This window comes from Streptomyces sp. NPDC001381 (assembly GCF_042895685.1).
GTDB lineage: Bacteria > Actinomycetota > Actinomycetes > Streptomycetales > Streptomycetaceae > Streptomyces.
Genome location: NZ_JBIAWO010000002.1, coordinates 285,459 through 397,422 on the forward strand (window position 1 = coordinate 285,459; position 111,964 = coordinate 397,422).

Annotated in this window: 101 protein-coding genes, 2 tRNA genes and 1 pseudogene (2 of these 104 only partly in view); 60 read left to right on the plus strand and 44 right to left on the minus strand. The window is 72.7% G+C overall.

Annotation, left to right across the window (positions count from 1 at the left end; translation table 11 throughout):
* A protein-coding gene (locus ACFY2L_RS08340) for a discoidin domain-containing protein (protein ID WP_390821852.1) crosses the window boundary here: on the minus strand, window positions 1-685 show its 5' end (the start). 2,678 nt of this gene lie to the left of the window's left edge; only the first 685 of its 3,363 coding nucleotides appear in the window; the start codon lies at window positions 683-685; the stop codon falls past the left edge of the window.
* A 1,321-nt stretch (window positions 686-2,006) separates the two neighbouring features.
* Here ACFY2L_RS08340 and ACFY2L_RS08345 point away from each other — a divergent pair.
* Window positions 2,007-2,258: a hypothetical protein gene (locus ACFY2L_RS08345; RefSeq protein ID WP_390821853.1), complete on the plus strand. Its 252-nt coding sequence runs from the start codon at window positions 2,007-2,009 to the stop codon at window positions 2,256-2,258.
* Between the two features lie 59 nt (window positions 2,259-2,317).
* Here the strand turns inward: ACFY2L_RS08345 and ACFY2L_RS08350 are convergent, their stop codons facing one another.
* Window positions 2,318-3,544: a cytochrome P450 gene (locus tag ACFY2L_RS08350; RefSeq protein WP_390821854.1), complete on the minus strand. Its 1,227-nt coding sequence runs from the start codon at window positions 3,542-3,544 to the stop codon at window positions 2,318-2,320.
* Window positions 3,545-4,250: 706 nt separating this feature from the next.
* Between ACFY2L_RS08350 and ACFY2L_RS08355 the strand changes: the two genes are divergently transcribed.
* From ACFY2L_RS08355 to ACFY2L_RS08370, 4 genes are all read left to right on the plus strand, one after another.
* Window positions 4,251-5,732, plus strand: a complete 1,482-nt coding sequence (locus tag ACFY2L_RS08355) for an aldehyde dehydrogenase family protein (RefSeq protein WP_390821855.1) — start codon at window positions 4,251-4,253, stop codon at window positions 5,730-5,732.
* Window positions 5,733-5,806: 74 nt separating this feature from the next.
* Window positions 5,807-6,997: a cytochrome P450 gene (locus ACFY2L_RS08360; protein WP_390821856.1), complete on the plus strand. Its 1,191-nt coding sequence runs from the start codon at window positions 5,807-5,809 to the stop codon at window positions 6,995-6,997.
* A gap of 2 nt (window positions 6,998-6,999) precedes the next feature.
* Window positions 7,000-7,185, plus strand: a complete 186-nt coding sequence (locus ACFY2L_RS08365; RefSeq protein WP_390821857.1) for a ferredoxin — start codon at window positions 7,000-7,002, stop codon at window positions 7,183-7,185.
* Window positions 7,182-8,282, plus strand: coding sequence for an NAD(P)/FAD-dependent oxidoreductase (locus ACFY2L_RS08370; protein WP_390821858.1), 1,101 nt, complete (start codon window positions 7,182-7,184; stop codon window positions 8,280-8,282). The genes ACFY2L_RS08365 and ACFY2L_RS08370 overlap by 4 nt, the downstream gene beginning before the upstream one ends.
* Window positions 8,283-8,341: 59 nt before the next feature.
* Here ACFY2L_RS08370 and ACFY2L_RS08375 read toward each other — a convergent pair whose 3' ends face one another.
* The 3 genes from ACFY2L_RS08375 to ACFY2L_RS08385 all read right to left on the minus strand — a co-directional run bounded on the left by ACFY2L_RS08375 (window position 8,342) and on the right by ACFY2L_RS08385 (window position 11,782).
* Window positions 8,342-9,082, minus strand: a complete 741-nt coding sequence (locus ACFY2L_RS08375) for an EthD domain-containing protein (RefSeq protein ID WP_390821859.1) — start codon at window positions 9,080-9,082, stop codon at window positions 8,342-8,344.
* A gap of 84 nt (window positions 9,083-9,166) precedes the next feature.
* Window positions 9,167-10,444, minus strand: a complete 1,278-nt coding sequence (locus ACFY2L_RS08380) for an MFS transporter (protein WP_390821860.1) — start codon at window positions 10,442-10,444, stop codon at window positions 9,167-9,169.
* 384 nt (window positions 10,445-10,828) lie between these two features.
* Complete coding sequence (locus ACFY2L_RS08385; RefSeq protein ID WP_390821861.1) at window positions 10,829-11,782, minus strand: LysR family transcriptional regulator; 954 nt, start codon at window positions 11,780-11,782, stop codon at window positions 10,829-10,831.
* A gap of 195 nt (window positions 11,783-11,977) precedes the next feature.
* On the opposite strand from ACFY2L_RS08385, the gene ACFY2L_RS08390 reads away from it, so the two are divergent.
* From ACFY2L_RS08390 to ACFY2L_RS08430, 9 genes are read left to right on the plus strand one after another with little or no spacing between them, the layout of a single operon-like run.
* Window positions 11,978-13,513 carry a carotenoid oxygenase family protein gene (locus tag ACFY2L_RS08390; protein ID WP_390821862.1) on the plus strand — a complete coding sequence of 512 codons (1,536 nt, stop codon included), beginning with the start codon at window positions 11,978-11,980 and terminating at the stop codon, window positions 13,511-13,513.
* Window positions 13,514-13,521: 8 nt separating this feature from the next.
* Window positions 13,522-14,178 carry an MBL fold metallo-hydrolase gene (locus ACFY2L_RS08395; RefSeq protein WP_390821863.1) on the plus strand — a complete coding sequence of 219 codons (657 nt, stop codon included), beginning with the start codon at window positions 13,522-13,524 and terminating at the stop codon, window positions 14,176-14,178.
* Window positions 14,178-14,996, plus strand: coding sequence for an SDR family NAD(P)-dependent oxidoreductase (locus ACFY2L_RS08400; protein ID WP_390821864.1), 819 nt, complete (start codon window positions 14,178-14,180; stop codon window positions 14,994-14,996). The genes ACFY2L_RS08395 and ACFY2L_RS08400 overlap by 1 nt, the downstream gene beginning before the upstream one ends.
* Window positions 14,997-15,055: 59 nt before the next feature.
* Window positions 15,056-15,691 (plus strand): carboxymuconolactone decarboxylase family protein, encoded by a 636-nt coding sequence (locus tag ACFY2L_RS08405; RefSeq protein WP_390821865.1) that lies wholly within the window; start codon window positions 15,056-15,058, stop codon window positions 15,689-15,691.
* A complete protein-coding gene (locus ACFY2L_RS08410; protein WP_390821866.1) occupies window positions 15,688-16,560 on the plus strand; it encodes a fumarylacetoacetate hydrolase family protein in 873 nt (290 codons plus the stop codon). Before ACFY2L_RS08405 ends, ACFY2L_RS08410 begins: the two co-directional genes overlap by 4 nt.
* The gene (locus tag ACFY2L_RS08415) at window positions 16,557-17,405 is read left to right on the plus strand and encodes a fumarylacetoacetate hydrolase family protein (RefSeq protein ID WP_390821867.1); all 849 of its coding nucleotides are present in this window, start codon (window positions 16,557-16,559) and stop codon (window positions 17,403-17,405) included. Before ACFY2L_RS08410 ends, ACFY2L_RS08415 begins: the two co-directional genes overlap by 4 nt.
* Window positions 17,406-17,416: 11 nt before the next feature.
* Window positions 17,417-18,202: an SDR family NAD(P)-dependent oxidoreductase gene (locus tag ACFY2L_RS08420; protein ID WP_390821868.1), complete on the plus strand. Its 786-nt coding sequence runs from the start codon at window positions 17,417-17,419 to the stop codon at window positions 18,200-18,202.
* A gap of 45 nt (window positions 18,203-18,247) precedes the next feature.
* The gene (locus ACFY2L_RS08425) at window positions 18,248-19,708 is read left to right on the plus strand and encodes an aldehyde dehydrogenase family protein (protein WP_390821869.1); all 1,461 of its coding nucleotides are present in this window, start codon (window positions 18,248-18,250) and stop codon (window positions 19,706-19,708) included.
* Between the two features lie 56 nt (window positions 19,709-19,764).
* Window positions 19,765-20,160, plus strand: coding sequence for an SRPBCC family protein (locus tag ACFY2L_RS08430; RefSeq protein ID WP_390821870.1), 396 nt, complete (start codon window positions 19,765-19,767; stop codon window positions 20,158-20,160).
* 237 nt (window positions 20,161-20,397) lie between these two features.
* On the opposite strand, the gene ACFY2L_RS08435 is transcribed toward ACFY2L_RS08430, so the two are convergent.
* Both ACFY2L_RS08435 and ACFY2L_RS08440 read right to left on the minus strand, forming a co-directional pair.
* Window positions 20,398-21,489, minus strand: a complete 1,092-nt coding sequence (locus ACFY2L_RS08435) for a ricin-type beta-trefoil lectin domain protein (RefSeq protein WP_390821871.1) — start codon at window positions 21,487-21,489, stop codon at window positions 20,398-20,400.
* Between the two features lie 152 nt (window positions 21,490-21,641).
* Window positions 21,642-22,022 (minus strand): annotated as a pseudogene (locus ACFY2L_RS08440) (FAD-dependent oxidoreductase); the annotation flags it as partial.
* A 256-nt stretch (window positions 22,023-22,278) separates the two neighbouring features.
* Here ACFY2L_RS08440 and ACFY2L_RS08445 point away from each other — a divergent pair.
* Window positions 22,279-23,691 (plus strand): alpha/beta hydrolase, encoded by a 1,413-nt coding sequence (locus tag ACFY2L_RS08445; RefSeq protein ID WP_390658585.1) that lies wholly within the window; start codon window positions 22,279-22,281, stop codon window positions 23,689-23,691.
* 53 nt (window positions 23,692-23,744) lie between these two features.
* Here the strand turns inward: ACFY2L_RS08445 and ACFY2L_RS08450 are convergent, their stop codons facing one another.
* The 8 genes from ACFY2L_RS08450 to ACFY2L_RS08485 form a co-directional block, all read right to left on the minus strand.
* Window positions 23,745-24,578: an endo alpha-1,4 polygalactosaminidase gene (locus ACFY2L_RS08450; protein WP_390658584.1), complete on the minus strand. Its 834-nt coding sequence runs from the start codon at window positions 24,576-24,578 to the stop codon at window positions 23,745-23,747.
* The gene (locus tag ACFY2L_RS08455; protein WP_390658583.1) at window positions 24,575-25,237 is read right to left on the minus strand and encodes a spherulation-specific family 4 protein; all 663 of its coding nucleotides are present in this window, start codon (window positions 25,235-25,237) and stop codon (window positions 24,575-24,577) included. Before ACFY2L_RS08455 ends, ACFY2L_RS08450 begins: the two co-directional genes overlap by 4 nt.
* Window positions 25,234-26,133 carry an NAD-dependent epimerase/dehydratase family protein gene (locus ACFY2L_RS08460; protein WP_390658582.1) on the minus strand — a complete coding sequence of 300 codons (900 nt, stop codon included), beginning with the start codon at window positions 26,131-26,133 and terminating at the stop codon, window positions 25,234-25,236. The genes ACFY2L_RS08455 and ACFY2L_RS08460 overlap by 4 nt, the downstream gene beginning before the upstream one ends.
* Window positions 26,134-26,140: 7 nt before the next feature.
* Window positions 26,141-26,854: an NDP-sugar synthase gene (locus ACFY2L_RS08465; protein WP_390658581.1), complete on the minus strand. Its 714-nt coding sequence runs from the start codon at window positions 26,852-26,854 to the stop codon at window positions 26,141-26,143.
* A gap of 42 nt (window positions 26,855-26,896) precedes the next feature.
* A complete protein-coding gene (locus ACFY2L_RS08470; RefSeq protein WP_390658580.1) occupies window positions 26,897-27,898 on the minus strand; it encodes a GDP-mannose 4,6-dehydratase in 1,002 nt (333 codons plus the stop codon).
* 90 nt (window positions 27,899-27,988) lie between these two features.
* On the minus strand, window positions 27,989-29,407 hold the full coding sequence (locus tag ACFY2L_RS08475; protein ID WP_390821872.1) for a hypothetical protein: 1,419 nt from the start codon (window positions 29,405-29,407) through the stop codon (window positions 27,989-27,991).
* A complete protein-coding gene (gene pelF, locus ACFY2L_RS08480; protein WP_390658578.1) occupies window positions 29,404-30,912 on the minus strand; it encodes a GT4 family glycosyltransferase PelF in 1,509 nt (502 codons plus the stop codon). Before pelF ends, ACFY2L_RS08475 begins: the two co-directional genes overlap by 4 nt.
* A 122-nt stretch (window positions 30,913-31,034) precedes the next feature.
* Entirely contained in the window at window positions 31,035-31,157 is a 123-nt protein-coding gene (locus tag ACFY2L_RS08485) for a hypothetical protein (protein ID WP_390821873.1), read from the minus strand.
* Between the two features lie 585 nt (window positions 31,158-31,742).
* Here ACFY2L_RS08485 and ACFY2L_RS08490 point away from each other — a divergent pair.
* Both ACFY2L_RS08490 and ACFY2L_RS08495 read left to right on the plus strand, forming a co-directional pair.
* Complete coding sequence (locus ACFY2L_RS08490; protein ID WP_390658576.1) at window positions 31,743-33,788, plus strand: phosphocholine-specific phospholipase C; 2,046 nt, start codon at window positions 31,743-31,745, stop codon at window positions 33,786-33,788.
* 66 nt (window positions 33,789-33,854) lie between these two features.
* Window positions 33,855-34,667 (plus strand): phospholipid scramblase-related protein, encoded by an 813-nt coding sequence (locus ACFY2L_RS08495; protein WP_390821874.1) that lies wholly within the window; start codon window positions 33,855-33,857, stop codon window positions 34,665-34,667.
* A gap of 6 nt (window positions 34,668-34,673) precedes the next feature.
* On the opposite strand, the gene ACFY2L_RS08500 is transcribed toward ACFY2L_RS08495, so the two are convergent.
* Together ACFY2L_RS08500 and ACFY2L_RS08505 are read right to left on the minus strand one after the other, a co-directional pair.
* A complete protein-coding gene (locus ACFY2L_RS08500) occupies window positions 34,674-35,627 on the minus strand; it encodes a DMT family transporter (RefSeq protein WP_390658574.1) in 954 nt (317 codons plus the stop codon).
* Window positions 35,624-36,427 carry a phosphatase PAP2 family protein gene (locus ACFY2L_RS08505; RefSeq protein ID WP_390821875.1) on the minus strand — a complete coding sequence of 268 codons (804 nt, stop codon included), beginning with the start codon at window positions 36,425-36,427 and terminating at the stop codon, window positions 35,624-35,626. Before ACFY2L_RS08505 ends, ACFY2L_RS08500 begins: the two co-directional genes overlap by 4 nt.
* Window positions 36,428-36,607: 180 nt before the next feature.
* Between ACFY2L_RS08505 and ACFY2L_RS08510 the strand changes: the two genes are divergently transcribed.
* The gene (locus tag ACFY2L_RS08510) at window positions 36,608-37,243 is read left to right on the plus strand and encodes a TetR/AcrR family transcriptional regulator C-terminal ligand-binding domain-containing protein (RefSeq protein ID WP_390658572.1); all 636 of its coding nucleotides are present in this window, start codon (window positions 36,608-36,610) and stop codon (window positions 37,241-37,243) included.
* A 151-nt stretch (window positions 37,244-37,394) separates the two neighbouring features.
* Here the strand turns inward: ACFY2L_RS08510 and ACFY2L_RS08515 are convergent, their stop codons facing one another.
* Window positions 37,395-38,405: a DUF2510 domain-containing protein gene (locus ACFY2L_RS08515; protein WP_390821876.1), complete on the minus strand. Its 1,011-nt coding sequence runs from the start codon at window positions 38,403-38,405 to the stop codon at window positions 37,395-37,397.
* 287 nt (window positions 38,406-38,692) lie between these two features.
* On the opposite strand from ACFY2L_RS08515, the gene ACFY2L_RS08520 reads away from it, so the two are divergent.
* Window positions 38,693-41,386 carry an ATP-binding protein gene (locus ACFY2L_RS08520; protein ID WP_390658570.1) on the plus strand — a complete coding sequence of 898 codons (2,694 nt, stop codon included), beginning with the start codon at window positions 38,693-38,695 and terminating at the stop codon, window positions 41,384-41,386.
* Between the two features lie 183 nt (window positions 41,387-41,569).
* On the opposite strand, the gene ACFY2L_RS08525 is transcribed toward ACFY2L_RS08520, so the two are convergent.
* From ACFY2L_RS08525 to ACFY2L_RS08560, 8 genes are all read right to left on the minus strand, one after another.
* Window positions 41,570-42,361 carry an SDR family NAD(P)-dependent oxidoreductase gene (locus ACFY2L_RS08525; protein WP_390821877.1) on the minus strand — a complete coding sequence of 264 codons (792 nt, stop codon included), beginning with the start codon at window positions 42,359-42,361 and terminating at the stop codon, window positions 41,570-41,572.
* A gap of 64 nt (window positions 42,362-42,425) precedes the next feature.
* On the minus strand, window positions 42,426-43,541 hold the full coding sequence (pcaD, locus tag ACFY2L_RS08530; protein ID WP_390821878.1) for a 3-oxoadipate enol-lactonase: 1,116 nt from the start codon (window positions 43,539-43,541) through the stop codon (window positions 42,426-42,428).
* Window positions 43,538-44,866, minus strand: coding sequence for a 3-carboxy-cis,cis-muconate cycloisomerase (gene pcaB, locus ACFY2L_RS08535; protein WP_390821879.1), 1,329 nt, complete (start codon window positions 44,864-44,866; stop codon window positions 43,538-43,540). Before pcaB ends, pcaD begins: the two co-directional genes overlap by 4 nt.
* The gene (gene pcaG, locus ACFY2L_RS08540; protein ID WP_390658566.1) at window positions 44,863-45,468 is read right to left on the minus strand and encodes a protocatechuate 3,4-dioxygenase subunit alpha; all 606 of its coding nucleotides are present in this window, start codon (window positions 45,466-45,468) and stop codon (window positions 44,863-44,865) included. Before pcaG ends, pcaB begins: the two co-directional genes overlap by 4 nt.
* Before the next feature lie 6 nt (window positions 45,469-45,474).
* Window positions 45,475-46,248 carry a protocatechuate 3,4-dioxygenase subunit beta gene (pcaH, locus tag ACFY2L_RS08545; RefSeq protein ID WP_390658565.1) on the minus strand — a complete coding sequence of 258 codons (774 nt, stop codon included), beginning with the start codon at window positions 46,246-46,248 and terminating at the stop codon, window positions 45,475-45,477.
* 16 nt (window positions 46,249-46,264) lie between these two features.
* Window positions 46,265-47,479 (minus strand): thiolase family protein, encoded by a 1,215-nt coding sequence (locus tag ACFY2L_RS08550; protein WP_390821880.1) that lies wholly within the window; start codon window positions 47,477-47,479, stop codon window positions 46,265-46,267.
* A complete protein-coding gene (locus ACFY2L_RS08555; RefSeq protein WP_390658563.1) occupies window positions 47,476-48,123 on the minus strand; it encodes a CoA transferase subunit B in 648 nt (215 codons plus the stop codon). Before ACFY2L_RS08555 ends, ACFY2L_RS08550 begins: the two co-directional genes overlap by 4 nt.
* On the minus strand, window positions 48,123-48,878 hold the full coding sequence (locus ACFY2L_RS08560; protein ID WP_390658562.1) for a CoA transferase subunit A: 756 nt from the start codon (window positions 48,876-48,878) through the stop codon (window positions 48,123-48,125). Before ACFY2L_RS08560 ends, ACFY2L_RS08555 begins: the two co-directional genes overlap by 1 nt.
* A gap of 211 nt (window positions 48,879-49,089) precedes the next feature.
* On the opposite strand from ACFY2L_RS08560, the gene ACFY2L_RS08565 reads away from it, so the two are divergent.
* Window positions 49,090-49,554 (plus strand): MarR family winged helix-turn-helix transcriptional regulator, encoded by a 465-nt coding sequence (locus ACFY2L_RS08565; RefSeq protein ID WP_390658561.1) that lies wholly within the window; start codon window positions 49,090-49,092, stop codon window positions 49,552-49,554.
* Between the two features lie 26 nt (window positions 49,555-49,580).
* On the opposite strand, the gene ACFY2L_RS08570 is transcribed toward ACFY2L_RS08565, so the two are convergent.
* The gene (locus ACFY2L_RS08570; protein WP_390821881.1) at window positions 49,581-50,606 is read right to left on the minus strand and encodes a DUF3048 domain-containing protein; all 1,026 of its coding nucleotides are present in this window, start codon (window positions 50,604-50,606) and stop codon (window positions 49,581-49,583) included.
* A 177-nt stretch (window positions 50,607-50,783) separates the two neighbouring features.
* Here ACFY2L_RS08570 and ACFY2L_RS08575 point away from each other — a divergent pair, with 177 nt between their 5' ends.
* Window positions 50,784-51,974 (plus strand): zinc-dependent alcohol dehydrogenase, encoded by a 1,191-nt coding sequence (locus tag ACFY2L_RS08575; protein WP_390658559.1) that lies wholly within the window; start codon window positions 50,784-50,786, stop codon window positions 51,972-51,974.
* A gap of 508 nt (window positions 51,975-52,482) precedes the next feature.
* On the opposite strand, the gene ACFY2L_RS08580 is transcribed toward ACFY2L_RS08575, so the two are convergent.
* A complete protein-coding gene (locus ACFY2L_RS08580) occupies window positions 52,483-53,562 on the minus strand; it encodes an ATP-dependent DNA ligase (protein ID WP_390821882.1) in 1,080 nt (359 codons plus the stop codon).
* Window positions 53,563-53,636: 74 nt separating this feature from the next.
* Between ACFY2L_RS08580 and ligD the strand changes: the two genes are divergently transcribed.
* Together ligD and ACFY2L_RS08590 are read left to right on the plus strand one after the other, a co-directional pair.
* Window positions 53,637-54,674, plus strand: a complete 1,038-nt coding sequence (gene ligD / locus ACFY2L_RS08585) for a non-homologous end-joining DNA ligase (RefSeq protein WP_390658557.1) — start codon at window positions 53,637-53,639, stop codon at window positions 54,672-54,674.
* Between the two features lie 163 nt (window positions 54,675-54,837).
* Window positions 54,838-55,863, plus strand: coding sequence for a LacI family DNA-binding transcriptional regulator (locus ACFY2L_RS08590; RefSeq protein ID WP_390658556.1), 1,026 nt, complete (start codon window positions 54,838-54,840; stop codon window positions 55,861-55,863).
* A gap of 233 nt (window positions 55,864-56,096) precedes the next feature.
* Here ACFY2L_RS08590 and ACFY2L_RS08595 read toward each other — a convergent pair whose 3' ends face one another.
* Window positions 56,097-56,888 carry a VOC family protein gene (locus ACFY2L_RS08595; protein ID WP_390821883.1) on the minus strand — a complete coding sequence of 264 codons (792 nt, stop codon included), beginning with the start codon at window positions 56,886-56,888 and terminating at the stop codon, window positions 56,097-56,099.
* 268 nt (window positions 56,889-57,156) lie between these two features.
* On the opposite strand from ACFY2L_RS08595, the gene ACFY2L_RS08600 reads away from it, so the two are divergent.
* From ACFY2L_RS08600 to ACFY2L_RS08620, 5 genes are all read left to right on the plus strand, one after another.
* Window positions 57,157-57,402, plus strand: a complete 246-nt coding sequence (locus ACFY2L_RS08600) for a WhiB family transcriptional regulator (protein WP_390821884.1) — start codon at window positions 57,157-57,159, stop codon at window positions 57,400-57,402.
* Window positions 57,403-57,568: 166 nt separating this feature from the next.
* Window positions 57,569-57,640 (plus strand) — tRNA-Glu (locus ACFY2L_RS08605).
* Window positions 57,641-57,668: 28 nt separating this feature from the next.
* Window positions 57,669-59,030, plus strand: coding sequence for an SDR family NAD(P)-dependent oxidoreductase (locus ACFY2L_RS08610; protein WP_390822395.1), 1,362 nt, complete (start codon window positions 57,669-57,671; stop codon window positions 59,028-59,030).
* The gene (locus ACFY2L_RS08615) at window positions 59,027-60,247 is read left to right on the plus strand and encodes a ribonuclease inhibitor (RefSeq protein ID WP_390658553.1); all 1,221 of its coding nucleotides are present in this window, start codon (window positions 59,027-59,029) and stop codon (window positions 60,245-60,247) included. Before ACFY2L_RS08610 ends, ACFY2L_RS08615 begins: the two co-directional genes overlap by 4 nt.
* A gap of 75 nt (window positions 60,248-60,322) precedes the next feature.
* Window positions 60,323-60,398: transfer RNA gene (locus ACFY2L_RS08620), tRNA-Trp, on the plus strand.
* A 572-nt stretch (window positions 60,399-60,970) separates the two neighbouring features.
* On the opposite strand, the gene ACFY2L_RS08625 is transcribed toward ACFY2L_RS08620, so the two are convergent.
* From ACFY2L_RS08625 to ACFY2L_RS08640, 4 genes are all read right to left on the minus strand, one after another.
* Window positions 60,971-61,945, minus strand: coding sequence for an acyl-ACP desaturase (locus ACFY2L_RS08625; protein WP_390821885.1), 975 nt, complete (start codon window positions 61,943-61,945; stop codon window positions 60,971-60,973).
* 219 nt (window positions 61,946-62,164) lie between these two features.
* Window positions 62,165-62,941: a dimethylargininase gene (gene ddaH / locus ACFY2L_RS08630; protein WP_390658551.1), complete on the minus strand. Its 777-nt coding sequence runs from the start codon at window positions 62,939-62,941 to the stop codon at window positions 62,165-62,167.
* 160 nt (window positions 62,942-63,101) lie between these two features.
* Window positions 63,102-64,724, minus strand: a complete 1,623-nt coding sequence (locus ACFY2L_RS08635; protein WP_390658550.1) for an ABC-F family ATP-binding cassette domain-containing protein — start codon at window positions 64,722-64,724, stop codon at window positions 63,102-63,104.
* 280 nt (window positions 64,725-65,004) lie between these two features.
* Complete coding sequence (locus tag ACFY2L_RS08640; protein WP_390658549.1) at window positions 65,005-65,421, minus strand: SsgA family sporulation/cell division regulator; 417 nt, start codon at window positions 65,419-65,421, stop codon at window positions 65,005-65,007.
* 223 nt (window positions 65,422-65,644) lie between these two features.
* On the opposite strand from ACFY2L_RS08640, the gene ACFY2L_RS08645 reads away from it, so the two are divergent.
* The 4 genes from ACFY2L_RS08645 to mmpA all read left to right on the plus strand — a co-directional run bounded on the left by ACFY2L_RS08645 (window position 65,645) and on the right by mmpA (window position 68,178).
* Complete coding sequence (locus ACFY2L_RS08645; protein ID WP_390821886.1) at window positions 65,645-66,805, plus strand: WD40/YVTN/BNR-like repeat-containing protein; 1,161 nt, start codon at window positions 65,645-65,647, stop codon at window positions 66,803-66,805.
* Between the two features lie 63 nt (window positions 66,806-66,868).
* Window positions 66,869-67,201, plus strand: coding sequence for a plasmid stabilization protein (locus tag ACFY2L_RS08650; protein ID WP_390658547.1), 333 nt, complete (start codon window positions 66,869-66,871; stop codon window positions 67,199-67,201).
* 60 nt (window positions 67,202-67,261) lie between these two features.
* Window positions 67,262-67,957, plus strand: a complete 696-nt coding sequence (locus tag ACFY2L_RS08655) for an endonuclease V (protein WP_390821887.1) — start codon at window positions 67,262-67,264, stop codon at window positions 67,955-67,957.
* Between the two features lie 74 nt (window positions 67,958-68,031).
* A complete protein-coding gene (gene mmpA / locus ACFY2L_RS08660; protein WP_390658545.1) occupies window positions 68,032-68,178 on the plus strand; it encodes a morphogenic membrane protein MmpA in 147 nt (48 codons plus the stop codon).
* A gap of 255 nt (window positions 68,179-68,433) precedes the next feature.
* Here the strand turns inward: mmpA and ACFY2L_RS08665 are convergent, their stop codons facing one another.
* The gene (locus tag ACFY2L_RS08665; protein WP_390658544.1) at window positions 68,434-69,606 is read right to left on the minus strand and encodes a saccharopine dehydrogenase family protein; all 1,173 of its coding nucleotides are present in this window, start codon (window positions 69,604-69,606) and stop codon (window positions 68,434-68,436) included.
* Between the two features lie 289 nt (window positions 69,607-69,895).
* On the opposite strand from ACFY2L_RS08665, the gene ACFY2L_RS08670 reads away from it, so the two are divergent.
* The 4 genes from ACFY2L_RS08670 (at window position 69,896) to ACFY2L_RS08685 (ending at window position 75,878) form a co-directional block, all read left to right on the plus strand.
* Window positions 69,896-71,080: a CaiB/BaiF CoA transferase family protein gene (locus ACFY2L_RS08670; protein ID WP_390821888.1), complete on the plus strand. Its 1,185-nt coding sequence runs from the start codon at window positions 69,896-69,898 to the stop codon at window positions 71,078-71,080.
* Window positions 71,081-71,115: 35 nt separating this feature from the next.
* On the plus strand, window positions 71,116-72,330 hold the full coding sequence (locus ACFY2L_RS08675; RefSeq protein ID WP_390658542.1) for an acetyl-CoA C-acetyltransferase: 1,215 nt from the start codon (window positions 71,116-71,118) through the stop codon (window positions 72,328-72,330).
* 41 nt (window positions 72,331-72,371) lie between these two features.
* Complete coding sequence (locus ACFY2L_RS08680) at window positions 72,372-74,549, plus strand: 3-hydroxyacyl-CoA dehydrogenase NAD-binding domain-containing protein (RefSeq protein ID WP_390658541.1); 2,178 nt, start codon at window positions 72,372-72,374, stop codon at window positions 74,547-74,549.
* Between the two features lie 126 nt (window positions 74,550-74,675).
* A complete protein-coding gene (locus tag ACFY2L_RS08685; RefSeq protein ID WP_390658540.1) occupies window positions 74,676-75,878 on the plus strand; it encodes an acyltransferase family protein in 1,203 nt (400 codons plus the stop codon).
* Here ACFY2L_RS08685 and ACFY2L_RS08690 read toward each other — a convergent pair.
* A complete protein-coding gene (locus ACFY2L_RS08690; RefSeq protein ID WP_390658539.1) occupies window positions 75,872-76,573 on the minus strand; it encodes a MerR family transcriptional regulator in 702 nt (233 codons plus the stop codon). The two genes, ACFY2L_RS08685 and ACFY2L_RS08690, sit on opposite strands and share 7 nt — an antisense overlap.
* Window positions 76,574-76,726: 153 nt before the next feature.
* Between ACFY2L_RS08690 and ACFY2L_RS08695 the strand changes: the two genes are divergently transcribed.
* From ACFY2L_RS08695 to ACFY2L_RS08705, 3 genes are all read left to right on the plus strand, one after another.
* Complete coding sequence (locus ACFY2L_RS08695; RefSeq protein ID WP_390821889.1) at window positions 76,727-77,248, plus strand: macro domain-containing protein; 522 nt, start codon at window positions 76,727-76,729, stop codon at window positions 77,246-77,248.
* Window positions 77,245-78,144, plus strand: coding sequence for an adenosine kinase (locus ACFY2L_RS08700; protein ID WP_390658538.1), 900 nt, complete (start codon window positions 77,245-77,247; stop codon window positions 78,142-78,144). Before ACFY2L_RS08695 ends, ACFY2L_RS08700 begins: the two co-directional genes overlap by 4 nt.
* A gap of 132 nt (window positions 78,145-78,276) precedes the next feature.
* Complete coding sequence (locus ACFY2L_RS08705) at window positions 78,277-80,220, plus strand: Xaa-Pro dipeptidyl-peptidase (protein ID WP_390821890.1); 1,944 nt, start codon at window positions 78,277-78,279, stop codon at window positions 80,218-80,220.
* Window positions 80,221-80,411: 191 nt separating this feature from the next.
* Here the strand turns inward: ACFY2L_RS08705 and ACFY2L_RS08710 are convergent, their stop codons facing one another.
* Entirely contained in the window at window positions 80,412-81,368 is a 957-nt protein-coding gene (locus ACFY2L_RS08710) for an FAD-dependent oxidoreductase (protein ID WP_390821891.1), read from the minus strand.
* 89 nt (window positions 81,369-81,457) lie between these two features.
* Between ACFY2L_RS08710 and ACFY2L_RS08715 the strand changes: the two genes are divergently transcribed.
* Entirely contained in the window at window positions 81,458-83,098 is a 1,641-nt protein-coding gene (locus ACFY2L_RS08715; RefSeq protein ID WP_390821892.1) for an ABC-F family ATP-binding cassette domain-containing protein, read from the plus strand.
* Between the two features lie 36 nt (window positions 83,099-83,134).
* Here the strand turns inward: ACFY2L_RS08715 and ACFY2L_RS08720 are convergent, their stop codons facing one another.
* From ACFY2L_RS08720 to ACFY2L_RS08735, 4 genes are all read right to left on the minus strand, one after another.
* Complete coding sequence (locus ACFY2L_RS08720; RefSeq protein WP_390821893.1) at window positions 83,135-83,713, minus strand: DinB family protein; 579 nt, start codon at window positions 83,711-83,713, stop codon at window positions 83,135-83,137.
* 41 nt (window positions 83,714-83,754) lie between these two features.
* On the minus strand, window positions 83,755-84,318 hold the full coding sequence (locus ACFY2L_RS08725) for a putative glycolipid-binding domain-containing protein (RefSeq protein ID WP_390821894.1): 564 nt from the start codon (window positions 84,316-84,318) through the stop codon (window positions 83,755-83,757).
* Between the two features lie 58 nt (window positions 84,319-84,376).
* The gene (locus ACFY2L_RS08730) at window positions 84,377-86,779 is read right to left on the minus strand and encodes a Tex family protein (protein WP_390821895.1); all 2,403 of its coding nucleotides are present in this window, start codon (window positions 86,777-86,779) and stop codon (window positions 84,377-84,379) included.
* 81 nt (window positions 86,780-86,860) lie between these two features.
* Entirely contained in the window at window positions 86,861-86,992 is a 132-nt protein-coding gene (locus tag ACFY2L_RS08735) for an LPFR motif small protein (RefSeq protein WP_390658531.1), read from the minus strand.
* Window positions 86,993-87,135: 143 nt separating this feature from the next.
* Here ACFY2L_RS08735 and ACFY2L_RS08740 point away from each other — a divergent pair, with 143 nt between their 5' ends.
* Together ACFY2L_RS08740 and ACFY2L_RS08745 are read left to right on the plus strand one after the other, a co-directional pair.
* Window positions 87,136-88,095 carry a GlxA family transcriptional regulator gene (locus ACFY2L_RS08740; RefSeq protein ID WP_390821896.1) on the plus strand — a complete coding sequence of 320 codons (960 nt, stop codon included), beginning with the start codon at window positions 87,136-87,138 and terminating at the stop codon, window positions 88,093-88,095.
* Between the two features lie 507 nt (window positions 88,096-88,602).
* Window positions 88,603-89,238 carry a DJ-1/PfpI family protein gene (locus ACFY2L_RS08745; protein WP_390821897.1) on the plus strand — a complete coding sequence of 212 codons (636 nt, stop codon included), beginning with the start codon at window positions 88,603-88,605 and terminating at the stop codon, window positions 89,236-89,238.
* On the opposite strand, the gene ACFY2L_RS08750 is transcribed toward ACFY2L_RS08745, so the two are convergent.
* Window positions 89,225-89,974 (minus strand): enoyl-CoA hydratase/isomerase family protein, encoded by a 750-nt coding sequence (locus tag ACFY2L_RS08750; RefSeq protein WP_390821898.1) that lies wholly within the window; start codon window positions 89,972-89,974, stop codon window positions 89,225-89,227. The genes ACFY2L_RS08745 and ACFY2L_RS08750 overlap by 14 nt on opposite strands.
* 268 nt (window positions 89,975-90,242) lie before the next feature.
* Here ACFY2L_RS08750 and ACFY2L_RS08755 point away from each other — a divergent pair, with 268 nt between their 5' ends.
* Window positions 90,243-90,761, plus strand: a complete 519-nt coding sequence (locus ACFY2L_RS08755) for an ATP-binding protein (RefSeq protein ID WP_390658975.1) — start codon at window positions 90,243-90,245, stop codon at window positions 90,759-90,761.
* A gap of 3 nt (window positions 90,762-90,764) precedes the next feature.
* Here the strand turns inward: ACFY2L_RS08755 and idi are convergent, their stop codons facing one another.
* The 3 genes from idi to galE form a co-directional block, all read right to left on the minus strand.
* A complete protein-coding gene (gene idi, locus ACFY2L_RS08760) occupies window positions 90,765-91,358 on the minus strand; it encodes an isopentenyl-diphosphate Delta-isomerase (RefSeq protein ID WP_390658527.1) in 594 nt (197 codons plus the stop codon).
* Window positions 91,359-91,568: 210 nt separating this feature from the next.
* A complete protein-coding gene (locus ACFY2L_RS08765; protein WP_390658526.1) occupies window positions 91,569-92,510 on the minus strand; it encodes a cation diffusion facilitator family transporter in 942 nt (313 codons plus the stop codon).
* Between the two features lie 138 nt (window positions 92,511-92,648).
* Window positions 92,649-93,617, minus strand: coding sequence for a UDP-glucose 4-epimerase GalE (gene galE, locus ACFY2L_RS08770; RefSeq protein ID WP_390658525.1), 969 nt, complete (start codon window positions 93,615-93,617; stop codon window positions 92,649-92,651).
* A 301-nt stretch (window positions 93,618-93,918) separates the two neighbouring features.
* On the opposite strand from galE, the gene ACFY2L_RS08775 reads away from it, so the two are divergent.
* The 17 genes from ACFY2L_RS08775 to dxs all read left to right on the plus strand — a co-directional run.
* A complete protein-coding gene (locus ACFY2L_RS08775; RefSeq protein WP_390658524.1) occupies window positions 93,919-95,748 on the plus strand; it encodes a DUF5941 domain-containing protein in 1,830 nt (609 codons plus the stop codon).
* Window positions 95,745-96,497: a sugar phosphate nucleotidyltransferase gene (locus ACFY2L_RS08780; protein ID WP_390658523.1), complete on the plus strand. Its 753-nt coding sequence runs from the start codon at window positions 95,745-95,747 to the stop codon at window positions 96,495-96,497. Before ACFY2L_RS08775 ends, ACFY2L_RS08780 begins: the two co-directional genes overlap by 4 nt.
* On the plus strand, window positions 96,485-97,546 hold the full coding sequence (locus ACFY2L_RS08785) for an iron-containing alcohol dehydrogenase family protein (RefSeq protein WP_390658522.1): 1,062 nt from the start codon (window positions 96,485-96,487) through the stop codon (window positions 97,544-97,546). Before ACFY2L_RS08780 ends, ACFY2L_RS08785 begins: the two co-directional genes overlap by 13 nt.
* On the plus strand, window positions 97,524-98,303 hold the full coding sequence (locus ACFY2L_RS08790) for a CDP-alcohol phosphatidyltransferase family protein (RefSeq protein ID WP_390658521.1): 780 nt from the start codon (window positions 97,524-97,526) through the stop codon (window positions 98,301-98,303). Before ACFY2L_RS08785 ends, ACFY2L_RS08790 begins: the two co-directional genes overlap by 23 nt.
* Window positions 98,304-98,335: 32 nt before the next feature.
* Window positions 98,336-99,181 (plus strand): glycosyltransferase family 2 protein, encoded by an 846-nt coding sequence (locus tag ACFY2L_RS08795; protein ID WP_390658974.1) that lies wholly within the window; start codon window positions 98,336-98,338, stop codon window positions 99,179-99,181.
* A 99-nt stretch (window positions 99,182-99,280) separates the two neighbouring features.
* Window positions 99,281-100,210: an ABC transporter permease gene (locus tag ACFY2L_RS08800; protein ID WP_390658520.1), complete on the plus strand. Its 930-nt coding sequence runs from the start codon at window positions 99,281-99,283 to the stop codon at window positions 100,208-100,210.
* Window positions 100,203-100,982 (plus strand): ABC transporter ATP-binding protein, encoded by a 780-nt coding sequence (locus tag ACFY2L_RS08805; RefSeq protein WP_390658519.1) that lies wholly within the window; start codon window positions 100,203-100,205, stop codon window positions 100,980-100,982. Before ACFY2L_RS08800 ends, ACFY2L_RS08805 begins: the two co-directional genes overlap by 8 nt.
* A gap of 331 nt (window positions 100,983-101,313) precedes the next feature.
* Complete coding sequence (hpnC, locus tag ACFY2L_RS08810; protein ID WP_390821900.1) at window positions 101,314-102,255, plus strand: squalene synthase HpnC; 942 nt, start codon at window positions 101,314-101,316, stop codon at window positions 102,253-102,255.
* Window positions 102,252-103,202, plus strand: a complete 951-nt coding sequence (hpnD, locus tag ACFY2L_RS08815) for a presqualene diphosphate synthase HpnD (protein ID WP_390658517.1) — start codon at window positions 102,252-102,254, stop codon at window positions 103,200-103,202. The genes hpnC and hpnD overlap by 4 nt, the downstream gene beginning before the upstream one ends.
* Window positions 103,202-103,375 (plus strand): DUF6380 family protein, encoded by a 174-nt coding sequence (locus ACFY2L_RS08820; protein WP_390821901.1) that lies wholly within the window; start codon window positions 103,202-103,204, stop codon window positions 103,373-103,375. The genes hpnD and ACFY2L_RS08820 overlap by 1 nt, the downstream gene beginning before the upstream one ends.
* Window positions 103,372-104,877, plus strand: a complete 1,506-nt coding sequence (hpnE, locus tag ACFY2L_RS08825) for a hydroxysqualene dehydroxylase HpnE (protein ID WP_390821902.1) — start codon at window positions 103,372-103,374, stop codon at window positions 104,875-104,877. The genes ACFY2L_RS08820 and hpnE overlap by 4 nt, the downstream gene beginning before the upstream one ends.
* Before the next feature lie 74 nt (window positions 104,878-104,951).
* Entirely contained in the window at window positions 104,952-106,016 is a 1,065-nt protein-coding gene (locus tag ACFY2L_RS08830) for a polyprenyl synthetase family protein (RefSeq protein WP_390822396.1), read from the plus strand.
* Between the two features lie 119 nt (window positions 106,017-106,135).
* Window positions 106,136-108,169: a squalene--hopene cyclase gene (gene shc, locus ACFY2L_RS08835; RefSeq protein WP_390821903.1), complete on the plus strand. Its 2,034-nt coding sequence runs from the start codon at window positions 106,136-106,138 to the stop codon at window positions 108,167-108,169.
* Window positions 108,170-108,811: a 1-hydroxy-2-methyl-2-butenyl 4-diphosphate reductase gene (locus ACFY2L_RS08840; protein ID WP_390658513.1), complete on the plus strand. Its 642-nt coding sequence runs from the start codon at window positions 108,170-108,172 to the stop codon at window positions 108,809-108,811.
* Window positions 108,812-108,816: 5 nt separating this feature from the next.
* On the plus strand, window positions 108,817-109,839 hold the full coding sequence (gene hpnH / locus ACFY2L_RS08845) for an adenosyl-hopene transferase HpnH (RefSeq protein ID WP_390658512.1): 1,023 nt from the start codon (window positions 108,817-108,819) through the stop codon (window positions 109,837-109,839).
* A gap of 4 nt (window positions 109,840-109,843) precedes the next feature.
* A complete protein-coding gene (gene ispG, locus ACFY2L_RS08850; RefSeq protein WP_390821904.1) occupies window positions 109,844-111,001 on the plus strand; it encodes a flavodoxin-dependent (E)-4-hydroxy-3-methylbut-2-enyl-diphosphate synthase in 1,158 nt (385 codons plus the stop codon).
* A gap of 27 nt (window positions 111,002-111,028) precedes the next feature.
* Window positions 111,029-111,964, plus strand: the beginning of a protein-coding gene (dxs, locus tag ACFY2L_RS08855) for a 1-deoxy-D-xylulose-5-phosphate synthase (protein WP_390656213.1). Its footprint extends 966 nt past the window's final position; only the first 936 of its 1,902 coding nucleotides appear in the window; its start codon is at window positions 111,029-111,031; its stop codon lies off the right edge, out of view.

A 111,964-nucleotide genomic window follows, 5' to 3' on the forward strand; every position in this document is an offset into this window, starting at 1 on the left:
AGGGCGCTGCACCGGCGGCTCCGAAGTCGGTGGGGGCACTCCACGCGCTGTCGTCGAAGCCGGCCGACTCCCAGGCGGTCATGGCGGTGGCGTTGCGGGCGTCGTAGTAGACGTTCGACTCGGGCAGGCGGAAGTTGACCTGGGTGCCGCTGGTGTTGTTGGAGTAGCCCGGGTGGACGGTGTGCTTCCAAGTGGTGTCGCTGACGACCCGGGTGGTGGTGGAACCGGTGGTGATGTCGGACTGGAACAGCAGACCGCCCTTGCCGCTGCTGCTGTGCGAGAACCCCTGCTTGCCGAAGTACCACACCAGCAACGCCACCGTGTTGCGGCCGCTCGTGAGGTACGGGGCGAGGTCGATCTCGTCGTGGTAGGTGCCGGTGCGGTTGGGGCCGCGCTTGAGCTGGCCGTCGAAGACGACGAGCGTGCCGTTGACCCACAGCCAGTACTTGGAGTCGGCCGCGATCTGCGTCACCGCCTTCGACGGCGCGGAGCCCAGGGTGAACGATCTGCGGAACGCCACCCACTGGTTCGCCGAGCTGGACGGAGCCCAGATCCACTTCGCGGTCCAGGAGACGGCGGCCGACGCCACGGGAGCGAGCCCCGGCAGCAACACCGAGCCGAGGGTGGGCGCGAGCGCCACGGCTATGGCCGAGCGCAGGACGGACCGGCGCGATACAGAGGACATGCGGGCTCCTACTGTGGATGTGCGGTGACGGCGGGGAGGGCAGGCGTCCTGGAGATCAGGCAGGGGAGAGGTCTGCGGGACGCGATGTTTGAATCGTTTCATTCACGTGTTTGCAGCGGGAATTCTTTGCCGCCGTGCGAGGAAGTGTCAAGCCCTGTGCGGCCGGTATCCGGCAGGAGAGCGGTCCTGCGGTGCCAGCGGCCGAGAAGAACGGGCTGAAGACTCGGTGTTCCGGCCCGACATCCGCCGCGGGCGGGTCTTCCTCGCCGGTGACGCCTGCTGCACGGCAGCGCTTCGTCGCTTCAGCACTTCGACCGTGCCGGCAGCGTCCACGGCAGCAACGGCGTCCGTATGGACCCGCCGGAAGGTCGGCGCCGGGTCGGCGCCGATGAAGCAGGGGGTCGCGGAGACGAGATGTCGCGGGTGAGGTGCCGGCCGTCGATGCCCGCGCTGCGGAGCACGAGCGTGGGCACCGCGATGCAGCTGTCGACGCCCTTGGCGCGGACCACCGCCGACGAAGTTCTGCCATACGGGAGTTGCTCTCAGCCCTCTCCGACCATTCCCGTCCCGCTCTTGCTGCGGACTCGGTCGGACCCTGCTGGACAAGCCATGAAACCGCGTCTGCTCAATGGCGTCCAGTGATGGCCGAGACGGTACCGGAGGAGCACGCGCTGCTCCCGTCGGCGCGGCTGCGCGGCGTCGGCGCGATCCGGAGCGAGAAATGATCACGAGCTGCTCGCAGACCGCCGCCACGTCGCGCCGGAACCACAGGGCCGATGGCGCCGCGATCGGCGCGGGCCTTGCCGGGCGCCGGCCGCGCAGGGCGGCGTGGCGGCGTGCTGGGCCGGTCTCCGTGGTGAGAACGTCCACGCGCATGAGGGCAGGGCCAAGCGGTTCTCCGGTGGATCCCACCGGTCCTGATCGACCTCTGGTACGTGTGGGTGCTCGGCGGCGAGACGCAGCCGGGTACGACGAAGCGCGGCATCCGGCTTCACCGGGGGACGCGGGAGAGCCGGCTCGTCGGCGGTCTCGGCTGATCGCGCAGTGGCCGGTCGTGGAACTCGACGGCTGCGTCCCCCTCACGGCGCCGGCACGAGGGATCGGTCAGGACTCCGCCGCGGCACAGTCATCGCTGACGCGGGCGACCAACGGGCCGACCGGATGGTCGTCGCTGAACCGCCGCTGCCGGGGTCACGGATCATGAAGGACCCACAGCTGCCGCGGCGTACACACCGCGGGCGGAGGCGGCTCGCACGAGTCGGCCGGCGGTCGCTTGCGGCCCTCCCGGGAGCTCTTCCGAGCCGTCATCGAGCGGCAAACCGTGCTGGAGCAGCCCGCGTCGTATCAGCTGCCGGCCGAACTGACCTTGTTCGCTCTGCGCACCCCCCGCCTGTACGAGTCTCCGCACAGCCACCACAGTGGGATCTCGGCGGTGACGACCGAGCCGATCACCGAAGCCGCCGAACGGACCGGCCATGAACTCGTACAACCCACCGAAACGACGCTCGGTTCCTCCTGGCGGGCTTCGATATCCGCCGTCTGGGCATGGCATGAGGCTGCGTCAGGGCAGTGACCGAAGAGAAAGCTGTCCGCCCAATGGAGTCCCGGACGGGGTTCGTTCCCCTGGCCCGCTCAGGTGACAATCCGGCAGGGAAGCTTGCGCAGCCCGTGCAGGGTGTTGTTGACGATGAACTCGGGCTTGCCGATCTCGAACCGGCGCACCCGTGCCAGCAGTGCTGTGAGGAGGGCGTGCGCCTCCAGCTTGGCCAGGTTCTGGCCGACACAGGCGTGGATGCCGACGCCGAAGGTCAGGTGATCGGCGGGCTTCCGCGTGATGTCGAAGCGCTCCGGGTCGCCCCACTTGCGTTCGTCGCGGTTGGCGGAGGCGTACATGACGGCGACACGATCGCCCGCGGGGATGGTGACGCCGTCGCACTCCCAAGCCCTGGTGGTCACCCTGCTGAATACGGTGACCGGAGACGCGATGCGCAGAACCTCGAGGTAGGCGGCGGGCACCAAGGACGGGTCGGCCCGCAGCGCGTCCCACTGGTCGGGGTGCTCGGCGAACAGCCGGACGGCGGCCGCCAAGGAGAGGATCGTGGTGTCCATGCCCGTGGCGAGGAACGCCATCATGAGGGTGATCGCGGCGGCCTCGTCGATCTCGCCCGAGTCGACCGCCTCCCAGACGCGGGCGCCGAGACCGCCTTCGGCAAGCCGGTCCCTGGCGGCGGTGGTGGTGACGTAGTGCAGCAGAGCCTGCTGCTGTCGCATCGCGGCAGGTGTCCGCTCCCCCAAGGGACCCAGACCCTCAAAGGTGGAGGCGCCGAACTCAAGGAGCTGGTCGCGGCCTTCCTCGGGAAGACCGATGAGATCGGCGACGAACCTCGGAGTGAATGCCTCTGCGAGGTCGGACACCGCGTCGAACTCCGCACCGGCCGCCAGGCGGTCGACGATCTCTTCCGCCGCAGCGTTCACCGAGGGACCGAGGTCCCGCAGCGCCCGGGGCATCAGCATGCGGGAGAGGATGACGCGCAGGGTGGTGTGGTGAGGCGGGTCGGATGCCAGCACGCCGCCGGCCATGAGCTCGTTCATCCCGGCCGCGAAGCCCACTCCGGACGCGGAGCTGAACGTCTCGTGATCACGCAACGCGGCACTGACCTGCTCGTAGCGCGGCAACGCCCACGCGTCGAACCGGCTGAGCCGGACCACCGGTCCCGCATCCCGTAGGCGCGCATACACCGGATAGGGATCGAGGAGTGTGTCCGTGGCGAAAAGGTCGACGTCGCTTGAGGGCAGGGTCGTGGAGGACATCATTGGCTCCAAGGTCGAGGCCGCCGGGTCAGCCGGCGCGGCTGTCACGGTGCGCATCCGCTGTGAGTGCCGTGCTGTGTCGAGAAGTCCGCGTCATCCTGGGTTCGTGCGGTCAACCGTCCCGTCGTCGCACCGGCCGCTCCCGTCGGCCTGGCGGCAGGAAAAAAACCGGCCGATTCGCCCATGACGCTCGCTGTTCCCTCGATGATGCCCATCGGCACGGGCCGGGGTCCAACACCGGATGGCGCACGCAATGATCGAAGAATTCGATTCGCCTACGTCGCCTGGCACGGACTCCGCGGCATGAGGGTGCCTCCTTCCGGACGATCGGGCACGGTGAGAACGCGGGACGCACCAGTGCTGATCAATCGTCATCTTCGATGGCTGTGTGCCGGCATCCGTGTTGGACTTCATGGCCCGCTGAGCAGCATCATCAGCGAGGGACAGCAACAACGGGCAGTCGGCCCGCAGGATCCGAAGAGAACGGCATCCACCTCATTCCGTAGGGAATCGAGCCCTGCTGCTCCAAGACGGGCGAGGGCATCGACCGCTCCGGCGGCCCCGGCCCGGCAGTCTCTCACCATCCACGACACAGGCATCGGCGCGGCCCGAGAGCTCCGCGCGGATGGCGTCGCCACCAACACCTGGCCCGGCCCTGTCGTGCCGACGGTCTCCCGTGGGCGCGGAGACCGACCTCGTGGACCGACGAACCCCGCATCGTGCCCGCGCAGCGACCTTCAAAGGAGCCGCCCACATGGTCATCACCCGTGAACTGCTGATCGACGGCAAAGAGAAGGGTGCGCAATCCGGGCGCACCACCCCCGTCATCAATCCCTCCATCGGACAGATGTACGCCACCGTGGCCGCCGCCGGCGTCGAGGACGTCAGCAGCGCCGTCGACGCCGCCCAAGCCGCGTTCGAGGACTGGGCGAGGCTGGACCCGTTCACCCGCCGGGCGATCTTCGTCAAGGCCGCCGACCTGATGGAGGAGCGGCGCGAGCACGTCGTGGACGTGATGGCCGGTGAGGTGGGCTCGACCCGGTCGTGGGCCTCGTTCAACGTGACACTGGCCGCCGAGATGCTACGCGAGGCAGCCGCTCTGATCACCGCCCCGCGGGGCGAAGTGCTCACCACCCAGCACGACGGCGCCCTGAGCCTCGCGGTGCGCGAACCCTTGGGCGTGGTAGCCGCGTTCTCCCCGTGGAACGCCCCCGTCATTCTCGGGACCCGGGCGGTTGCCGCCGCTCTTGCCGCCGGTAACACGGTCGTGTTGAAACCGAGCGAAGTGGCTCCTCTGTCCGCCGGACTTCTCATCGGGGAACTGCTGCGTGATGCCGGACTGCCCGACGGGGTCCTCAACGTGATCACGAACGACCCCGCCGACGCTCCGCACATCGCCGAAGCCCTCATCGCCCACACGGCGGTACACGCGGTGAACTTCACCGGCTCGACGCATGTAGGCCGGATCATCGGCGAGCAGGCCGCTCGCCATCTCAAGCCCGCGCTCCTGGAACTGGGCGGCAAGAACGCGGTCATCGTCCTCGACGACGCCGACGTCGACTACGCGGTCGACGCCGCCGCCTTCGCGGCGTTCATGAACTCCGGACAGATCTGCATGTCCGCCGACCGGATCCTCGTACACGAGTCGCTCGCTGAGGAGTTCATCGCCAAGTTCACGGCCAAGGTCGCCGCACTGCCCTCCGGCGATCCCACCGACCCGGCTACGGTGATCGGCCCGCTGGTCAACACGGACCCCGACAAGCGGTGCGGGCTTTTCGCGGCCCGCCGGATCGCCGCCCTGGTCGAGGACGCGGTCGCCAAGGGCGCCACCGTACTCGTCAGCGGCGAGATCGAGGACGCCTCTCACCCGGCGACCGTCCTCACCGCGGTCCCCGCCCACGCCGACCTGCACGGCGCGGAGACGTTCGGGCCGGTCTGCGCCGTCGACACCTTCGCCACCGACGACGAGGCCGTCGCGATGGCCAACGACACCGACCAGGGGCTGACCGCCGGGATCATCACCGAGAACGGCACGCACGGGCTCCGGGTGGCCCGAAGGCTGCGGACCGGCATGGTCCACATCAACGACCAGTCCGTCGCCGATGATCCCCAGGCGCCGTTCGGTGGTGTCAAGTCCTCCGGCTATGGCCGTTTCGGAGGCCGCTGGGGCATCGAGGCCTTCAGCAACACCCGTTGGATCACCCTGGCCACCCAGCACGCCTCCTATCCCTTCTGAAGGTCTGGCGACGCGCCGGCCCGGGGGCGGGCCCCGGGCCGGCGCGTTGACCACACAGCGGACAGGAACCAAGGATGATTTCGACCAGCACACCCGTCTCCGACGTGGACATCTTCGATGACGAGGTGCTCAACGACCCGTACCCCGCCTACGAGGTCCTGCGCGGTCTCGGGGCGGCGGTCTACTTGTCGCGCCACGGCTGCTGGGTGCTGCCGAGGTATGCGCAGGTGCGCTCGGCGCTGGGCGACCACCGGCGGTTCTCCTCGGTCGACAGTGTCGGCCTCGAACCGGCACTGAACGAGCGGCGCCGCGGTGGGGTCCTCGCCTCGGACCCGCCGGAGCACGAGGTGTTGCGCGGTGTCCTGTCCGAGAGCCTGGCGCCGCGCGCCCTCGCCGAGCTGCGGACGGACATCGGCCGCCGGGCCGAGGAGCTCGTCGCCCCACTCGTGGAGCGCGAAACCTTCGACGTGGTCCAGGACTTGGCCCGGGTTTTCCCCGTGAGCGTCGTCGCCGACCTGATCGGGATGCCCTTGGCGGCGCGGGAGGAGGTTCTGCGGTTCGCCGACGCCTTCTTCAACACCTTCGGCCCGCTCAACGACCGCACCAGACAGTCCCTGCCGGTCGCCGAGACGCTGTTCGACGAACTCGCCGCGATGATGAGCCGCGACAACCTCGAACCGGGCGGCTGGGGCGAGGCCGTCCACCGCGCCGCCGACCGAGGGGTGATCGGCGTGCATCAGGTCGTACCGCTGCTGCGGGCGTACCTCGTGGCGAGCATGGACACCACGATCAACGCGATCGGCAGCGGTCTGTGGCTGCTCGCGGAGAGGCCCGAGGCCTGGCGGGCGCTGCGGGAGGACCGGAGCCTCGTGCCGTTGGTGTTCGAAGAGATCCTGCGCTACGAATCGCCCGTGCAGATGTTCTTCCGCAGGACCACCTGCCCCGTCGCGTACGAGGACGTGGTGATCCCGGAGCAGGCACAGGTGAGCCTGTTGTTCGGATCGGCGAACCGGGATCCCCGTAAGTGGATCGATCCCGATCGCTTCCGGGTCGACCGAGCGCCGATGGACCACGTCGGCTTCGGATACGGCGTCCACGGTTGCGCCGGCCAGGGGCTGGCGCGCATCGAGGCGCAGGCGGTCTTCGCCGCCCTGCTTGATCGTGTCGACCGCATAGAACTCGCCGGCCCGCCGCGCCGGCACCTGAACAACGTGATCCGTGGGCTGGACAGCCTGCCGGTCACCGTGACCACCGGAAGGTTGTGACCGTGAGCATCGAACTCGTTCCTGGCCGTTGTGAGGGGCACGCTGTGTGCGAGGCCATCGCACCGGAGGTGTTCCGGGTGGACGACGACGGAATGGTGCAGTTGGTCCCCGGCGGTGACCAGGACGACGCGACCGCCCTCGCGGCGGTGCGTTCCTGCCCTGTCGCGGCCTTGCGGGCGACGTCATGAAGCGCATCGTCGTCGTGGGTGGCTCGATTGCGGCGGTGACCGCCGCGAGCTGGCTGCGCGTGCGGGGCTTCGACGGGACGGTCACGCTCCTGAGCGCGGAGACGGAGCAGCCCTACACCAGGGTTCCCCTGTCCAAGACCGTACTGTCCGGCGAGGCGACGGACGCCTCCACCGCCCTGCCGCCCCTCGACGACAGCGTCGTCGTGCGGCTCGGGGCCCGGGCCGTCTCGCTGGACACCAGGGCACGCCGGGTGATCCTCGAGAGCGGCGAGCCGGTGCCCTACGACGGTCTGGTGATCGCCACAGGGGGGCGGGCCCGGCGGCTGAGCCCTCCCGGCATGTCGGGAGAGCGGGTGCTGCGCACGCTCGCCGACTGCGCGGCGCTGCGCGAGGACCTGACCCGCGCTCGCAGCGTCCTGGTCGTCGGAGCGGGGCTGCTGGGCATGGAGATCGCATCGACGTGCCGCACCCTCGGCCTGCAGGTCACGGTGGTCGACCGGGATCCGCCCCTGCGCCGGGTGCTCGGGCCGGTGCTCGCCGAGGTGATCGCGACTGCCGCGCGTGAGTACGGAGTGGTGCTCAGGACGGTGCCCGGCGGCGTCCGGCTGGTCGGATCCGACATGCTGGAGGGCGTCGACGCCGACGGTGACGTTCTCACAGCCGACGTGATCGTGTCGGCGGTCGGGGACGTACCCGCTGTCGACTGGCTCACCGGTTCCGGCCTGACGCTCGACGGCGGTGTGGTCACCGACTCCCGCGGCCGCGTCGCGGACGGCATCGTCGCGGCGGGGGACGCGGCGGTGGTCCGTGGGGCCTGCCGCCGTCCGCACTGGACCAACGCGGTGGAACAGGCGCGGGTGGCGGCGGCCGCGCTGCTGGGGGAGGACGTGGTCGGGGCCGTGCTTCCCCCATACTTCTGGACCAACCAGTTCGGCGTCGAGGTGAAGATCGCAGGGGAGCCGGCCGGACTCGGTGAACCGGATCTGGTCGATGTCGACGGCAGCTCGATGCTTCTGCGCTGGTCGGGGGGCGCGGCGGCGACGGTGAACCACACGATGCCGGTCCGCAAGCTCCGGCGGCTGGCCTCCGCCCCGTGACGTGACCCCCTGTGCAGCTGGCCTCCGCCCCGTCACGGGGCGGAGGCCAGCTGCACGGTTCAGAAGATGGTCACCTCGCGGCTGTACAGGACGAACGAGCGGGAGGGGTCGTAGAAACCGCCGGTTTCGTCGGACCGCTCTCGCAGCGCGCGCTCGTACGAGGGGAAGTGCGTCAGAGCCTCGTCCTCGGAGTCGTAGTACAGAGCGGTGACTCCCGCGTAGGGGGGCTCGTCCTCGGCGCCGAAATGGCGCAACGCCCGCTCGTCTCCCGGCACCTGACGGTGCTGGGCACATCCGCGCACCGCCTTGGCCGGGGAGTTCCCTTCGGCGAGTACCTGCTCATGGGCGGCCCGCCACCGGCCGACGACGTCGTCCCGGCTCAGTCCCTGCGCTGCGTGGACGAAGTGGAGCACCTTCACGGGAGCCGCGTCCCCGTCGGACGCCGGTGGCGGCACCAGCACCTCGGTGCGCGTCAGCAGGGCCAGGGCACTTGGCAGGTCGCTGAACCGGGCGCCGTCGGGAGCGATGACCTCACGCACGTACGGGTCGGACATCGTGGCGGCCAGTGCCTCCATGTCGTCGAACCGCAGCTCGGTGACGGAGTCCCGGCCGAACTCGGTCAGGTGGGCCGAGTCCCCCTCGGTCCCGAAGGACGCGTCGAACACGTGGTTTTGGACGTAACGCCGGATGCGGAGAGGGTTCGCGGCGGACAGGGGCCCGTGCACGTGGTGAAGGTGGTGCAGGAACGCCCGGTGTGTCATGCCCGGCCTGCGGCGGGCGGCGGCGATCAGGGTCAGCATCGTTCTCCGTTCGAACGTTCGGAAGGAGCGGATGTCGGCACCGCCGGCGAGGGGAGGCCTGCGGTACCGACCTGGACGGGCTGGTCAGCCGGCCATCTGCCGCATCGGCTCGGTGACCGCCGCCGTCCGGATCCGGGCGGCGAGGCCGAGCGCGGCGGCGGCCGCGGCGAGGGCGAGTACTCCCATCGCGTTCGACAGAGCGCCGACGGCGGAGGTGAGGGCGAGGGCCACGAGCGGGCAGAGGAACTGGCCGAGGAAGAAGGATCCCGTCCACAGGCCGGTGCCGCGGCCACGGTCGGCGTAGTGGAGCTTGGACATGGCGAGAGTGAGCAGACTCGGCAGCATGATGCCGCCACCGAGGCAGTTGACGACGGCACCGAGGGTCAGCACGACGGGATTGGGGGCGAGCCAGACCACCGCGAAGCCGAGGGCGCACAGACCGAAGGCGGTGGGCAGCCAGGCTTGCGGGCTGCGGCCGGCCTTGGCGAAGACGACGGAGCCGACCACGATCGCGGCACTGGTGAGGGCGGTGGCCAGTCCGATCACGCCGGAGTTGCTCACGCCCATGTCGTCCAGGAGGAACGCCATCTCCACCTGGAGGGTGTAGAAGAAGACGGCACCGAAGACGGTCAGCGCGCATGTGCCCGCCAGCGGTCGCCAGGGGAAGGGCCGCCTGGCCATCGGCTCCGAGACGGTGGGGGAGGAGGCGTCGGCGCGGTCGTCGCGCCGGGGCCGGGGCAGGAAGGCGGCCATGGCGGGGACGAGGAGCAGGCTCACGGCGTAGGCCCAGAACGGGGCGCGCCAGCCGGCCGATCCGGCCGCGCCGCCCAGGACGAAGAAGGCCGTTGCGGAGATCGCGGCGCACATCGTCTGCATCGCGAGGTAGCGGTCGCGTTGCCGGCCGGAGTAGTAGTCGCCGGTCAGTGTGGTGCAGCAGGTCATGATGGCGGCTTCGGCGACGCCGACGAGGGCGCGGCTGGCGACGATGGCGCCGAGGGAGTCCAGCCACAGGGGCGCGGTGCCGAGGAAGGCGTACACCACGGTGGCGGTGACGAGGAGGCCTTTGCGGCCGAGCCGGTCGACGAGGACGCCGGCGAAGGGGGCCAGCAGGGCCAGCGACAGGGCGGGGATCGTCAGGGCCATGGGGACGAGCACGTCGACGCCCCGGACGTCGGCGAAGTGGTCGTGCATCTGCGGCAGGACGGGGGCGATGAGCACGGCCCCCAGGATGGGCAGACATGCGCCGGCCATGAGCAGCGTGAGGCGAAGCCGGTGTCCGGGACCGGACACGACCTGTTCGGACGGGACGTCCGCGTCCGCCGTGGACGGCGGGGGCGGGAGCGGGGGCACGGGTGCAGGCATGCGGGATCTCCACGTGGCGTGTCGGGAGGGGGCGGGATGGTTCGGCCGTGGTGGCCGGGCCGCCCGGTACCCGGGAGCAGGCTCGCGACAGCGGCGCCCATGACCGCCGGACGTCGCGGCGGGCCGGCCCGCCGCGACGTCCGGCGTGGTCCCGGCAGCGGCTGACGGTGCGGCTCGGACGTCGGGTTGAGACGACTATCGGGCAACGGGCAGGGCCTGCCTAGCCCCCGTCCGATCGAGATCGGTGATGCGGATCATCCGATTCCTGGATGCCGGGCACGCAACGGGTGTCGAGGACTGCCGTCGTCGTGCGGACGAGCGGTCACCGCCGGCTACGGCACACTGCCGCCGGGGGCACCGTCCGACAGCCCGGACAGCAGCCCGTCACCGCTCGCCGGACACGGCCGAACCCGGCACCTCCTCCAACCCAGGTGCTCCCGGCCCGGGCAGGCGGGTGAGCGCGAGACGCAGGAACGCCTGCGCGGCCGGTGAGGCCGGAGCAGGGTCGCGATGAGCGAGGGCCAGCGGCTGGAGCGCCTGCGGGTCGTCGAGGCGCAGGACGCAGTCGGCGTGGTCGCCCGGGATGATCGCGTCGGCCACCGGTCGGGGCACGAGGGTCACCCCGATGCCCTCCAACGCCAGTGAGGCGAGGTCTCCCGCGCTGCGCAACGCGCAGACACTCCGGCGGCGGGCGCGCGCCCGGTCGAACGCGGCGTCCACCTGCATGCGCAGTCCGGTGTCCGGACTGCATTCGAGGAAGCGCTCGTCGGCCAGTTCGCCCAGATCCACGACGCCGGTTCCGCGCAGCCGGTGCCTGCGGCCCACGACGGCCACGAGCGGTGCCAGACGCAGCAGGTGGTACGCGATGCCCTGGGGCAGCTGGTGTTCGTGCAGGGCGATCACGGCGACTTCGAGTTCACCGGTCAGGAGCTGCGTGGTGGCTTCCACACCGTCCGCGTCGGAGAGGATCACCTCAACCGCGGGGTATGCCTCCTGATATTCCCGCAGCAGGCCGAGATGGTCGATCTTCCCGGCCGTGAGCGTCAGCGAACCGATGCGCAACCGTCCTCGCACAGGCCCGTCGAGCGAGGCGACCTCGGCCTGCATCTCCTGGACCGCCTGGAGCACCCGCCGCGCGCAGGCGACGAAGGTCTGGCCGGCCTGGGTCACCCGGACGCTGCGGCTCGTCCGCTCGAAAAGCCGGGCACCGACCTCCCGTTCGAGCTGGGTGATCTGGTGGCTGAGCCCGGACTGCCCGATGCGGCAGCGCGCCGCGGCCCGGGTGAAGTTGAGCTCGTCGGCGATGGCCACCGCGTACTCCATCTGCCGCAGATCCATCGCATTCTCCGATCATTTCGTGCGTGTTTCAGTGTTGGACGCCGAAGACGTCCCGAGTACATGATGACCAGAACCAGCTGATCGGCTCGGTTTCATCGGATTCCACTGCGCCCCTTCTCGCAACAGAGTGCTGCCGGCTGAACGGAATCAATCACATTCTCCGCTTGATCCGACCTTGCCACAGGGGAGAGAGCCATGACCACTGCAACGACGCAGGCCGACGGGACACCCGGGCAGCAGCCCGTGGGCACCCAGCCGCCTCCCGAGACCATGCGGTTCCCGGACACGCCGAAGTTCCGCGGGTTCTTCGCCCCGTCGCGGATCGAGGCGGACGTCTACGACCTGGAGGTCGAGGGCAGCATCCCGCCCGAGCTGTCCGGAGCCTTCTACCGCGCCGCCGCGGACACCCAGTACCCGCCGCGGTTCCCGAACGACGTGTACATCAACGGCGACGGCATGATCCACATGGTGCGGTTCGACAACGGCCACGCGGATCTGAAGACGCGCTATGTCCGCACCCAGCGCTTCCAGCTCGAACGCCAGGCCCGCCAGGCCCTGTTCGGCGCCTACCGCAACCCCCGCACCGACGATCCGTCGGTGGCCGGTGTCGACGACGGCAACGCCAACACCTCGATCATCTGGCACGCGGGCAAGCTGCTCGCGCTCAAGGAGGCGGCGCTCCCGTACGAGCTGGATCCGGCGACGCTGGAGACCAAGGGCGTCTACGACTTCTCCGGCCAGATCCCGGGCCGTACCTTCACCGCGCACCCCAAGCACGACCCGCGCACCGGCGAGCTGATCGCCTTCGCGTACAACGCCAGCGGTCTGCCGGACAAGCAGATCCACATCTACGAGATCTCCGCGGACGGCAAGGTCACCCGTTCCCAGACCTTCGAGGTCCCGTACTCGTCGATGGTGCACGACTGGCTGGTCACCCGGGACCACTTCGTCTTCACGATTTCGCCCATGGTCGCCGACCCGGAGCAGATGAAGACCGAGGAACAGTACTTCGTCTGGGACCCGAACCAGGGGACCTACGTCGCGATCATCCCGCGTGACCAGGGGGTGAGCGGCATCAAGTGGTTCCGCAGCGAGCAGCTCATGGAGACCCACTCCCTGAACGCATGGACGGACGGCGACACCCTGGTCGGCGACCACTTCACCACCGAGTCCGGCTGGTTCTCCCAGTTCCCGAAGACGACCGTCGGCCTGCTGCCCGAACTGCCGCCGTTCCTGCACCGCTGGACGTTCGACCTCACCCAGGGCGCCGCCCACTGGGACGACGCCACCGACACCTACCACAGCGAACAGCTTCTTTCCTCGCCCGGCGACATGCCCCGGGTCGACCCCCGCGTACTGATGGAGAAGAACCGTCATGCCTGGGTCGGCGGCTTCCACCCCGACCTGCCAAAGGGCGAGATCGGCCCGATGGGCCCGCCCTTCAACTCCCTGATCCACCGCGACGACCTCACCGGTGAGAGCGCCTTCTGGAGCCCCGGCGAGCACGGAGCCCCCGAGGAGCCGGTGTTCGTACCGAAGTCGGCGGACGCCGACGAGGGCGAGGGCTATCTGCTGGCGCTGGTCGGCCGGCGCGACCAGATGCGGCACGACCTGGTCGTCCTGGACGCCCTCGACATCGCCGCCGGCCCGATCGCCACCGTGAAGATCCCCTTCCGGCTCCGGTACGGCTTCCACGGCACCTGGGTGCCCGCCAGCGAACTGGGAAGGTGAGCAGGCCCGTGCGACTCACCAGGTGCGGCCACGCCTGCGTCCGGCTGGAGCAGGACGGCGTCGTCATCGTCATCGACCCCGGCAGTCACTCCGATCCACACGCGCTCGACGGTGCCCACGCCGTGCTCGTGACCCACGAGCACGTGGACCACTTCGCCGAGCCCATGCTGCGTGCGGTGGCCGAAGCCGACCCCGCCCTGCGGATCTGGGCCAACCGATCCGTGGCGGACCAGCTCGCCGGGCTCGGCGGCGGCCGGGTCACCGTGGTCGGCGACGGGGACGCCTTCGACATCGAGGGCGTCGGCGTCGAGGTGCACGGAGAACTGCATGCCGTGGTCCATCCGGACCTGCCGCGGGTCACCAACGTCGGCTTCCTCGTGGGAGACACCGGCACAGCCACCGTCTTCCACCCGGGCGACGCGTTCACCGTGCCCGCGCGCCCGGTGGACACCCTCCTGCTGCCCGTCCACGGCCCGTGGTCCAAGACGGGCGAAGTCATCGACTACGCCCGCGAGATCAACGCCCGCAGCGCTCTGTCGATTCACGACGGCGGTCTCAGCGGGAGCGGGAACGCGCTGGCGGACAACATGCTGGAGGTGTGCCTGAAGGACGTCGGGACCGACTACCAGCGGGTGGCGGCCGGGTCCGGAATCGAGCTCACGTGATGGCTTCCTCGACACAGACACAGACACAGACACAGACACAGACACAGACACAGCGCCCGCCTGTCGGGTGGCTGGGATGTGAGGGGCGTGGCGCGCTCGTCATCGGGGCCGGAGGACTGGGCGCCGCCTGCGTCCGGGGCCTGGCGGAAGCGGGAGCACGGCTGACGGTCGTCGACGCGGACGAGGCCCGCCTCAAGGCCCTGCGCGACGATCCGGCCTGCGCGGCCGCCGTCGTACGGACCCTCACCGCGGACCTGACGTCGTCCGAGGCGTGCGAGCGGGCGGTCGCCACGGCGGCCCGTGAGCTCGGTGGGCTGGATGTGCTGGTGCACGCCGTGGGCACGAACGACCGCCGTCCCGTGGTGGACACACCGGACGAGGTGTGGGACCGGATCATCACCCTGAACCTGTCGACCGCGTTCTGGACCGGACGCGCCGCGGGCCGGCTGATGCGGGAGGCGGGCCACGGCAGCATGGTGTTCTTCTCCTCCGTCTCCTCGCTGCTCGCCCACCGTCACCACGGCCCGTACGCCGCCTCGAAGGGCGGCTTGGACCAGTTGGTGAAGGTCATGGCCCGTGAATGGGCCACCGACGGCGTCACCGTCAACGCCGTCGCCCCCGGCTACACGGAGACCGAGCTGACCCGCGCGTACCTGACAAAGCCCGGCATGCGTGAGGAGCTGACCGGTCTGGTCCCCGCCGGGCGCCTGGGACAGCCGGAGGACGTGGTCGGAGCCGTGCTGTTCCTCGCCTCCGCCCGCGCCTCGTACGTCACCGGTCAGGTGCTCTACGTCGACGGCGGCCGCACGCTCGTCTGAGCCCCCGACCCCTTGGGACTCCCCTGTACGTCCCTGGACCTGTCTCGAAGGGAGTGCGGATGACCGCACGCCTTGCCGGACTGCTGCCCGGCGAGCTGGACGAGCAGCAGAGCGAGGTCTACCGGGCCATCACCGCCGGCCCCCGGGCCGCGGGACCACAGGCGTTCGCCCTCGTCGACGAGGAGGGCCGGCTGCGCGGACCGTTCAACGCCATGCTGCTCAGCCCGCCCGTCGGGCTGGCCGTCCAGGCGGTCGGGGCGGCGGTGCGCTACGAGTCGGTCCTGACCGACCGTGTGCGCGAGATGGCCGTCCTGGTCGTCGCCGCCCACTGGGGGAGTGCCTTCGAGTGGGCGGCCCACGAGGCCGTCGGCCGGACGCACGGCCTCACCGAACCCGAGCTGGACGCCCTGCGCGCCGGCGGACTGCCGGACCTGCCGGACCCGGCCGAGCGGGCGGCGCTGCTCGCGACCGCCGCGCTGACCCGAACCGGGGCGCTGAGCGACGGCGAGTACGCCGAGACGGTGGCCGCGTGGGGAGAGCGAGGCCTGTTCGAACTCACTGCGCTGGTGGGCTACTACGCGCTGCTGGCCCTTCAGTTGCGGGTCTTCGCGGGCGAAGGCCCGGTGGATCAGGCGGATCAGGCCGATCAGGCGGAGCACCGCGACACACCACACACCGAAAGCGGGACACCATGAAACTGATCACCTTCGACGACGGTCGCGTCGGGCGGCTGGAGCTGGAGGAGCGGCTCGTCATTCCCCTGGAAGTGGGCTCGACGCGCGAGTACTTCGAGCGTGACGGCAGGGTCGCGGAGAGCGGGGAACGCCTCGCCCTGGACGACGTGACGCTGCGTGCGCCGATCGTGCCGAAGAAGTTCTTCCACACCTCCGGCAACTTCCGCGAGCACGAGGACGAGTCGAAGAACGTCGACTGGTCGCACCCCATGCACAAGGGCATCGTCTTCTTCCAGAACGTGGATGCGATCGTCGGCCCCGACGAGCCGGTGATCCACCCCGAGCACCTGACGAGCGAACTGGACTACGAGCTGGAGATCGCCGTCGTCATCGGCAAACCCGGCAAGTTCTTCGGCGTGGACGACGCGCCCGACCACATCGCCGGGTACGTCGTCTTCAACGACATCACCGCCCGCGACATCCAGCGTCGCGAGATGGAGTCCGGCGTCTTCTCCTTCTGCAAGGCCATCGACACCTTCTGCCCCGTAGGCCCGTACATCGTCACCTCCGACGAGATTCCGGACGCGCAGAACCTCGACATGGAGCTGCGGGTCAACGGCGTGGTCCGGCAGAAGTCGAACACCAACCGCATGTCCGTCTCCATCCCGCACCTGGTCGCCTACCACTCCCCGCAGGGCTACAGCGCGGGCGACCTGATCACCACCGGCACCGTGCAGGGCGTTGCCGGCTTCAGCGGCGACCCGGACATGTACCTCAAGCCGGGTGACGTCGTCGAGGCGGAGGTCGAACAGCTCGGCGTCCTGCGCAACCCCATCGTCAGCTGGGAGCAGGGCCACGGCACGGCTGTACCGAAGAAGGTGGACTGGTGAGACTCGGCGTCATCGACGGCCGGGCCGTCGTGGTCCGCGGCGACCGGGCCGCGGATGTCGGCTGGGCCTCGCAGGGGCGACTGTCGACCGACCCGATGGCCCTGCTGGAGCGGTGGCAATCCTTCCGCGACTGGGCCGCCGGTCTGGCTGACGAGGCGTACGACATCGAGGTGGCCCCGGCGGCTCTCCAGACTCCGGTGCCCCGGCCCCGGCAGGTCTTCGCCCTCGCCCTCAACTATCCCCCGCACGCCGCCGAGGCCGGATTCACCCCGCCCGAAGAACCGCTGGTGTTCACCAAGTTCCCGAGCTGCATCACGGGCCCGCAGACGACGGTCGAGCTTCCTGCCGGCAAGGTGGACTGGGAGGTCGAGCTGGTCGCGGTGATCGGCGTGCCTGCCCACCGGGTGCCCGTCCACCGCGCCTGGGAAACGGTCGCCGGGCTCACCATCGGACAGGACCTGTCCGAGCGTGTCGCCCAACTCCGGGGAAAGCCAGCACAGTTCAGCTTCGGAAAGTCCTTTCCCGGCTTCGGGCCGACCGGTCCGGTCCTCGTCACACCGGACGAGTTCGAGGACCCCGACGATCTGGAGATCACCGGGCTGCTCAACAGCGAGATCGTCCAGCACGACCGCACCAAGTCCATGATCTTCCCGGTGCCGGAGCTCGTCGCCCGCCTGTCGGCCGTAGTGCCTCTGCTCCCGGGCGACCTGGTCTTCACCGGCACCCCGGCCGGGGTCGGCAACCGGATGGATCCACCCCGGTATCTCACCGAGGACGACGAACTCGTCAGCCGCATCGAGGGCATCGGCGAGATCCGCCAGCGCTTCACGGCCGTACACCTCTGAAGGGACGTCCCATGACAGAGCAGCGCACTCCCCACCGCTTCGAAGGCCGTACCGTCCTGGTCACCGGTGCCGGCACCGGCTACGGCGCCGAGATCGCCGTACGTGCCGCCCAGGAGGGCGCCCGGGTCGCCGTCCACTACCGCAGCTCCGCGGCCGGAGCCGAGAAGACGGTCGCCCGGATCAAGGAGGTCGGCGGCGAGGCGTTCACCGTGCAGGCCGACATCGCCGTCCACGCCGACGTCATCCGCATGGCCGAGGAGGTGTTCGGCCGTTTCGGCGGCCTGGACGTGCTGGTGAACAACGTCGGCGACGTCGCGGGCGACCAGATGTCCTGGCGGGAACTCACCGAGGACTCCATCGACCACGTCCTCGCGGTGGACATCAAGGGAACGATGCTGTGCGTCCACGAGTTCGGCTCCCGGATGCTGGAGCAGGGCCACGGCGCGATCGTCAACATCGGCTCCACCGTGATCGTGCGTGGCAGCGCCCGCGCTCCGCAGTACGCCGCCGCGAAGTACGGCATCCTCGGCATCACCAAGTCCTACGCCCAGGCGTTCGCCCCCGCCGTACGGGTCAACACCTTCGCCCCCGGTTTCATCGAGACCGAGATGCTCCTCAGCCGTGCTGACTGGAAGTCCGGCCGCCGCGAGGACATGATCGCCAAGACCCCGATGGGCCGCGTCCCGGGCCCCGCCGAACTCGCGGGCACCGCCCTCTTCCTCGCCACCGACGACGCCGCCCACATGACCGGGGCCTACCTCAACGCCGACGGCGGCTTCAACATGATCGGCGCCTGACCCGCAGGATACGCACCGGCCCGAACAGCCAAGGGAGACGACCTCGTGCCACTTCACCGTGACCTTCTGATCGGCGGCAAGGAGACCCCGGCCGTCTCCGGGCGGACCACCGCCGACTTCAGTCCCTGGACCGGCGAGCCGTACGCGAGGGTCGCCGCGGCCGGCCCCGAGGACGTGCGAGCCGCGGTGGACGCGGCGGATGCCGCCTTCACCGAGTGGGCGGCGCTGGAGCCCTTCGCCCGCCGGGACATCTTCCTGCGCGCGGCGGATCTCATGGAGGAACGCGCCGAGCAGGTCGTGGAGTTGATGGCCTGCGAAGTAGGCGGGACCCGGGGCTGGGCGCTGTTCAACGTCGAGGTGGCCGCCGGCATGCTGCGCGAGGCCGCCGCCGCGATCACCGCCCCGCGCGGGGATGTGCTCACCACCCGGGAGCCGGGCGGGCTGAGCCTCGCCGTGCGCGAACCCCTCGGTGTGGTGGCGGCGTTCGCGCCGTGGAACGCCCCGGTCATCCTCGGCACACGAGCGGTTGCCGCCCCGCTCGCGGCGGGCAACACCGTCGTGGTCAAGGCGAGCGAGGACGCCCCGATCGCCTGCGGCCTGTTCGTCGCCGACGTGCTGCGCGACGCCGGACTGCCCGACGGTGTCCTCAACGTCATCACCAACGACAAGGCGGACGCCGCCGGCATCGCGCGGACACTGATCGCGGATCCGCGTGTCCGTGCCGTCAACTTCACCGGCTCGACCGGTGTCGGGCGGATCATCGGCACCCTCGCCGCCGAGCACCTCAAGCCGGCCGTACTCGAACTCGGCGGCAAGAACTCCGTGATCGTGCTGGAGGACGCCGACCTCGACCACGCCGTGAACGCCGCCGCCTTCGCCGCGTTCATGAACTCCGGCCAGATCTGCATGTGCGCCGACCGCGTGCTGGTGCACACCTCACTGGTCGGCGAGTTCACCCGGCGGTTCATCGCGAAGGTCGCCGATCTGCCGAGCGGCGATCCGGGGCTGCCCGGCACCGTCATCGGCCCGCTGGTGGACGAAGCCGCCGCGCGGCGGGTCGCCGCCCTGGTCACGGACGCGGTCCGCAAGGGCGCGCGCGTCCTGACCGGCGGTGGCAGGCCGCACGGGGCCCTGCATCCGGCGACCGTGCTGACCGACCTGCCCGAGAATGCGGAACTGCACCACGCCGAGGCCTTCGGACCCGTCGTCGCCATCAGGGCGTTCGCGGACGACGACGAGGCGGTGGCCCTGGTCAACGACACCGAGCACGGCCTCAGTTGCGGCATCCTCACCGAGAACGGCACCCACGGCCTGAAGCTGGCACGCCGCATCCGCACCGGCATCGTGCACGTGAACGACCAGTCGGTGGGGGACGAACCGCAGGCACCCTTCGGCGGGTTCGCGGCCTCCGGTTACGGCCGCTTCGGCGGACGCTGGGGCATCGAGTCCTTCTCGAACACCCGCTGGGTCACCCTCTCCACGGAGCACTCCCGCTACCCCTTCTGATCCTGCCGCGTACGGCGCCTGCCCGGAGCCGTCATCACCACAACCAGGGAGTCCCTATGGCAACGTTCCGTTTCGACACCCGAGTCGCACATGACCCCGACCGTGTCTGGGCCGTCCTCACCGACGTGAGCATGATTCCGCAGTGGTTCCCGGCCGTACAGGAGGCGCACTTCGACGGCACGCACCGCCGCCTGACCACGGCCGAAAGCACGCTGAAGTCCCTCGTGGTGACGAAGGACGACGCACTGCGCCGCTTCCAGTACCGGTTCGTCGAGGGCATGCCCCAGTCCATCGACTTCCACCTGGGCACCATCGACGTGCTTCCCGACGCGGACGGCTCACGCGTGGTCTACAGCCAGGAGATCCTTCCCGAGGCCCTGGCACCCATCGTCGAGCGAGCCGTGAGAGAGGGGATCGCGGGCATCGCCCGGTACTTCGCCGCGCAGCCCTGACGCAGGGCGTCACCCTCGAACCGGCACCCCGCCGAACAGCACGGACCGTCACTCCAGGCCGCTGAACCACGCGGAACGCAGGACGTCCCGCACCGCGTCTTCGGCGTGATCCCCGAGGACACCGCCGAGGAGGCCGCCGCCACCACGTTCGCAGCTCCGGGACGACAGGCCCTGACGTGGCCGCGGCACCGTCCTGCCGGCGGGGGAGCGTTCGCCGAGGCGAGGTCCGTGGACGAGCTATTTGACGTACCACTTCTGGTTGGAGGACCCCGCGCACTCCCACAGCTGCAGCCGTGTGCCGTTGCCGGTGCCCGAGTCGACGGCGTCGACGCACTTGCCGGTCCGGGTGTTGACCAGGTCGTGGGAGCCGTTGAGGTTGAACTGTTGCGCCCATCCGCCGTTGCAGGTGGCCAGCTGGACACGGGTGCCGTTCGCCGTGCCGGCGTTTGCGGCGTCCATGCACAGGCCCATCGACCGGACACTGCCGTCGGACTTGAACACCCACTTCTGCCACGAGTCGCCGTCGCAGTTCCACAGCCGCAGCGGGGAGCCGTCGGTGCCGCTGCGCGACGAGATCTCGATGCACCGCGAGGACGCGTAGCCGGCGATCATCCTGCCGGCGGGGGCCGCCGCTGCACTGGGCGCGGCGTCCGCCTTGGCGGTCGGCTTCGGGGCGGGGGAGGTCGCCGTCGACGCGGGCTTGGCGTTCTTGCCGCCCGAGGCGGTGGATTTCCCGGACGACGAGGTGGTGTCCGTGTCGCCGCCGGACTCGTCCGTCGCGCCGCCCGGGGACTCCCCGCCGGCGCCCTTGGCGGGCCGGTGCGACGAGCCGTCCCTGCCGGACTCGTGGGCACCACCGGGACTGTTCGTCGCACCCGGAGAGTGGTAGCGGACCGTCACGTCGGGGGGCACATCGCCCGCGGAGTCGCCGTGCTTCCCGCCCGACGCGCCGTCACCGGACGACACCAGCAACGGGACGGCGGCCAGCGCACAGACCAGGAGCACGCAACCGGCGACGACCGCTCCCGGTACCCGGGCGGTGGACTCCGTGTCGGACGATGCCGTGGGGGACCGCCCGGACCCCTCCGACGACGGCGAGTCCTCCGCGTCGGCGGCGTCCCGTGAGGACGCGGCCAGCGCGCGCAGCGAGGCGAGCCGGTCGAGCAGCCGGGACCGCTGATCGCCGGGACCCGCCGGTGCCGCTTCGCCGGGATCCGCGGGTTCCCCGGCCGGGACGTCGTCCTGCCCGGGGGACGGCGGTACGGCCGCGGGCCGCTCGGGGCGGGGCGCGGTGTCGTCGTCGGACGCCCGACCCGCGGGGCCGGCCACTGCCCCCGGTGCCGGTGCCGGTGCCGTCGTGGAGGCGGGAACGGGCTCCGGCTCGTCGGCAGGGTCCTGTTCCGCCTCGGACGAGGTGGCCGGCCAGGGCAGAGGCTGTTCCCAGACCGCCGCCTCGTCGTCGTGGGCATCGGGCTCGGGACGTGCACCGGCCGCGCAGGGCCAGCGCGTCGCCGAGGCCGGACGCCGGTGGCGATGACCAGCCCGTCGTACGGGAGGGCGGAGCCGTCGGCCAACTCAACCGTCCGGTCGAGGAGTTCGAGGCCGGTGGCTGCCACGCCGAGCCACAGGTCGAGGTCGAGCGCGGCCAGCGGGGCGGGGGTACGCAGCGCCAGCTGCTCGGGCTCCCACTCCGCGGCCAGGATCTGCTTCGACAGGGGCGGGCGGTCGTACGGCGCCGACGGCTCGTCGCCGACCAGGGTGAGCGTGCCGTCGTCGCCCTCCCGCTGGTGGGTCTCGGCCGTCGCGAGTCCGGCGGCCGAGGCACCGACGACGAGGTGCGCGCCCCGCGACTGGACCTGCACTCGGGCCGGCGCCTCGGCCGTCCGGAAGGTCTTCGCGACGTAGTCCCGGTCCCCCGGGCCCGGTCCGGACGCGAGGTCGTGCGGTGAGCCGTGCTCCGTGAGGGCGAGCGCCGGTGGTGACCTCCGTTTTGCGCCGAAGTTGGGCATTCTCTTGACGCTGGTAAGAAATAAGCCCTACATTCCTCGACGCCTTCGTTCAGCGCGCGCTGAGCACGGGCTCCGGCACCCCGCCCCCCACTCGCCCAAGGAGCCGCCCATGTCCGCCGCCACCCGTACCCGGACGCGCCGTGCTCGCCTGCGTGTCGCCCTGGCCGCCGTGGCCGCGCTGGCGTCCGTGGCCCTCACCCCCCTCCCCGCGCCCGCCGCCGAGGCGGACGCGCCGGTCAGCGGCCACCTCACCGGCACCCTCGCCGACGGCGCCACCTGGGTCGCGGACGTCCCCGAGCGCTGGAACGGCACCCTGCTGCTGTTCAGCCACGGCTTCGGCCCCACCGTCGCCAGGAACGCCCCCACCGACGCCGTGCGCGACGCGCTGCTCGCCGAGGGCTATGCGATGGCCGGGTCGTCCTACGACCCCCACGGCTCCATGTGGGCCCTGAACAGCGCCGAACGGGACCAGTTCGCCACGCTCGACGCCGTCACCGAGAAGATCGGCACCCCGCGGCGCACGCTGGCCATGGGCAATTCGATGGGCGGGCTCGTCAACGCGCAGCTGGCCCGGGACGGCGGCGGCCGCATCGACGGCGCGCTCGGCCAGTGCGGCCTGGTCGCCGGCGGCACGGACCTGGACAACTACCAGCTGGACGCCGAACACACCATCGCCCGCCTCCTGCTGCCCGGACAGGACGTCGAACTCGTGCGGTTCGACAGCCCCGCGGACGCCGCCGCCACCGCCGACCTGCTCACCAGGGCGGTCACCGCCGCCCAGAGCACCCCGCGGGGCCGGGCCCGGGTCGCGCTGGCCGCCGCCTTCCTCAACCTGCCCGCCTGGTCGCCCGGAAAGGACCGGCCCGCCGCGACCGACTGGGCGGGCCAGGAGGAGCAGCAGTACGACTGGTTCGCGCAGGGCATCCTGTCGTTCGTCGAGGGCGGCCGGTACGCCGTGGAACAGTCCGTCGGCGGCAACAACTCCTGGAACCGGGGCGTCGACTACGCCCGCCTGCTCGCCGGTTCCGCACACGCGCCCCGGGTCCACGCCCTCTACCGGGCAGCCGGCCTCGATCTGCGTGCCGACCTGCGCACGCTGACCGAGGGCGCCACGATCACCGCCGATCCCGCGGCCGTGCGCACCGCGGAGCGGACGTCCTCCGCGGGCCAGGGCCTCGACGTGCCCCTGCTCGACATCCACACCACCGCCGACAACCTGGTTCCGGTGGAGCAGGAGAGCCGCTTCGCCGCCCGCGTGCGCGCCGTCGGCGACGGCGCCCTGCTGCGGCAGGCGTACGTCGAGCGACAGGGCCACTGCGCGTTCACCACCGCCGAGACCGTGGCCGCCCTGCACGCCCTCGAACACCGCGTCAGCACCGGCCGGTGGGACGACGTCGCGACCCCGGCCGCGCTCCAGCGGTCCGCCGTCGCGCTCGGCCTCGACGGCGCGGCGTACGCCCCCTACCGCCCGGCGCCCCTGACGGTCGGCCGCGACCGCCCGGCTCTCCCCGACCACCGCTGACCGCGGGCCGCGGCAGGGCGGGCGGAGGGATCCGGAGGAACACCGCCCGGGGTTCAGCAGGGCTTGCGCCACACCCCCAGCTCCAGCTTCTTCTGCATCGAGGACAGCTTCAGGCGCCGTGACAGGGCGCAGAAGCTGCTCGTGGGCTGCGCGTACTCCACGTGGAAGACCGCCTTGCCGGCCGCGATGAACGGGGTGAGCCGGGCGCACTCGCCGAACTGGGCGCACTCCTCGTTGACCGCGAAGTCGAAGTCGGACAGGAGCTGGGGGATCTGCGCCAGGTCGTTCTTCAGGCCCACCGACAGGCCCCGCTCGTGCGCGATCCTCGCGATCATGCGGTTGTAGCGGAGCTGGTCGCCGGCGGTGAGCGGGAAGCCGGTCTCGTTGGCGTACCCCTCCACGAGGTCCGGTTCCACCGCGTCGAAGCCCTTGTCGCGGCACATGTCGAAGCGCCGCTCCATGATCGGCCGCAGCACGGAGAGCTTCCGGATGTCCAGCCAGCGCTCGCCCGCCCAGCCGTTCCGGTCGCCGAGGACCGACCGGGGGAAGGCGTCCTCGTCGGGCCGGAAGTCCTCCCAGGCGCCGACGTTGACGTAGCAGATGACCTTGCGCCCGTCCCGGTGCAGCCGGGCCACGTCCGCGGCCGTGTTCTCGAAGCCGTCGATGTCGTAGACGGGGACGTCCACCGACGGGTCGGCCCTGCCGTCGAGCTGCCACTGCCAGGCCAGCCCGGGGCGGGGCCTCCACCGGGCCCCGGTCGACGCGTCGGCCGTACCGGAGGGCGAGCCGGCGGACGGAGGTCTGCCGCCGTCCCCCTCGCCCGTTCCGGAGCAGCCCGCCAGTGCCAGCGCGGCCGCCAGCAGGACCGCTCGTACCGTGTACCTCATGGCTCCCTTCCGGTCAGCGCCGGGGTCAGTTCGCCCCAGGGATTGGGCAGTTCGCCCGTCACGGGACCGCACACCGCGGCACCCCGCCCGCCCGCGGTGCGCACCGCGAGCGGCACCAGCGCCTCGGGCACGCCGTAGACGAGATGGCAGAGCCGCTCCGGCGGGTGCCGCGCCGTCCACCCCGGCCTGCTGAACGCCGAGACGTACGTGGACCAGTGGCCCTCGAAGGTGACGGTCAGATCGGCGAGGCGGGCGTAGCCGGGCGCGGGGTGGACCCCGGGGTTGAGGACGACCGTCCCGGCACCCAGCTTGCGCAGGGTCCGCACCAGCCGGCGGCAGGCGGGCAGCCCGTCCGGGGTCGCCGTCACCTGGTCGAGGAAGCAGCCGTCGGCCGCGTACCACTCCTGGTGCCGGCGGACGTCGGCCACGACGTCGGCGCGCTCGCGCATGCCGTAGTCGGTGTCGACGTAGCCGAGGACGCGCGCGCCCGCCTCCCGCAGGGCCCCGGCCGCCGCGGCGAACGCGGGGTCGGGGCCCTCGCCGGGCCCGTTGGCGGGGTTGAGGATCACGCCGTACGTGCGCCCGGCCGCCTGGATCAGGCGGTGCCACGCGCCCGGGTCGTCGGCCGGGTGCACGTACAGCGGAATCAGCAGGCTCACGGCGTGCCGTCGCCTTCCCACAGCGCGGCCAGCGCCTCGTCCAGGGTGTGCGAGGGCCGCCAGCCCAGGGCCTCCTCGGCGGCGCCGACGGCCGAGCACTGCCAGGACACCTCGCCCGAGCGCACCGAGCGGCCGCCGCCCGTGGCCTCCTCGAGACGTCCCCGGAAACCGGCCTTCGAGGCCAGGCCGATCACCAGCTCGCGCACCGGGACCGCCCGGCCGGCACTGATGTTCAGAATCCGCGGCAGCGGGCCGGGGGCCGTGACCGCGAGCTCCGCCGCCCGCGCCACGTCGCGCACGTCCACGAAGTCACGGTACGAGGACAGATCGCCGAGCCGCAGCACCGCGTCCGGGTCCCGGCCGGCGTCTCTCAGCAGGGCGGCCAGCCTGCCCGGCAGCCCGGCGGGCGGAGCCCCCGGCCCCACCGGGTTGCCCACCCGCAGCACCACCGCGTCCAGGCCGGAGGCGGTCACCACGGCGGTGCCCGCCAGCTTGGTCGCGCCGTACGGACCCACCGGGCAGGTGGCCGCGGACTCCGTCACCGGGGTGCCCGGCACACCCGGCCCGTACTCGGCTGCCGAGCCCAGGTGCACCAGGCGCGCACCCGGGGCCGCCTCGCGCAGCGCGGCGCACAGGACGGCCGGACCGCGGGCGTTGACCTCGGCGAGGGTCACGGCGTCGCCGCCGGTCGCGCCCGCGCAGTTGACCACCGCGTCGGGCGCGGCGGAGGCCAGGGTCTTGGCCAGCTCCGCCGGCCGGGCCGACGCGAGGTCGACCGGGTACGCGGCGCCGGGGGAGCGGCCGGCGCCGAGGACCGTCGCGCCCGGCAGGGCGCGCAGCCGTTCGGCGACATGGGCTCCCAGATAGCCGGTGAAGCCCAGGACGAGAATGCGCATGTGGTGCTCAGGCTCCCTTGAGGAGAAGGGACTTGCGGGTGGTGAACTCGGCGTTGGCGCGGTCGTAGTCGTCGGGCCGCCCGATGTCCAGCCAGTAGCCGTCGAACTCGTAGGCGTGCGGCTGGCTCCGGGCCCTTATCAGGTCGAGGACCAACTCGTCGAAGCCGAGCGGCAGTCCGGGCGTGTAGCCCTCCAGCGTCGAGCGGGACAGGCCGTAGACGCCCATGGAGACGCGGTAGTCCATGCTGGGTTTCTCGGTGAAGGCGACGACCTTGGCCGAGTCGGTGGTGAGCACCCCGAAGTCGATGTGCACCTTGCGGGCGTACGTGGCGATGGTGAGCGGCGCCCCCGACGCGCGGTGCGTGCGCAGCACGTCGGCGTAGTCGAGGTCGGTCAGGACGTCGCCGTTCATCACCAGGAACGTCTCGGGCAGTCTCTCGCGCAGGGTGAGCAGCGGGCCCATGGTGCCCAGCGGACTCTCCTCGGTCGCGTAGTCGATCGACAGGCCCCAGGCGGAGCCGTCGCCGACGTAGGCGCGGATGATCTCGCCGAGATGGCCGATGGCGATGGTGCAGCTGGTGAAGCCGGCCGTGGCCAGCTGGCGCAGTACGATCTCCAGGATGGCGTGCTGGTCGCCGATGGGCACCAGCGGCTTGGGCAGCGCGGTGGTGTAGGGCCGTAGCCGGACGCCCTTGCCTCCGGCCAGGATCACTGCGTGCATGGGACTCCTCCTTCGTGTTCTCGGCGCGCGGACGGGCCGGACTCAGATGTTGTAGATGCCGGTCTTGTAGCGGGCCAGGTTGGCCGGGTCGCGGAAGAAGTCCACGGTGTGCGCGAGCCCTTCCTCCAGGGTGTGCGCGGGCTGCCAGCCGGTGGCCGCGGCGAGCCGGCTCGCGTCCGCGACCAGCCGCATCACCTCGGAGTTCGCGGGCCGGATGCGCGCGGTGTCGGCACGGACGTCGAGCGCGGTGTCCATCACCTTGCCGATCAGCGCGACCAGGTCGCCGACCGAGATCTCCCCGCCGGTACCGGCGTTGAAGGTGCGGCCCACGACCCGCCCGGCGGGCGCGGTGCCGACGGCGAGGAACGCCTGCGCGGTGTCCTTGACGAAGGTGAAGTCGCGGGTGGGCCGCAGATCGCCGAGGGTGATCGTGCGTTCCCCGGCGGCGACCTGGCCGATCACGGTGGGGATGACGGCGCGCATCGACTGGCGCGGCCCGAAGGTGTTGAACGGCCGCAGCGTCACCACGGGGGTGCCGAAGCTGGCGTGGTAGCTGTCGGCCAGCCGGTCCCCGCCCGCCTTCGAAGCGGCGTACGGGGACTGGGTGTTGACGGGGTGGTCCTCGGTGATCGGCACGGTCTGCGCGGTGCCGTACGTCTCGCTGGTGGAGGTGTGCACCAGCCGGGGCGTGCCGAGGGCGCGTACCGCCTCCAGCACGTTGAGCGTGCCGGTGACGTTGGTGTCCACGTAACTGTGCGGCGCCTGGTACGAGTACGGGATCGCGATCAGCGCGGCCAGGTGGTAGGCCACGTCGGCCCCTTCGAGCAGGCCGCGCACCGAGCCCGGGTCCCGGACGTCGCCGAGCACGATCTCCACCTGGTCGAGGACGTCCGGGTGCAGGGTCTCCAGCCAGCCGTACGAGGAGAAGGAGTTGTACTGGGCCATGGCCCGCACCCGGTGTCCGGAGGCGACCAGCGCCTCGGTGAGATGCGAGCCGATGAAACCCTCGGCCCCGGTGACGGCGGCGAGCGGTGAGGAGGTCAACTCCGTTTTCCTTCCGGTTGTTTCGGTGTGGGGGGTGGTTCTGGTGAGCGTGGGGGAGGAAGCGGCACGCGCGCGCGGCGGGCGCGGTGCTCAGGCGTGCGGCGCGGGGCGGCCGAGCAGCCACAGCGCGCACGCCGACAGACAGAGCGCGGCGGCGCCGCAGCACAGGGCGAGCGCCCCGGCCGGGCCCGGCGGCAGACCGAGGAGCGTGACCGCCCCCGCTCCGCCCGCCGCGCTCAGACAGATGACCGCGGACGGCCAGGCGGCACCGAAGGCCTGCAGCAGCAGGGCGGTCCACAGGACGGCCGCGAGCGGCAGCAGCGCGGCGGGCGCGGCGCCGGTGAACAGGGCCGCCGGCAGCAGCGGCAGGAGGTAGCCGAGGAGACAGACGGTGAGGATGCCGGCCGAGCGCACGAGGAATCCGGTGGGTGTCGCGGTGGCGCGCAGCGCCGCCACCGACAGCCCGCGGTAGCGGTACAGCAGCCACTCCGCGGGCCCCATGCTGACGGTCAGCACGATCACCGCGTACGGCTCCTCGCGTCCCTCCAGCAGCACCAGCAGGCCGGCGGCCAGCCCGAACAGGCCGTACGGCAGGGACCACCGCAGACGCGGCCGGGTTCCGCCGGGAGCGGCGGGTGCGCCGAGGGCCGCCCGGAGCGCCCACGCGGTCGCGGCGAGCGTGCCCAGCAGGGCGAGCGCCGGCAGCCCGGCCCGCAGCGGGCCGCCCGGTTCCCACCACGGCAGCACGGCGGCTCCGGCGACCAGCGGGGAGAGCGCCGCCAGCAGCAGCCGCTCCCGCGCCAGCACCAGCAGGACGCCCGCCGCCGCCAGGTACAGGGACTGCGCGGCGGCGGCCAGGACGACGGGCCCGCTCCCGGCGAGCGGCACGGCGGCCGCCGTCGCCAGGACGGCCCCCGCCGGCGCGCCGGTCAGCAGCGTACGGCCCGCCTCCCGCCGCCCGGTCGCCCTGCGCAGGTGGGCCCGGTGACCGAGTGCCTGGCCCCAGGCCCAGGAGAGCAGCCCGGCCACGATCAGGGCGGGGGCGTGCCGACCGGCGTTCCACAGGGGCGCGGTGAGCAGATAGGCCAGTCCCGGCAGGGCGAACAGCACGCCCCGCAGCAGGCAGCGCGCGGTGTCCGGCCGCCACGGGTCGGCCGCCGGGGCGGGCTCCGGGAACGCCCGCGGCACCTGCTCGTACAGCGCGGCGGCCAGCGAGAACAGGTTCGGGTGGCCGTAGCGCTCCTTGATCAGGGAGGCCGGGAGGCCCTCCGCCTCCAGCAGCGCGGCCACCTCGTACGGGTGGACGGCGGGCCCGATCCGGTCGGCGAGCTCGGCGGCGAGCCGGCTCACCGCCTCCTCGTCGGGGCCGTGCCGGGGCAGCCGCAGGGTGATGGTGGTGTCGTCACGGGCCCAGCGCGGGCGCCGGCGCGGCGGGCGTGGCGCGGCCAGCCGCAGCGCCAGCGTGTCCTGCTCGGATCCGCCGGGTTCGAGGGAGAGCGGCCCGCTCATCGGGCCACCGTGCCGGCCTGCGCGAACGGCTGCGGCGGCACGGGTGTCGCCGCCGACTCCCTGTCCAGCACGGGCAGTTCGAGGTAGATGGCGCGGAACGTGTCGATGGTCCGGCGCAGGGTGAACTGCTCGATCACCCTCAGCCGCGCCGCCTCGCCCATCGCCCGGCGCCGCGCCGGGTCGCCCAGGAGCTCCAGCGCGGCGGACGCCATCGCCCGCGGATCGCGCGGCGGCACCACGAGCCCGGTGTCGCCGACCGCCTCCCGCACCCCGCCCACGTCGGTGGAGACGGTCGCCCGTCCGCACGACATGGCCTCGATCAGCGTGAACGGGAAGCCCTCGCTGATGCTGGACAGCATCACGACGTTGCCGGCCGCGTACGCGTCCCTGATGTCGTCGACGCGGCCCTCGAAGGTGACGGCATCGGCGTGCCCCAGCTCGGCGGCGAGCGCTGCGCACCGCTCCCGGTACGCCTCCCCGCCGCGCGGGGTGCCGCCGAACAACCGCAGCCGTGCGACCGGGAGTTGCTCGCGGACGAGGGCGAAGGCCCGGACGAGGGTCTCCAGGTCCTTGATCGGGTCGACCCGGCCCGCCCAGCTGAGGGTGGGCGTCCCGGGCTCCGGGCCGGCCGGCGGGAACGCGGCCGGGTCCACGCCGTTGTAGACGGTGCGGATCGACTCCGGGGCGGCGCCGCCCTGTTCCTCCCACAGCCGGTTGTAGCGGTTGCCCGGTGTGATCAGGGCCGCCCGCCGGTAGCTCTCCTCCGCCAGCAGCCGGAAGAAGCCGAGGACGACCGCCTTGACCGGCCAGCGGTAGGGCGCGGTGCGGTAGCCGAGGTAGCGCTCGCGCAGATAGACGCCGTGCTCCGTCAACAGCAGCGGTACGCCGTGCAGTTCGAGCGCGGCGAGGCCCGGCAGGACCGCGACGCCTCCGCTGACCGCGTGCGCCACGCCGGTCCGCGGGGCGGGGGCCGCGAGCGGGCGCAGCGCGTGCTCGAGGAGGGCGGTCGCGGTGAGCGCGTCGTGCAGGGCCGGCCGGGCCTCGCGCACCGCCAGGCCCGGGCGGTTCCACACCGAGGTGAGGATCGTGATCGCCCGGTCGCCGCGCAGGAACGGGCTGAGCGCCCCGCCGGCCGCGGCCCGCGCCAGCGCGTACAGGGCGGGCGCGAAGCCGCTCTCGGCCCGTGGGTCGAGCAGCGCGGTGAGGAACTCCTCGTACCGGAGGGTGAGTTCACGGCGCGCGCGGCCCCGGGGCGCGCGGCCCTCGGGCGGGTCGCCCCACATGGGGACGGACAGCACGTGCGCGACATGGGCGGGCAGGTCCCAGACGACCGGCTCGCGTCCGGTGCCGGTGACGGCGATGACGTCGAATTCGAGGTCGGGCATGCCCTGGACGAGCTGGTCGCACCAGACGCTCACGCCGCCGTGACTGTGCGGGTAGGTGCCTTCGGTGAGCAGGGTGACGCGCGACGCGCCGGGGCGTCGCGCGCCGTGGGGAACGTGCATCGATGTGCTCCACGGCCGAGGTGTGGGGTGGTTCGTGTCCGGTGGGCCCCGGTGCCGGGGCCCACCGGTGGGCCCGGCCGCGGACTGCGGCCGGACGGTCCTCCGGTCGGTCGGTGCGCCGTTCAGTTGCCCGCGGTGTACGCGATCTGCTCGGTCACGCCCGCGGGGACCCGGGTGTCCGGTGCGGGCCGGGTGGCGGCGAGCGCGCCCACCGTCGGCGCGGTGGTGCGTGTGGTCCGCTTCATGCGGTGAAGTCCCCTCCCCGGGCAGGGGTGAACACAGCTCTCATGAGCGGACGCACCCCCTTGCGGGACGCCGGCTCCCCCTCCGAGGCCGGTCGTCACCGCATCCGTCGCGTCAACATAGTGAGGTGTCTGTGTGGGTTGTGTGGTCTTGCTGCGAAACGTGACGGAAAAGTGCGCGTATTCCACAGGTCCGGTAGACAACCGAATCATGTGTTTTTCCGTCCGGGGTGCCCGCGGGGTCCGTGGGCGGGAGGGCTTCCCGTGCTGGTCCGGGCCCTGTCCGGAGCACCGGGGGACCTCATGGGTCCACCGGTCGAACCGCCAATGGTCTATACCATGAAGGACGGCACGCATCAGGCCGGAAACGGATCACCCGCAGGGATGAACCGAAGTTGACGAAACGTCAGGCGCGGTCGGCGGCCTGCGGCGGTTCCGGCGCTGCGACCCCTCGCGTACGGCCGACTTTCACATCGGCGCCACCCGACCCTTCCCTGACGTTCGGTGGCCTTGGAACACTCCTTGCGCGCGCATCCCGACACCAACCGGCCGGCAGAACACCCCTGCTGCACGAGAGGTCCCTCACCCATGCCCGAAGTCAACCGGCGCCACTTCCTCCGACTGGCGGGCGCCACAACGGCGTTCACCGCGCTCTCCGGCAGCATCGAGCGGGCCGCCGCGCTGCCCGCGAACCACCGCACGGGATCGATCGAGGACGTCGAGCACATCGTCGTCCTGATGCAGGAGAACCGCTCCTTCGACCACTACTTCGGCACCCTGAGGGGCGTGCGCGGCTTCGGCGACCCCCGCCCGGTCCGGCTCGCGAACGGCAAGCCGGTCTGGCACCAGTCCGACGGCACCAAGGACGTCCTGCCCTTCCACCCCGACGCCGACGACCTGGGCATGGCCTTCCTCCAGGACCTCCCGCACGGCTGGAACGACGGCCACGCCGCCTTCCGGGGCGGCAGGTACGACGGCTGGATCGCCGCCAAGTCCGCGACGACGATGGCGTACCTCGACCGCCAGGACATCCCGTTCCACTACGCGCTCGCCGACGCCTTCACCATCTGCGACGCCTACCACTGCTCGTTCATCGGCTCCACCGACCCCAACCGCTACTACCTGTGGACCGGTTTCACCGGCAACGACGGCAAGGGCGGCGGCCCGGTCCTCGGCAACGACGAGGCCGGATACGGCTGGACGACGTACCCGGAGCGGCTGGAGCGGGCGGGCGTCTCCTGGAAGGTCTACCAGGACGTCGGCGACGGCCTGGACAAGGACGGCGGCTGGGGCTGGATCCAGGACGCCTACCGCGGCAACTACGGCGACAACTCGCTGCTCTACTTCACCCAGTACCAGAACGCCCGGCCCGGCGAACCCCTCTACGACAAGGCCCGCACCGGCACCGACGCCCGCGGGGGCGAGGGCTTCTTCGAGCAGCTCACGGCGGACGTCAAGGGCGGGAAGCTGCCGCAGATCTCCTGGATCGTCGCCCCCGAGGCCTTCACCGAGCACCCCAACTGGCCCGCGAACTACGGCGCCTGGTACGTCGCCCAGGTCCTCGACGCGCTCACCTCCGACCCCGCGGTGTGGGCGAAGACGGCCCTGTTCATCACCTACGACGAGAACGACGGGTTCTTCGACCACGTGGTCCCGCCGTTCCCGCCGGCCTCCGCGGCGCAGGGCAGGTCCACCGTCGAGGTCGGCCCGGACCTGTTCCAGGGCGACAGCGGCCACGTCGCCGGACCCTACGGCCTCGGCCAGCGGGTGCCCATGCTCGTCGTCTCCCCCTGGAGCAAGGGCGGTTACGTCTGCTCCGAGACCTTCGACCACACCTCGGTCATCCGCTTCATGGAGCGCCGCTTCGGTGTCCACGAGCCGAACATCTCGCCCTGGCGGCGCGCGGTCTGCGGCGATCTGACCTCCGCGTTCGACTTCGGCCGCAAGGACACCCGGCCGGTCGCCCTGCCCGGGACCGACGGCTACCGGCCGCCCGACCGGGACCGCCACCCGGACTACGTCCCCACCCCGCCCGCCGACGCGGTGCTGCCGAAGCAGGAGCGCGGGCACCGCCCGACCCGCCCGCTCCGGTACGCGCCCTTCGTGGACGCCTCGGTGAACGGCGCGGCCGGGGAGATCACGCTCACCTTCGCCTCCGGCGCGAAGGCCGGTGCCGCCTTCCTCGTCACCTCCGGCAACCGCGCGGACGGACCGTGGAGTTACACGACGAGCGCCGGCAAGACCGTCTCCGACACCTGGAACTCCGCCTCCTCCGGCGGCTCCCACGACCTCACCGTGCACGGCCCCAACGGATTCCTGCGGACCTTCAAGGGTGAGCGGGCCGGGCTGGAGGCGACCGCGCGGCACGTCGGCGACGGCCTCGAACTCACCTTCACCAACACGACCTCCGGCACGGCCGTGCTGAAGCTGGCCGACGGGTACGGCGGCCGCGCCACCTCGGTGCGGGTGCGCCCCGGCGCCGTCGTCCGGCACGTCGCCGGCCTGGCGAGGAGCCACCGCTGGTACGACCTCACCGTCACCTCCGACACCGACAGGACCTTTGTGCGGCGGTTCGCCGGACATGTCGAGAACGGGCTGCCGGGCGTCAGCGACCCGGCGATCGTCTCGGAGTAAATGCACGGTGAACACCGCATCGTGGGGACTGGTCAGGTCCTGGCGGGCTCGCGGTAGTGTGCCCCGGTGACCACGCATTCGAACACACCTGCAGGCTGGTACCCGGATCCGCACGGCGCGGCCCAGACCCTGCGTTACTGGGACGGCACCCAGTGGACCGACCACACCCACGCCGGCCAGCAGGCCCCGGCCGTGCCGCAGCAGCCGGCCGGCCCGGACCAGCGGGTCCAGCGCCAGGTGCAGCAGCAGGCCGGGGTCGCCCCGAGCGGCCCCGGCGGCGGCACGCTCTTCACCGAGCCGGTGCTGGTGGTGAACCAGAAGGCCAAGCTCATCGAGCTGACCAACGAGTACAAGGTCATGGACCAGCAGGGCAATCAGCTCGGCACGGTCGTCCAGGTCGGCCAGAGCGCCCTGCGCAAGGTGCTGCGCTTCGTCGCCAGCATCGACCAGTACCTGACGCACCGGCTGGAGATCCGCGACGCCCACGGGCAGCCGGTGCTGCTGCTGACCCGGCCCGCGAAGTTCCTCAAGTCGCGGGTCGTCGTGACGCGCCCGGACGGGCAGCAGGTCGGCGAGATCGTCCAGCAGAACGTCTTCGGGAAGATCAACTTCGCCATCAACGCGGGCGGTCAGCAGATCGGCGCGATCAAGGCGGAGAACTGGCGGGCGTGGAACTTCGCCATCGTCGACCACGCGGACAACGAGGTCGCCCGGATCACCAAGACCTGGGAAGGCCTCGCCAAGACGATGTTCACCACCGCGGACAACTACGTCCTGCAGATCCACTACCAGCTGCCCGAACCCCTGCTGAGCCTGGTCGTCGCCACGGCGCTGACCGTCGACACGGCCCTCAAGCAGGACGCGCGCGGGCTCGGCTGACGCCCGTCACAGCGGCGTGAGGTGCTCCGGCCCGGTCGCGGGCCGGGGCAGCAGCGCCGGCTCGGCCGACGCGGTCCCCGGCCTCAGGGCCAGCACCGCCGCCACGGGGTGCTCGTCGTCGGACACGGAGAGGGAAGCCGGCTCCGGCGTCGCCCGTGACAGCAGCACCACACCCCAGCCGGCGAGGCCCGAACCCGCCACCGCGAGGAGGACCCCGGCCGCCCCGCCCTGGAGCCGTTCGCCGAGCAGGACGACACCGATCGCCGCGGCCGCCACCGGATTGGCCAGCGTCACCATCGCCAGCGGGGCGCCGAGTCCGCCCCGGTAGGCGGTCTGCGACAGCAGCAGCCCGCCCGTCGCGAACGCCGCGACCAGCAGCGCCACCCCGATCACCGGCACGCTCAGCAGCGAGCCCGAGCGGTCCGTCGCCGCCACCGTCACCGTCTGGGTGAGCGCGGAGGCGACCCCGGAGGCGAAGCCCGACGCGGTCGCGTGCCGCAGCCCGGGCCGGGCGCCGGGCCGCGCCAGCAGACCGATCACCGCCGCCGTGGCGCCCGCCACGGCGACCGCCTCGGAGCCGCTCAGCACGTCCTCGGGGGCCGGTCCCGACGCGGTGACCAGGATCGCGGCCAGCCCGGCCAGGGTGAAGGCGGTGCCGCGCCACTCGGCCGCGGCGACCCGCCGCCCGGCGACCCGGGCACCCAGCGGCACCGCGGCCACCAGCGTCAGCGCGCCCAGCGGCTGCACCACCGTCAGCGGACCGTACTTCAGCGCCACCACGTGCAGCAGCGCGGCCGAGGCGTTCAGCCCCACCGAGGCCCACCAGGCACCCCGGCGCAGCATCCGTGCCAGCCCCGCGCCGGCGGACCGGGAGGCGAGCCGTTCCTGGGCGACGGCGGCGGCCGCGTAGGCGACCGCGGAGAACAGGGAGAGGACGACGGCGACGATCGCGGCGTTCACCGGACCGCTCCCGCCAGCACCTGGTCGCCGGTCTTCGCCGGCGCCGGCCGCGGCAGCCCCCGGCCGGCGGTGGTGGCCGTCCGCGCGGGCGCGGGGATCATCGCGAGCGCGACACCGAGCAGGGCGCCCGCCACGATCGCGTCCAGCCAGTAGTGGTTCGCCGTCCCCACGATGACCAGCAGCGTCACCAGCGGATGCAGCAGCCACAGCCAGCGCCGGCGCGAGCGGGTCGCCGCGATCAGGCCGATCGCGACCATCAGGGCCCAGCCGAAGTGCAGCGAGGGCATCGCCGCGAACTGGTTCGACAGATGGTCGGTCCGCGGCGGTCCGTACACCGAGGGGCCGTAGACCCGCGCGGTGTCGACCAGGCCCGCCGCCGCGAGCATCCGCGGCGGCGCGAGCGGGAACGCCAGGTGCAGCGCGAGCGCCGCGGCGGTGACGGCGGCCAGCACCCGGCGCGCCCAGGTGTAGTGCGCCGGGCGCCGCAGGTACAGCCAGACCAGGAAGGCCAGCGTGGCGGGGAAGTGCACGGTCGCGTAGTAGGTGTTCGCGACCCGGACCAGGGTGTCGCCGTGCAGCAGCGGGGACTGCACCGCGCCCTCGCCGGGCAGGTGCAGCCACCGTTCGGCGTGCCAGACGCCGGTGGCGTTGCGGAAGGCCTCGGCGGTGTGGCCGGTGGCCAGTCGGCGCCCGAACTTGTAGACGAGGAAGAGCCCTGCGACGAGCAGGAACTCGCGGACTATCGGCGGCCGCGCCGGCGTCGCCGGCTCCGCCTCCGCAGGCTCGGTGCGGGCATTCATCCCCCGGCCCCTTCGCTGGACGGTGGTGCGTTTGATCGATCGATACGACAGCGTACCGATACGGAAGTGTACCGATACGTTGGAGTACCGGTACACTGGCGTATCGATTGACATGCGACACACTGGAGTGAGGGCCCGCGAGGGCCGCACCCGGGAGCACGGAAGCGAGGAGAAGAGACGATGACGTCGCAGGCCGCGGACGGACCGGAGCAGGTCACCGCCACGCGCCGCTCCAAGCTCACGCCCCAGCGCGAGCAGGAGTTCTTCGACGCCGTCCTCGAGCAGATCCGCGAGTGCGGATACGAATCGGTCACCATGGAGGGCGTCGCCGCCAGCACCCGCTGCAGCAAGTCCACGCTCTACCGGCAGTGGAAGACCAAGCCCCAGTTCGTCGTGGCCGCCCTGCGCTCCCGGCGCACGGCGCGGCTCGCCGGCATCGACACCGGCTCGCTCGCCGACGACCTGCGCGAGGCCGGACGGGCCGCGGGCCGCTGGTCGACGAACGACACCCAGCTGATGCAGGCGCTCGGCCACGCCGTGCACGGGGACGAGGACCTCGCGCGGGCGCTGCGCGAGGCGCTGATCGACCCCGAGATCGAAGCCCTGCGGGAGATCCTGCGGCGCGGGGTCGAGCGCGGGGAGATCCCCGCCGGCCATCCCGCGCTGGAGTACATCCCGGCGCAGATGTTCGGCGTGGTCCGGGCCCGGCCCGTGGTCGACGGGGAGTACGCCGACCCGGACTACCTGGTCCGCTTCGTGGAGGCCGCCGTACTGCCCGCGCTCGGGCTGCGGCCGCAGCCGCGCCCGGACTCCTAGGAGCCCACAGGCCCAGGCCGCCGTTCACGGGATGACTGGACGGTGACCTGCTCGCGCCGCACCGTGGGGACGGGGGCGGCGCGCACCCCCCGGCCGGGTGGGGTCCCCCTTGAGCGGAGGGGCACCCCACCCGGCCGATGTGCCGTACGGCTCACACGTCCTGGCCGCTGCCGCCGCCCGACGCCACCTTGATGCCCTTGGTGATCGTGTCGATGACGGACACGCTCTGGTCGGCGTCCACGCCGAAGCGCAGCACCACCAGCCGCTCGGTGTCCGCCGGCGCCGGGAACACCAGGGACTCGACATAGCCGTCGGCGCCCTTGCTGGTGACCGCCTGCCAGCGCACCAGGTAGCCCTTCTGCCCGGCCACGGTCACCGCCTTGGAGGCGAGCACCTTGTGCGAGGTGATCTCGCCGTAGGTGGTGCCGCCGTAGGACTGCTCGGCGTTGGCCGCGATGTCCGCCTTGGCGACCTCCTCGGCGGTGTCGCCCTTGGTGCGCAGCACCTCGGCGGGCGCGGAGTACACGCCGCCCTTGGTGCAGGTCTTGGACGTGTCGCCGGGGCACTTGTAGGAGGACTCGGACGTCACCGCCGCGCCCGCGCTCCCCTCCTGTCCGTACCAGCCGTCCGGGATCGGGATGCTGATCCCGTTGAGGGCGTCCGTCACCGACCCGCTCTTGATCTTCGGTGCCTCGGACTCCTCGGGAGAGGGCGAGGCCCCGCCCGAGCCGCCGGAGTCGCCGGACCCGCCCGAGCCGCCCGGCCCGCCGAACGGGCCGCCCGTACCGTCGCCGCCGCCCGGACCGCCCTGACCGCCGGGCCCCTGCGCCGTACCGCCGCCGTTGCCGTCGTCCTTGGACAGCGCGTACACGCCGACCCCGATGCTCGTGAGGACCGCGACCGCCACCGCCACCGCTATGCCCGTGCGCAGTCCGCGCCGCCGGTCCGAGCCCGCCGGGGGCACCGGATAAGCCGGATAGGTCGGGTACGCCGCGTACGCGCCGTCGGTCGGCGTCTGCGCCGGCGGCCCCCATGCGGCGGCCGAGCCCGCGGGGCGGGTCTGGTCCGTCCATGCCTTGCCGTCCCACCAGCGCTCGGTGGCGGGACCGTCACTTGTCTGCCCCGGGTCGGGGTACCACCCGGGAGGAGTCACCTGCGTCATGCCCCCACCGTATGAGGCATCGGTGAAAGGCGGATGAGAGGGAGGGCGATCCGTCGGAACCCGGCGCGCGGGCAGACCGGCCCGGATGGCGTGAAATCGACGTCAATCAGCCGTACGTCGCCCGCCGTTGACGTCTCGGGACCGCGGGCGCAGGCCCGCCCGGGCGGACCGAAGGCCGCTCCGTCACCCGTGGAGGCAAGACCTGCGCGGACTGCCTCCGCCGCGCCGCCCGGACGGCTACGCTCGAGTTCTGTACGTCGTCCGGGCGACATCGGGGAGGTAGCGGGATGACGGAGGCACGGCCGGCGGGGGCCGCCCCGGCTTCCCTGTGGGAGCGCGAGGAGGAGATCGCCGCCATCGCACGGGCGGTGGACACGCTCTGCGCCGACCGGTCCTCCTCGGGCCATCTGCTGATGCTCCGGGGCGAGGCCGGGATCGGGAAGACCGCGTTGCTGGCCGAGACCCGCCGCATGGCCGAGGACCGCAACTGCACGGTCTGGTCCGCCCGCGGCGGCGAGACCCTCCGGTCCGTTCCCTTCAACGTGGTACGGCAGTTGCTGCAGCCCGCCCTGCTGTCCCTGATGCCGGAGGAGGCCCGCGAGTACCTCGGCGACTGGTACGACATCGCGGGCCCCGCGCTCGGCATAGCGGAACCCGGCGAGACCCAGGCCGACCCGCAGGGCGTGTGCGACGGCCTCGTGGCCGCCGTGAGCCGGCTGGCCTCGCGCTACTACCCGCTCGTGCTGCTGATCGACGACGCGCACTGGGCCGACCAGGAGACCCTGCGCTGGCTCACCGCCTTCGTCGAACGCCTCGACCATCTCTGCGTCCTGGTCGTCGTGGCCCGCAGGCCCGACGACCGGGACGGAGAGCGGGGCCGCTCCCTGGACGCGATCGGCGAGGCCGCGGGCCGCGCCGTCAGCAGCATCAGCACCCTCACCCCGGCCGCGGTCGCCGGCCTCACCCGCGCCACTCTCGGGGAACACGCCGACGCCGCGTTCTGCCGCGAGGTGTGGGCCGTGACCGACGGCAACCCCTACGACACCGTCGAACTCCTCGCCAAGGTCAGGGACAAGGGCCTGGAGCCCACCGAGTCCTCCGCCGTGGAGCTGCGCCCCCTGAACCGGGCGGCGCGCGGCGGCGGACTCGTCGACCGCCTGGAGGAACTGGGCGTCGAGGCCACCCGGTTCGCCATGGCCGCCGCCATCCTCGGCGGCGTCGGCATCTCCATCGACGAGGCCTCCCGGCTCGCCGTCATGAGCCGCGAGACCGCGGTGCGCTGCGCCGAACTGCTGCGCACCGCCCGCATCCTGACCGAACCCGACCCGGCGGCCGTCCCCGCCGCGGGCGGCGACCTGGAGTTCGTCCACCCGCTCATCGCCACCGCCGTCTACGACAACATCCCGCCGAGTCTGCGCACCGCGATGCACGGCATCGCCGCCAAGATCGTCACCGAGGCCGGCAAGGGACTCGCGGCCGCCTCCCGCCATCTCGTCCAGGTCCACCCCGAGGGCGATCAGGAACTCGTCGAGCAGCTGCGCGGGGCCGCCGCCGAACACCTCGCCGTCGGCGCCCCGGACGCGGCCCGCCGCTGTCTGGAGCGCGCCCTGGCGGAGCCGCCCGACCCGGAGGTCCACGCGCGCGTGCTCTACGACCTCGGCTGCGCCACCCTCCTCACCGCGCCCGCGAAGACCGTCGAGCACCTGCGCACGGCACTCGCCATGCCCGGACTCCAGGGCGACGAGCGGATCGACGCGGTGTACCGCCTCTCCCAGGCCCTGCTGCACAACGACCAGATGGAGGAGGCCGTCCGCACGGTCGAGGCCGAGGCAGACCGGCTCCCACCCGGCCCGGCGAAGATGCGACTGCAGGCCGTGCAGTTCATGTGGGAGGGCGTCCACGCGGGCGAGGCGACCTCACCGGGCCGCTCCGAGCGGCTCGCCGCGCTCGCCGCGACCTGCACCGGACGCGACAACGCCGAGCGCGCCCTGCTCATCCTGCGCGGCTTCGACGCGGTGACCCGCGGGGAGAACGCCGAGGAGGTCGTCGAGTTCTGCGACCGCTCCCTGGTCAACGGCGGCCTCGCCCCCGGCCTCGGCTGGACGGACCAGGAATGGGGCATCGAACTGCTGATGATGCTCTCCAGCTCCTACGCCTACACCGACCGCCTCGACCGCGCCGACGCCCTCTTCAACGAGGCCCTGCGCACCTACGAGTCGGCCGGCTGGAGCGGCGGCCACCTCGCCCTCGCCCATGCCTACCTCGGGCTCGGGCTGCGCCGCCGGGGCAAGCTGCGGGACGCGGAGGAGTCCCTCAGGAAGGCCCTGCACCTCGCCGAACGCGTCGGCCGCGGCCTGCCCCTGTACTGGTCGGCCACCTGCAACCTCGTCGACGTGCTGCTCGCCCGCGGCCATGTCGACGAGGCCTGGAAGGTCGCCGGGGAGTGCGGCTTCGCCCCGCCCTATCCGTCCACGATCGTGCTGCCCGACCCCCGCTCGGTGCGCGGCCGGCTGCTGCTCGCCGTGGGCCGCACCGCCGAGGGCGTCAACGAACTGGAGGAGGCGGAGAAGGCGGCCGCCGTCCGCGGCCACCTCAACCCCGTGATGGTCCCCTGGGCGATCGACCTCGCCCGGGCCCTGGCGACCGAGGACCCGGCCCGCGCGGCCCGGCTGGCCTCCGACGCCCGCCGCCAGGCCGAGCGGTTCGGCACCGACACCGCGATCGGCGAGGCCCTGCGCTGCGCCGCCGCCCTGGAGACCGGCCAGCGCGCGGTCCGGCTGGCCCACCAGGCGGTCACCCTGCTGGAGACCTCGCCCAGCCAGTACGAACACGCGGCCGCCCGTATCGAGTACGGGATCCTGTCCCGCTCGGTGTCCGAGCTGAACCGCGGCCTGGCCCTGGCCCGCACCTGCGGCGCGGACGGCCTGGTCACCCAGGCGGAGCGCGCCCTGCAGGGGCTGCTGGCACTGGACGCCCGCTAGGTCCCGCCCGGCCGGTGGCGGCTTGGACCGGGGGTGCTGGGGCCGGTTCCGGGGGGCAGCCGGTCAGCAGGTCGTCGGTGAGATGGGTCGGCCGGTTGGCGGTTCGTCGGTGTGGTGGGTCGGCCGGTCGGCGGTTCGTCGGTGTGGTGGGTCACCCGGTCAGCAGGTCGTCGGTGCGGCGGGTCACCCGGTCAGCAGGTCGTCGGTGAGGCGGGCCAGCCGGTCGCGCAGTTTCGGGTCGTAGGCGTCCTCGTGGGCGCGCGCCGGCCGCGTCCCGTCGAAGTAGCGGCCCGTGCCGTGCTCCTCGGTGGCCAGCGCCAGGACGCCCGGCGCGCCGTCGGCGACCGTGGACCAGGGCGCGACGCCGCCCTCGCGGACCATCGCCGTGTCCATGAAGGTGGCCGGGTGCAGCACGTTCACCGCCACCCCGCTGCCCGCCAACTCCTCGGCCAGGGTGAACGTGTGGGCCGCGAGGGCGAACTTGCTGCGGCAGTACGCGGGGAAGCCGCCGTAGCCGCGGGTGAACTCCGGGTCGTCGGGATCGACGGGTTCCTGGCCGGCCGAGCCCACGTTGACGATCCGCGCCGGCGCGTTCGCCCGCAGTACCGGCAGCAGGGCCCGGGTCAGCGCCACCGGCGCCAAGTAGTTGACGGCCAGCCGCAGTTCATGGCCGTCGGCGCTCACCTCACGGCCCGCACCGGGTGAACCGGAGCCCACGCCGGCGTTGTTGACGAGCACGTCGAGCCCGGGGTGGGCCCCGGCGACCCGCGCGCCCAGCTCGCGCACCCGCGAGAGCGAGGCCAGGTCGGCGACGAAGCCCTCCGCCTCGCCCTCCGCCCGCAGCTCCTCGACCAGGGCCCGGGTACGGTCCGGGTCGCGGCCGTGGGCGAGGACGAGGTGCCCGGAGCGGACCAGCTCGAAGGCGACGTACCGGCCGAGACCGGAGGTGGCGCCGGTGATCAGGATGGTGGACATGCCCCCACGGTAGGCACGCGGCCCGCCGGTGTGCGAGACCCCGCCGGAGCCACGCCCACGGGGATCACCCTTCTTCCTCCAGCACCCGCTGAGCCGTCGCGAACGCCGAGTTCGCCGCCGGGACCCCGCAGTACACGGCCGTCTGGAGCAGCACCGCGCCGATCTCCTCAGGCGTGAGCCCGTTGCGCCGGGCCGCGCGCACGTGCATGGCCAGCTCGTCGTAGTGGCCGTGCGCGACCAGCGCGGTCAGGGTGATCATGCTGCGCTCGCGGCGGCTGAGCGTGGGGTCGGTCCAGATCTCGCCCCAGGCGTAGCGCGAGATGAAGTCCTGGTAGCGGGCGGTGAAGGGGGACTGCCGGGCCTGCGCACGGTCCACATGGGCGTCGCCGAGCACCTCGCGCCGCACCTCCATGCCCCGCTTGGCACCGCCGTCGAAATGGGCCCGCAGCGCGGTCAGCACCGCCTCCGGCCGCTCCGCCGGTGCCAGGTGCGAGGCGCCCGGGATCTCCACGAGGGCGGCGTCCGGCACCGCGTCCGCGATCTCCCGCAGATGCGCGGGCGGAGTCGCCGGGTCCTGCCGGCCGGCGATCAGCAGCGTCGGCACGGCGATCTCCGCCAGCCGCTCGCGCAGGTCGAACGCGCCCAGCGCGTCACAGCAGGCGGCATAGCTGCCGGGGTCGGCGTCGCGGTGGTCGGCCACCAGCTGCGGCACCGTGAACCCGGGTGTGAACCAGCGGGCGTCGGCGGTCGCGGCGAGCTCGTCCAGCCCCTGGCTTCGCACCCGCGCGGCCCGCTCCTCCCACGGCCTGCTGCCGTTGAAGTGGGCCGAGGAGCAGATCACCGCCAGTTTCGAGACCCGCTCGGGGTGGTGCACGGCGAGATGCAGGCCGATCGCGCCGCCGAGCGACACCCCCGCGTAGGCGAACCGCTCCAGGCCGAGCGAGTCGGCGAGGGCCAGCACCAGGCCGGCGAGGTCGCCGACGGTGGCGCCGGGCCCGATCAGATGGGCGGGGGAGCCCCCGTGCCCCGGCAGGTCGTAGCGGACCACCCGGTGGGTGAGGGACAGCTCGGGCGCGACCTTGTCCCACAGGGCGTACGAGGTGCCCAGCGAGGGGCCGAGCAGCAGCGCGGGCGCGGAAGCCGGGCCCTCGGCACGGTGGTTGAGCAGCTTGTCGGTCAACGTCGCTCCAGCGCACGGTCGGTGAGGGCTCCGGCGGAGCCGGTGTAGCGGGCGGGGTCGGTGAGGTCGCCGAGGTCGACGTCCTTCAACTCGGGCTGCTCGGCGAGGAGTTCGGCGAGTGAGCGGCCCTCGGCGTAGGTGCGCGGGGCCAGTGCGGTGAGCAGCTCCTTGGCCCGGGCCCGCCCGAGAACGGCCGACAGCTCGGCGGACAGCCGCTCGGAGACGATCAGCCCGTGGGTGAGGCCCAGATGGGCGCGCATCGCGTCCGGGCGCACCCGCAGCCCCCGCGTGAGCTCGGCCGCGTCCCGCGCGGCCCCGCCGACCAGCCGCAGCAGGTCCCTGAGCGGTTCCCACTCGGCGTGCCAGGCACCGGCCGGCCGCTCGTCCTGGGCGACCAGCGACCCGTACAGCACGGCCGCGAGCTGGGGCGCGCGCAGGGCGGCGGCCGCGATCAGCGTCGAGCGCACCGGGTTCGCCTTGTGCGGCATGGCCGAGGACCCGCCTCCGCTGCCCTCCGCCAGCTCGGCGATCTCGGTGCGGGCGAGGGTGAGGACGTCCGTCGCGACCTTGCCCAGCGCCCCCGCCGTGAAGGCCAGGCAGGCGGCGAGGTCCGCGATCGGGGTGCGCAGGGTGTGCCACGGCAACAGCGGTTCCACGAGGCCCAGTTCCGTCGCGTACGCGGCGGTCAGCGCGGTCGCGTCCGTGGCGCCGTACGCCGTGAAGGCGGCCAGCGTGCCTGCCGCGCCGCCGAGTTGGGCGGGCAGCGAGTCCCGTACGCCGGTGATCCGGTCCCGGGCGTCCAGCACCAGCGCGCGCCATCCGGCGGCCTTCAGCCCGAAGGTCGTCGGTACGGCGTGCTGGGTCAGCGTCCGTCCGGGCATCGCCGTGTCGCGGTGTTCGGCGGCGAGCCGGGCCAGGGCCCCCTGGACGCGGTCGAGGTCGGCCAGCACCAGGTCCAGCGTCCGCGCCGCGACCAGCATCGTCGCCGTGTCCATGATGTCCTGGCTGGTGGCACCCCGGTGCACGTACGGGCCGTACGCGGCGCCGACCGCCTCGGTGAGGTCCGCGACCAGGGGGATCACCGGGTTCCCGCCGCCGCGGGCGCGTTCGGCGAGGGAGCGCGCGTCGAAGTCCGCGGACGCCGCCGCGGTGACCGCCGCCCCGGCGCCCTCGGGGGCCAGCCCCAGCGCCTCCTGGGCACGGGTCAGCGCGGCCTCCGCGTCCAGGAGGGCCCGGAGGTAGGCGCCGTCACCGGTCGCGGCGGCGGCGGGGGAGCCGGTCCACCCCGGGGAGAGCAGACCGGACTCGGGCTGAGCAGCTGTCACTGGAACTCCAGGAAGACCGTCTCGCCTTCGCCCTGAAGGCGGATGTCGAAACGGTAGGTGCCCAGCGGGCCGTCCGTGGCGATCAGCGTGGCGCGCCGCGCCGGGTCCAGCTGCTTCAGCAGCGGGTCGGCGGCGAGCGCCGCGTCGTCACCGGGCAGATAGACCCGGGTGAACAGGTGCTTCAGCAGCCCGCGCGCGAACACGCAGACGCTCAGGTACGGGGCGCTGTCACCGCGGGCGCCGGGCCGCAGCGTCCGCGCCGACCAGTGCCCGTTCGCGTCCGTCTGGACACGGCCCCAGCCGGTGAACTCCACGCCGTTGCGGCCGAGGAAGCCGCCGGACGACGGGTCGCGCCGCATCGAACCGTCGACCCGCGGGACGTTGCCGTCCGGGTCGGCGCCCCACAGCTCCACGAACGCGTCCGGCAGCGGGTTGCCCTCACCGTCGTGGACGTACCCCTGCAGGGCGATGGTGTCCGGGTGGCCGAGAGGAGCGATGTCGCCGCCGCCGGGGAACGGCAGGGCGTGGCCGTAGAAGGGGCCGACCGTGTGCGACGGGGTCGGGAGGACGGTCTCAGGACGGCTCGTGTCGATCTTCGTCATGGCAGGTCAGCGTCCTTCTTCGATCCAGGTGGCGTTCGGCCCGTCGAGCACGATGTCCCAGTGGTAGCCCATCGAGAACTCCGGCACGGAGAGGTCGTGGTCGTACGTCGCGACGAGGCGCCGGCGGGCCGAGTCGTCCGTCACCGACTGGATGATCGGGTCGTACGGGAACAGCGGGTCGTTCGGGAAGTACATCTGCGTCACGAGCCGCTGGGTGAACGCCGTGCCGAAGAGCGAGAAGTGGATGTGGGCGGGCCGCCAGGCGTTGAGGTGCTGGCGCCACGGGTACGGGCCCGGCTGGATGGTCGTGAAGTGGTAGTGGCCGTCGGCGTCGGTCAGCGTGCGGCCGACGCCGGTGAAGTTCGGGTCCAGCGGGGCGTCGTGCTGCTCGCGCTGGTGGGCGTAGCGGCCGGCCGAGTTCGCCTGCCAGATCTCGATCAGCTGGCCCCGCACCGGACGGCCGTCGCGGTCCAGCAGCCGCCCGGAGACGGTGATCCGCTCGCCGATCGGCTCGCCGCTGTGCTGCCGGGTCAGGTCGTTGTCGATCTCGGTGATGTCGCGCTCGCCGAAGGCGGGGGAGTGCAGCTCCACCAGCTCCGGGTCCTTGGTCACGTCGATGGTGATCGGCGGCTGCTTGGGGTGGCGCAGGATCGAGGAGCGGTACGGCGCGTAGTCGCGGCGCGGGTGGTGCTCGACGGGCCCGCCGTCTGCGATCCGCTTCTCGTACGCGGCGTGCTCGGCCGCGATCTCCTGGTCGATGTCGTGCTGCGTGAGAGTCATGGCGATTCCTGGAGGCCTAACGTTCGAGGACGAGGGCGAGACCCTGGCCCACACCGATGCAGAGGGTGGCGACACCGACGCCGCCGCCCCGCCGGGCCAGTTGGTGGGCGACGGTGCCGGCGAGACGGGCGCCGGAGGCGCCGAGCGGATGGCCGAGGGCGATGGCGCCGCCCTGCGGGTTGAGGATCGCCGGGTCGAACTCGGGCCACTCGGCGACACAGCCCAGCACCTGGGCGGCGAACGCCTCGTTCAGTTCGAGCACGGAGAGGTCGGCGAACCCCTTGCCCGCCTTGGCGAGCGCCCGCTCGACGGCCTCGACGGGGGCGAGCCCGAAGTAGTGCGGGTCGATCGCCGAGACCCCGGTGGCGGAGACCCGGGCCAGCGGCTCCCGGCCGGTGGCCTTCAGCCCCTCCTCGTCGACGAGCAGGAGGGCCGCGGCTCCGTCGTTGAGCGGCGAGGCGTTGCCCGCGGTGACGGTGCCGTTCTCGGTACGGAAGGACGGCTTCAGCTGGGCCATCGCCTCGAGCGAGGCGTCCGGCCGTACGCATTCGTCGGCGCCGAAGACCACCGGCTCGCCCCTGCGCCGCGGGATCGCGACCGGCGCGAGTTCGGCGTCGAACAGCCCCTCGGCCTGGGCCTTCGCGGCCTTGCGGTGGCTGTTCAGCGCGAACTCGTCCTGCTGCGCCCGGCTGATCTTGTGCTTGTCGGCGATCAGCTCGGCCGACTCGCCCAGCGGGACGGTCCACTGCGGGTCCATCCTGGGGTTGACCATCCGCCAGCCCAGGGTGGTCGAGTACAGCTCGGCGTGCCCCGCGGGGAACGGCCGGTCCGACTTCGGCAGCACGTACGGCGCCCGGGTCATCGACTCCACTCCGCCGGCCACGGCGACGGAGGCGTCGCCGGCCGCGATGGCGCGGGCCGCCTGGATCACCGCCTCCAGGCCGGAGGCGCACAGCCGGTTGACGGTGACACCCGGCACGGAGGTGGGCAGCCCCGCGAGCAGCGCGCCCATGCGGGCGACGTTGCGGTTCTCCTCGCCGGCGCCGTTGGCGTTGCCGAAGTAGACGTCCTCGATGCGGGAGGGGTCCAGCGCGGGCGTACGGGCGACGAGTGCGCTGATGGCGTGGGCGGCCAGGTCGTCCGGGCGCACCGAGGCCAGTGCGCCGTTGTAGCGGCCGACGGGGGTGCGGACGGCGTCGACGACGTACACGGTCCTGAGGCGGCCGCTCATGGCTGGATCTCCTCGGCGACACGGACCTTCGCGGCGGTCTTCGCCACGATCTCCTCGGACGTGACGCCCGGTGCGGTCTCCACCAGCACCAGGCCGTCCCCGGTGACGTCGAGGACGCCGAGGTCGGTGATGATCCGGTTCACACAGGCCTTGCCGGTCAGCGGCAGCGCGCAGTCGGTGAGGATCTTGGGGCTGCCGTCCTTGGCCGTGTGCGTCATGACCACGATGACCGTGCGGGCGCCGTGGACCAGGTCCATCGCACCGCCGATCCCGGTGATCATCTTGCCCGGGATCGCCCAGTTCGCCAGGTCGCCCCGCTCGGAGACCTGCATCGCGCCCAGCACGGCGACATCGATGTGACCGCCGCGGATCATGCCGAAGGAGAGCGCCGAGTCGAAGAAGGAGGCGCCCGGCAGGACCGTCACGGTCTCCTTGCCGGCGTTGATCAGGTCGGGGTCGACCTGGTCCTCGGTGGGGTAGGGGCCCGTGCCGAGGATGCCGTTCTCGCTCTCCAGCACCACCTCGACGTCCGTGGGGAGGTAGTTGGGGATGAGGGTCGGCAGTCCGATGCCGAGGTTGACGTACTGGCCGTCCCGCAGCTCGCGCGCGGCGCGGGCGGCCATCTCCTCACGTGTCCAGGCCATCAGCTGCTCACCGTCCGCCGCTCGATCTTCTTGTCGGCCGCCTGCTCCGGGGTCAGCGCGATCACGCGCTGGACGAAGACGCCCGGCAGGTGCACCGCGTCCGGGTCGATCCCGCCGGGCTCGACCAGTTCCTCGACCTCGGCGATCGTGATCTTCCCGGCCATCGCGGAGAGGGGGTTGAAGTTGCGGGACGACTTGTTGAAGACCAGGTTGCCGTGCCGGTCGCCCCGGGCCGCCCTGACCAGCGCGAAGTCGGTGCGGATGCCGCGCTCCAGCACGTACTCCACGCCGTCGAACTCCCGCACCTCCTTCGGCGGCGAGGCCAGCGCGACGCCGCCCTCACCGTCGTAGCGCCACGGCAGTCCGCCCTCGGCCACCTGGGTGCCCACCCCGGCGGGGGTGTAGAAGGCGGGGATTCCGGCGCCGCCGGCCCGCAGCCGCTCGGCGAGGGTGCCCTGCGGGATCATCTCGACCTCGAGCTCCCCTGCCAGGTACTGACGGGCGAACTCCTTGTTCGCGCCGATGTAGGAACCGGTCACCCGGGAGATCCGCCCGGCGGCGAGCAGGACGGCGAGGCCCGACTCCATGGCCCCGCAGTTGTTGGAGACGACCGACAGACCGGTGACTCCCCGCTCGTACAGGGCCTGGATGAGGACGTTCGGCACGCCGCTCAGTCCGAAGCCACCCACCGCCAGCGACGCGCCGTCCGGCACGTCGGCCACCGCCTCCCGGGCCGTGGCGACCACCTTGTCCATCCGTCGAGCCCCATCTCTTCCGAGCGTCCAGCGACCAATTAATCAGGGCACTGAGTATTTATTCGAGGTTGCCCACACGCTGCCATCGGAGGTCCGAGTCGTCAAGACCCCAGGCAGAGGTGCTGATGAAGGTCACCGGCCGACGAGACGAGGTCGACTTCCGGGCGGTATCGTTCAGTGCACCGATCGAATCTCACGCTGAGGAGCGCACATGGCCGCGGTGGACCTCTCGAGCCACCCCGGGCACCTGGCCCGGCGGCTGCAGCAGGCGCACTACCTGCTGTGGAACACGATGGTCTCCGAGGAGATCACCTCCCCGCAGTTCGCGGTCCTCAACGCGCTCGTCGCCGAGCCGGGCCTCGACCAGCGCACCGTGGGGGAGCGGGTGGGCCTCGACCGCTCCACCATCGCCGAGGTGATCAGCCGGCTCGGCCGGCGAGGGCTGCTCGACAAGGTCCGCGACCCCGCGGACGGCCGCCGCTCCCTGCTGCGGCTCACCGAGGAGGGGGTGCGCACCCACCGCAGGCTCACGGTGCGCACGGCCCGGATGAACCAGGTCTTCCTGGCGCCGCTCTCCGCGGCGGAACAGGCCCAGTTCTTCGACCTGATCCGGCGGGTCTCGGACGCGGCGGAGGGCCTGCGCAACCCGGCGGAACCCTTCGTCGGCCAGGGCTGACCGGGCGCCGTCCGGCAGCCGGCCGGTCAGGGCGCCTTCGCGAACACCACCCACACCTGCCCCTGCGCGAAGCCGACCGGCTCGCCGTCGTTGGTGGTGAAGTCCGTGCCGTCCCGCGCCGTCGCCCGCTTCCAGCGGACGTCGTGGACCCGCCCGTCGCGCAGGACCTCCGCCCGCCCGGAGCCCACCGTCTCGGTGTACGGCGTGTTGTTGCCGAGGAAGTCGTGGAACGCCGACTCGCGCACCTTCACGTACTGCACCACCACCGTGGCCGGGGCCACCCGCCGCCCCTCGGCCGTCACGGTCGGCCTGCCGTCCATCGAGACCAGCCAGCGCGACCGGTCCGCCGACCAGGTGAAGGTGAAGCGGGCCGCCGGGTAGCGCACGGTGTACGCACCGCGGGCCGTGCCGCCGGAGGGCGCCGCTCCGTAGCGGAAACCCGTGGTCAGCGCGGCCGCGCCGGGCGCGGAGGACAGCAGGCGGCCCGGGCGCAGATAGAGGTTGTGCGGTGCGGCCCTGTCCCGGCCGCGGAAGTAGACGCCGGCCGCCTCGCCGGGCGTCACGGCGTCCAGCGGGGCCCGGTCGATCAGCGGCAGCAGCTTGTGCTGCGCCCCGGAGAAGGCCAGCACCGGCCGCTCGAACTGGCGCAGCAGCTCCAGATCCGACTCACGCGCGCTGCGCACGGGTCCGACGGTCTCGGGCAGCGTGCTCGCGTACACGGCCATCAGCCGGCTCAGCCCGCCCTCCACCTGCTCGACGTACACGAGGTCCGCGGCGTCCAGCCCGGTCTGCGGGCGGGCCGCGCCGGCGTTGTCGATCTTCACGGCGAGCACCTGGCCGTGACCGGTGGACGGGTTCGGGCCGGTGGGTCTCCCCGACGCGCTGCGGCCGTCGTCCGCCGTGGGGTCCCGGCCGGTGGTGCAGCCCGCCGCGAGGGAGAGCACCACGGCGGCGGCGAGCAGTGCCGCGGTCGCCGATGCCCTCGCCGCCGCCGCGGAGCCCTCCGCGCGCACCCCGTGCGCCGTACGTCTGGAACGCCTCGTGCCTGTCATGGCCACCCCGTCTCGTGTCTTGATTGTGCGCTTGTCTGTTCGGTTGTGGCCATCTGTGGGCGTGTGGTGCCGCCGTCACGATTCGCGCGGGAGTGCTCGGGTACCCGGGGCGCAGCCAGGACCCGGGAGTCCCGGACCCGCCGGGGCGCACCGGACCGGCGGAGGGAGCACGGCACCATGAAGGCACTGACCTGGCAGGGGAAGCGGGACGTCCGGGTGGAGACCGTGCCCGACCCGGTGATCCAGGAACCCACGGACGCCGTCATCCGCATCACGTCCACCGGACTGTGCGGCTCCGACCTGCACCTGTACGAGGTGCTCACCCCGTTCATGACCCCGGGAGACATCCTCGGCCACGAGCCGATGGGCATCGTCGAGGAGGTCGGCGCCGGAGTGCCCGACCTCATGGCCGGCGACCGTGTCGTGGTGCCGTTCCAGATCGCCTGCGGCAATTGCTGGATGTGCCTGAACTCCCTGCCCACGCAGTGCGAGACCACCCAGGTCACCGGCGAGGGCATGGGCGCCGCCCTGTTCGGCTACACCCGTCTGTACGGCGCGGTCCCGGGCGCCCAGGCCGAGTATCTGCGCGTCCCGCAGGCCCAGTTCGGGCCGATCAAGGTCCCCGAGGGCCCGCCCGACGACCGCTTCGTCTATCTCTCCGACGTCCTGCCCACCGCCTGGCAGGCCGTCGCCTACGCCGACATCCCCGAGGGCGGCAGCGTCGCGGTGCTCGGCCTCGGCCCCATCGGCGACATGGCCTGCCGTATCGCCCAGGTGCGCGGCGCCGGCCAGGTGTTCGGCGTCGACCTGGTCGGCGAGCGGCTGCGGCGGGCCCGGGTGCGCGGGGTGACCACGTTCGACCTGCGCAGCTTCGACAGCGAGAAGGAACTGGTCGCCGCCATCCGCGACGAGACCGACGGGCGCGGCCCCGACGCCGTGATCGACGCCGTCGGCACCGAGGCCCACGGCAGCGCGGCCGCCCGCCTGGTCCAGAACGCGTCGGCGCTGCTGCCGCGGAGGATCGGCGGCCCCCTCGCGGAGCGCTTCAGCATCGACCGGCTCGCCGCCCTGCACACCGCCATCGAGCTGGTACGGCGCGGCGGCACCCTCTCCCTGGTCGGCGTCTACGGCGGCATGGCCGATCCGCTGCCGATGCTCACCATGTTCGACAAGCAGCTCCAGATCCGCATGGGCCAGGCCAACGTCCGCCGCTGGAGCGACGACATCATCCCGTACCTCACCGACGAGGACCCCCTCGGCGTCGACGACTTCGCCACCCACCGCATGCCGCTGTCGGAGGCGCCGCACGCCTACGAGATGTTCCAGCGGAAGCAGGACGGCGCGGTGAAGATCCTCATGACGCCGTGAGGCGGTCCTCGGGGAGGCCGTGAGCGGCGCTTCGGCAGCCGTGAGCTCGCCCTCCGGAGGCCCGTCGGCCACCCCTCCGGAGGGGGCGGGAGTCACGCTCCCGGGAGGCCGTCGGGCACCCGGCGGGGCCGGTGGGGCGCCGTTCGGGAGGCCTGAGCCGCCCTGTCGTAGGTTCGGAGGAGCGTTCCTGGGAGGCCGCGGGTACTCGGCGGGGCCGGTGGGGCGCCGTTCGGGGGCCGCCCGGCTGACCGCGGCGGTCCGCGTCTTGCCCCCGGCCCGCGCCGCCGCCGACCCTCCTCGTGGAGGGCCATGGGGCGTGCCGAGGCCTCGGCCGGCGTCACCCACCCAGCGCGTGAGTCTTCCTTCGGGGGACACCGTGCGTCTCCCTTCCGGGGACGAGGGCCGGGAGGTCAACCTTCCTGGCAGCCGTCGGGCACCCGGCGGGACCGTTCAGGCGCCCCCGGTACCGGGGCGGCGGTGGACCGTCGCGGGCCCGGAGCCCGTGGCGTCACGCCGTCCTGGGCGGCGCCCCCAGGATCTCCGCGAGGTCGTACCGCACCGGCTCCTCCAGCTGCGCGTACGTGCAGCTCTCCGGGGTGCGGTCCGGGCGCCAGCGGCGGAAGCGGGCCGTGTGCCGGAACCGCGCCCCGTTCTCCATGTGGTCGTACGCCACCTCGGCCACCCGCTCCGGCCTGACCGGCACCCAGGACAGGTCCTTCTTGCCCGACCAGCGGCTCGGCGCGCCCGGCAGCCGGGCCGTCTCATGGGCCGCCTCGTCCGACCAGGCCGCCCACGGATGCCCCTGCGCGTCCGCCATCCGCAACGGCTCCAGCTCCTCCACCAGCTCGGCCCGGCGCTTCATCGGGAACGCCGCCGACACCCCGACGTGCTGCAGCGCGCCCCGGTCGTCGTACAGGCCCAACAGCAGCGAGCCGACCACGGGACCGCTCTTGTGGAAGCGGTAGCCCGCGACCACCACGTCCGCGGTGCGCTCGTGCTTGACCTTGAACATGACCCGCTCGTCCGGCCGGTAGCGCAGGGCCGGCGGCTTGGCGATCACACCGTCCAGACCGGCGCCCTCGTACTGCTCGAACCACCGCCGGGCCACCTCGACGTCGGTCGTCGCCGGAGCCAGGTGCACGGGCGGGGTCGCCTCCCGCAACGCCCTGGTCAGCAGCTCCCGCCGGTCCGTCAGCGGCAGGTCGAGGAGAGCGGTGTCCGCCAGCGCCAGCAGGTCGAAGGCCACGAAGGAGGCGGGGGTCCGCTCGGCGAGCGTGCGCACCCTCGACGCCGCCGGGTGGATGCGCTCGGTGAGGGCGTCGAAGTCCAGCCGCCCCTCCCGCGCGATCACGATCTCCCCGTCCAGTACGCACCGCGGCGGCACCCGTTCCTTCAGCGCCTCCACCAGCTCCGGGAAGTACCTCGTCAACGGCTTTCCGGTACGGCTGCCCAGCTCGACCTCGTCCCCGTCGCGGAACACGATCGCCCGGAACCCGTCCCACTTCGCCTCGTACTGCATGCCCGGCGGAATCGCCGCCACCGACTTGGCGAGCATCGGCTTCACGGGTGGCATCACCGGCAGATCCATGCTCCGATTCTGCGCCCGCCCCGGGCGGATCGCCCGGTGTGCGCGCCCTGGGCCCTGCGCCTACCGTGGCTCGCATGGGCGACGCGGTGGAACTGGAAGCAGGCGGCCGGACCGTACGACTGTCCAGCCCCGACAAGGTCTTCTTCCCGGAGCGCGGCTTCACCAAGCTGGACCTCGCCCGCTACTACCAGGCCGTCGCCCCCGGCATCCTGCGCGCGCTGCGCGACCGCCCCACCACCCTGGAGCGCTACCCCGACGGCGTGGCCGGAGAGTCCTTCTTCCAGAAGCGGGCCCCGAAGAGCATGCCCGACTGGATCCCGACCGCCCACATCGCCTTCCCCAGCGGGCGCACCGCCGACGAGATGTGCCCCACCGAGGAGGCGGCGGTGCTGTGGGCCGCCCAGTACGGCACCCTCACCTTCCACCCCTGGCCGGTCCGCCGCGACGACGTCGACCACCCCGACGAACTGCGTATCGACCTCGACCCGCAGCCGGGCACCGACTACGACGACGCCGTCCGCGCCGCCCACGAACTGCGCGCCGTCCTCGACGAGTTCGGCGGCCTGCGCGGCTGGCCCAAGACCTCGGGCGGCCGCGGCCTGCACGTCTTCGTGCCGATCGAGCCCCGCTGGACCTTCACCCAGGTCCGCCGCGCCGCCATCGCCGTCGGCCGTGAGATGGAACGCCGTATGCCGGACCGCGTCACGATCAAGTGGTGGAAGGAGGAGCGCGGCGAGCGCATCTTCCTCGACTACAACCAGACCGCCCGCGACCGCACCATCGCCTCCGCCTACTCGGTACGCCCCCGCCCGCACGCCCCCGTCTCGGCGCCGCTGCGCTGGGAGGAGGTCGGCGTGGCCAGGCCCCGCGACTTCGACATCGCGACCATGCCGGTCCGGTACGCCGAACTCGGCGACGTCCACGCCGACATGGACGAGCACGCCTACTCCCTGGAGTCCCTGCTGGACCTCGCCCGCCGCGACGAGCACGACCACGGCCTGGGCGACCTCCCGTACCCCCCGGAGTACCCGAAGATGCCGGGCGAACCGAAACGGGTCCAGCCGAGCAGAGCCCGCCCCGAGGCCCCCAGGCCGGTACCTCCCCCGGAGTGAGCCGACCCCACCCGGCCGGCCCCCCGACGGCCACACCGCCCGACTGCCCCGGTCGCCGCCCCGCCTCACTGCGCGTCGGTCGTCAGCCGGCTGCGAGAGCGCTCTCACCGACCGCCGTCCCCGGAGCTATCCTGATCGGCATCCACCGAGGAGGAGCCCCGACGTGACCGAGACCGCGCAGCGTCCCACCCTGGAGGCCGTGGCCGCGCGGGCCGGGGTGTCCCGGGCCACCGTGTCCAGGGTCGTCAACGGCGGCGACGGGGTCCGGGAGCCGCTGGTGGAGCGGGTGCGGCAGGCCGTGGAGGAGCTCGGGTACGTGCCCAACCAGGCCGCGCGGAGCCTGGTGACGAAGCGGCACGGCGCCGTGGCCGTCGTGATCGCCGAACCGGAGACCCGCGTCTTCGCCGACCCCTTCTTCGCGCTCCAGCTCCGCGGCATCAGCAAGGAGCTGACGGCCCAGGACAACCAGCTGGTACTGCTGCTCACCGAGGGCCGCGACGACCACGCGCGCGTCGCCCGCTATCTCGCCGGCGGCCATGTCGACGGCGCCCTGGTCTTCTCCCTCCACCTCCACGACCCCCTCCCGGGCCTCATTCAGGGCGCCGGTGTCCCCACCGTGTTCGGCGGCCGCCCCGGCTGGAGCGACGGCAGCGCTGACGTCGTGTACGTCGACAGCGACAACCGCGGCGGCGCCCGCGAGGCCGTACGCCACCTCGTCGGCCTCGGCCGTACCCGCGTCGCGCACATCACCGGCGCCCTCGACCAGACCTCCGCCGCGGACCGTCTCGACGGCTACCGGGACGTGATGGGCGAGGCCGACCCGGGGCTCGTGGTGGAGAGCGACTTCACGCCCGGCGGCGGAGAGCGCGCGATGCGCGAACTCCTCGACCGCCGCCCGGACGTCGACGCGGTGTTCGCCGCCAACGACCTCACCGCCTCCGGCGTCCTGCGCGTCCTGCGCGAACACGGGCGGCGCGTGCCCGAGGACGTGGCCGTGGTCGGCTTCGACGACATGCTGCCGGTCGCCGAGGGCACCGACCCGCCACTGACGACGATCCGTCAGGACATCGAGGAGATGGGCCGGATCATGGCCCGCCTCCTGCTGCGCCGCCTCGACCCGCACACCACCGACGACCCCCCGGCCGGCGTGGTCCTGCCGACCACCCTGGTCCGCCGCGCCTCGGCCTAGGCCCTGTCGTCACGTTCCCGTCTGCCGCGCGACGCCCGGCACGCGTCCAGGGCTTCCGGGCGGCACGCCGACAGCACCTTCCCGCACGCCCGGCTTCGCTCGCGCGGGAGGGGCCCCACGACGCCACGCGGCCGCACCGCGGGCGACGCCGCCGCCTGCGCGACAGACCCGCGACGCGGTGACCCCCGGCGTCGCGCTCGCCGCGCACCCGGGTGACCGGTGGCAGGCCGCCCTCAGGCTTGCGGCGGTGCGCTTCTGATCACCGCGAAGCGTGCCCCGTACGGGTCGGCCAGCCTGGCCATGCGGCCGACGCCCTCGACGTCCGTCGCCGGCATCCGGACCGTGCCGCCCCGCCGCTCGGCCTCGGCGACGACCGCGTCGACGTCCGTGACCTCGAAGTACGGCAGCCAGTACGCGCCCGACCGCGCCTCCACCGGGTCGTCGGCCAGCGGTACGACCCCGCCGAACATGGCGTCCTCGCCCGCCCCGGCGGGATTGACGCACGTGTAGGTGCCGCCGGGGAAGGGGACGGCCGAGGTCTCCAGGCCCAGCGTCGCGTGGTAGAAGGCGGCCGCGGCGGCGATGTCGGGCGTGTACAGCTCCACCCAGCACAGCGAACCGGGATCGCCCGCCACGTCCACGCCCCTGGTCAGCCCCGGCTGCCAGAGACCGAACGGCACTCCGGCCGAGTCGGCGAGGATCGCCATCGTGCCCTTCCCCATCACGTCCATGGGGGCGAACAGCACCCGGCCGTGGGCCTGTTCGGCGGCCTTGACGGTGGCGTCCGCGTCCGGTGTCCGGAAGTACACCGTCCAGGACGACGGGCCCTGCTCGGGCGGGTTCTGCATGCCGCCCGCCACGGTCCTCCCGTCCAGCTGGAGGAAGCCGTAACCGCCGGCCTCGGGCCCCGCCGACCGGAAGCTCCAGCCGAACAGAGCGCCGTAGAAGGACGTGGCGCCCTCGATGTCCGGCGTGCCGAGGTCGATCCAGTTCGGGGCGCCGTCGACGAAACGGGTGGTGAGCATCTTCGCCCTCCTCACAAGGGTCCCCTTGTCTGCACTGCCGAGTCTCGCACCGCCCACTGACAATCGCTGCCGGAGTGCGGCCACCCGGCGCGGCGGCCCGAGCGGTCACCCGTGGTCACCGTCCGCCGTCCCCGCGTTCACGGGTGCTCCGCGCGCCGCCGTGCGCCACGGCCTGGCCCCGGCCATCATCGAGGCGGCCGGAGGCCCTGCCGCGCCGCGTATATCGGGCGTTGATCGGACGTTTTTCGCCGCGCGCCACGATGCTGGCATGCATACCGACACGATCCCCACGCCCGACCTCGGCTGGCAGCAGGAGGCGCTGTGCGCGCAGACCGGGGCGGACTTCTTCTTTCCGGAGCCCGGCAGTTCGGTGCGGGAGGCCAAGCGCATCTGCGGCATGTGCGACATGCGGCCCGCCTGTCTCGAGTACGCCCTGGCCAACGACGAACGCTTCGGCGTCTGGGGCGGTCTGTCCGAGAAGGAGCGCCTGCAGATCCGGCGCACCTCCCGCTGACCAGCCGTCACGCGACGGACCGGAGGGCGACCCGAAAATCCGGGAGACCGCATCGCGGGGGTGCGGTTAGGATCCGGGAGCGCCTCCGGCCGTGGCGCCGGGGGCAGTCGCGCCGGCTCGCCCAGCCGGCAGGCCGGTGCGCATCCGGTCGTCCGGGTGCGCGAAGGGTCCCGTAGAGCAGAGGCAGACTCGCCACCCTCTCAAGGTGGATACGCCGGTTCGAATCCGGTCGGGACCACGGCAGGATGAGCACGGGGGCGGGGCGGATGGGCGAGCGGAGCACGGCGGCGGCGGTCACCCCGCCGGTCACCGAGGCGGAACTGGCCGCCTTCCACCGGGTCGTGGGCAAGCTGCGCGCCCTGCCCGTCGACGATCCCGTACGGCTGCGGGCCGAGCAGGTCGCCGCGTCCTTCGCGCGCGACGGCCGGCTCGGACGGCGCAAGGCCCGGGGCGCCGAGGTGTCCGCCGCCGACGCCGCCGCGATGGCCGCGACCGCGACCGGCGCCCCGGACCGCCGCGAGGACGCGCCCCTGACGGAGACCGGCACCGGCCGCGCAGGCGTCTTCCGGCGGCCGCGCACCTGCTACGTCTGCAAGGCGCCGTATCGACAGGTCGACACCTTCTACCACCGGCTCTGCCCCGGGTGCGCCGCCGACAACACCGCGCGCCGGGCCCTGAGCACCGATCTGAGCGGGCGGCGGGTCCTGCTCACCGGCGGACGGGTGAAGATCGGCTTCCAGCTGGCGCTGATGATGCTGCGGGACGGCGCGGAGGTCCTGGTCACCTCGCGGTTCCCGCACGACACCGTGCGCCGCTTCCGTGCCGAGCCGGGCAGCGGGAAGTGGCTGGACCGGCTCACCGTCCTCGCCGTCGACCTGCGCGACCCGCGCCAGGTGCTGGGCCTGTGCGAGGACCTGCGCGCGCAGGGCGAGCCTCTCGACGTCCTCGTCAACAACGCGGCCCAGACCGTGCGCCGTCCCCCGCAGTCCTACGCCCTGCTGGCGGCCGGCGAGCACGACGCGCTGCCCGAGGGGGCGCGGCAGGCCCCCGGGTTCGCGCCGATGCGCATGCTCCGGGGCGGGACCGCGTCCCTCCCGGCGGCCCTGCGCGAGGCCGACGAGGCGGGGCTGCTGCCCGACCCCTCCCAGGAGAACTCCTGGTCGGCGACGCTCGGCGCGCTCGACCCGGCGGAGGTCCTGGAGACCCAGCTCGTCAACGCGCTGGCCCCCGCCCTGCTGTGCGACCGGCTGCTGCCGCTGCTGCTCGCCTCCCCGCGCCCGCGCCGGTACGTCGTCAACGTGACCGCCGTCGAGGGCCGGTTCGCCGTGCGCAACAAGATGCCCGGTCACCCGCACACCAACATGGCCAAGGCGGCCCTGAACATGCTCACCCGCACCAGCGCCGCCCAACTCGCCGCGCAGGGCGTCCACATGTGCGCGGTCGACACCGGCTGGATCACCGACGAGAACCCGGCGCCGAAGAAGGCCCGCATGGCGGGAGCGGGCTTCCGCACCCCGCTGGACGTCGTCGACGGGGCGGCGCGGGTGTACGACCCGATCGTGCGGGGCGAGGCCGGAAACCCGGTGTCGGGCGTGTTCCTGAAGGACTACCGGGAGGCGGAGTGGTGAGCGAGGAGAGCGCGGCGGCCGGGCCCGGGCCGGGCACCGGGCGGGCCGGTTTCGCCGGAGTGCCCCCTGTCGTTCCCCGTCCCCTCGCTGATCTGGCCCCGCTGCTCGACTGGCTGCGCGCGGGCCGGCCGGCGGGGGAGCGGCTGGACTTCGCCGCCGGGACGGCCCTGCCGGACGGCCGCCTCGACCTGTGCAAACAGGGGCTGGGCGCGGAGGGTGCCGCGCTGGTCGCCGAGGCCCTGGCCGCCGGCCCGTCGCCCGTACGGCATCTGCTGCTGGGCACCGACGCCCTCGGCGACGCCGGTGCCGCGGCCGTCGCCGCCACGGACGCGCCGGTCGAGACGCTCTACCTCGGCTGCAACGGCATCACCGCGGGCGGGGCCTGCCGGATCGCCGACCAACTGCGCGCCTCGCCGCAGGTCGTCACCGGCGTCTGGCTCAAGCGCAATCCGCTCGGCGGCGGAGGAGGCCGGGCGGCGGCCGAACTCATCGCGTCCGCGCGGACGTTGCGCACGCTCGATCTCGTCCAGACGGGACTGGACGCGGCGGGCGCCCTCGACCTCGCCGACGCGCTGCTGGCCGCCGCCGGCGACGGACGCCGTGTGGAGCGGCTCTTCGCCGGCGGCAACCCGCTGGGCGAGCCCGGCGCCGAGGCGCTCGGCGCGGTGATCGCCGCCGGCGCGGTCGACGAACTCTATGTGTCCGCCGCCCGGTTGGGCGACGCGGGCGCCCTCCGTCTCGCGGACGCGCTGGCCCGGGCGCCGTACGGGCGGCTCACCCGGCTGTCGGTCGCCAGCAACGGCATCGGGCCGCGTGCCGCCGCCCGGCTGGTGGGCGCGGCCACCGCGGCCGGCGTCACCCTGCTGGACCTCGGCCGGGTCCGGGCCGCAGGCGTGCTCGGCGCGGCGGACAACCGGCTCGACCTCGGGGCCGCCGACGCCGTCGGGCAGACGCTGGCGGCCGGCGAACACCGCCTCGCCCACCTGTTCCTGCGCCACACGGGCCTGCGCAGCCGTGAGGCCCACCGCCTCCTCGACCACGCGGCGCGGGCCACCACGGCCACCCGTTTCGTGCTCGGCCAGGGCGTCGCGACCAGCGTCAAGCGCCGCCTGACGGCTCTGAGCGCCCATGTCCCGCCGCCTGCCGTGCCACGGGACGTGGCCGCCGTACGCAGCGTGCACCGCACGGCACCGGCACCCGCACCGGCCGAGGACTGAGCCTCCTCCCTCCGCTGCCCCGAGGGGAGTGGACCTGACCGGCGACGGGCCGGGGCACTACGCTCTGCGCCAAGGGCGGGGCCGTAGCGCAGAGGCAGGCGCGCCGGTCTCCAGAACCGGAACACGCTGGTTCGAATCCAGCCGCCCCGCCCCCTCGGCCGTGACTCACCCGATGCCCCCGGCCGTCGTCACCGGCTCGGCCACCGTCCCACGGCAGGCGACGGTCCCGCCGGACCGGGCCCGCCCCACGGCCGGACGGTCCCGGGCGTCCGGGCAGCGGCCGGCGCGTGCGGGGAGCCCGGTGCGCAGGCACGGCGTACGGGTTCCGCCTCGTGCAGGGAACCGACGGGGCCGTGCCCGAACGGCTCCCGAGGCAGCCGGGTGCCCCGCCCCGGAGGCGGGTGGCGTGTGGCGCGGGCGGAGGGTCCGGGCGTACGGGCAGCGCCGAGGCGTGCAGGGAGCCCGGCGTGCAGGGCACGGCGTAGGGGTTTCGTTGCACGCGGGGCACCGACGGGGCCGGGCGGGCAACGGGTACGGGGCAGTCGGGTGTCTCGCCCCGCAGGGCGAGATCCACCGGTGCGGGTTCGGTGCTGAGGGCGTGCCGTGGCCGACGGGCGTGTGCTGTCGTCGTCGGCGGGGCGGCGCGGCGTTCTCGGCGGACCGGTGCCGCGGGCGGCCGGCCGGGGCGCGCCGGGGTGACGATGCGCCCGTGCCGGGTGTGGATCAGGCGCCGGCGCGCGCTGTCATCCGGGCCTTGCGCGCGGCCAGCTTCTCGTCGAACTTCCGGGCCTCCGTGTCCAGCCCGTTCAGGAACAGGCCCAGCTCCTCCTGCGCCTGCCGCCCCTCGGCGCCGAGGCCGTCGATGTCCATGACCTTCAGGTGGCGCAGCACGGGCTGGAGCACGTCGTCGTGGTGGATGCGCAGGTTGTAGACCTCGCCGATCGCCATCTGCGCGGCGAACCGCTCGAAGCCGGGCATGCCGTGGCCGGGCATGCGGAAGTTCACGATGACGTCCCGCACGGCCTGCATGGTGAGGTCGGGGGCGAGCTCGAAGGCGGCCTTCAGCAGGTTGCGGTAGAAGACCATGTGGAGGTTCTCGTCGGTGGCGATGCGGGACAGCATGCGGTCGCAGACCGGGTCGCCGGACTGGTGGCCGGTGTTGCGGTGCGAGATGCGCGTCGCGAGCTCCTGGAAGGCCACGTAGGCGACGGAGTGCAGCATCGAGTGGCGGTTGTCCGACTCGAAGCCCTCGCTCATGTGGGCCATGCGGAACGCTTCCAGCTTGTCCGGGTCCACCGCGCGCGAGGCGAGCAGGTAGTCGCGCATCACGATGCCGTGCCGGCCCTCCTCGGCGGTCCAGCGGTGCACCCAGGTGCCCCAGGCGCCGTCCCGGCCGAACAGGCTGGCGATCTCGTGGTGGTAGCTCGGGAGGTTGTCCTCGGTGAGGAGGTTCACCACGAGCGCGATACGGCCGATCTCGGTGACCTTGGACTGCTCCTTGTCCCAGGCCTCGCCGTCCTCGAAGAAGCCCGGGAAGTTGCGGCCGTCGCTCCAGGGCACGTACTCGTGCGGCATCCAGTCCTTGGCGACCTTGAGATGCCGGTTGAGTTCCGTCTCGACCACTTCCTCCAGGGCGTACAGCAGCTTGGCGTCGGTCCAGACGGCGGGGCTGCCGAGATGAGGGGTGGCGATCGTCACGAGGTACTCCAGGGGGACGGGAAAGCGGAGCGAAACACTCCGGCGAGCAGAACCGGAACTTACGGGATCGTAGGCTACGAAGCCGTAGGTTACGAAGCCGTAGGTTAAGGACGCTGTAAAGACCGCTGATCAGCCGGGCTCGACAACGGAACTCCGGACCTGCACGACAGCCCCGGGATCCGCACGTCCCAGGGCTGTTCAGACGATCCGGTCACCCGCTCAGGCGTACAGCTCCCGCAGCCGCACCGAGAGACATGTCACACAGCCCTCCAGCTTCTCGAACTCGCTGATGTCCACCACCACGGGCTCGAAGCCGAGGTCGGTGAAGAGCTCCGCCGTCTTCGGGGCGCCGGCCGACATGAGCAGCTTGGGACCGCCGAGGAGCACCACGTGCGAGCCGGCCTCCTCGGGCACCGACAGGAAGCGCGGGAACAGCGAGGGCCGGTCCACCTTCGGGATGTGCCCGATCACCGTGCCGTCGGGCAGCGCGGTGACCGCCGACTTCAGGTGCAGCACCTTGCTCACCGGGACGGCGACGACCCGCGCCCCCAGCGGCTCGAACGCGGCCCGCACCTGCTGCACGCCGGCGGCGTTGGTCCGCCCGCCCCGGCCGACGTAGATCGTGTCGCCGACCTTCAGCACGTCGCCGCCGTCCAGGGTGCCCGGCTCCCAGACCCAGTTCACCGAGCAGCCCAGACGGGCCACGGCCTCCTCGACCCCCTGGGTCTCCTCGCGCCGGGACTCGGCACCCGGACGCGCGATCAGGGCCACGTTCTTGTACATGACCACCGTGTCCTCGACGAACACGGAGTCAGGGCAGTCGTCGGCCGGGTCGACCTCGATCGTCTCCCAGCCGTGCGCGCGCAGGGCCTCCGCGTACGCCTCCCACTGCTCCAGGGCGAGCTCCACATCGACCTTCTCCCGCTCGATGTGGGTCACCAGACCCTCGGCGAGACGGGGGCCGGGGCGGCGGACGAGGGCCTTCTTGCTGGGCACGGACGGGTCTCCGAATCGGCGGTGGCTCGGGCCCGCCCGGCGGATCACGCCGTGGGCCCGACCGGCGCCCCTGACACGGCGCCGGTCCGCCATCATGCAGCGCCGGTCCACCAGGACAAAACCCCTGTCACCGGCCTGTGCCCCTCCTGAGACCGGCCGCCTACCGCGGATCCGCCAGCTCATCGAAGCTGCTTTCCCGCAACTCCCCGTCCAGCAGCAGCCAGCGGGTGATGCCGATCGACTCCAGGAACGGCAGGTCGTGACTGGCCACGACGAGGGCGCCCTCGTAGGACTCCAGGGCCGTGGTGAGCTGGCGGACGCTCGCCATGTCGAGATTGTTCGTCGGCTCGTCCAGGAGCAGCAGCTGGGGTGCCGGCTCGGCGAGCATCAGCGCCGCCAGGGCCGCCCGGAAGCGCTCCCCGCCGGACAGCGTTCCCGCCGTCCGGTCGGCGCGGGCGCCCCGGAACAGGAAGCGGGCGAGCCGGGCCCGGATCCGGTTGACGGTGGCCGCCGGCGCGAACCGCGCCACGTTCTCGGCGACGGTCAGCCGGTCGTCGAGCACGTCCAGGCGCTGCGGCAGGAAACGCAGCGGCACGTGCGCGTGCGCCTCGCCCGCGACCGGCGCCAGTTCGCCGGCGATGGTGCGCAGCAGGGTCGTCTTGCCCGCGCCGTTGCGTCCGACGAGCGCCACCCGCTCCGGCCCGCGCAGCTCGACACCGCCCGCCACGCGCGCGCCGTACGCCAGTTCCAGGTCCCGCAGGGTGAGGACGTCACGCCCCGGGGGGACGGCCGTGTACGGCAGGTCGACGCGGATCACGTCGTCGTCCCGTACGGCCTCCACGGCCTCGTCGAGCCGTTCCCTCGCCTCGCTGAGCCGCTCCTCGTGCAGGATGCGGTGCTTCCCGGCGGACTCCTGCGCCGCGCGTTTGCGCGCCCCCATGACGATCTTGGGCTCGCGCTTCTGGTCCCACATCTTCTGCCCGTACCGCTTGCGACGGGCCAGCTTGACCTGGGCGTCGGCCAGTTCGCGTTTCTGTCTGCGCAGGTCGGCCTCCGCGACGCGCACCATGCGTTCGGCGGCCTCCTGCTCGGTGGCGAGGGCCTCCTCGTAGGCGGAGAAGTTGCCGCCGTACCAGGTGATCTCCCCGGCCCGCAGGTCGGCGATCTGGTCGACGAGGTCCAGCAGCTCCCGGTCGTGGCTGACCACGATGAGCACGCCGGGCCAGGACGCCACGGCCGCGTACAGCCGGCGCCGGGCGTACAGGTCGAGGTTGTTGGTCGGCTCGTCGAGCAGCAGGACGTCCGGGCGGCGCAGCAGCAGCGCGGCCAGCCGCAGCAGCACGGACTCGCCGCCCGACACCTCGCCGACGGTGCGGTCCAGGCCGATGTGGCCGAGGCCGAGTTCGCCGAGGGTGGCCAGGGCGCGCTCCTCCACGTCCCAGTCGTCGCCGAGGGTCTCGAAGTGCTCGTCGCGGGCGTCCCCGGCCTCGATGGCGTGCAGGGCGGCGCGCTGTGCGGCGATGCCGAGGGCGTCGTCGACTCTCAGTGCCGTGTCCAGCGTGACGTTCTGCGGGAGGTGGCCGACCTCGCCCGAGATCCGCACGGTGCCGCCGGCCGGGGTGAGCCGTCCGGCGATCAGTTGCAGCAGGGTCGACTTGCCGGAGCCGTTGACGCCGACGAGCCCGGTCCGGCCGGGGCCGAAGGCGGCGTCGAGGTCCTCGAAGACGGGGGTGCCGTCGGGCCAGGAGAAGGAGAGGGAGGAACAGGTGATGGATCGTGTCAAAGCGGGCCTCGCGGTGGCGTGTGCGGTCAGGGGCAGACGCGTGTCGAGACACCGGAGGGCGGCGACCACCGCGGGAGCGGGGAGCGCGGGCATGCAAAGAGCCCTGTTGCGCAAGGACGGCTCGAACGCCGAGGTCGCACGCAGCGCTCACCCGTACGGGTGGCGCGGTGTCTCAGGACCTCAGACGAGCAACGTCCTTCTCCAATCGACGGCAACAGGACCGCTTCAGACGATAGGAGGGGCTGGAAGCCCCGTCAAAGGATTAAATGACGCCGCCGACTCAGCAGGCGTCCCGCATCAGTTCGGCCAGGTCGTGGTCGAGGTCGAGCTGGAGGTGCTCCCGGCCGACCGGCACGAGCTCGCTCGTGGCCCGCAGGAAGCGGCGGATGTCCGACGAGTGGACGTGCACGACGGCGGTGCCCTCGGGAGCGTGGAACTCCAGCACGGTGCGGTCGTACCCGTAGGGGCGGACGCGGACGTCGCCGTGACCCTCGGCCTCCTCGAGGCCGGCGGAGAGCAGCTCGCGGGCGAACGTCCAGCAGACCTCGACGCCCTCCAGGGTCGCCGGGGCCGGGAAGGTCATGCGGACGGCGAAGGGATCGCTGCGGTCGTAGTGCAGCATGGCGGGGATGCTCGGCATCCGTGGCGCGGCGGCGACCAGGCGGGCCTCTACGGGCTGCTCGATGACGGTGGACAACGCCTTGCTCCCTTGTCGAGGTCGAACGGACTTCCGGGCGGGTGGGACCGGATACAGGAAGAGACGCTGGAACCGGCCGATCCGTGCACACAGATTCCGAGTGACCTCGGTCACCGCCTTCATGCACGCGAGTGACCCACCTCTCCTGCCGTGTCCGGTAGGGCGGTTGAGGCGTGCGAGGGCCTCTGGACGCCACCGGGGCCGTGGGCTAGCTTCCCGCGCCATGAGGCGCTTGGGGAAGACGCGACGCACGGTACGGACGGCGGGGACGGGGAGCACGGGGAAGACGGCGAGGACGGGGAAGACGGCTGAGACCGGGACGAAGGGCTTACGGGCGGTCGCGGCGGCCTGCGCGGCGGTGCTGGCCGTCCTGTCGGCGCCGGTGGCCCAGGCCCACGGGGGCCACGGGAACCCCCACTGGGCCCTGAAGGACACCGGGAGCACGTCCGTACGCTTCCGCGGACTGTCCGCGGTGGACCGGCACACGGCCTGGGTCTCCGGCACCCAGGGCACCGTGCTGCGCACCGCCGACGGCGGGGCGAGCTGGCGGAACGTCTCGCCGCCCGGCGCCGCCGACCTGCAGTTCCGGGACATCGAGGCGTTCGACGCGCGCCGCGCGGTGGTGCTCGCGATCGGCGAGGGCGAGGCCTCGCGCGTCTACCGCACCGACGACGGCGGAGTGACCTGGACGGAGTCCTTCCGCAACACCGACGCGAAGGCCTTCTACGACTGCCTGACCTTCTTCGACCGCCGCCACGGCCTCGCCGTGAGCGACCCGGTCGACGGCAGGTTCCGCATCCTGTCGACCGACGACGGCGGCCGCTCCTGGAAGGTGCTGCCCGACGCGGGCATGCCGGCCGCCCTGGACGGCGAGGCGGGCTTCGCGGCCAGTGGCCAGTGCCTGGTCTCCGCCGGGCCCAAGGACGTGTGGCTGGCCACCGGCGGAGCGGCACGCGCGCGTGTACTGCACTCCGCCGACCGGGGACTGACCTGGACGGCCGCCGACACCCCCGTCCCGGCGGGCGATCCCGCGCGCGGGGTCTTCGCCCTCGCCTTCCGCGACCGCGCGCACGGCCTTGCCGTCGGCGGCGACTACCGCGCCGACCAGCCCTCCCCGCGGTCCGCCGCCGCCACCGGCGACGCCGGGCGCAGCTGGCGCCCCGCCACCACCGCGCCGCCCGCCTACCGTTCCGGCGTGACCTGGCTCCCGCACAGCCGCACCGCCGCCCTCGCCGTCGGCCCCACGGGCACCGACCTGACCACCGACGGCGGCCGCACCTGGCGCACCCTCGACACCGGCTCCTACGACACCGTGGACTGCGCCGCAGGCCTCGGCTGCTGGGCCGCCGGCGAACGCGGGCGGGTGGCACGGCTGGAGAGCTGACCGATTTCGGGGTACTCGGACCGCGCACACGAAGGGCAGCGCACCTGGAAGGAGTGAGCGCACATGCCACGCGGTTCCAGCCCGAAGCGGGAGCGCCAGTACGAGCACATCAAGAAGAGCGCGCAGGACCGGGGTGAGAGCACCGGACGCGCCGAGGAGATCGCCGCGCGGACGGTCAACAAGGAACGTGCCCGGTCCGGTGAGGCGAAGACCGCGAGCCGCACCTCCACGCAGGACATGTCGTCCGGCGAGCGGGGCGGCCGGCGGTCCGGCAAGGGCTCCCAGGGGCCAACGTACGACCAGCTCTACGAGGAGGCCAAGCAGCGCGGCATCAAGGGCCGTTCGGACATGAACAAGAGTCAGCTGCAGCGCGCCCTGAGCGGCAGGAAGAGCTGATCGGTCGCGGGGGGACCCGATCGCGGGCCCGCGCGCGGGAGTCGTACGCTCGTCCTCATCATGACGACCGTGAGCATTCCCGCGGGCTGGCCCGCGACCGAGCAGGAGGCCCGAGCCGTCCAGGACGAGCTGCGGGCCGAGGTGGTTCTCGACGAGCCGGGGCCGCGACCCGGGACGGGGCGGGTGACGGGGGTCGACGTCGCCTACGACGACGAGCGGGACGTCGTCGCGGCCGCGGCCGTCGTCCTGGACGCGGCGAGCCTCGACGTCGTCGCCGAGGCCACCGCCGTCGGGCGGATCTCGTTCCCGTACGTGCCCGGTCTGCTCGCCTTCCGGGAGATCCCCACCGTGCTGGCCGCCCTCGACGCGCTGCCGTGCCCGCCCGGCCTGGTCGTCTGCGACGGCTACGGTCTCGCGCACCCGCGCCGGTTCGGCCTCGCCTGCCATCTCGGCGTGCTCACCGGTCTGCCCACGATCGGCGTGGCGAAGAACCCCTTCACCTTCACCTACGACGACCCGGACGCGGCGCGCGGCTCCTCCTCGCCGCTGCTCGCGGGCGACGAGGAGGTGGGGCGGGCCCTGCGCACCCGGGCGGGCGTCAAACCGGTGTTCGTCTCCGTCGGCCACCGGGTGGACCTGGGGAACGCCTGCGCGCACACCCTGGCCCTCACCCCGCGGTTCCGCCTCCCCGAGACGACCCGCAGGGCCGACGCACTGTGCCGGCAGGCCCTTCGGGAGGCGACGAGCGGCCCCTGAGCCGTTTCCTGAGTACGCCGTCTGAGTATCCGTACGGATGTGCGCACCGCCCGCCGCCCGCGAGGCTGTGCCCCATGACCACGCACCGTGCCCCGAAGCCCCTCGTCGACCCCCACCGGCCCGTCGAGCGCGCCGTCAACGCCGCCCTGGTCCTCGCCGTCCTGGCGGGCCTCGGCTGGATCGCCGGAATGATCTACACCCTCGTCCAGTGGCCGGTGTGAGACCCCAGGACGACGCGGGTCACGGCACTGGGCGACAGGGCCCAGGCCGTGTCCGCGAAGTCCCGCCTGCCTCGCGACGCCCGGCACGTGCTCTCGCCGCACCGGGCGAAAGCCCGGGTACACCCGGTACGTGGCCGTCCGCCCGGCACGCCGGGAGCACGCTCCCCCACGCCCGGCTTCGCTCGCGCGGGAGGGGCCCCCACGACGCCGCGAGGCCCGCCCTGCGGGCGAACGGCGGGACTTCGCGGACACGACCTAGCGGCTCGCGGCCACCCGGAACCGGATGCCCGCGCGGATCAGCCGTTCGGTCAGGGCGTCGCCCATCGCCACCGCCGTGGTGACCTGACCGGCCGTCGCCGGGAGGTCGTCGCAGGCCAGGGCGAGCGCCCCCTCGGCGAACATCTTCGCCGTCTCGTCGTAGCCGGGGTCGCCGCCCGAGACCTCCGTGTACACCCGCCGGCCACCGCCCTCGCCGACGAACCTGACCGAGAACCAGCTGCGCGCCCGCTTCTGCGGGCTCGGCCCCTCCCCGGGCTTGAGCCGGTCCGACAGCCGGCGCCGGACGGGCGGCAACTGGGCGGCCGCGACGATCGTCCCGACGGCCGCGACCCCGCCCAGGGCGACCGGCAGCCGCCGTACGGCCGCGTAGTGGCGGTAGCGGAAGTCGGGGCCGTAGCGTTCCAGCGCCTTCGCCGACCGCCGCACGATCAGCGGATCGACGGTCGGCAGCGGCAGCGCCCAGGCGCCGACCTCCGGGGCGAACCGGGGCGCACTCAGCGGCGCCGAGACACGCCGGCCCATCAGACGCGGCTCGTGCCGGCGCCGGTCCCGCGCGGCGGCGAGCACCTGCCGGCCGCGGGCGAACTGCCCCAGCGCCGAGGCGAACGTCCCGCCCGAGAAGGCCGCGTCGGCGGTCACGAAGCCGTCCACGGTCAGCGGAACGCCCTCCGGCAGCTGGCGGACGGTGAAGTACACGCCCAGGTCGTGCGGGACGGAGTCGAAGCCGGCGGCGTGCACCAGCCGTGCGCCGGTCTCCCGCGCGCGTGCGTCGTGCCGGACGTACATCAGGTCCAGGAACTCCGGCTCGCCGCTGAGGTCCAGACAGTCGGCGCCGGTGTCCGCGCAGGCGGCCACGAGCTCCTCGCCGTACTCCACATAGGGGCCGACCGTCGTCGCCACCACGCGCGCGTGCTCGGCGAGCGCGCGCAGCGAGGCCGGGTCGCCGACGTCCGCCCGCAGCACCCCGGTCTCGGCACCCAGCCGCTCGCGCAGCCGTTGCAGCTTCTCCTCGCTGCGCCCGGCGATCGCCCAGCGCAGGCCCTCGGGCGCGTGGGCGGCCAGGTACTCCGCGGTGAGCGTGCCGACGAAGCCGGTCGCCCCGAAGAGCACGATGTCGTACGGACGGTCCGTCCTCTTTAGCCTGCTCATGACACCCCTTGTCCGTTCGTGACACCTCTTGGCCACGCAGCCCGCGCCGCAGCCGGTGGCTGAGGCTAGCGTGAGGAGGGCGGAGGCCGACGACGAGCCCGGAGGCAGCAGGTGCCGTGGACGGGAACACCCCGGAGAAGCGGGAGAAAGTGCGCGAGTCCGCGGCGCGCCGGTGAGGCGAGTCGCCCGTAAACTGGCTAAGCGCTTGCTCGCCCCACTCTTGTGTCCACTGGAACACGTTCTTAACATCACGGGTGTTACATCGGTTGTGTCACAGCAAGGGGGCTGGATGACGACGGGACGCACGCCCGGGCACGGCCCGCTGGCCGGGGTCCGCGTGGTGGAACTCGCCGGGATCGGCCCCGGCCCCTTCGCCGCGATGCTCCTCGGCGACCTCGGCGCCGACGTCGTACGCGTGGACCGTCCCGGCGGCCCCTCCCTCGCCGTAGACCCGGCCTTCGACGTCACCAACCGCAACAAGCGCTCGGTCGTCGTCGACCTGAAGGCACCGGACGGCCCCGCGCGCGTGCTCGACCTCGCCGCCCGCGCCGACGTGCTGATCGAGGGCAACCGGCCCGGCGTCGCCGAACGGCTCGGCGTGGGCCCCGAGGACTGCCACGCCCGCAACCCCCGTCTGGTGTACGGCCGGATGACCGGCTGGGGCCAGGAGGGCCCCCTCGCCCAGCGCGCCGGCCATGACATCGCCTACATCGCGCTCACCGGCACCCTCGGCATGATCGGCGCCCCCGGCGAGCCCCCGCCCGCCCCCGCCAACCTGCTCGGCGACTACGCCGGCGGCTCCCTCTACCTGGTCGTGGGCGTCCTCGCCGCGCTCCACCACGCGCGCGTGACGGGCGCCGGCCAGGTCGTCGACGCGGCGATCGTGGACGGCACCGCCCACCTCTCCACGATGATCCACGGCATGCTCGCGGCCGGCGGCTGGCGGGACCGGCGGGCGGCCAACCTGCTCGACGGCGGCTGTCCGTACTACGGCACCTACGAGACCTCCGACGGCGGCTACATGGCGGTCGGGGCTCTCGAACCTCAGTTCTACGACGAATTCACGGACCTCCTCGGCCTCGGGGACCTCCGCGACGCCCGCACGGACTGGACGCGCTGGGGAGAGCTGCGCGAGGCCGTCGCCGCCCGCTTCCGGACGCGCACCCGGGACGCGTGGACGGCGCTCTTCGAGGGCTCGGACGCCTGCGTGGCACCCGTGCTGTCGCTGCGCGAGGCCCCGCACCACCCGCACCTCGCGGCCCGCGGCACCTTCACCGACCACGGCGGCATCACCCAGCCGGCCCCCGCGCCCCGTTTCTCCGCGACCCCCACGGCCGTCCGCTCCGGACCCGCGCAGCCCGGCGCCGACACCCGCGAGGTCGCCCGGGACTGGGGCGTGCCGCGGCTGACGGCGGACCTCGTCGAGACCCCCGCGAACACCCCCGTGGACGACTTCCCGCACCAGGGCGACTGACCCGTCCGGCCCACCCTCCCCGAAAGGCTTGACCAGTGAGCACCGAAGCGTACGTGTACGACGCGATCCGCACCCCGCGCGGGCGCGGCAAGGCGAGCGGAGCCCTGCACGGCACGAAGCCCATCGACCTCGTCGTCGGCCTCATCCACGAACTCCGCGACCGCTTCCCGGGCCTCGACCCGGCCGCGATCGACGACATCGTCCTCGGTGTCGTCGGCCCCGTCGGCGACCAGGGCTCCGACATCGCCCGTATCGCGGCGATCGCCGCCGGGCTGCCGGACACCGTGGCGGGCGTACAGGAGAACCGCTTCTGCGCCTCGGGTCTGGAGGCCGTCAACCTGGCCGCGGCCAAGGTCCGCTCGGGCTGGGAGGACCTGATCCTCGCGGGCGGCGTGGAGTCGATGTCCCGGGTGCCGATGGCCTCCGACGGCGGCGCCTGGTTCAACGACCCGATGACCAACCTGGCCGTCAACTTCGTGCCGCAGGGCATCGGGGCCGACCTCATCGCCACCATCGAGGGCTTCTCCCGGCGCGACGTCGACGAGTACGCGGCCCTGTCGCAGGAGCGCGCGGCCACGGCCTGGAAGGAGGGCCGCTTCGACCGCTCGGTGGTCCCCGTCAAGGACCGCAGCGGCCTCGTCGTCCTCGACCACGACGAGCACATGCGCCCCGGCACGACCGCCGACTCCCTCGCCGGTCTGAAGCCCTCCTTCGCCGACATCGGCGAGCTGGGCGGCTTCGACGCGGTGGCGCTGCAGAAGTACCACTGGGTGGAGCGGATCGACCACGTCCACCACGCGGGCAACTCCTCCGGCATCGTCGACGGCGCCTCGCTGGTCGCGATCGGCTCGCGGGAGGTCGGCGAGCGCCATGGGCTCACCCCGCGCGCGCGGATCGTCTCCGCCGCCGTCTCCGGCTCCGAGCCGACCATCATGCTCACCGGCCCCGCGCCAGCCACCCGCAAGGCCCTCAAGAAGGCCGGCCTGACCATCGACGACATCGACCTCGTCGAGATCAACGAGGCGTTCGCCGCGGTCGTCCTGCGGTTCGTGAAGGACATGGGCCTGTCCCTGGACAAGGTCAACGTCAACGGCGGCGCCATCGCCCTCGGCCACCCCCTCGGCGCCACCGGGGCGATGATCCTCGGCTCCCTCGTCGACGAACTGGAGCGCCAGGACAAGCGCTACGGCCTCGCGACCCTCTGCGTCGGCGGCGGCATGGGCATCGCCACGATCGTCGAACGCGTCTGAAACCCCCGGCGGAACCCACAGACTTCTACGGAGACCCTGTCATGACCGAGAGCACCACCATCCGCTGGGAACAGGACCGCACCGGCCTCGTCACCCTCGTCCTCGACGACCCCGACCAGTCGGCTAACACCATGAACGCGGCCTTCCGCACCTCCCTCGCCGCGGTCACCGACCGCCTGGAGGCGGAGAAGGACACCATCCGCGGCGTCATCCTCACCTCCGCGAAGAAGACCTTCTTCGCCGGCGGCGACCTGCGCGACCTGATCCGCGTCACCCCCGAGACCGCCCAGGAGCTGTTCGACGGCGGACTCGAGGTCAAGCGCAACCTCCGCCGCATCGAGACCCTCGGCAAGCCCGTCGTCGCCGCCCTCAACGGCGCGGCCCTGGGCGGCGGCTACGAACTCGCCCTCGCCTGCCACCACCGCATCGCCCTCGACGCCCCCGGCTCGAAGATCGGCTGCCCCGAGGTCACCCTCGGCCTCCTCCCGGGCGGCGGCGGCGTCGTGCGCACCGTGCGCCTGCTGGGCATCGCCGACGCCCTGCTGAAGGTCCTGCTCCAGGGCACCCAGTACAGCCCGCGGCGCGCCCTGGAGAACGGCCTGGTCGACGACGTGGCCGCCACCCCCGAGGAACTCCTCGCCAAGGCCCGCGCCTTCATCGACGCCCACCCCGAGTCGCAGCAGCCCTGGGACCGGCCCGGCTACCGCATCCCCGGCGGCACCCCCGCCCACCCGAAGTTCGCCGCCAACCTGCCCGCCTTCCCGGCCACCCTGCGCAAGCAGACCAACGGCGCCCCCTACCCGGCCCCGCGCAACATCCTCGCCGCCGCCGTCGAGGGCGCCCAGGTCGACTTCGAGACCGCGCAGGTCATCGAGGCCCGCTACTTCGTGGAACTCGCGGCGGGCCAGACCTCGAAGAACATGATCCAGGCGTTCTTCTTCGACCTCCAGGCCGTCAACTCCGGCGCCAACCGCCCCCAGGGCGTCGAGCCCCGCCAGGTCCGCAAGGTCGCCGTCCTCGGCGCCGGCATGATGGGCGCCGGCATCGCCTACTCGTGCGCCCGCGCGGGCATCGAGGTCGTCCTCAAGGACGTCTCCCTCGAAGCCGCCGTCAAGGGCAGGGCCTACTCCGAGAAGCTCTGCGCCAAGGCCGTCTCCCGGGGCCGTACGACCCAGGAGAAGGCGGACGCGCTGCTCGCCCGCATCACGCCCACCGCCGACCCCGCCGACCTGGCCGGCTGCGACGCCGTCATCGAGGCCGTGTTCGAGGACACCACCCTCAAGCACAAGGTGTTCCAGGAGATCGAACACATCGTCGCCCCCGACGCCCTGCTGTGCTCCAACACCTCCACGCTCCCCATCACCGCGCTCGCCGAGGGCGTCGAGCGCCAGGACGACTTCATCGGCCTGCACTTCTTCTCGCCCGTCGACAAGATGCCCCTCGTCGAGATCATCAAGGGCGACCGCACCGGCGACGAGGCGCTCGCGCGCGCCTTCGACCTGGTCCGGCAGATCAAGAAGACCCCGATCGTCGTCAACGACTCGCGCGGCTTCTTCACCTCCCGGGTGATCGGACAGTTCCTCAACGAGGGCGTCGCCATGGTCGGCGAGGGCCTCGAACCCGCGTCGATCGAGCAGGCGGCCGCCCAGGCCGGCTACCCGGCCAAGGTGCTGTCCCTGATGGACGAGCTGACGCTCACCCTCGGACAGAAGATCCGCCGCGAGACGAAGCGGGCCGTCGAGGAGGCCGGCGGCACCTGGACCGCGCACCCCGCCGAGGCGGTCGTCGACCGCATGGTCGACGAGTTCGGCCGCCCCGGCCGCAGCGGCGGAGCGGGCTTCTACGAGTACGGCGAGGACGGCGCACGCGGCGCCCTGTGGCCGGGGCTGCGCGAGCACTTCGCGCGCGAGGGCGCCGGGATCCCGTTCCGGGACATGCAGGAGCGCATGCTCTTCTCCGAAGCCCTGGACACCGTCCGGCTCCTGGAGGAGGGCGTCCTGACGTCCGTCGCCGACGCCAACATCGGCTCCCTGTTCGGCATCGGCTTCCCCGGCTGGACCGGCGGTGTCCTCCAGTACATCAACGGCTACGACGGGGGACTCCCCGGATTCGTGGCACGCGCGCGTGAACTCGCCGAACGCTACGGCGACCGCTTCACCCCGCCCGCGCTGCTGGTCGAGAAGGCGGAGCGGGGGGAGACCTTCACCGACGCCCGCTGACATCCCACGAGCCGGACTCCGTAACCCGCGGCGGACTCGCGGGGTTCGGCTCGTGGACCCTCGCGTGACGCTCCTCGCGCCCCGGTCCGGGAACCGCCGAAGGACCCTCCAGGGAAAGAGGCGCGCATGGACGGCGCGGAACGCTCACGGCTGGACTGGCTGGACGCCCTGCGCGCCGTCGCGGCACTCGTGGTGGTGTTCGACCACGCGTCGTACACCTTCCTGCCGGAGCTGCGGCGCGAGCTGGAGCCGCATTTCAACACCGGCCGCTACGGCATCATGGTGTTCTTCTTCGTGAGCGGCTACATCGTTCCCGCCTCACTGGAGCGCCGGGGCTGCGTCCGGAGCTTCTGGACCGGCCGGATCTTCCGTCTCTGTCCGCTGTGGGCCGTCGCCGTCACCGCGGTCCTCGTCCTCGACCTCGCGGGCGTGGCGAGGGTCCGCGCCGACTTCGGCGGACAGAGCGTGGCGAGCGTGGCCGTCGCCCATGCCACCCTGCTCCAGGAGCTGCTGGGGACGCCGAACCTGCTGCTCGTCCTGTGGACGCTGTCGTACGAGATGGCCTTCTACCTGCTGGTCGTCGCCCTCTTCACGGTCCGCCGGCACGACCGGTCCGCGGCGGTCGCCACGACCCTGGCGGTGCTCGCCGCCGTGGGCGCGGTGGCGGGCGCCGGCCTGCCGGTCTCCGCCCTCTCCCGCCTGGTCGGCACCGGCCCGCTGATCGCGATCGCCGCCGCGGCCCTCGCCGCCGCCCTGTGCGGTGCGAGCGCCGGACCGCCCGCGCTGCGGGTGGCCGGGGGAGTGCTGGGCGGGGTGCTGGCGCTCGCCCTGGTGGCGTTCGACAGCACGGTGCCGCAGTGGGAGAGCCTGGTGATCCTCGCCGTGATGTTCCTCGGCACGGCCGTGCACCGGGCCGAACACGGCGGGAGCAGCCGGCGGACGGCGGTCCGCACCGCCGCCGTCGTCCTCGGCTGCGCGGTGGTGAGCGCCTACCGCTACGGCGACGGCGCGTACTTCACCCGGCGCGGCTGGATCGCGGCGTTCCTGCTGGCCGCGCTCACCTTCGGCGCCGGACTGGCGGTGCGCCGGCGGCGGATCCCGCGCCCGGTGGCCGCACTGGGCGTGATCAGCTACTCCCTCTACCTGCTGCATCCGGTGCTGCTGGCGGTGATCGACGGCACGGCCGGCCGCGGGCGGCGGGACGACCCCCTGTCGCTGGTGGTCTTCCTCGCCGTGCTGGTCCCGCTGTGCGCATCGACGTACCGCTGGGTCGAGGCACCGGGCCGGTCATGGGGCCGCAGGCTCGCACGACCCCCGGACCGTCACTGATCCCGTCCGGACCACTGGCGCAGCTCGTCCCGGAGCGACCGCTGGAACGTCGTCAGCAGGGCCTGCACCACCAGGGGGTGCATCTGGGCGGTCAGCGACCTCACGTCCCGCGCGTCCCGCTCGGCCACCGCCCCCCGCAGCAGCCGGGACAGTTCCTGCGCCGCCGCGCGCGCGTGCTCGATCAGCGCGGTGCGCGCCGCGAGGATCACCTCCTGCGACAGCGGTACGTCGAGCAGGCGCACCCCGAGCGGCAGCAGACCGGAGTCGACGCGGAACGTCCCGGCCCCGGCGGTCTCGAGGACGTCCATCGCCACCAACTGCCGTACGTCCTCCTCGGACAGCGTCCGCCCCGCCCGCCGCTGGAGTTCCTCCCGGCTCACCGTCTCGACGGTGTCCGGCGCCCAGGAGGCGACGACCGCGCGGTGCACGGCGAGATCGTGCGCGTCGAGACCGGGCGGCAGCCGGTCCAGGTAGCGCTCGATCGCCGCCAGCGTCATGCCCTGCCGCTGCAGCTCCTCGATCAGCGCGAGCCGCGCGAGGTGCTCCGGCCCGTAGTGGCCCACCCGGCGCGGGCCGATCACAGGCGGCGGCAGCAGACCCCTCGTGCTGTAGAAGCGGACCGTGCGCACCGTGACCCCCGCACGGGCGGCCAGCTCGTCGACCGTGAGGGGCGGCTCGTCGGTCTCGATCGTCATGCGCAGCAGTATCGCCGTCGCGGGGGCGGCCGTGTGAGAAGTCGCGCTCTCGCGGTACGCAGCCGGGTCTCCAGGACCGCCGACCGGGAACTGGCCGACCTGACGAAGTAGCAGGTCAGGGCCACTGTCAGTGGCATCGCCTACGGTGGCGGCATGTCGGGGATCACGTATGTCCGGGGTGACGCCACCGTTCCGTCGGTGAAGGGCGTCAAGGTGATCGCCCATGTCTGCAACGACATCGGGGGATGGGGGAGAGGCTTCGTCCTGGCGCTCTCGCGCCGCTGGCCGGAGCCTGAGGCGGCCTACCGTGCCTGGCACCGCGAGCGGGCCTCCAACGACTTCGGCCTCGGCGCCCTGCAACTGGTCCAGGTGAAGCCCGACGTGTGGGTCGCCAACATGATCGGCCAGCGCGGTGTCCTCCCGCCCGCTCGGGTTCGCTCGCGCAGGGGGAAGATGGGCAGCGCGGGCGTTCCCGTGCGCTACGAGGCGATCGACACGGCCCTGTCCCGCCTGGCCGACCCGGTGATCGAACTCGCTGCGTCGGTGCACATGCCCCGGATAGGCTGCGGCCTGGCCGGCGGCAAGTGGTCCCGCGTCGAACCGCTCGTCACCGAGCGGCTCGTGCGGCGGGGCGTCGCGGTGACGGTGTACGACCATGGGGAGGGCCGGAGTTGAGCCGTGACACGGACGTCCTGGTGCTGGGCGGCGCGGGTGTGGACACCATCGTCCCGGTGCCGCAGTTGCCGCTGCCGTACGCCGACAGCTACCACATCGACAGCGGGATCCGCACCCGCGCCGGACACACCGGTGACTTCGTCGCCGTCGGCCTCGCCGCCCTCGGCCTGCGCACCCACCATCTCGACTTCCTCGGCGACGACCCGGAGGGCGACCTGGTGCGCGCCCTGCACGCGGAGCGGGGCATCGCCCTCACCGCGATCCCGCAGCCCGCGGGCACCAAACGGGCCGTCAACCTGGTGAGCCCCGACGGCCGGCGGCTCTCCCTCTACGACACGAGCCGGGCACACGAAGGGGACCGGCTGCCCGAGTCCACGGTCCGGTCCCTGGCCGAGGCGAGCCGGCACGTCCACGTGTCCATCACCCAGCCGTGCGCCCTCGCCCTGCCCCTGCTGCGCGAGACCGGCGTGCCCCTCTCCACCGATCTGCACGACTGGGACGGCGAGAACCCCTACCACGAGCCCTTCGCGTACACGGCCGACGTCGTGTTCGTCTCCGCCACCGCGCTCACCGACCCCGAGGCCACCATGCGCCGCATCGTCGAGCGGGGCCGCGCCGAGGTGGTCGTCGCCACGGCCGGGGCCGAGGGCGCCTACCTGCTGTCGGACGGCGAGCTGACCCACATACCGGCGGCCGCGCCTCCCGCGCCGGTGGTCGACTCCAACGGCGCGGGCGACGCGTTCGCGTCCGCCTTCCTCTTCGGCCGGCTCCACGGCGAGTCACCGCTGCGCTGCGCCCGCTACGGCGCGCTGGCGGGGGCGTTCGCGTGCACGGTCCCGGCCACCCGGAGCGCCGCCCTGACCCGCGACGCACTCCTGGCGGCCTGCGCCGGATGAGCGGACGGGCGCACCGGCCACGGCCGTACCGCCCGGCCTCCTGACGGGGACTCAGGCCCTGCAGAGGCGGCGCACAGCCGGCCCACAGTTGCCCTCTTCTGCGCGGGAGTTGACCCATGTACCGTCCCGCGCATGCCGATACGCATGCGCTTCACGATCTGGAGACCGCTCGCGACCGCCGCCATCACCGTCCTGGTGGCGACCTTCCTCACCCCGGCAGCCGCCCACGGCACCCCGCGTGAGAGCCGGCCGGTGTACTCGTACACGAACGCGATCCGCGAGGCCGTCTGGGTCGACACCGGACTCGACGGCGACGGAGACGGCAGAGGGGACCGCGTCGCCGTCGACATCGTCCGCCCCCGCGAACCCGCCGCACGGGGCCGCAAGGTGCCCGTCATCATGGACGCCAGCCCCTACTACTCCTGCTGCGGCCGCGGCAACGAGAGCCAGCGCAAGACGTACGACGCCGCCGGCGACGTCGTCCAGATGCCGCTGTTCTACGACAACTACTTCGTCCCGCGCGGCTACGCCTTCGTCGGCGTGGACCTGGCCGGCACCAACCGCTCCGACGGCTGTGCCGACGTCGGCGGCCGCTCCGACGTCCTCTCCGCGAAGGCCGTAGTCGACTGGCTCAACGGCCGCGCCCGCGCCTACACCACCCGCACCGGCACCACCACCGCCACCGCGGACTGGACCAACGGCAGAACCGGCATGATCGGCAAGAGCTGGGACGGCACCATCGCCAACGGCGTCGCCGCCACCGGCGTGAAGGGCCTGCGGACCGTCGTCCCGATCGCCGCCATCTCCTCCTGGTACGACTACTACTTCGCCCAGGGCGCACCGCTCTACGACTCGGGACCCGACTGGCTCTCCGACTACGTCGACAGTCCCGACGCCCGCGCCCGGTGCGCGGCCGTCCAGCGCCACCTCGTCGACGGGGCCCCGCGCAGCGGCGACCGGACCCCCCTGTGGACCGAACGGGACTACGTCAAGGACGCGGGCAAGGTGAGGGCCAGCGTGTTCGTCGTCCACGGTCTGCAGGACCTCAACGTGCGCACCCGGCACTTCGGCCAGTGGTGGGACGCCCTGGCGAAGAACCGCGTCGAACGCAAGATCTGGCTCTCCCAGACCGGCCACGTCGACCCCTTCGACTTCCGCCGCGCCGCCTGGGCCGACACCCTGCACCGCTGGTTCGACCACGAACTCCTCGGCTACGACAACGGCGTCGACCGCGAGCCCATGGCCGACATCGAACGCCACCCCGACCAGTGGGTCACCTCGAAGGTCTGGCCGCCGCGCGGCACCCGGACCGCCACCCTGCGCCCGGCCGCCGGCCCGCAGCCCGGCGTCGGCACCCTCGGCCTGCGCGGGGGGACCGGCACCGAGACCTTCACCGACGACCCGCGGCTGAGCGAGACCGACTGGGCCGCGCGGACCGACACCCCGACGCCCGGGAAGGCCGGCTTCGTCACCGGGCCGCTCACCCGCGACCTGCGCCTGTCCGGCTCCTCCAAGGTCACCGTCACCGCCACGCCCACCACCGCGACGGCCCACCTCAGTGCCGTGCTGGTCGACCTCGGCCCCGACACCGTCCGGGACTACGCGGCGAGCGGCGAGGGCATCACCACCCTCACCGACCGCACCTGCTGGGGCGAGAGCACGGCCGGCGACAGCGCCTGCTTCAAGGAGACGAAGGCCCGGACCACCGACGTCGACTTCACCGTCGTCAGCCGGGGCTGGGCCGACCTCGGCACGTACGCCGACCCCGGCAGGGGCGTCCCGCTCACCCCGGGCCGGGCGTACACCCTCACCCTCGACCTGGCCGCCACGGACCACGTCGTCCCGGCCGGGCACCGCCTGGCGCTGATCGTCGCGGGCACCGACAAGGACCTGATCGACCCGCCCGCCGACACCCCGACCCTCACCCTGGACCTCGCCCGCACCACGGCCCGCGTCCCGTTCGTGGGCGGCGCCGGCGCGTTCGCCGCCGCCACCGCCGGATCCACGGCGGCCACGCCCGACTCCGGACGCCGGGACGGCGCGGGCGCACCACGGCAGACGTACCGGATCCCGTAGGACGACCCTGCCGGGACGGACACGCCCTAGGGGGTGTTTCGAAAGTCCCGCACAGCACCCGCGGCGCCCGGCACGCACCCTCGCCGCACCGGCCGAAGGCCCAAGCAGCTCCGCTACGAGGGCCTTCGTCCGGCACGCCGAGGGCACGCACCGAACACCGCGGGCACCGCACAGGACTTTCGAAACACCCCCTAAGAGGAGGCGGCCAGCGCGGCCGCCTCCTCCGCGCATCCCCAGGCCACCGTCACGCCCGCCCCGCCGTGCCCGTAGTGGTGCACCCGCACCCGCCCGTCCGGCAGCACCTCCCGCTCCAGCCGCACCGCGGGCCGGGCCGGGCGCAGGCCCACCCGGTGCTCCAGGACCCGCGCGCCGGCCACCTCCGGCCGCAGCGCCGCACACCGTCGCACGATCGCCTCCGCCACCGCCGGATCCGGTTCCACGGACCACGCGTCGTCGTCGGCCGTGCCGCCCAGCACCAGCCGCCCGGGATGAGGGAAGAGGTAGGCCGTCTCCCCGTCGGGTGCGGTGGAGACGGTCCAGGTGCGGACACCGGGGTTCTCCACGACGACGAGCTGCCCGCGCACGGGCCGCACCGAGGGATCCGCGGCCAGCTCACGGGCGCCCAGGCCCGTGCAGTTGACCACGACCGGAGCGTCGGCCTCCGCCAGGTCGGACACGCTCCGCTCCTCCACCGTGCCGCCCGCGCGCAGCAACCGCTCCCGCAGCCACGGCAGATGGACCGCCATGTCGATCAGCGGCAGCCGCGCCCACACGCCGCTCCCGGCCCCGTACTCCCGTGCGGTGGCCCGGCGCAGCACGGGCAGCCGGCCCGCCGCCCAGGCCTCGACGTCCGCCAGGTCGGTCTCGCCCATCACGCCCTCGACCAGCCGCACCCCGGTCGCCTCGGGCCGCTCGGCCAGCTGCTCGTACACCTCCAGGGAGCGCAGGGCCCAGGCCCGCGCCGACGCCATCGGCTCGATGTGGTACGGCCACCACAGCGCACCCGCGACGGCCGAGGTGGTCCGCTCGGCCGGCTCCCGCGTCCACACCCGCACCCGCCGGCCCCGCTCGGCGAGCACGACCGCCGTCGCCAGCCCGATGACCCCGCCGCCGACCACGACGATCCCGCCGTTCCCCTGAGCATCCACGCCCGGACGGTAACCGACCCCACCTCGGCACGGCGAGAGGAAATCCGGTGCGATCCGCGTGCGGCACGCCCACTAGGATCTACCGTCTGATGACTGCCACCCTCGTCGCCAAGAACCTCGCCGCCGGGCACGGCGACCGCTCCCTCTTCTCCGGGCTCGACCTCGTCGTCGCCCCCGGGGACGTGATCGGGCTGGTCGGTGCCAACGGCGCGGGCAAGTCCACCCTGCTGAGGCTGCTCGCCGGGCTCACCGCGCCTGAGCAGGGCGAGCTCCGTCTCTCCCCGCCGTCGGCGACCGTCGGCCATCTGCCCCAGGAGCCGGAGCGCCGGCCGGGCGAGACGGTGCGGAAGTTCCTCGCCCGCCGCACCGGCGTCGCCGAGGCGCAGCGCACCATGGACGAGGCGACGCAGGCCCTGGTCGACGGCGCGCCGGGCGCCGACGACGCGTACGCGACGAGCCTGGAGCGCTGGCTCGGCCTCGGCGGCGCCGACCTCGACGAGCGCGCCGAGGAGGTCGCCGACTCCCTCGGTCTCGGCGTCGGCCTGGACCAGCTCATGACCTCCCTGTCCGGTGGCCAGGCGGCCCGCGCGGGCCTCGCCTCCCTCCTGCTCTCCCGCTACGACGTCTTCCTCCTCGACGAGCCGACCAACGACCTCGACCTGGACGGCCTGGAGCGGCTGGAACGCTTCGTGACCGGGCTGCGGGCGGGCACCGTCGTCGTCAGCCACGACCGTGAGTTCCTCACCCGCACCGTCACCAAGGTCCTCGAACTCGACCTCGCGCAGCAGCGGATCACCCTCTACGGCGGCGGCTACGACGCCTACCTGGAGGAGCGGGAGGTGGCCCGCCGGCACGCCCGCGACGACTTCGAGGAGTACGCCGACAAGAAGGCGGCCCTCCAGGAGCGTGCGCAGGTCCAGCGCGCCTGGATGGACAAGGGCGTGAAGAACGCGCGCCGCAAGGCGGGCAACGACAACGACAAGATCGGCCGGAAGTTCCGCAGCGAGGCCAGCGAGAAGCAGGCCGCGAAGGCCCGGCAGACCCAGCGCATGATCGAACGCCTGGACGTGGTCGAGGAGCCCCGCAAGGAGTGGGAGCTGCGCATGGAGATCGCGGCGGCCCCGCGCTCCGGCGCGGTGGTCGCGGGCCTGCGGGACGCCGAGGTGCGGCGCGGCGACTTCACCTTCGGCCCGGTGACCCTGCAGATCGACTGGGCCGACCGGGTCGCCGTCACCGGCGCGAACGGCGCGGGCAAGTCGACCCTGCTCGCCGCGCTCCTCGGCCGGATCCCGCTGGACGCGGGCCACGCGGCGCTCGGTTCGGGCGTCCTGGTCGGTGAGGTCGACCAGGCGCGCCGGCTGTTCCACGGCTCCGAGTCGCTCCTGGACGCCTTCCGGGCGGCCGTCCCGGACACCGAACCGGTCGAAGTGCGCACCCTCCTGGCCAAGTTCGGCCTGAAGTCGGACCACGTCCTGCGTCCGGCGGCCACCCTGTCACCCGGCGAACGCACCCGCGCGGCGCTCGCGCTGCTCCAGGGCCGCGGCGTCAACCTCCTCGTCCTCGACGAGCCGACGAACCACCTCGACCTCCCCGCCATCGAGCAACTGGAGTCGGCCCTCGACGCCTACGAGGGCACCCTGCTCCTGGTCACCCACGACCGCCGCATGCTGGACGCGGTCCATGTGACCCGCCGCCTGGACATGGCGGACGGCAAACTCACGGAACGCTAGGGCCGGTTGCGAGAGTGGCGCCTGCCGCGCGACGTCCTAGCCGGCCTCCCGGGCCGCCCGTTCCACGCGTTCCCGGTGGGCGGCCCACCAGGACGCGTCCTGGTCGGGGGTGTTGAGGCCGCCGCGCCGCTGTCCCGCCGTGCCGTCGATCAGCTCCCGCACGATGTCGGCGTGCCCGGCGTGGCGCTGGGTCTCGGCGATCATGTGGATGAGGCTGTGATGCAGGGTCAGCTCGGTCCTCCCGTCCCCGGGCACCCGGCCGACCGCGTCCAGGGGCAGCGCCGCGATCGTCTCGTCCGCATGCGCACAGGCCCGCCGGTACCGGCCGACGATGTCCTCGCGCGTCTCGTCGGCCCGCGCCCACAGATCCTCGTTGGGCTCCGCGTCCCCGGTGATCCACAGCCGGGGGCCCGCGAAGGGCCGGCCGTGGACCGCCCCGAAATAGAGCGCCTCGGCCCCCGCCAGGTGTTTGACGAGGCCCAGCAGGTTGGTGCCGGTGGGCGTCATCGGGCGGCGTACCGCGTACTCCGGCAGGCCGTCGAGCTTCCACAGCAGGGCCTCACGGGCGTCGCGCAGATACGCCTGGAGATCCGCCTTGGGATCATGGTCGGTCATACGATCAGTCTGCCGACGGGGAGATCTCCGACAACCGCTTTTCAGACGAGGCGGGTCGCCAGACCCGGGTAGGTGACGACGAAACCGGCGTCGTCGAAGGTGAGGTCGCTTCGGAAGGTACCGGAGGCGAAACGCACCCGAGCGCCCCGCTCGCCCGGACCGAGAGCGGTGTACGTCTGCCACGACGGCCGCACGGTCAGTGCCGGCACCGACACCCAGGCCGTCAGCAGGCGCCGCTCGCCCGGCCCCCGGAGCAGCCCGTGGCGCAGCACCGGCATCGTGTTGGTGAGCGGGCACAGGCCCAGATCGCAGTCGACGGCGTCCCGGAAGCCGGGCAGCGGCTCTCCGTCGGCCGTCCAGCCGCCGTGCCCGTCATGCCGCAGATCGAGCGATCTGGTCCGCTCGGCCGTCTCGACCGTGACCCGCAGCCGACGGGTCACGAAACCGCCGGCGGTGTCGAGGTCGTACGACACCCAGTAGGGCTCCGGCACGGTCCCGACCGCCCGCCCCCGGGCCCGCAGCACCCCCTCGCCGGCCTCCGTCCACGCGGTCTCGTAACCGCCGCTCGCCGTGACGTTCCAGGTGAGGACACGGGAAGTGGTCATACCGTCACTGTACGAGCGGGCCGGGCCCCGGCGTCCTGCCAGGACCCGGCCCGAGTCGTCAGCTCCGGCCCTTCTTCGGGTCGAGCAGCCCCGCCCGGCGCAGTGCGTCGGCCATCGCGCTGTTGGCGGGCGGCGGCGCCTGCCGCGCACCGCCGCCACCGCGCTGACCGCCGTTCCCGCCGCGCTGCCCGCCCTGCTGCCGCTGCTGCGGCGGACGCCCGCCGCTCCGCTGCGGCCGGCCCCCGCCGGAGGACCGGTCCGCCTGCGGGGCCGCCTCGTCGTCCAGCCGCAGCGTCAGCGAGATCCGCTTGCGCGGGATGTCGACGTCGAGGACCTTCACCTTGACGATGTCACCGGGCTTGACCACGTCCCGCGGGTCCTTGACGAACGTCTTCGACAGCGCCGAGACATGCGCCAGGCCGTCCTGGTGGACGCCGACGTCGATGAAAGCCCCGAAGGCCGCCACGTTCGTCACGACCCCCTCCAGGACCATCCCGGGAGCCAGGTCGGAGATCTTCTCCACGCCCTCCTTGAAGGTGGCCGTCCTGAACGCGGGCCGCGGGTCACGCCCGGGCTTCTCCAGCTCCCTGAGGATGTCGGTGACCGTCGGCAGACCGAACGTCTCGTCCACGAAGTCGGTCGGCCGCAGGGAGCGCAGCACGCCCGTGTTGCCGATGAGGGAGGCCACCTCCTGCCCGGAGGTCTTCACCATGCGGCGCACCACGGGGTAGGCCTCCGGGTGCACGCTGGAGGCGTCCAGCGGGTCGGAGCCGCCGCGGATGCGCAGGAAGCCCGCACACTGCTCGTACGCCTTGGGGCCGAGACGCGGCACCTTCTTGAGCTCCGTACGGGACGTGAACGGCCCGTTGGCGTCCCGGTGCGCCACGATGTTCTCGGCGAGACCGGAGGTGATGCCGGAGACCCGGGCGAGCAGCGGCGCCGACGCCGTGTTCACGTCCACGCCCACGCCGTTCACACAGTCCTCCACCACCGCGTCCAGCGAACGCGACAGCTTCACCTCGGACAGGTCGTGCTGGTACTGGCCGACGCCGATCGACTTCGGGTCGATCTTCACCAGCTCCGCCAGGGGGTCCTGCAACCGGCGCGCGATGGACACCGCGCCGCGCAGCGACACGTCCATGTCGGGCAGCTCCTGCGAGGCGAACGCGGAGGCGGAGTACACCGAGGCGCCGGCCTCGGACACCATCACCTTGGTGAGCTTCAGCTCCGGGTGCCTGCCGATCAGCTCACCGGCGAGCTTGTCGGTCTCGCGGGACGCCGTGCCGTTGCCGATCGCGACCAGCTCGACCGCGTGCTCCTTCGCCAGCCGCGCGAGCTTGGCGATCGCCTCGTCCCACTTGTTGGCCGGGACGTGCGGGTAGATCACGTCCGTCGCCACGACCTTGCCGGTCGCGTCGACGACGGCGACCTTCACGCCCGTGCGGAAACCGGGGTCCAGACCCAGCGTCGCGCGCGTGCCGGCCGGCGCGGCGAGCAGCAGGTCGCGCAGGTTCGCCGCGAACACGTTCACCGCCTCGTCCTCGGCGGCCGTGCGCAGCCGCAGCCGCAGGTCGAGGCCGAGATGGACGAGGATGCGGGTGCGCCAGGCCCAGCGGACGGTGTCCGTCAGCCACTTGTCGGCCGGCCGGCCGCGGTCGGCGATCCCGAACCTCGACGCCACGATCCCCTCGTACGAGGAGGGGCCCTCCGTGGGCTCCTCCGGCTCCAGGACGAGGTCGAGGACGTCCTCCTTCTCACCGCGCAGCATCGCCAGGATCCGGTGCGAGGGCAGCTCGGTGAACGGCTCGGCGAAGTCGAAGTAGTCGGCGAACTTCGCCCCCGCCTCCTCCTTGCCGTCCCGCACCTTGGCGGCCAGCCGCCCGCGCCCCCACATCCGCTCGCGCAGCTCGCCGATCAGGTCGGCGTTCTCCGAGAAGCGCTCGGTCAGGATCGCCCGCGCCCCGTCCAGCGCGGCCTGCGGATCGGCCACCCCCTTGTCGGCGTCGACGAACGTGGCCGCCGCGGCGAGCGGCTCCACCGTCGGGTCGCCGAGCAGGCCCTCCGCCAGCGGTTCGAGACCGGCCTCGCGGGCGATCTGCGCCTTGGTGCGCCGCTTGGGCTTGTACGGGAGGTAGATGTCCTCCAGCCGCGCCTTCGTCTCGGCGCCGCGGATCTGCGCCTCCAGCGCGTCGGTGAGCTTGCCCTGCTCGCGCACCGACTCCAGGATCGCCGCCCGCCGCTCCTCCAGCTCCCGCAGATAGCGCAGCCGCTCCTCGATCGTGCGCAGCTGCGCATCGTCGAGCATCTCGGTCGCTTCCTTGCGGTAGCGGGCGATGAAAGGCACCGTCGAGCCGCCGTCGAGCAGCTCCACGGCGGCCTTCACCTGCCGTTCCCGTACGCCGAGCTCCTCGGCGATCCTGCCTTCGATGGACCCTACTTCGATGGACCCGGGTGTCGTCACGATCCCGTACCGCCTTCTCCACTGAGGTTGCGCGGCAATTGTGGCAGGTGGGACCGACAGTCGGGGATCAGGGCGCGGCCGTCAGGCCCGTCGGCTCCTCGCCGAGCCCGAAGCGCCGCCGAAGAGCCGGGCCACCGCCCGGAAGGGCAGCGTCACGACGGTGGCGATCGCGCCACCGATCTGGCGCAGTACGTCTGCGATCGCACGGAACACGGGAATCCCCTTTCTTCTCCCCGGGGCCGTCCCGGGGCAGAGATCGGGTAACCGCGAGGGGGGCCGCCCATGCCCCGTCGTGGCAGGAAAGGTGGGGAACTCGTCATTGCCGCCATGGGGCCGGCCCGCGAAGAATCGTGTCCATGGCGCAGCGAACCGTCCTCTTCGTCCTCTTCGACGACGTGCAGAGCCTCGACGTCACCGGCCCCCTGGAGGTCTTCACCGGGGCCGAGCAGCACACCCCGGGCTCCTACCGGGTGCGCACGGCCTCCCTGGACGGCGCGCCGGTACGCACCTCCAGCGGGCTGACGCTGGTACCGGACGAGGCCCTCACGCGTGCGCGTGTCCCGCACACGCTCGTCGTGCCCGGCGGTCGGGGCACCCGGCGGGACGATCCGCCGCTCACCGCGTGGCTGCGGAGCCACGCCCCGCGCGCGCAGCGTCTCGTGTCGGTCTGCACCGGTGCGATCCCGCTCGCCGCCGCCGGGCTGCTGGACGGCCGCCGGGTGACGACCCACTGGGCCTACTGCGGCACACTCGCCCGCGGCCACCCCGCCGTGCGGGTCGACCCCGATCCGATCTACGTCCGGGACGGCAACGTCTTCACCTCGGCGGGCGTCACCTCCGGCATCGACCTGGCCCTCGCCCTGGTCGAGGAGGACCTCGGCCGGGACGCGGCGCTGGCCGTCGCCCGTCACCTGGTCGTCTTCCTGCGCCGGCCCGGGAACCAGACCCAGTTCAGCGCCCAGCTCGCCGCCCGGACCGCACGGCGCGGGCCGCTGCGGGAGGTCCAGCAGTGGATCACCGCGCACCCCGCCGCCGACCTGAGCGTGGATTCGCTCGCGGCCCGCGCCAGGCTCTCGCCGCGCCACTTCGCCCGCGCCTTCCTGGCCGACACCGGCACCACCCCCGGCCGCTACGTCGAAGGGGTCCGCCTGGAGCACGCCCGCCGGCTTCTGGAGGACACCTCCGACGGCGTCGAGGAGATCTCCCGCGCCAGCGGCTACGGCACCCCCGAGGCCATGCGCCGCGCCTTCGTCAAAGCCCTGGGCACGGCCCCGGCCGAATACCGCCGCCGCTTCCGCCCGGCCACCACGCCCTGACCGCCCACCCGCCGTCTCCCCAGGAGGCCCACTCGCCCCCGGACACCCACCCGACTGCCTCGGCCACCGTCCCCCCGCCCCTGGGATCCCACCCACAGAAGCCCCTGGTCCCACGCCCCCTGAACCCCGGTCATCCGCCCCCCTCTGCCTCGCGCACCGCCCAAGTGGCCCTGACCAGCAGCCCGCTGAAACCGTGGGCGTCCGCCACCCGAAGCCGCCGAGACCCACGTCATCCGCCCCGGCACCCGGAGTCCGCGCCTCTGAAGTCCGATGATTCCGGCCCCTGTTGACCCCGAGCCTCCGTGGCCCATGGGCGTCCGCCCGCTGTGGCGGGCCCGAGTCCGCGGCTCCGAGCCCGAGCCGCGCCCGCGGCCCCGGCCCGAGTCCCGCGGCCCCAGCCGAGCCCCGTGGCCCAGCCCCCGCCCCCCATGGTCCCGGCCATCAGCCCCTGAAGCCCTCCGGTTTCACGCCCCCAGAAGCCCCAGACACCCTCCCGGGAGGATCCCCATGCAGATCGCGATCGTCGTGTACGACCGTTTCACCGCCCTCGACGTCGTGGGCCCCTACGAGATGCTCTCCCGCGCCCCGGGCGCGGAGACCGTGTTCGTGGCACGGGAGGCCGGGCCCGTCCGGACGGAGACCGGCTCGCTGGTCCTCGTCGCCGACAAGGCGCTCTCCGAGGTCCCCGCCCCCGATGTCGTCGTGGTCTCCGGCGGGCCGGGGCAGAGCGCGATGATGGACGACGCGCACCTGCTCGACTGGCTCCGGGCCGCCGACGCCACCAGCACCTGGACCACGTCCGTGTGCTCCGGCTCCCTGCTGCTCGCCGCCGCGGGCCTGCTCCGGGGCCGCCGGGCCACCTCCCACTGGCTGGCCCTGGAGCGGCTCGCCGCGTTCGGCGCCGAACCGACCGGCGAACGCGTCGTCTTCGACGGCAAGTACGTCACCGCGGCCGGCGTCTCCTCCGGCATCGACATGGGGCTCGCCCTGCTCGGCCGGATCGCGGGCGACGACCACGCCCGGGCCGTACAGCTCGGCACGGAGTACGACCCGCAGCCGCCCTACGACGCCGGTGCTCCGCACAAGGCGCCCCGGCACGTCGTCGAGGCACTCCGGAAGCGGAGCCGCTTCATCCTGACGTAGTCCAGGTGAAGCGCGGCTCCCTGCGCTCCAGGAACGCGGCGACGCCCTCCGCGGTGTCGCCGCTGCCGCGTGCCTGGGCGGCCCAGTGGGCGTCCCGGTCGGCGCGGCCGTTCACGAACTCCTTCGCGGCGGCCTGCGTCAGCTGCGAGCGCGACACCAGCAGCCGGGTGAACTCCGCGACGCGCTTGTCGAGTTCGTCCGCCGGCAGCACCTCGTCGACCAGGCCGGTGCGCAGCGCCCGCTCCGTGTCGATCAACTCGCCCGAGAACAGCAGGTACTTGGCGGTCGCCGGACCGACCAGCGCGACCAGCCGCCGGGTCGCGGAGGCCGGATAGACGATGCCGAGCCTGGCCGGCGTCACCCCGAACAGCGCGCCCTCCTCGGCGAACCGCAGATCGCACGCCGCCGCGAGCTGGGCGCCCCCGCCCACACAGTGCCCCTTGACGGCCGCCAGGGTCGGCTTCGGGAACGCGGCGAGGGCCTCCTCGGCCCGCACCGCGAGGGTCTGCGCCTCCTCGGCGGACCCCCGGAGCGTGGAGATGTCGGCGCCCGCGCAGAAGGTGCCGCCCGCGCCCGTCAGCACCAGTGCCCGCACCTCGGCGGCGGCGGCCAGCGTCTCCAGCAGCGGGGGCAGCGCCCCCCACATCGCGGCCGTCATGGCGTTGCGCTTCGCCGGGTGGTGCAGGACGACGGTGGCGACCCCGTCGGTGACGCCGTGCAGCAGTTCGGGCTCCATGGCCCGGATGCTAACCTCCGGGCCTGCCGCCCGGGCACAGCGGCCTCGGGGACGCGTCAGGCAGGGACGCCGCCGTACCCGTACAACCCGAAGAGTGCGCGAAGGCGGCAGCACAGGGGCAGAAGGAGTCGCTCGTGCGACCCCCTCGGACCGAGGCGGTCGGGAACGCTCGATAATCGCTGACTTCTGTTCAGTCATCCGGAGTGGAGCGTCGCGGACCAACACTCGAGTCGTGGTGACAATCGAGCGCGAGGGCGGCGACCGGACGATGGACGACCACGGGCGCGGGCCCGACCCACGCCCAGAGGGCGACGCGGACGCACCTCTCGAGTCCGTGGAGAACCCGGGGCCGCGACCGCTGCCCTACGAAGGCGTCTGGCGCTTCACCGCGGCCGCCGTGGACGTCTCCGTCCCGCAGGCGCGGCACGCCGTACGGGACCTGCTGCTCCGCCAGGGAGTGCCCGTCTCGGACGACCTGATCCAGGGCCTGCTGCTGATCGTCTCCGAACTGGTGACCAACGCCGTCCGGCACGCGGCGCTGCTGTCGCCGGTGCTCGCGGTGGAGGTGGCCGTCGGCGCCGAGTGGGTGCGGGTGGCCGTGGAGGACAACCACCCCTACCGCCCGACCGCCCTGGAGGCCGACCACGAGGAGACCAACGGCCGGGGACTGCTCCTGGTGCGGGAGATCGCCAGGGAGGCGGGAGGGGTGTGCGACGTCGAGCACACGTCCGGCGGCGGCAAGGTGATCTGGGCCGCCCTGCCGCTCAAGCCCGTACAGCTGCCCTGAGGGTCACCAGCCGGCCGACGGCCCCGTCAGTTCCCGCACGGCGGGCCGGGCCGCGTCCAGCACGGTCATGAACCAGGAGGAGAACGTGTCCTTCGCGTGCCGCTCGGCCAGTTCGGCGGGCGTCACGAAGGCCGTGTCGCCGACCTCCTCCGGGTCCGGCCGCAGCGGCGACTGCACCATGCCGACGAACAGGTGGTTGTACTCCTGCTCCACCAGGCCCGACGCCGGGTCCGGATGGTTGTAGCGGACCGTGCCCGCCTCGGCGAGCAGCGACGGGGACACCCCGAGCTCCTCGAAGGTGCGCCGCGCGGCAGCCGCGAACGGCGACTCGCCCGGGTAGGGGTGACCGCAGCAGGTGTTGGACCACACACCGGGGGAGTGGTACTTGCCGAGGGCCCGCTGCTGGATCAGCAGCCGACCCCGCTCGTCGAAGAGGAACACGGAGAAGGCGCGGTGCAGCCGGCCCGGCGGCCGGTGGGCGGCGAGCTTCTCCTCGGTGCCGATCGTCACGCCGTCCTCGTCGACCAGTTCCAGCAAAATCACGTCCGCGGTGCCGTTCGACGAGCTGTGCGTCGCGGTGGCAGGTGTGATCGGCATACCCATCCTTAGCATCGGTCCTCGCGTCCCCAGTCTGCCGTACGAGCTCGGTGCTCCCGGCGCGTCGCGCAAACGCCGCGCCCGGTGCGCGCGCGGCGGCGTGCCCCCGCGAGTGATCTTGCCCGGGGCCCCGGACGGGGAACCGTCCTGAACGGGTGTGCGAATCGGAGGCCGGGGAGGTCCCGCCCGGCGGACCGGCCGGGTCCCGCCTCAGTGGCAGAGCCGCGCCTCGTGCTCCGCGTGACCGACCGGCTCCAGCTGGAAGGTGCAGTGCTCCACGTCGAAGTGGTCGCCCAGGCAGCCCTGCAGCTCGTGCAGCATCTTCTCGTGCCCGATCGCGTTCAGCACGTCCGAACGCACCACCACGTGCGCCGACAGCACCGGCATCCCCGAGGTGATCGTCCAGGCGTGCAGATCGTGGACGTCCTCCACCCCGTCCAGGGCGACGATGTGGGCGCGCACCTCCGCCATGTCGACGTCCTTGGGGGCCGCCTCCAGCAGCACGTCCAGAGTCTCGCGCAGCAGCTTCACCGTCCGCGGCACGATCATCAGGCCGATGACCAGCGAGGCGATCGGATCGGCCGCCTGCCAGCCGGTGGTCAGGATCACCGCCGCCGAGATCAGCACCGCGACCGACCCGAGAGCGTCCGCCGCCACCTCCAGGAACGCCCCGCGCACGTTCAGGCTCTCCGCCTGCCCCCGCATCAGCAGCGTGAGCGAGATCATGTTCGCCACCAGGCCGAAGGCGCCGAACCAGATCATCAGGCCGCCCTCGGTGGCGGCCGGCGTGAAGAACCGCTGCACCGCCTCGTACAGCACGTACCCGCCCACCACGAGCAGCAGCAGACAGTTGGCGAGCGCGGCCAGGATCTCGGCGCGGGCGTACCCGAAGGTGCGGTTGGTGCTGGCCGGACGGTTGGCGAAGTGGATGGCGAGCAGCGCCATGCCCAGGCCCAGCGCGTCCGTCGCCATGTGCGCGGCGTCCGCGATCAGCGCCAGGGAGTCCGCGAGGACCCCGCCGGCGAGCTCGGCGACCATGACGGCGAGCGTGATCGACAGCGCGACGCGCAGCCTGCCGCGGTACGCCGCCGCGGCCGTACCGGTCACCGGCGCATGGGAATGCGTGTGGCCGTGGTCGTGCCCAGCCCCCATCGGAAGCACCCTCCTGTGGTCGCCCGGCTCACAGTGAACTACGGGTGGGGGGTATCCGGCAACGCGGCACTGAACACCGTTGTCATGTGCCCTGACCTGCGGAAACGAAACGCAGGTCAGGGCGCCCCCGGCCCGGACTCAGCCGTGGTGCAGCCGCCAGCCCCGCCATGCCGAGCCGACCATCTCGCGCACCCCGAGCCGCGCCGTCCACCCCAGCTCGCGCTCGGCCAGCGCGGCCGAGGCGACCGCGCGCGGGGCGTCCCCCGGGCGCCGCCCCTCGACCACCGCCGGACGCGTGTCGCCGGTCACCTCGCCGATCAGCGTCACCAGTTCGCGCACCGACACACCCTCGCCGCGCCCGATGTTCACGGTCAGGTCCCCGGACACCCCGGGATCCGACAGCCGCCGGGCCGCCGCGAGATGCGCCTCGGCCAGATCGGCGACGTGGATGTAGTCCCGTACGCAGGTGCCGTCCGGTGTCGGGTAGTCGTCGCCGAAGATGCGCGGGGCCTCGTCCCGGGTCAGCCGGTCGAAGACCATCGGGACGATGTTGAACACCCCGGTGTCGGCCAGCTCGGGCGCCGCCGCACCGGCCACGTTGAAGTAGCGCAGACACGTCGTCGCGAGGCCGTGCGCCTGCCCGGCCGCGCGCACCAGCCACTCCCCGGCGAGCTTGGTCTCGCCGTACGGGTTCACCGGGGCGCACGGGGTGTCCTCCGTGATGAGGTCCACGTCCGGGTTGCCGTAGACGGCCGCGGAGGAGGAGAACACGAACCGCCGCACACCGGCCTCGGCCACCGTCTCCAGGAGCGTGGCCAGACCGCCGACGTTCTCCCGGTAGTACCGCGTGGGCTGCGCCACGGACTCGGCGACCTGCTTGTGCGCGGCCAGATGCACCACACCCGTCACGGTGTGCTCCGCGAGGACCTCCTTGAGCAGGACGGCGTCCAGCGACGAGCCCCGCACGAACGGCACGTCGGCCGGCAGCCGGGCCGGGAAGCCCGCCGAGAGGTCGTCCAGGACGACGACGCGCTCCCCGGCACCCGTCATGGCCCGCGCGACATGGGCCCCTATGTATCCGGCTCCGCCGGTGATCAGCCACGTCATGGCCGCCCACCCTATGCCGACGCCCCGCGCCGCCCACAATGTCCCCGATGTCGGCTCCGTGGGTGCGCGGTTTGTGGGGCGGGCCGCCGATCACCGATGATGATCTCGGCAAAGGCCGGTCCACACCGTGCCGCACCATCGTGTCGACCGGAGCTGAACGGCCGGTGAACACGGTCTTCCCGGCATCCGATAGCCTCTGCCGACATGCCGCCCGCCCGGCCCCGACCGGGGCAGGCCACAGGGCGCCCCCATCGTGTACACGACCGGCGCGGACGCGTCGGGACCCAGGGAGTGAGTTCGGTTGCCGACCGCCATCCTCACCGGTCAGCCGGTCCCCGGATCGTCGATCGAGGGCGACCTTCGCTCCCTCGGCTTCGACGTCCGGCTCGCGGCCGACGCCGCCGACACCGAGGCGCTGCTCGCCGCGGTGCCGGTCCAGGAGCGGGTCGCCGTCGTCGACGCCCGCTTCGTGGGCCACGAGCACGCCCTGCGCCTCGGCCTCACCGACCCGCGCTTCCCGCTCGCCGCGATCCCGGGCGCGCTCACCGCGCAGCCCGCCGGCCGCCAGGCCCTCACCCGCGCGCTGGCCCGCGAGAACTCCGCGAGCGGCGGCACCGCGCAGGGCGGTGCCCCCGCGCGAGCCAGGTCGAGCGTCGAGGACGTCGACAGCCTCGCCGACCGCGTCGTCACCGCCCTCGACGCCGACGGCGCGGCCGTCCACCGCCCCGAGCTGGGCAGCCTGGTCGCCGTGGTCCCGGCCGATCCGCAGGCCCGCAACGAGGCGCGGCAGGCCGTCGCCGCCGTCGACGACGAGGCCGTACGCCTGAAGTCGGCCGTGAAGGCCCGCGACGGCTTCTTCACCACCTTCTGCGTCAGCCCCTACTCCCGCTACATCGCCCGCTGGTGCGCCCGCCGGGGCCTCACCCCGAACCAGGTCACCACCGCCTCGCTGATCACGGCGCTGATCGCGGCGGGCTGCGCGGCCACCGGCACCCGGGGCGGGTTCGTCGCGGCCGGCGTCCTGCTGATCGCGTCCTTCGTCCTGGACTGCACCGACGGCCAGCTGGCGCGCTACTCCCTGCAGTACTCCACGCTCGGCGCCTGGCTGGACGCCACCTTCGACCGGGCCAAGGAGTACGCCTACTACGCCGGACTCGCGGTGGGCGCGGCCCGGGGCGGCGGCGATGACGACGTATGGGCCCTCGCCCTCGGCGCGATGATCCTGCAGACCTGCCGGCACGTCGTCGACTTCTCCTTCAACGAGGCCAATCACGACGCCACCGCCAACACCAGCCCCACCGCCGCCCTGTCCGGCAGGCTGGACAGCGTCGGCTGGACGGTCTGGGTGCGGCGGATGATAGTCCTGCCCATCGGCGAACGATGGGCCATGATCGCCGTCCTGACGGCGGCCACGACTCCCCGCATCACCTTCTACGCGCTGCTGATCGGCTGCGCCTTCGCGGCGACGTACACCACCGCCGGGCGGGTGCTGCGCTCGGTGACCCGCAGGGCGCGGCGCACCGACCGGGCGGCCCGGGCCCTGGCGGACCTGGCGGACAACGGACCGCTCGCCTCCCTCCTGGCCCGCGTGGCGCGCGTCTCCCCCGGCGCCCCCTTCCTGGTGGCGCTCGCCGGTACGGCCGTCCTCGCCGTCTCCCTCTTCTCCGGTGTGACCTGGGCCCCCGTCGCGGGCGCCCTCGTCTACGCCGTCACCTCCGGCCAGGCGCTGGCCCGCCCCCTCAAGGGCGCCCTCGACTGGCTGGTCCCCCCGCTCTTCCGCGCCGCCGAATACCTCACCGTCCTGGTCCTCGCCGCCGAAGCGGACGTGAACGGAGCCCTTCCTGCGGCTTTCGGGCTGGTGGCCGCCGTCGCCTACCATCACTACGACACGGTGTACCGCATCCGCGGCGACGCCGGAGCGCCGCCCGCCTGGCTGGTGCGCGCCATCGGGGGGCAGGAGGGGCGGACGCTGCTCGTCGCGGTGCTGGCCGCGCTGCTCACCGGCACGCAGTTCAAGGTCGCGCTCACGGTCCTCGCCGTGGCCGTCGCCCTCGTGGTGCTCGTCGAGAGCATCCGCTTCTGGGTGTCCGCTGGGGCGCCCGCCGTACACGACGAAGGAGAACCCGCATGATCGGCCTTGTGCTGGCGGCCGGCGCCGGACGGCGTCTGCGCCCCTACACCGACAGCCTGCCCAAGGCGCTGGTGCCGGTGGGGCCCGCGGGCATAGAGGGCGAGCCCACGGTCCTGGACCTGACGCTCGGCAACTTCGCCGAGATCGGTCTGACCGAGGTCGCGGTCGTCGTCGGCTACCGCAAGGAGGCCGTGTACGCGCGCAAGGAGGCGCTGGAGGCGAAGTACGGCCTCCGGCTGACCCTGATCGACAACGACAAGGCCGAGGAGTGGAACAACGCCTACTCCCTGTGGTGCGGCCGTGACGCCCTCAAGGACGGCGTGATCCTCGCCAACGGCGACACCGTGCACCCCGTCTCCGTCGAGAAGACCCTGCTCGCCGCCCGCGGCGAGGGCAAGAAGATCATCCTCGCCCTGGACACGGTGAAGAACCTGGCCGACGAGGAGATGAAGGTCGTCGTCGACCCGGAGAAGGGCATGACGAGGATCACCAAGCTGATGGACCCCGCCGAGGCCACCGGCGAGTACATCGGCGTCACCCTCATCGAGGGCGACGCCGCCCCCGAGCTCGCCGACGCGCTGAAGACCGTGTGGGAGACCGACCCGCAGCAGTTCTACGAGCACGGCTACCAGGAGCTCGTCGACCGCGGCTTCCGGATCGACGTCGCGCCGATCGGCGACGTTCAGTGGGTGGAGATCGACAACCACGACGACCTCGCCCGCGGACGGGAGATCGCGTGCCAGTACTGACCCGGCTCATCCCCTCTCCGGTCGTCGTGGACATCCGCCCGGGTGCCCTCGACGACCTGGTCGGGGTCCTCGCCGACGAGCGCATCTCGCACTCCGGGAAGCTCGCCCTCGCCGTCAGCGGCGGCTCCGGCGCCCGGCTGCGGGAGCGCCTCACCCCCGCCCTCCCCGGCGCCACCTGGTACGAGGTCGGCGGCGGCACCCTCGACGACGCGGTCCGGCTGGCCGGCGACATAAAGGCCGGCCACTACGACGCGGTCGTGGGCCTGGGCGGCGGCAAGATCATCGACTGTGCCAAGTTCGCCGCGGCACGGGTGGGGCTCCCGCTGGTCGCCGTACCGACGAACCTCGCGCACGACGGCCTGTGCTCACCGGTCGCCACCCTCGACAACGACGCGGGCCGCGGCTCCTACGGGGTGCCCAACCCGATCGCGGTCGTGATCGACCTGGACGTCATCCGCGAGGCCCCGGTGCGGTTCGTGCGCGCCGGCATCGGCGACGCGGTGTCGAACATCTCCGCGATCGCCGACTGGGAGCTCGCCAACCGGGTCAAGGGGGAGAAGATCGACGGGCTCGCCGCGGCGATCGCCCGCCAGGCCGGCGAGGCGGTCCTCAGACACCCCGGCGGCATCGGGGACACCGGCTTCCTCCAGGTGCTGGCCGAGGCGCTGGTGCTCAGCGGCGTCGCCATGTCGGTGTCGGGCGACTCCCGCCCCTCCTCCGGCGCGTGCCACGAGATCAACCACGCCTTCGACCTGCTCTTCCCCCGGCGCGCGGCCGCCCACGGCGAGCAGTGCGGCCTCGGCGCGGCCTTCGCGATGTACCTGCGCGGAGCCCACGAGGAGTCGGCCTACATGGCCCAGGTGCTCAGGCGGCACGGGCTGCCGGTGCTGCCGGAGGAGATCGGCTTCACCCTGGACGAGTTCGTCCGCGTCGTGGAGTTCGCCCCCGAGACCCGGCCCGGCCGCTACACGATCCTCGAACACCTCGACCTCAAGACCGAACAGATCAAGGACATCTACGCCGACTATGTCAAGGCCATCGGTAGCTGAACTCAGACCGGTCGTCCACCCTCCGGGGGTGAAGGACCGGCGCAGCGGTGAGCACTGGATGGGACGCCTCTACATGCGTGAGGTGTCCCTGCGGGTCGACCGCTACCTGGTCAACACCAGGGTCACGCCCAACCAGCTCACGTACCTGATGACCGTCTTCGGCGTGCTCGCGGCCCCGGCGCTGCTGGTGCCGGGGATCACGGGCGCCGTGCTCGGCGTGGTGTGCGTCCAGCTGTACCTGCTGCTGGACTGCGTCGACGGCGAGATCGCCCGCTGGAAGAAGCAGTACTCGCTGAACGGCGTCTACCTCGACCGGGTCGGCGCCTATCTGACCGACGCGGCGGTGCTCGTCGGCTTCGGCCTGCGCGCCGCCGACCCGTGGGGCGGCGGCCGCATCGACTGGCTGTGGGCCTTCCTCGGCACCCTGGCCGCGCTCGGCGCCATCCTGATCAAGGCCGAGACCGACCTGGTCGGCGTCGCCCGCCACCAGGCCGGGAAGCCGCCGGTCCAGGAGACCGCCGCGGAGATGCGCTCCTCCGGCATGGCGCTGGCCCGCCGGGCCGCCGCCGCGCTGAAGTTCCACCGGCTGATCCTCGGCATCGAGGCCTCGCTGCTGATCCTGGTCCTCGCGTGCGTCGACCAGGCGCGCGGCGACCTGTTCTTCTCCCGGCTCGGCGTCGCCGTGCTGGCCGGCATCGCGCTCCTGCAGACCCTGCTGCACCTGGTGTCCATCCTCGCGTCGAGCAGGCTCAAGTGAGTGCGCTGAAGGTCGGCGCGGTGATCATCACCATGGGCAACCGCCCCGACGAGCTCAGGGCCCTGATCGACTCGGTCGCCAAGCAGGACGGCGACGCGGTCGAGGTCGTCGTGGTCGGCAACGGCTCGCCCGTCCCGGACGTCCCCGAGGGCGTCCGCACGGTCGAGCTGCCCGAGAACCTCGGCATCCCCGGCGGCCGCAACGTCGGCATCGAGGCCTTCGGCCCCAGCGGCCGCGACGTCGACGTCCTGCTGTTCCTCGACGACGACGGCCTGCTGGCCCACCACGACACCGCCGAGCTGTGCCGCCGGGCCTTCGAGGAGGACCCGAGGCTGGGCATCGTCAGCTTCCGCATCGCCGACCCGGACACCGGCGTCACCCAGCGCCGGCACGTCCCCCGGCTGCGGGCCTCCGACCCGATGCGCTCCTCCCGGGTCACCACCTTCCTCGGCGGCGCCAACGCCGTCCGTACGAAGGTCTTCGCGGAAGTGGGCGGACTGCCGGACGAGTTCTTCTACGCCCACGAGGAGACCGACCTGGCGTGGCGGGCCCTCGACGCGGGCTGGATGATCGACTACCGGTCCGACATGGTGCTGTACCACCCCACGACCGCGCCCTCGCGGCACGCGGTCTACCACCGCATGGTCGCCCGCAACCGGGTCTGGCTGGCCCGCCGCAACCTGCCCGCGGTGCTGGTCCCGGTCTACCTCGGGGTCTGGCTGCTGCTCACCCTGGCGCGGCGCCCCTCGCGGTCCGCGCTGAAGGCGTGGTTCGGCGGCTTCCGGGAAGGCTGGACCACTCCGTGCGGGGTCCGCAGGCCCATGAAGTGGCGTACGGTGTGGCGGCTGACCCGACTGGGCCGTCCCCCGGTCATCTGACAAGCTCGTCCCTGAGGGCTCCCGGGCAGTACACCGAGCCCCCCGGCTCATGCCGGCCCTGTCAAGGCCGTGCATCCCGAAGACGAAAGTTTCCTACTTGTGAGTGAGACAACGCATGACGGCGGAGTCGCGGTGAGCGCGCCCCCGTCGCCCGACGAGGGCCTCACGGCCGCGCAGCTGGCCGCCAAGTACGGGCTGGCCGTGAGCGGCGCCCGGCCCCCGGTGCGGGAGTACGTCCGCCAGCTCTGGGGCCGCCGGCACTTCATCCTGGCGTTCTCGCGGGCGAAGCTGACCGCCCAGTACAGCCAGGCCAAGCTCGGCCAGCTGTGGCAGGTGGCCACGCCGCTGCTGAACGCGTTCGTGTACTTCATGATCTTCGGCGTGCTGCTCAACGCCAGCAAGGGCATGCCCAAGGACGTCTACATCCCCTTCCTGGTCACGGGCGTCTTCGTGTTCACCTTCACCCAGAGCTCGGTGATGAGCGGCGTCCGCGCGATCTCCGGCAACCTCGGCCTGGTGCGCGCCCTGCACTTCCCGCGCGCCTCGCTGCCGATCTCCTTCGCCCTGCAACAGCTCCAGCAGCTGCTGTACTCGATGCTCGTGATGTTCGTCGTGGCGATCGGCTTCGGCAGTTACCCGGACGCCTCCTGGGCGCTGATCGTGCCGGTGCTGATCCTCCAGTTCGGCTTCAACACCGGACTGGCGCTGATCTTCGCCCGGGCCGGCGCGAAGACCCCGGACCTCGCGCAGCTGATGCCGTTCGTGATGCGGACCTGGATGTACGCCTCCGGCGTGATGTTCTCCATCCCGGTCTTCCTCGCGGACAAGCCCCAGTGGGTCTCCACCGTCCTGCAGTGGAACCCGGCGGCCATCTACATGGACCTGATGCGCTTCGCGCTCATCGACGAGTACGGCGCCGAGAACCTCCCCGACCACGTCTGGGCCGTCGCCGGCGGCTGGGCCCTGCTGTTCGCGGTCGGCGGCTTCCTGTACTTCTGGAAGGCGGAGGAGAGGTACGGCCGTGGCTGACCAGGTACCGGGGCAGCGCGTCCCCACCGTCATCGCCGACGACGTGCACATCGTCTACCGCGTCAACGGCGCCAAGACCGGCAAGGGCAGCGCCACCGCCGCGCTCAGCCGCATCCTCAAGCGGGGCGAGGAGCGCGGGGTGCGCAAGGTGCACGCGGTGCGCGGTGTCTCCTTCGTCGCCTACCGGGGCGAGGCCATCGGCCTGATCGGCTCCAACGGCTCCGGCAAGTCCACCCTGCTGCGCGCCATCGCCGGTCTGCTGCCGCCGGAGAGCGGCAAGGTCTACACCGACGGACAGCCCTCGCTGCTCGGGGTGAACGCGGCCCTGATGAACGACCTCACCGGTGAGCGCAACGTCATCCTGGGCGGTCTGGCCATGGGCATGTCCCGGGAGCAGATCAAGGAGCGCTACCAGGAGATCGTCGACTTCTCCGGCATCAACGAGAAGGGCGACTTCATCACCCTGCCCATGCGCACCTACTCCTCGGGCATGGCGGCCCGGCTGCGCTTCTCCATCGCCGCCGCCAAGGACCACGACGTCCTGATGATCGACGAGGCGCTCGCCACCGGCGACCGCAAGTTCCAGAAGCGCTCCGAGGAACGCATCCGGGAACTGCGCAAGCAGGCGGGCACGGTGTTTCTGGTCAGTCACAGCAACAAGTCGATCCGCGACACCTGCGACCGCGTGCTGTGGCTGGAACGCGGCGAACTCCGCCTCGACGGCCCGACCGAAGAGGTCCTCAAGGAGTACGAGAAGTTCACGGGCAAGTAGCCCCGGACCGGCCCGGGCCCTGCCGGAACTGTCCGGCGGGGCCCGGCGTCTGCAAAGGAAACGTCAACTCCGGCGCACCGTAGGAATCTTGACGCCAATCGGTGTGTTGTTGTGATCTGCGGGACACCCGCGCGAACCACGCTGCGTTGTACAACGTAAGCTGTGACGGGTCCCGAAACGCGTCAAGTGGGGCGATAATGCGCGACACCCCCGGTCCGGGCTGCCGTGCGGACGGCCGGGCGGCGTGTCCGAAATAGTGTGTCTTGGGTCGGCGGTGTAGAACGGGAGATGTGACGGCAATGGCTACGGAAACTCCCCAGCTCAACGCAGCATGTGCCGTCCCTGCCCCGGGCCGCGAACGGTGACGGCGCAGGCCGCGCCGCGCACCGGCGACCCGGAGCGCGCCACGCTCGACAAGGCCGCGGACGAGAACTTCCCGGTGGCCCCGTTCTTCCTGCCCAGGGCCTGGCGCGAGGACCTGATGGCCGTGTACGGCTTCTGCCGCCTCGTCGACGACATCGGTGACGGCGACCTCGCCCCCGGCGGCGCCGACGCCCGCCTTCTCGGTGTCGCGGCCGCGGACGCCGAGGACCGGCTGCTCCTCCTGGACGCCTTCGAGGCCGACCTGCGCCGGGTCTTCGACGGAGCCGGCGCCGAGCCCCGCCACCCCCTGCTGCGCCGCCTGGGGCGCACGGTCCGCCGCCGCTCGCTCACGCCCGAGCCGTTCCTCGGGCTGATCGCCGCCAACCGCCAGGACCAGCTCGTCACACGCTACGAGACCTACGACGACCTCCTCGCGTACTGCGAGCTGTCCGCCAACCCCGTCGGCCGTCTCGTCCTCGCCGTCACCGGCACCTCGACCCCCGAGCGGATCCGCCGCTCCGACGCGGTCTGCACCGCACTGCAGATCGTCGAACACCTGCAGGACGTGGCCGAGGACCTCGGCCGCGACCGTGTCTATCTGCCCGCCGCGGACATGAAGCGCTTTCACGTCCAGGAGGCGGATCTCGCCGCGAAGAGCGCGGGCGCGTCCGTGCGCGCCCTGGTTGCGTACGAAGCGCAACGCGCCCGCGATCTCCTGAATGAGGGCGCCCCCCTCGTGGGTAGCGTCCACGGCAGGCTCAGGCTGCTGCTCGCAGGGTTCGTGGCGGGGGGAAGGGCGGCGATCCGCGCGATCGCCGCCGCCGAATACGACGTACTTCCCGGCCCGCCCAAGCCCGGCAAGCTCCAGTTGCTGCGCGAGGCGGGCGTGACCCTGCGAGGAGAGGGGTGATCCGGACCGTGGAGTCGTCACCGCACGCGTCCGCACCGGTACTCGCCGCCTACAGCTACTGCGAGGCCGTCACCGGACAGCAGGCCCGGAACTTCGCCTACGGCATCCGGCTGCTGCCCACACCGAAGCGCCGCGCGATGTCGGCGCTGTACGCGTTCTCGCGGCGCGTCGACGACATCGGCGACGGTGCCCTGGGCGACGACGTCAAGACCGCCCGTCTCGAGGAGACCCGCGCGCTGCTCGCCCGGGTCCGCGCCGGCGAGGTCGACGAGGACGACACCGACCCCGTCGCGGTCGCGCTCGCCCACACCGCCCGCGCGTTCCCGGTCCCGCTGGGCGGTCTGGACGAGCTGATCGACGGCGTCCTGATGGACGTACGCGGCGAGACCTACGAGACCTGGGACGACCTGAAGGCGTACTGCCGCTGTGTGGCGGGCGCCATCGGACGCCTCTCGCTCGGCGTGTTCGGCACGGAACCGGGGGCGCGCGGCGCCGAGCGCGCGCCGGAGTATGCCGACACGCTCGGGCTCGCGCTCCAGCTGACGAACATCCTCCGGGACGTCCGCGAGGACGCGGCGGGCGGCCGGACCTATCTCCCCGCCGACGACCTCGCCAAGTTCGGCTGCTCGGCCGGGTTCGACGGGCCCACCCCGCCGGAGGGCTCCGACTTCGCGGGGCTCGTGCACTTCGAGGTGCGCCGGGCCCGCGCCCTGTTCGCCGAGGGCTACCGGCTGCTGCCCATGCTCGACCGGCGCAGCGGTGCCTGCGTCGCCGCCATGGCCGGCATCTACCGCCGCCTGCTCGACCGCATCGAACGCGACCCCGCCGCCGTGCTGCGCGGCCGCGTCTCGCTGCCCGGCCGGGAGAAGGCCTACGTCGCCGTGCGCGGCCTGTCGGGGCTGGACGCCCGGCATGTCTCCCGGCAGACCGTCAGGAGGCACCCCTGATGGGGAGCGTGGGCGGCACGGCGGGCCGGAGCCGTCGTCACGGGCAATCCGCAGGAACCGAACAAAAGCGGCACGCAACCCTCCGGTGCGGCGCGGCGTCCCTGACTGCGACTGCCTGCCGTGCAGAGTTCAAGCACCACGGCGGCCGGTACGCGGAGGAGGGCGTGCGATGAGCGACGAGCAGCTCCCGGAGAGGTCCGGGACGCCCGTACGTGCCGGGCGCACCGCCGTCGTCGTCGGCGGCGGCCTCGCCGGCATCACCGCCGCGCTCGCGCTCGCCGACGCGGGCGTGCGCGTCACCCTGCTGGAGGGCCGGCCCCGCCTGGGCGGTCTGGCCTTCTCCTTCCGGCGCGGAGGGCTGACCGTCGACAACGGCCAGCACGTGTACCTGCGCTGCTGCACCGCCTACCGCTGGTTCCTCGACCGGATCGAGGGCGCGGCCCTGGCACCGCTGCAGGACCGTCTCGACGTGCCCGTCGTCGATGTCGCGCGACCCGAGGGACGGCGGCTGGGCAGGCTGCGGCGCGACGCGCTGCCCGTGCCCCTGCACCTGGGGCGCAGCCTCGCCACGTACCCGCACCTCTCCCTCGCCGAGCGCGCGCGGGTGGGCCGGGCCGCGCTCGCGCTCAAGGGGCTCGACCTCGCCGATCCGGCCCTGGACGCGCAGGACTTCGGCAGCTGGCTGACCGCGCACGGTCAGTCGGCACGCGCCGTCGAGGCCCTGTGGGACCTGGTCGGGGTCGCCACCCTCAACGCGGTCGCCGGGGACTCCTCACTGGCGCTCGCCGCGATGGTGTTCAAGACCGGTCTGCTGTCCGACCCGGGCGCGGCCGACATCGGCTGGGCCCGGGTCCCGCTCGGCGAACTGCACGACCGGCTGGCCCGCAAGGCGCTCGACTCCGCGGGCGTGCGCACCGAGGTCCGTACCCGCGTCACCTCCGTCTCCGCCGACGGCAGGGGGACATGGGCCGTCGAGGTGCCCGGCGGGACGCACACCGCGGACGCCGTCGTCCTCGCCGTACCGCAGCGCGAGACGTACGACCTGCTGCCGGCCGGGGCGCTCGACGCCCCCGGACGGCTGCTGGAGATCGGCACGGCGCCCATCCTCAACGTCCATGTCGTCTACGACCGCAAGGTGCTGGACGCCCCGTTCCTCGCCGCGCTCGGCACCCCCGTGCAGTGGGTCTTCGACCGCACCGACGCCTCCGGGCTGCGCGAGGGCCAGTACCTCGCGCTCTCGCAGTCGGCGGCCCGGGACGAGATCGACGCACCCGTCGCCGTCCTGCGCGAGCGCTACCTCCCCGAACTCCGGCGGCTGCTGCCCGCTGCGCGCGGCGCCGAGGTGAGGGACTTCTTCGTGACCCGGGAGCGCACGGCGACGTTCGCTCCCGCCCCCGGCGTCGGGCGCCTGCGTCCCGGCGCCCGCACCAAAGTCCCCGGCCTGTACCTGGCCGGAGCGTGGACCGCCACAGGGTGGCCCGCGACCATGGAGAGTGCGGTCCGCAGCGGCGTGAGCGCGGCGGACGCCGCGCTCGGCGCCCTCGGCCGGCCCCGACCCCACCGCCTCTTCGAGTTCGAGGAGGCGGCCAACTGCATCGTCCCGGGGAACACCCCCCGGACCCCCGGCCGAACGCCGGAGGGAACCGGTGTCCCACTGCGAGGTGAGACCCGGTGAAGCTCGATCAGCACGGCTCGGCACACCCCCGCACCCCCTCCGGTACCGCAACAAGAGGAGAAACTGTGCCCACTGTGCCCCCGGCCTCGCCGGCCGCTCGCAGGACCGCGGTGGACGTGACCGCGCTCCTGGAGCGCGGCCGCACCCTGGCCACACCGGTGCTCCGGGCGGCCGTCGACCGACTGGCACCGCCCATGGACACCGTCGCCGCCTACCACTTCGGCTGGATCGACGCCCAGGGCAACCCGACCGACGGCGACGGCGGCAAGGCCGTGCGCCCCGCGCTCGCCGTGCTCTCCGCCGAGGTCACCGGCGCCGCCCCCGAGACCGGCGTGCCCGGCGCGGTCGCCGTCGAACTGGTCCACAACTTCTCGCTCCTGCACGACGACCTGATGGACGGCGACGAGCAGCGCCGCCACCGCGACACCGTCTGGAAGGTGCACGGCCCCGCCCAGGCGATCCTGGTCGGCGACGCCCTGTTCGCCCTCGCCAACGAGATCCTCCTCGAACTCGGCACCGTCGAGGCCGGCCGCGCCACCCGCCGGCTGACCATCGCCACCCGTGCCCTGATCGACGGCCAGGCCCAGGACATCTCCTACGAACACCGCGACCGCGTCAGCGTCGAGGAGTGCCTGGAGATGGAGGGCAACAAGACCGGCGCCCTGCTGGCCTGCGCCAGCTCCATCGGCGCCGTGCTCGGCGGCGCCGACGAGCGCACCGCCGACGCCCTGGAGCGGTACGGCTACCACCTCGGTCTGGCCTTCCAGGCCGTCGACGACCTGCTCGGCATCTGGGGCGACCCGGAGGCCACCGGCAAGCAGACCTGGAGCGACCTGCGCCAGCGCAAGAAGTCCCTGCCCGTCGTGGCCGCGCTCGCGGCGGGCGGCCCCGCCTCCGAGCGGCTCGGCGAGATGCTCGCCGCCGACGCCAAGGCAAGCGACTTCGAGAACTTCTCCGAGGAGGAGTTCGCGGCCCGCGCCGCGCTCATCGACGAGGCCGGCGGCCGGGAGTGGACCGCCGAGGAGGCACGTCGTCAGCACACCATCGCCATCGAAGCCCTGACCGCCGTCGACATGCCCGAGCAGGTGCGGGCCCGGTTCACGGCGCTCGCCGACTTCGTCGTCGTACGAAAGAGATGATCACTATCGGTCGAATAGTCCTCGCGTAGTCGCCGGCCGGTGCAGCGAGGCGAGACCCGCACCGGCCGACGGCGTTCCCACAGCAGCACGACTTCGCACGACTGCACGAAGGGGAAGCCATGACAGCGACGACCGACGGAAGCACCGGGGCTGCCCTGCCGCCCCGCGCTGCCGCGGCCAGCGAAACCGACATCACCATCCCCGTGGCGGCCGGGGTACAAGAAGCCGCCGAACGCGCGATGCGGCGCGCCACCGACTTCCTGCTCGCCCGGCAGGACGCCGAGGGCTGGTGGAAGGGCGACCTCGAGACCAACGTGACGATGGACGCCGAGGACCTGCTGCTCCGTCAGTTCCTGGGCATCCGCGACGAGGCCACCACCCAGGCCGCCGCCCTCTTCATCCGCGGCGAACAACGCGACGACGGCACCTGGGCCACGTTCTACGGCGGCCCGCCCGAACTCTCCGCCACCATCGAGGCCTACGTCGCCCTGCGCCTGGCCGGCGACGCCCCCGACGCCCCCCACATGGCCAAGGCCTCCGCCTGGGTCCGCGACCACGGGGGTATCGCCGCCGCCCGGGTCTTCACCCGGATCTGGCTGGCCCTGTTCGGCTGGTGGAAGTGGGAGGACCTGCCCGAACTCCCGCCGGAACTGCTGTACTTCCCGAGGTGGTTCCCGCTCAGCATCTACAACTTCGGCTGCTGGGCCCGGCAGACGATCGTCCCGCTCACCGTCGTCTCGGCGAAGCGCCCGGTGCGCCCGGCGCCGTTCCCGCTCGACGAACTGCACACCGACCCGGCGCACCCCAACCCGCCCAAGGCCCTCGCCCCGGTGAACAGTTGGGACGGGCTCTTCCAGCGGCTCGACAAGGTCGTCCGCGGCTATCGCACGGTCGCCGTGCGCAGACTGCGCAGGGCCGCCATGAACTCCGCCGCCCGCTGGATCATCGAGCGGCAGGAGAACGACGGCTGCTGGGGCGGCATCCAGCCCCCGGCCGTCTACTCGGTGATCGCCCTGCACCTGCTCGGCTACGACCTCGAACACCCGGTGATGCGCGAGGGGCTGAAGTCGCTGGATCGTTACGCCGTGTGGCGTGAGGACGGCGCCCGCATGATCGAGGCCTGCCAGTCCCCGGTGTGGGACACCTGCCTGGCGACCATCGCGCTCGCGGACGCGGGGCTGCCCGCCGACCATCCGCAACTGGTCAAGGCCGCCGACTGGATGCTCGGCGAGCAGGTGGTGCGGCCGGGTGACTGGTCCGTGCGCCGGCCCGGGCTCCCGCCGGGCGGCTGGGCGTTCGAGTTCCACAACGACAACTACCCGGACATCGACGACACCGCCGAGGTGGTCCTGGCGCTGCGCCGGGTCCGCCACCACGACCCGGAGCGGGTGGAGAAGGCGATCGGGCGCGGGGTGCGCTGGAACCTCGGGATGCAGTCGAGGAACGGCGCCTGGGGCGCCTTCGACGTGGACAACACCAGCCCGTTCCCCAACCGGCTGCCGTTCTGCGACTTCGGCGAGGTCATCGACCCCCCGTCGGCCGACGTCACCGCGCACGTCGTGGAGATGCTCGCCGTCGAGGGACTCTCCCACGACCCGCGGACCCGGCGCGGCATCCAGTGGCTGCTCGCCGAACAGGAGCCGGACGGCTCGTGGTTCGGCCGCTGGGGCGTCAACTACGTCTACGGCACCGGCTCGGTGGTGCCCGCGCTGACCGCCGCCGGACTTCCCGCCCAGCACCCGGCCGTGCGCAGGGCGGTCGCCTGGCTGGAGCGGGTCCAGAACGACGACGGCGGCTGGGGCGAGGACCTGCGCTCCTACCACGACGCCGCCCGCTGGAGCGGCCGTGGCGCCTCGACCGCCTCCCAGACGGCCTGGGCGCTGATGGCCCTGCTGGCGGCGGGGGAGCGGGGCTCCAAGGCCGTCGAACGGGGCATCGCCTGGCTGGCGGAGACCCAGCGGGAGGACGGCTCCTGGGACGAGCCCTACTTCACCGGCACCGGCTTCCCGTGGGACTTCTCCATCAACTACCACCTCTACCGGCAGGTCTTCCCGCTGACCGCGCTCGGCCGGTACGTCCACGGGGAGCCTTTCAGCAAGAAACCCCGGCCGGTCTCCGGTGAGGCGGCTCCCTCCGAGGTCAAGGGGAGCTGAATGAGCACGCAGCCCGTCCCGGCCCCGCTGCTGATCGCCTGCGCGCTGGGCATCGAGCACCTCGCCCTGCGCATGGGCGACCGCAGCGGGGCCGGCGGGCCCGTCACCGTCCTGCGCACGGGCATGGGACCCAGGGCGGCCGAGCGTTCCGTCACCCGGGTCCTCGCCGGTCCGGTGCTCGGCGGGGCGGCCGTGCTGGCCACGGGCTTCTGCGCCGGTCTCGCCCCCGGCATGCACCCCGGCGATCTGGTCGTCGCCGAGGAGACGCGTGATCCGCGCGGCACCGTGCCGTGCGTCGGCACCGAACTGCTCGTCAAGGAACTCGTACGCACCCTGCCCGGGCGTACCGTCCACACCGGTCCCCTCACCGGCTCCGACCACGTCGTGCGCGGTCACGAGCGCGCCGACCTGCTCGCGACCGGCGCCATCGCCGTCGACATGGAGTCGGCGGCCACGCTCCTGAGCGCCGTGCGCGCGGACGGGCGCCCGGTTGCGGCCGTCCGGGTGGTCGTGGACGCTCCAGAACATGAACTCGTCCGGATCGGCACGGTGCGCGGTGGAATATCGGCTTTCCGCGTCCTTCGTTCCGTCCTGCCTGCATTCTTCGAATGGCACCGTAATGTGCTGCTCCCCCGGAGGTGAGCCGAATGGCCATGCCGCTGCGCCAGTCCATCAAGGTCGCTACATACCTGGCCGAACAGAAGATCCGCAAGCGGGACAAGTTCCCGCTGATCGTCGAGCTGGAGCCCCTCTTCGCCTGCAACCTCAAGTGCGAGGGCTGCGGCAAGATCCAGCACCCGGCGGGAGTGCTCAAGCAGCGCATGCCGGTCGCCCAGGCCGTGGGCGCGGTCCTGGAGTCCGGTGCGCCGATGGTGTCCATCGCGGGCGGCGAGCCCCTGATGCACCCTCAGATCGACGAGATCGTCCGGCAGTTGGTGGCGAAGAGGAAGTACGTCTTCCTCTGCACCAACGCCATGCTGCTGCGCAAGAAGATGGACAAGTTCACACCCTCGCCCTACTTCGCCTTCGCGGTGCACATCGACGGGCTGCGGGAGCGGCACGACGAGTCGGTGGCGAAGGAGGGCGTGTTCGACGAGGCCGTGGCGGCGATCAAGGAGGCCAAGCGGCGCGGCTTCCGGGTCACCACCAACTCGACCTTCTTCAACACCGACACCCCGCAGACCATCATCGAGGTGCTCAACTTCCTCAACGACGACCTCAAGGTCGACGAGATGATGATCTCGCCCGCCTACGCCTACGAGAAGGCGCCCGACCAGGAGCACTTCCTCGGCGTGGAACAGACCCGTGAGCTGTTCAAGAAGGCCTTCGCCGGCGGCAACCGGCGCCGCTGGCGGCTGAACCACTCGCCCCTCTTCCTGGACTTCCTGGAGGGCAGGGTGGACTTCCCGTGCACGGCGTGGGCGATCCCCAACTACTCGCTCTTCGGCTGGCAGCGTCCCTGCTACCTGATGAGCGACGGGTACGTGCCGACGTACCGCGAGCTGATCGAGAAGACCGACTGGGACAAGTACGGCCGCGGCAAGGACCCGCGCTGCGCCAACTGCATGGCGCACTGCGGCTACGAACCCACCGCCGTCCTCGCCACCATGGGTTCCCTCAAGGAGTCGCTGCGCGCGATGCGCGAGACGGTCTCCGGAAACCGGGAGTGAGGTCATGACCGCCGTCTCCCTGGGCGTCCCCGAGGTACCGGCCCGGCCGGTCGCCCGGCGGCGCGCGTCGCGGCAGATCCAGGTCGGCTCGGTGGCGGTGGGCGGTGACGCGCCGGTCTCGGTCCAGTCGATGACGACGACGCGTACGTCGGACGTCGGGGCGACGCTCCAGCAGATCGCCGAGCTGACCGCGTCCGGCTGCCAGATCGTCCGCGTGGCCTGCCCGACGCAGGACGACGCGGACGCGCTGGCGACGATCGCCCGCAAGTCGCAGATCCCGGTGATCGCCGACATCCACTTCCAGCCGAAGTACGTGTTCGCGGCGATCGAGGCGGGCTGTGCGGCGGTGCGCGTGAACCCGGGCAACATCAAGCAGTTCGACGACAAGGTCAGGGAGATCGCCAAGGCGGCGAAGGACCACGGCACCCCGATCCGCATCGGCGTCAACGCCGGGTCGCTGGACCGCCGCCTGCTGCAGAAGTACGGCAAGGCCACGCCCGAGGCGCTGGTCGAGTCCGCCCTGTGGGAGGCCTCGCTCTTCGAGGAGCACGACTTCCGCGACATCAAGATCTCGGTCAAGCACAACGACCCGGTCGTGATGATCGAGGCCTACCGGCAGCTGGCCGCCCAGTGCGACTACCCGCTCCACCTCGGCGTCACCGAGGCGGGCCCGGCGTTCCAGGGCACGATCAAGTCGGCCGTCGCCTTCGGCGCCCTGCTCTCCCAGGGCATCGGCGACACCATCCGCGTGTCGCTCTCGGCCCCTCCGGTCGAGGAGGTCAAGGTCGGCAACCAGATCCTGGAGTCCCTCAACCTCAGGCAGCGCGGCCTGGAGATCGTCTCCTGCCCGTCCTGCGGCCGCGCCCAGGTCGACGTCTACAAGCTGGCCGAAGAGGTCACCGCCGGCCTCACGGGCATGGAGGTCCCGCTCCGGGTCGCCGTCATGGGCTGCGTCGTCAACGGCCCCGGCGAGGCCCGCGAGGCCGACCTCGGCGTCGCCTCCGGCAACGGCAAGGGCCAGATCTTCGTCAAGGGCGAGGTCATCAAGACCGTCCCCGAGTCGAAGATCGTGGAGACCCTCATCGAAGAGGCGATGAAGATCGCCGGGCAGATGGAGCAGGACGGCGTCGCGGCGGGGGAGCCGGCCGTCACCGTGAGTTGAACAGCACGGACCTAAGGGGGCCCGATCGTGACGATCCTGGAGAACATCCGGCAACCACGCGACCTGAAGGCGCTGTCCGAGCCGGAGCTCGGTGAACTGTCCGAGGAGATCAGGGACTTCCTGGTGCACGCGGTCGCCAGGACCGGTGGACACCTGGGTCCCAACCTGGGGGTGGTGGAGCTCACCATCGCGCTCCACCGGGTCTTCGAGTCTCCCGTCGACCGCATCCTGTGGGACACCGGCCACCAGAGCTATGTCCACAAGCTCCTGACGGGACGTCAGGACTTTTCGAAGCTGCGCGGGAAGGGCGGCCTGTCCGGCTACCCGTCCCGTGAGGAGTCCGAGCACGACGTCATCGAGAACAGCCATGCCTCCACCGCGCTCGGCTGGGCCGACGGGCTCGCCAAGGCCCGCCAGGTGCAGGGCGAGAAGGGCCATGTGGTCGCGGTCATCGGCGACGGCGCGCTCACCGGCGGCATGGCCTGGGAGGCACTGAACAACATCGCGGCCGCCAAGGACCGGCCGCTGATCGTCGTCGTCAACGACAACGAGCGCTCGTACGCCCCGACCATAGGCGGTCTCGCCAACCACCTGGCGACCCTGCGCACCACCGACGGCTACGAGAAGGTCCTGGCCTGGGGGAAGGACGTACTGCTGCGCACCCCGGTCGTCGGCCACACCGTGTACGAGTCACTGCACGGCGCGAAGAAGGGCTTCAAGGACGCCTTCGCCCCGCAGGGCATGTTCGAGGACCTCGGGCTGAAGTACGTGGGCCCGATCGACGGGCACGACATCAAGGCCGTGGAGTCCGCGCTGCGGCGCGCCAAGCGGTTCCACGGACCGGTGCTGGTGCACTGCCTCACCGAGAAGGGGCGAGGCTACGAGCCGGCCGTCGCGCACGAGGAGGACCACTTCCACACCGTCGGCGCGATGGACCCGCTCACCTGCGCGCCGCTCGCCCCC

What these genes read in the sequence shown, in the direction of transcription:
- ACFY2L_RS08375 (WP_390821859.1), bottom strand. Translation starts at nt 9,082, where the DNA reads ATGCTGACCCTGATCGCCGCCGCCCGCCGCAGGCCGGGCATGACACAC.
- ACFY2L_RS08560 (WP_390658562.1), bottom strand. Translation starts at nt 48,878, where the DNA reads ATGGACAAGGTGGTCGCCACGGCCCGGGAGGCGGTGGCCGACGTGCCG.
- ACFY2L_RS08610 (WP_390822395.1), top strand. Translation starts at nt 57,669, where the DNA reads ATGGGCGAGCGGAGCACGGCGGCGGCGGTCACCCCGCCGGTCACCGAG.
- ACFY2L_RS08670 (WP_390821888.1), top strand. Translation starts at nt 69,896, where the DNA reads ATGACGACGGGACGCACGCCCGGGCACGGCCCGCTGGCCGGGGTCCGC.
- ACFY2L_RS08680 (WP_390658541.1), top strand. Translation starts at nt 72,372, where the DNA reads ATGACCGAGAGCACCACCATCCGCTGGGAACAGGACCGCACCGGCCTC.
- pelF (WP_390658578.1), bottom strand. Translation starts at nt 30,912, where the DNA reads ATGCACGTTCCCCACGGCGCGCGACGCCCCGGCGCGTCGCGCGTCACC.
- ACFY2L_RS08745 (WP_390821897.1), top strand. Translation starts at nt 88,603, where the DNA reads ATGCAGATCGCGATCGTCGTGTACGACCGTTTCACCGCCCTCGACGTC.
- ACFY2L_RS08695 (WP_390821889.1), top strand. Translation starts at nt 76,727, where the DNA reads ATGTCGGGGATCACGTATGTCCGGGGTGACGCCACCGTTCCGTCGGTG.
- mmpA (WP_390658545.1), top strand. Translation starts at nt 68,032, where the DNA reads ATGACCACGCACCGTGCCCCGAAGCCCCTCGTCGACCCCCACCGGCCC.
- ACFY2L_RS08505 (WP_390821875.1), bottom strand. Translation starts at nt 36,427, where the DNA reads ATGAATGCCCGCACCGAGCCTGCGGAGGCGGAGCCGGCGACGCCGGCG.
- ACFY2L_RS08580 (WP_390821882.1), bottom strand. Translation starts at nt 53,562, where the DNA reads ATGGATCTGCCGGTGATGCCACCCGTGAAGCCGATGCTCGCCAAGTCG.
- ACFY2L_RS08360 (WP_390821856.1), top strand. Translation starts at nt 5,807, where the DNA reads ATGATTTCGACCAGCACACCCGTCTCCGACGTGGACATCTTCGATGAC.
- ACFY2L_RS08645 (WP_390821886.1), top strand. Translation starts at nt 65,645, where the DNA reads ATGAGGCGCTTGGGGAAGACGCGACGCACGGTACGGACGGCGGGGACG.
- ACFY2L_RS08725 (WP_390821894.1), bottom strand. Translation starts at nt 84,318, where the DNA reads ATGACCACTTCCCGTGTCCTCACCTGGAACGTCACGGCGAGCGGCGGT.
- ACFY2L_RS08445 (WP_390658585.1), top strand. Translation starts at nt 22,279, where the DNA reads ATGTCCGCCGCCACCCGTACCCGGACGCGCCGTGCTCGCCTGCGTGTC.
- ACFY2L_RS08460 (WP_390658582.1), bottom strand. Translation starts at nt 26,133, where the DNA reads ATGCGCATTCTCGTCCTGGGCTTCACCGGCTATCTGGGAGCCCATGTC.
- hpnC (WP_390821900.1), top strand. Translation starts at nt 101,314, where the DNA reads ATGTGCCGTCCCTGCCCCGGGCCGCGAACGGTGACGGCGCAGGCCGCG.
- ACFY2L_RS08820 (WP_390821901.1), top strand. Translation starts at nt 103,202, where the DNA reads ATGGGGAGCGTGGGCGGCACGGCGGGCCGGAGCCGTCGTCACGGGCAA.
- ACFY2L_RS08840 (WP_390658513.1), top strand. Translation starts at nt 108,170, where the DNA reads ATGAGCACGCAGCCCGTCCCGGCCCCGCTGCTGATCGCCTGCGCGCTG.
- ACFY2L_RS08390 (WP_390821862.1), top strand. Translation starts at nt 11,978, where the DNA reads ATGACCACTGCAACGACGCAGGCCGACGGGACACCCGGGCAGCAGCCC.
- pcaG (WP_390658566.1), bottom strand. Translation starts at nt 45,468, where the DNA reads ATGACGAAGATCGACACGAGCCGTCCTGAGACCGTCCTCCCGACCCCG.
- ACFY2L_RS08420 (WP_390821868.1), top strand. Translation starts at nt 17,417, where the DNA reads ATGACAGAGCAGCGCACTCCCCACCGCTTCGAAGGCCGTACCGTCCTG.
- ACFY2L_RS08355 (WP_390821855.1), top strand. Translation starts at nt 4,251, where the DNA reads ATGGTCATCACCCGTGAACTGCTGATCGACGGCAAAGAGAAGGGTGCG.
- ACFY2L_RS08570 (WP_390821881.1), bottom strand. Translation starts at nt 50,606, where the DNA reads ATGACAGGCACGAGGCGTTCCAGACGTACGGCGCACGGGGTGCGCGCG.
- ACFY2L_RS08720 (WP_390821893.1), bottom strand. Translation starts at nt 83,713, where the DNA reads ATGACCGACCATGATCCCAAGGCGGATCTCCAGGCGTATCTGCGCGAC.
- ACFY2L_RS08705 (WP_390821890.1), top strand. Translation starts at nt 78,277, where the DNA reads ATGCCGATACGCATGCGCTTCACGATCTGGAGACCGCTCGCGACCGCC.
- ACFY2L_RS08600 (WP_390821884.1), top strand. Translation starts at nt 57,157, where the DNA reads ATGCATACCGACACGATCCCCACGCCCGACCTCGGCTGGCAGCAGGAG.
- ACFY2L_RS08515 (WP_390821876.1), bottom strand. Translation starts at nt 38,405, where the DNA reads ATGACGCAGGTGACTCCTCCCGGGTGGTACCCCGACCCGGGGCAGACA.
- ACFY2L_RS08430 (WP_390821870.1), top strand. Translation starts at nt 19,765, where the DNA reads ATGGCAACGTTCCGTTTCGACACCCGAGTCGCACATGACCCCGACCGT.
- ACFY2L_RS08715 (WP_390821892.1), top strand. Translation starts at nt 81,458, where the DNA reads ATGACTGCCACCCTCGTCGCCAAGAACCTCGCCGCCGGGCACGGCGAC.
- ACFY2L_RS08410 (WP_390821866.1), top strand. Translation starts at nt 15,688, where the DNA reads ATGAAACTGATCACCTTCGACGACGGTCGCGTCGGGCGGCTGGAGCTG.
- ACFY2L_RS08485 (WP_390821873.1), bottom strand. Translation starts at nt 31,157, where the DNA reads ATGAAGCGGACCACACGCACCACCGCGCCGACGGTGGGCGCGCTCGCC.
- ACFY2L_RS08565 (WP_390658561.1), top strand. Translation starts at nt 49,090, where the DNA reads ATGGCCGCGGTGGACCTCTCGAGCCACCCCGGGCACCTGGCCCGGCGG.
- ACFY2L_RS08780 (WP_390658523.1), top strand. Translation starts at nt 95,745, where the DNA reads ATGATCGGCCTTGTGCTGGCGGCCGGCGCCGGACGGCGTCTGCGCCCC.
- ACFY2L_RS08650 (WP_390658547.1), top strand. Translation starts at nt 66,869, where the DNA reads ATGCCACGCGGTTCCAGCCCGAAGCGGGAGCGCCAGTACGAGCACATC.
- ACFY2L_RS08465 (WP_390658581.1), bottom strand. Translation starts at nt 26,854, where the DNA reads ATGCACGCAGTGATCCTGGCCGGAGGCAAGGGCGTCCGGCTACGGCCC.
- ACFY2L_RS08755 (WP_390658975.1), top strand. Translation starts at nt 90,243, where the DNA reads ATGGACGACCACGGGCGCGGGCCCGACCCACGCCCAGAGGGCGACGCG.
- ACFY2L_RS08575 (WP_390658559.1), top strand. Translation starts at nt 50,784, where the DNA reads ATGAAGGCACTGACCTGGCAGGGGAAGCGGGACGTCCGGGTGGAGACC.
- hpnE (WP_390821902.1), top strand. Translation starts at nt 103,372, where the DNA reads ATGAGCGACGAGCAGCTCCCGGAGAGGTCCGGGACGCCCGTACGTGCC.
- ACFY2L_RS08555 (WP_390658563.1), bottom strand. Translation starts at nt 48,123, where the DNA reads ATGGCCTGGACACGTGAGGAGATGGCCGCCCGCGCCGCGCGCGAGCTG.
- ACFY2L_RS08370 (WP_390821858.1), top strand. Translation starts at nt 7,182, where the DNA reads ATGAAGCGCATCGTCGTCGTGGGTGGCTCGATTGCGGCGGTGACCGCC.
- idi (WP_390658527.1), bottom strand. Translation starts at nt 91,358, where the DNA reads ATGCCGATCACACCTGCCACCGCGACGCACAGCTCGTCGAACGGCACC.
- ACFY2L_RS08685 (WP_390658540.1), top strand. Translation starts at nt 74,676, where the DNA reads ATGGACGGCGCGGAACGCTCACGGCTGGACTGGCTGGACGCCCTGCGC.
- ACFY2L_RS08490 (WP_390658576.1), top strand. Translation starts at nt 31,743, where the DNA reads ATGCCCGAAGTCAACCGGCGCCACTTCCTCCGACTGGCGGGCGCCACA.
- shc (WP_390821903.1), top strand. Translation starts at nt 106,136, where the DNA reads ATGACAGCGACGACCGACGGAAGCACCGGGGCTGCCCTGCCGCCCCGC.
- ACFY2L_RS08795 (WP_390658974.1), top strand. Translation starts at nt 98,336, where the DNA reads ATGGGCAACCGCCCCGACGAGCTCAGGGCCCTGATCGACTCGGTCGCC.
- ispG (WP_390821904.1), top strand. Translation starts at nt 109,844, where the DNA reads ATGACCGCCGTCTCCCTGGGCGTCCCCGAGGTACCGGCCCGGCCGGTC.
- ACFY2L_RS08550 (WP_390821880.1), bottom strand. Translation starts at nt 47,479, where the DNA reads ATGAGCGGCCGCCTCAGGACCGTGTACGTCGTCGACGCCGTCCGCACC.
- pcaH (WP_390658565.1), bottom strand. Translation starts at nt 46,248, where the DNA reads ATGACTCTCACGCAGCACGACATCGACCAGGAGATCGCGGCCGAGCAC.
- ACFY2L_RS08380 (WP_390821860.1), bottom strand. Translation starts at nt 10,444, where the DNA reads ATGCCTGCACCCGTGCCCCCGCTCCCGCCCCCGCCGTCCACGGCGGAC.
- ACFY2L_RS08790 (WP_390658521.1), top strand. Translation starts at nt 97,524, where the DNA reads ATGTCAAGGCCATCGGTAGCTGAACTCAGACCGGTCGTCCACCCTCCG.
- ACFY2L_RS08450 (WP_390658584.1), bottom strand. Translation starts at nt 24,578, where the DNA reads ATGAGGTACACGGTACGAGCGGTCCTGCTGGCGGCCGCGCTGGCACTG.
- ACFY2L_RS08750 (WP_390821898.1), bottom strand. Translation starts at nt 89,974, where the DNA reads ATGGAGCCCGAACTGCTGCACGGCGTCACCGACGGGGTCGCCACCGTC.
- ACFY2L_RS08525 (WP_390821877.1), bottom strand. Translation starts at nt 42,361, where the DNA reads ATGTCCACCATCCTGATCACCGGCGCCACCTCCGGTCTCGGCCGGTAC.
- ACFY2L_RS08655 (WP_390821887.1), top strand. Translation starts at nt 67,262, where the DNA reads ATGACGACCGTGAGCATTCCCGCGGGCTGGCCCGCGACCGAGCAGGAG.
- ACFY2L_RS08740 (WP_390821896.1), top strand. Translation starts at nt 87,136, where the DNA reads ATGGCGCAGCGAACCGTCCTCTTCGTCCTCTTCGACGACGTGCAGAGC.
- ACFY2L_RS08520 (WP_390658570.1), top strand. Translation starts at nt 38,693, where the DNA reads ATGACGGAGGCACGGCCGGCGGGGGCCGCCCCGGCTTCCCTGTGGGAG.
- ACFY2L_RS08405 (WP_390821865.1), top strand. Translation starts at nt 15,056, where the DNA reads ATGACCGCACGCCTTGCCGGACTGCTGCCCGGCGAGCTGGACGAGCAG.
- ACFY2L_RS08765 (WP_390658526.1), bottom strand. Translation starts at nt 92,510, where the DNA reads ATGGGGGCTGGGCACGACCACGGCCACACGCATTCCCATGCGCCGGTG.
- ACFY2L_RS08400 (WP_390821864.1), top strand. Translation starts at nt 14,178, where the DNA reads ATGGCTTCCTCGACACAGACACAGACACAGACACAGACACAGACACAG.
- ACFY2L_RS08665 (WP_390658544.1), bottom strand. Translation starts at nt 69,606, where the DNA reads ATGAGCAGGCTAAAGAGGACGGACCGTCCGTACGACATCGTGCTCTTC.
- ligD (WP_390658557.1), top strand. Translation starts at nt 53,637, where the DNA reads ATGGGCGACGCGGTGGAACTGGAAGCAGGCGGCCGGACCGTACGACTG.
- ACFY2L_RS08385 (WP_390821861.1), bottom strand. Translation starts at nt 11,782, where the DNA reads ATGGATCTGCGGCAGATGGAGTACGCGGTGGCCATCGCCGACGAGCTC.
- ACFY2L_RS08475 (WP_390821872.1), bottom strand. Translation starts at nt 29,407, where the DNA reads ATGAGCGGGCCGCTCTCCCTCGAACCCGGCGGATCCGAGCAGGACACG.
- ACFY2L_RS08595 (WP_390821883.1), bottom strand. Translation starts at nt 56,888, where the DNA reads ATGCTCACCACCCGTTTCGTCGACGGCGCCCCGAACTGGATCGACCTC.
- ACFY2L_RS08690 (WP_390658539.1), bottom strand. Translation starts at nt 76,573, where the DNA reads ATGACGATCGAGACCGACGAGCCGCCCCTCACGGTCGACGAGCTGGCC.
- hpnH (WP_390658512.1), top strand. Translation starts at nt 108,817, where the DNA reads ATGGCCATGCCGCTGCGCCAGTCCATCAAGGTCGCTACATACCTGGCC.
- ACFY2L_RS08510 (WP_390658572.1), top strand. Translation starts at nt 36,608, where the DNA reads ATGACGTCGCAGGCCGCGGACGGACCGGAGCAGGTCACCGCCACGCGC.
- galE (WP_390658525.1), bottom strand. Translation starts at nt 93,617, where the DNA reads ATGACGTGGCTGATCACCGGCGGAGCCGGATACATAGGGGCCCATGTC.